Annotated in this window: 99 protein-coding genes and 3 tRNA genes (1 of these 102 only partly in view); 41 read left to right on the top strand and 61 right to left on the bottom strand. The window is 70.9% G+C overall.

The annotated features are described in order from the left end of the window. Positions 1–1487 carry the 5' portion of an arginine--tRNA ligase gene (locus tag BJY17_RS00510; protein ID WP_179549646.1) on the bottom strand. The gene continues 187 nt to the left of window position 1, outside the view, so 1487 of the gene's 1674 nt are visible here — the first part of the coding sequence; its start codon is at positions 1485–1487; the stop codon falls past the left edge of the window. 39 nt (positions 1488–1526) lie between these two features. On the opposite strand from BJY17_RS00510, the gene BJY17_RS00505 reads away from it, so the two are divergent. The 9 genes from BJY17_RS00505 to BJY17_RS00465 all read left to right on the top strand — a co-directional run bounded on the left by BJY17_RS00505 (position 1527) and on the right by BJY17_RS00465 (position 11048). Then, the gene (locus BJY17_RS00505; protein ID WP_179549645.1) at positions 1527–2150 is read left to right on the top strand and encodes an iron ABC transporter ATP-binding protein; all 624 of its coding nucleotides are present in this window, start codon (positions 1527–1529) and stop codon (positions 2148–2150) included. A gap of 16 nt (positions 2151–2166) precedes the next feature. Next, entirely contained in the window at positions 2167–3348 is a 1182-nt protein-coding gene (locus BJY17_RS00500; RefSeq protein WP_179549644.1) for an ROK family transcriptional regulator, read from the top strand. Positions 3349–3413: 65 nt separating this feature from the next. Continuing rightward, positions 3414–3486: transfer RNA gene (locus BJY17_RS00495), tRNA-Arg, on the top strand. Positions 3487–3642: 156 nt separating this feature from the next. Further along, positions 3643–5100, top strand: coding sequence for an ATP-binding protein (locus tag BJY17_RS00490; RefSeq protein WP_179549643.1), 1458 nt, complete (start codon positions 3643–3645; stop codon positions 5098–5100). Between the two features lie 89 nt (positions 5101–5189). Beyond that, a complete protein-coding gene (locus BJY17_RS18700; RefSeq protein ID WP_179549642.1) occupies positions 5190–7199 on the top strand; it encodes a TPM domain-containing protein in 2010 nt (669 codons plus the stop codon). Between the two features lie 90 nt (positions 7200–7289). Then, a complete protein-coding gene (locus BJY17_RS00480; protein ID WP_179549641.1) occupies positions 7290–8027 on the top strand; it encodes a PspA/IM30 family protein in 738 nt (245 codons plus the stop codon). A gap of 91 nt (positions 8028–8118) precedes the next feature. Further along, complete coding sequence (locus tag BJY17_RS00475) at positions 8119–8970, top strand: arginase family protein (RefSeq protein WP_179549640.1); 852 nt, start codon at positions 8119–8121, stop codon at positions 8968–8970. A gap of 81 nt (positions 8971–9051) precedes the next feature. Beyond that, entirely contained in the window at positions 9052–10572 is a 1521-nt protein-coding gene (locus BJY17_RS00470) for a dihydrolipoyl dehydrogenase family protein (protein WP_179549639.1), read from the top strand. After that, positions 10569–11048: a Fe-S oxidoreductase gene (locus tag BJY17_RS00465; protein WP_246303626.1), complete on the top strand. Its 480-nt coding sequence runs from the start codon at positions 10569–10571 to the stop codon at positions 11046–11048. Before BJY17_RS00470 ends, BJY17_RS00465 begins: the two co-directional genes overlap by 4 nt. On the opposite strand, the gene BJY17_RS00460 is transcribed toward BJY17_RS00465, so the two are convergent. From BJY17_RS00460 to BJY17_RS00440, 5 genes are all read right to left on the bottom strand, one after another. After that, entirely contained in the window at positions 11011–11949 is a 939-nt protein-coding gene (locus tag BJY17_RS00460; RefSeq protein ID WP_179549638.1) for a siderophore-interacting protein, read from the bottom strand. The two genes, BJY17_RS00465 and BJY17_RS00460, sit on opposite strands and share 38 nt — an antisense overlap. 37 nt (positions 11950–11986) lie before the next feature. Continuing rightward, positions 11987–14095 (bottom strand): iron ABC transporter permease, encoded by a 2109-nt coding sequence (locus BJY17_RS00455; RefSeq protein WP_179549637.1) that lies wholly within the window; start codon positions 14093–14095, stop codon positions 11987–11989. Next, positions 14067–15047 (bottom strand): iron-siderophore ABC transporter substrate-binding protein, encoded by a 981-nt coding sequence (locus BJY17_RS00450; protein WP_179549636.1) that lies wholly within the window; start codon positions 15045–15047, stop codon positions 14067–14069. The genes BJY17_RS00455 and BJY17_RS00450 overlap by 29 nt, the downstream gene beginning before the upstream one ends. 66 nt (positions 15048–15113) lie before the next feature. Beyond that, a complete protein-coding gene (locus tag BJY17_RS00445) occupies positions 15114–15986 on the bottom strand; it encodes an ABC transporter ATP-binding protein (RefSeq protein ID WP_179549635.1) in 873 nt (290 codons plus the stop codon). Positions 15987–16094: 108 nt separating this feature from the next. After that, a complete protein-coding gene (locus BJY17_RS00440) occupies positions 16095–17519 on the bottom strand; it encodes an amidase (protein ID WP_179549634.1) in 1425 nt (474 codons plus the stop codon). Between the two features lie 48 nt (positions 17520–17567). On the opposite strand from BJY17_RS00440, the gene BJY17_RS00435 reads away from it, so the two are divergent. Continuing rightward, complete coding sequence (locus tag BJY17_RS00435) at positions 17568–18185, top strand: hypothetical protein (protein WP_179549633.1); 618 nt, start codon at positions 17568–17570, stop codon at positions 18183–18185. Positions 18186–18245: 60 nt separating this feature from the next. Here the strand turns inward: BJY17_RS00435 and BJY17_RS00430 are convergent, their stop codons facing one another. From BJY17_RS00430 to BJY17_RS00405, 6 genes are all read right to left on the bottom strand, one after another. Further along, the gene (locus BJY17_RS00430; protein ID WP_179549632.1) at positions 18246–18824 is read right to left on the bottom strand and encodes a GNAT family N-acetyltransferase; all 579 of its coding nucleotides are present in this window, start codon (positions 18822–18824) and stop codon (positions 18246–18248) included. Positions 18825–18879: 55 nt separating this feature from the next. After that, entirely contained in the window at positions 18880–19575 is a 696-nt protein-coding gene (locus tag BJY17_RS00425) for a uracil-DNA glycosylase (protein ID WP_179549631.1), read from the bottom strand. After that, a complete protein-coding gene (locus BJY17_RS00420) occupies positions 19576–20295 on the bottom strand; it encodes a Type 1 glutamine amidotransferase-like domain-containing protein (protein ID WP_179549630.1) in 720 nt (239 codons plus the stop codon). It lies immediately after the preceding gene. Further along, complete coding sequence (locus BJY17_RS00415) at positions 20292–20816, bottom strand: phosphoribosyltransferase (RefSeq protein WP_179549629.1); 525 nt, start codon at positions 20814–20816, stop codon at positions 20292–20294. Before BJY17_RS00415 ends, BJY17_RS00420 begins: the two co-directional genes overlap by 4 nt. 66 nt (positions 20817–20882) lie before the next feature. After that, entirely contained in the window at positions 20883–21674 is a 792-nt protein-coding gene (locus BJY17_RS00410) for a potassium channel family protein (RefSeq protein WP_179549628.1), read from the bottom strand. A 2-nt stretch (positions 21675–21676) separates the two neighbouring features. Continuing rightward, on the bottom strand, positions 21677–22462 hold the full coding sequence (locus BJY17_RS00405) for an SDR family NAD(P)-dependent oxidoreductase (protein ID WP_179549627.1): 786 nt from the start codon (positions 22460–22462) through the stop codon (positions 21677–21679). A gap of 48 nt (positions 22463–22510) precedes the next feature. On the opposite strand from BJY17_RS00405, the gene BJY17_RS00400 reads away from it, so the two are divergent. The 6 genes from BJY17_RS00400 to BJY17_RS00375 all read left to right on the top strand — a co-directional run bounded on the left by BJY17_RS00400 (position 22511) and on the right by BJY17_RS00375 (position 29648). Further along, the gene (locus BJY17_RS00400; RefSeq protein ID WP_179549626.1) at positions 22511–23611 is read left to right on the top strand and encodes an acyltransferase family protein; all 1101 of its coding nucleotides are present in this window, start codon (positions 22511–22513) and stop codon (positions 23609–23611) included. 168 nt (positions 23612–23779) lie between these two features. After that, positions 23780–25102, top strand: coding sequence for a bifunctional o-acetylhomoserine/o-acetylserine sulfhydrylase (locus tag BJY17_RS00395; protein WP_179549625.1), 1323 nt, complete (start codon positions 23780–23782; stop codon positions 25100–25102). Positions 25103–25274: 172 nt separating this feature from the next. After that, positions 25275–26480 (top strand): homoserine O-acetyltransferase MetX, encoded by a 1206-nt coding sequence (metX, locus tag BJY17_RS00390; protein WP_179549624.1) that lies wholly within the window; start codon positions 25275–25277, stop codon positions 26478–26480. A gap of 101 nt (positions 26481–26581) precedes the next feature. Then, positions 26582–27739, top strand: a complete 1158-nt coding sequence (locus tag BJY17_RS00385) for a sensor histidine kinase (protein WP_179549623.1) — start codon at positions 26582–26584, stop codon at positions 27737–27739. Beyond that, a complete protein-coding gene (locus tag BJY17_RS00380; RefSeq protein ID WP_179549622.1) occupies positions 27736–28998 on the top strand; it encodes a hypothetical protein in 1263 nt (420 codons plus the stop codon). The genes BJY17_RS00385 and BJY17_RS00380 overlap by 4 nt, the downstream gene beginning before the upstream one ends. Further along, a complete protein-coding gene (locus BJY17_RS00375) occupies positions 28998–29648 on the top strand; it encodes a response regulator transcription factor (protein WP_179549621.1) in 651 nt (216 codons plus the stop codon). Before BJY17_RS00380 ends, BJY17_RS00375 begins: the two co-directional genes overlap by 1 nt. 24 nt (positions 29649–29672) lie before the next feature. Here BJY17_RS00375 and BJY17_RS00370 read toward each other — a convergent pair whose 3' ends face one another. Genes BJY17_RS00370 through BJY17_RS00360 form a run of 3 tightly spaced genes read right to left on the bottom strand, consistent with a single transcriptional unit; the run spans position 29673 to position 32632 of the window. Then, positions 29673–30947, bottom strand: a complete 1275-nt coding sequence (locus tag BJY17_RS00370; RefSeq protein ID WP_179549620.1) for an MFS transporter — start codon at positions 30945–30947, stop codon at positions 29673–29675. A gap of 54 nt (positions 30948–31001) precedes the next feature. Next, entirely contained in the window at positions 31002–31319 is a 318-nt protein-coding gene (locus BJY17_RS00365; protein ID WP_179549619.1) for a thiamine-binding protein, read from the bottom strand. An 11-nt stretch (positions 31320–31330) separates the two neighbouring features. After that, positions 31331–32632 (bottom strand): glycosyltransferase 87 family protein, encoded by a 1302-nt coding sequence (locus BJY17_RS00360; RefSeq protein WP_179549618.1) that lies wholly within the window; start codon positions 32630–32632, stop codon positions 31331–31333. A 94-nt stretch (positions 32633–32726) separates the two neighbouring features. Here BJY17_RS00360 and BJY17_RS00355 point away from each other — a divergent pair, with 94 nt between their 5' ends. The 3 genes from BJY17_RS00355 to BJY17_RS00345 all read left to right on the top strand — a co-directional run bounded on the left by BJY17_RS00355 (position 32727) and on the right by BJY17_RS00345 (position 35285). Next, positions 32727–33554, top strand: a complete 828-nt coding sequence (locus BJY17_RS00355; RefSeq protein ID WP_179549617.1) for an ABC transporter substrate-binding protein — start codon at positions 32727–32729, stop codon at positions 33552–33554. Between the two features lie 94 nt (positions 33555–33648). Beyond that, entirely contained in the window at positions 33649–34527 is an 879-nt protein-coding gene (locus tag BJY17_RS00350; RefSeq protein WP_179549616.1) for an amino acid ABC transporter permease, read from the top strand. Beyond that, positions 34524–35285: an amino acid ABC transporter ATP-binding protein gene (locus BJY17_RS00345; RefSeq protein WP_179549615.1), complete on the top strand. Its 762-nt coding sequence runs from the start codon at positions 34524–34526 to the stop codon at positions 35283–35285. Before BJY17_RS00350 ends, BJY17_RS00345 begins: the two co-directional genes overlap by 4 nt. A 37-nt stretch (positions 35286–35322) precedes the next feature. Here the strand turns inward: BJY17_RS00345 and BJY17_RS00340 are convergent, their stop codons facing one another. Beyond that, positions 35323–36168 carry an ADP-dependent NAD(P)H-hydrate dehydratase gene (locus BJY17_RS00340; RefSeq protein WP_179549614.1) on the bottom strand — a complete coding sequence of 282 codons (846 nt, stop codon included), beginning with the start codon at positions 36166–36168 and terminating at the stop codon, positions 35323–35325. A gap of 23 nt (positions 36169–36191) precedes the next feature. On the opposite strand from BJY17_RS00340, the gene BJY17_RS00335 reads away from it, so the two are divergent. After that, positions 36192–36830, top strand: a complete 639-nt coding sequence (locus BJY17_RS00335) for an HAD family hydrolase (RefSeq protein ID WP_179549613.1) — start codon at positions 36192–36194, stop codon at positions 36828–36830. 41 nt (positions 36831–36871) lie between these two features. Here BJY17_RS00335 and BJY17_RS00330 read toward each other — a convergent pair whose 3' ends face one another. From BJY17_RS00330 to guaB1, 5 genes are all read right to left on the bottom strand, one after another. Beyond that, positions 36872–37246, bottom strand: coding sequence for a VOC family protein (locus BJY17_RS00330; protein ID WP_179549612.1), 375 nt, complete (start codon positions 37244–37246; stop codon positions 36872–36874). A 93-nt stretch (positions 37247–37339) separates the two neighbouring features. Next, the gene (locus BJY17_RS00325; protein ID WP_179549611.1) at positions 37340–38377 is read right to left on the bottom strand and encodes a hemolysin family protein; all 1038 of its coding nucleotides are present in this window, start codon (positions 38375–38377) and stop codon (positions 37340–37342) included. Then, positions 38374–39702 carry a hemolysin family protein gene (locus BJY17_RS00320; RefSeq protein ID WP_179549610.1) on the bottom strand — a complete coding sequence of 443 codons (1329 nt, stop codon included), beginning with the start codon at positions 39700–39702 and terminating at the stop codon, positions 38374–38376. The genes BJY17_RS00325 and BJY17_RS00320 overlap by 4 nt, the downstream gene beginning before the upstream one ends. A gap of 657 nt (positions 39703–40359) precedes the next feature. Next, entirely contained in the window at positions 40360–40794 is a 435-nt protein-coding gene (locus tag BJY17_RS00315; protein WP_179549609.1) for an ArsR/SmtB family transcription factor, read from the bottom strand. Between the two features lie 69 nt (positions 40795–40863). Next, positions 40864–42303, bottom strand: coding sequence for a GMP reductase (gene guaB1, locus BJY17_RS00310; protein WP_179549608.1), 1440 nt, complete (start codon positions 42301–42303; stop codon positions 40864–40866). A 141-nt stretch (positions 42304–42444) separates the two neighbouring features. Here guaB1 and BJY17_RS00305 point away from each other — a divergent pair, with 141 nt between their 5' ends. Next, complete coding sequence (locus BJY17_RS00305; RefSeq protein ID WP_179549607.1) at positions 42445–46203, top strand: multifunctional oxoglutarate decarboxylase/oxoglutarate dehydrogenase thiamine pyrophosphate-binding subunit/dihydrolipoyllysine-residue succinyltransferase subunit; 3759 nt, start codon at positions 42445–42447, stop codon at positions 46201–46203. Positions 46204–46275: 72 nt separating this feature from the next. On the opposite strand, the gene BJY17_RS00300 is transcribed toward BJY17_RS00305, so the two are convergent. From BJY17_RS00300 to BJY17_RS00290, 3 genes are read right to left on the bottom strand one after another with little or no spacing between them, the layout of a single operon-like run. After that, complete coding sequence (locus BJY17_RS00300; RefSeq protein ID WP_179549606.1) at positions 46276–48543, bottom strand: MMPL family transporter; 2268 nt, start codon at positions 48541–48543, stop codon at positions 46276–46278. A gap of 39 nt (positions 48544–48582) precedes the next feature. After that, positions 48583–48834, bottom strand: a complete 252-nt coding sequence (locus BJY17_RS00295; RefSeq protein ID WP_179549605.1) for a zf-HC2 domain-containing protein — start codon at positions 48832–48834, stop codon at positions 48583–48585. Then, entirely contained in the window at positions 48831–49508 is a 678-nt protein-coding gene (locus BJY17_RS00290) for a sigma-70 family RNA polymerase sigma factor (protein ID WP_179549604.1), read from the bottom strand. The genes BJY17_RS00295 and BJY17_RS00290 overlap by 4 nt, the downstream gene beginning before the upstream one ends. A 111-nt stretch (positions 49509–49619) precedes the next feature. Between BJY17_RS00290 and aroA the strand changes: the two genes are divergently transcribed. The 3 genes from aroA to bcp all read left to right on the top strand — a co-directional run bounded on the left by aroA (position 49620) and on the right by bcp (position 52651). Beyond that, a complete protein-coding gene (aroA, locus tag BJY17_RS00285; protein WP_179549603.1) occupies positions 49620–50990 on the top strand; it encodes a 3-phosphoshikimate 1-carboxyvinyltransferase in 1371 nt (456 codons plus the stop codon). A 16-nt stretch (positions 50991–51006) separates the two neighbouring features. Then, complete coding sequence (rsgA, locus tag BJY17_RS00280) at positions 51007–52095, top strand: ribosome small subunit-dependent GTPase A (protein ID WP_179549602.1); 1089 nt, start codon at positions 51007–51009, stop codon at positions 52093–52095. 79 nt (positions 52096–52174) lie between these two features. After that, positions 52175–52651: a thioredoxin-dependent thiol peroxidase gene (gene bcp / locus BJY17_RS00275; protein WP_179549601.1), complete on the top strand. Its 477-nt coding sequence runs from the start codon at positions 52175–52177 to the stop codon at positions 52649–52651. Positions 52652–52698: 47 nt separating this feature from the next. On the opposite strand, the gene BJY17_RS00270 is transcribed toward bcp, so the two are convergent. Further along, on the bottom strand, positions 52699–53166 hold the full coding sequence (locus tag BJY17_RS00270) for a hypothetical protein (protein ID WP_218889823.1): 468 nt from the start codon (positions 53164–53166) through the stop codon (positions 52699–52701). A gap of 203 nt (positions 53167–53369) precedes the next feature. On the opposite strand from BJY17_RS00270, the gene BJY17_RS00265 reads away from it, so the two are divergent. Continuing rightward, positions 53370–53618 carry a WhiB family transcriptional regulator gene (locus tag BJY17_RS00265; RefSeq protein WP_022893204.1) on the top strand — a complete coding sequence of 83 codons (249 nt, stop codon included), beginning with the start codon at positions 53370–53372 and terminating at the stop codon, positions 53616–53618. A gap of 106 nt (positions 53619–53724) precedes the next feature. Here BJY17_RS00265 and rdgB read toward each other — a convergent pair whose 3' ends face one another. From rdgB to murI, 3 genes are read right to left on the bottom strand one after another with little or no spacing between them, the layout of a single operon-like run. Further along, entirely contained in the window at positions 53725–54336 is a 612-nt protein-coding gene (rdgB, locus tag BJY17_RS00260) for an RdgB/HAM1 family non-canonical purine NTP pyrophosphatase (RefSeq protein ID WP_179549600.1), read from the bottom strand. A 5-nt stretch (positions 54337–54341) separates the two neighbouring features. Beyond that, positions 54342–55115 (bottom strand): ribonuclease PH, encoded by a 774-nt coding sequence (gene rph, locus BJY17_RS00255; protein ID WP_218889822.1) that lies wholly within the window; start codon positions 55113–55115, stop codon positions 54342–54344. Then, positions 55112–55957, bottom strand: a complete 846-nt coding sequence (gene murI / locus BJY17_RS00250; protein WP_179549599.1) for a glutamate racemase — start codon at positions 55955–55957, stop codon at positions 55112–55114. Before murI ends, rph begins: the two co-directional genes overlap by 4 nt. A 55-nt stretch (positions 55958–56012) precedes the next feature. Between murI and BJY17_RS00245 the strand changes: the two genes are divergently transcribed. Further along, positions 56013–57332, top strand: coding sequence for a nicotinate phosphoribosyltransferase (locus tag BJY17_RS00245; RefSeq protein ID WP_179549598.1), 1320 nt, complete (start codon positions 56013–56015; stop codon positions 57330–57332). 7 nt (positions 57333–57339) lie between these two features. Here BJY17_RS00245 and BJY17_RS00240 read toward each other — a convergent pair whose 3' ends face one another. From BJY17_RS00240 to BJY17_RS19005, 3 genes are read right to left on the bottom strand one after another with little or no spacing between them, the layout of a single operon-like run. Next, positions 57340–57627: a DUF3039 domain-containing protein gene (locus BJY17_RS00240; protein ID WP_179549597.1), complete on the bottom strand. Its 288-nt coding sequence runs from the start codon at positions 57625–57627 to the stop codon at positions 57340–57342. A 10-nt stretch (positions 57628–57637) separates the two neighbouring features. Beyond that, the gene (locus BJY17_RS00235; protein ID WP_179549596.1) at positions 57638–59212 is read right to left on the bottom strand and encodes a hypothetical protein; all 1575 of its coding nucleotides are present in this window, start codon (positions 59210–59212) and stop codon (positions 57638–57640) included. Further along, positions 59188–60981, bottom strand: a complete 1794-nt coding sequence (locus BJY17_RS19005) for an ABC transporter ATP-binding protein (RefSeq protein WP_376866337.1) — start codon at positions 60979–60981, stop codon at positions 59188–59190. Before BJY17_RS19005 ends, BJY17_RS00235 begins: the two co-directional genes overlap by 25 nt. Before the next feature lie 274 nt (positions 60982–61255). Between BJY17_RS19005 and BJY17_RS00225 the strand changes: the two genes are divergently transcribed. After that, positions 61256–61945 (top strand): phosphocholine cytidylyltransferase family protein, encoded by a 690-nt coding sequence (locus BJY17_RS00225; RefSeq protein ID WP_322789705.1) that lies wholly within the window; start codon positions 61256–61258, stop codon positions 61943–61945. A gap of 90 nt (positions 61946–62035) precedes the next feature. On the opposite strand, the gene BJY17_RS00220 is transcribed toward BJY17_RS00225, so the two are convergent. Beyond that, positions 62036–62584: an ECF transporter S component gene (locus BJY17_RS00220; RefSeq protein WP_179549594.1), complete on the bottom strand. Its 549-nt coding sequence runs from the start codon at positions 62582–62584 to the stop codon at positions 62036–62038. Between the two features lie 82 nt (positions 62585–62666). Between BJY17_RS00220 and BJY17_RS00215 the strand changes: the two genes are divergently transcribed. Both BJY17_RS00215 and BJY17_RS00210 read left to right on the top strand, forming a co-directional pair. Beyond that, a complete protein-coding gene (locus BJY17_RS00215; RefSeq protein ID WP_179552635.1) occupies positions 62667–63485 on the top strand; it encodes an ABC transporter permease in 819 nt (272 codons plus the stop codon). Position 63486: 1 nt separating this feature from the next. After that, entirely contained in the window at positions 63487–64248 is a 762-nt protein-coding gene (locus tag BJY17_RS00210; protein ID WP_179549593.1) for an ABC transporter ATP-binding protein, read from the top strand. Between the two features lie 44 nt (positions 64249–64292). On the opposite strand, the gene BJY17_RS00205 is transcribed toward BJY17_RS00210, so the two are convergent. Continuing rightward, the gene (locus BJY17_RS00205) at positions 64293–74282 is read right to left on the bottom strand and encodes a calcium-binding protein (protein WP_179549592.1); all 9990 of its coding nucleotides are present in this window, start codon (positions 74280–74282) and stop codon (positions 64293–64295) included. Positions 74283–74512: 230 nt separating this feature from the next. Between BJY17_RS00205 and BJY17_RS00200 the strand changes: the two genes are divergently transcribed. Genes BJY17_RS00200 through BJY17_RS00190 form a run of 3 tightly spaced genes read left to right on the top strand, consistent with a single transcriptional unit; the run spans position 74513 to position 76795 of the window. Then, entirely contained in the window at positions 74513–75517 is a 1005-nt protein-coding gene (locus tag BJY17_RS00200; RefSeq protein WP_179549591.1) for a hypothetical protein, read from the top strand. A 17-nt stretch (positions 75518–75534) separates the two neighbouring features. Beyond that, a complete protein-coding gene (locus BJY17_RS00195; RefSeq protein WP_179549590.1) occupies positions 75535–76341 on the top strand; it encodes an alpha/beta fold hydrolase in 807 nt (268 codons plus the stop codon). Next, the gene (locus BJY17_RS00190; RefSeq protein ID WP_179549589.1) at positions 76334–76795 is read left to right on the top strand and encodes a GbsR/MarR family transcriptional regulator; all 462 of its coding nucleotides are present in this window, start codon (positions 76334–76336) and stop codon (positions 76793–76795) included. Before BJY17_RS00195 ends, BJY17_RS00190 begins: the two co-directional genes overlap by 8 nt. 34 nt (positions 76796–76829) lie before the next feature. Here BJY17_RS00190 and BJY17_RS00185 read toward each other — a convergent pair whose 3' ends face one another. From BJY17_RS00185 to BJY17_RS00165, 5 genes are all read right to left on the bottom strand, one after another. Continuing rightward, positions 76830–78128: a hypothetical protein gene (locus tag BJY17_RS00185; protein ID WP_179549588.1), complete on the bottom strand. Its 1299-nt coding sequence runs from the start codon at positions 78126–78128 to the stop codon at positions 76830–76832. Positions 78129–78248: 120 nt separating this feature from the next. Then, entirely contained in the window at positions 78249–79094 is an 846-nt protein-coding gene (locus BJY17_RS00180; protein WP_179552634.1) for a glycosyltransferase family 2 protein, read from the bottom strand. A gap of 106 nt (positions 79095–79200) precedes the next feature. Continuing rightward, positions 79201–80013 (bottom strand): CDP-alcohol phosphatidyltransferase family protein, encoded by an 813-nt coding sequence (locus BJY17_RS00175; protein ID WP_179549587.1) that lies wholly within the window; start codon positions 80011–80013, stop codon positions 79201–79203. 5 nt (positions 80014–80018) lie between these two features. After that, positions 80019–81050, bottom strand: coding sequence for a glycosyltransferase family 2 protein (locus tag BJY17_RS00170; protein ID WP_246303624.1), 1032 nt, complete (start codon positions 81048–81050; stop codon positions 80019–80021). A 147-nt stretch (positions 81051–81197) separates the two neighbouring features. Continuing rightward, positions 81198–83003, bottom strand: a complete 1806-nt coding sequence (locus tag BJY17_RS00165; RefSeq protein WP_179549585.1) for a S1C family serine protease — start codon at positions 83001–83003, stop codon at positions 81198–81200. A 203-nt stretch (positions 83004–83206) separates the two neighbouring features. Here BJY17_RS00165 and BJY17_RS00160 point away from each other — a divergent pair, with 203 nt between their 5' ends. Next, on the top strand, positions 83207–84469 hold the full coding sequence (locus BJY17_RS00160; protein ID WP_322789704.1) for an aminotransferase class I/II-fold pyridoxal phosphate-dependent enzyme: 1263 nt from the start codon (positions 83207–83209) through the stop codon (positions 84467–84469). Here BJY17_RS00160 and BJY17_RS00155 read toward each other — a convergent pair. Further along, a complete protein-coding gene (locus BJY17_RS00155) occupies positions 84456–85289 on the bottom strand; it encodes a carbon-nitrogen hydrolase family protein (protein ID WP_179549584.1) in 834 nt (277 codons plus the stop codon). The two genes, BJY17_RS00160 and BJY17_RS00155, sit on opposite strands and share 14 nt — an antisense overlap. Positions 85290–85399: 110 nt before the next feature. Further along, on the bottom strand, positions 85400–85807 hold the full coding sequence (locus tag BJY17_RS00150) for a DUF7144 family membrane protein (protein WP_179549583.1): 408 nt from the start codon (positions 85805–85807) through the stop codon (positions 85400–85402). A gap of 227 nt (positions 85808–86034) precedes the next feature. On the opposite strand from BJY17_RS00150, the gene BJY17_RS00145 reads away from it, so the two are divergent. Continuing rightward, complete coding sequence (locus BJY17_RS00145; protein ID WP_322789703.1) at positions 86035–88293, top strand: LuxR C-terminal-related transcriptional regulator; 2259 nt, start codon at positions 86035–86037, stop codon at positions 88291–88293. Between the two features lie 9 nt (positions 88294–88302). On the opposite strand, the gene BJY17_RS00140 is transcribed toward BJY17_RS00145, so the two are convergent. Continuing rightward, positions 88303–88644 carry a carboxymuconolactone decarboxylase family protein gene (locus BJY17_RS00140; RefSeq protein WP_179549582.1) on the bottom strand — a complete coding sequence of 114 codons (342 nt, stop codon included), beginning with the start codon at positions 88642–88644 and terminating at the stop codon, positions 88303–88305. 103 nt (positions 88645–88747) lie between these two features. Here BJY17_RS00140 and helR point away from each other — a divergent pair, with 103 nt between their 5' ends. Beyond that, positions 88748–91075 carry an RNA polymerase recycling motor ATPase HelR gene (helR, locus tag BJY17_RS00135; protein ID WP_246303776.1) on the top strand — a complete coding sequence of 776 codons (2328 nt, stop codon included), beginning with the start codon at positions 88748–88750 and terminating at the stop codon, positions 91073–91075. Between the two features lie 23 nt (positions 91076–91098). Here helR and BJY17_RS00130 read toward each other — a convergent pair whose 3' ends face one another. From BJY17_RS00130 to BJY17_RS00090, 9 genes are read right to left on the bottom strand one after another with little or no spacing between them, the layout of a single operon-like run. Next, entirely contained in the window at positions 91099–92313 is a 1215-nt protein-coding gene (locus BJY17_RS00130) for an acetyl-CoA C-acetyltransferase (protein WP_322789702.1), read from the bottom strand. After that, on the bottom strand, positions 92310–92951 hold the full coding sequence (locus BJY17_RS00125; RefSeq protein ID WP_179549581.1) for a CoA transferase subunit B: 642 nt from the start codon (positions 92949–92951) through the stop codon (positions 92310–92312). The genes BJY17_RS00130 and BJY17_RS00125 overlap by 4 nt, the downstream gene beginning before the upstream one ends. Beyond that, positions 92951–93745: a CoA transferase subunit A gene (locus tag BJY17_RS00120; RefSeq protein ID WP_179549580.1), complete on the bottom strand. Its 795-nt coding sequence runs from the start codon at positions 93743–93745 to the stop codon at positions 92951–92953. Before BJY17_RS00120 ends, BJY17_RS00125 begins: the two co-directional genes overlap by 1 nt. Positions 93746–93762: 17 nt before the next feature. Then, positions 93763–95001 carry a bifunctional 3-oxoadipate enol-lactonase/4-carboxymuconolactone decarboxylase PcaDC gene (gene pcaDC, locus BJY17_RS00115; RefSeq protein WP_179549579.1) on the bottom strand — a complete coding sequence of 413 codons (1239 nt, stop codon included), beginning with the start codon at positions 94999–95001 and terminating at the stop codon, positions 93763–93765. Continuing rightward, on the bottom strand, positions 94998–96179 hold the full coding sequence (locus BJY17_RS00110) for a lyase family protein (protein WP_179549578.1): 1182 nt from the start codon (positions 96177–96179) through the stop codon (positions 94998–95000). The genes pcaDC and BJY17_RS00110 overlap by 4 nt, the downstream gene beginning before the upstream one ends. Further along, entirely contained in the window at positions 96176–96793 is a 618-nt protein-coding gene (gene pcaG, locus BJY17_RS00105) for a protocatechuate 3,4-dioxygenase subunit alpha (RefSeq protein WP_179549577.1), read from the bottom strand. The genes BJY17_RS00110 and pcaG overlap by 4 nt, the downstream gene beginning before the upstream one ends. Further along, entirely contained in the window at positions 96786–97580 is a 795-nt protein-coding gene (gene pcaH / locus BJY17_RS00100; protein WP_179549576.1) for a protocatechuate 3,4-dioxygenase subunit beta, read from the bottom strand. The genes pcaG and pcaH overlap by 8 nt, the downstream gene beginning before the upstream one ends. A 2-nt stretch (positions 97581–97582) precedes the next feature. Then, positions 97583–98839, bottom strand: a complete 1257-nt coding sequence (locus BJY17_RS00095; RefSeq protein ID WP_218889820.1) for a 4-hydroxybenzoate 3-monooxygenase — start codon at positions 98837–98839, stop codon at positions 97583–97585. 22 nt (positions 98840–98861) lie between these two features. After that, positions 98862–99626, bottom strand: a complete 765-nt coding sequence (locus tag BJY17_RS00090; protein WP_179549574.1) for an IclR family transcriptional regulator — start codon at positions 99624–99626, stop codon at positions 98862–98864. 186 nt (positions 99627–99812) lie between these two features. On the opposite strand from BJY17_RS00090, the gene BJY17_RS00085 reads away from it, so the two are divergent. Continuing rightward, positions 99813–100169, top strand: a complete 357-nt coding sequence (locus BJY17_RS00085) for a carboxymuconolactone decarboxylase (RefSeq protein WP_218889819.1) — start codon at positions 99813–99815, stop codon at positions 100167–100169. Positions 100170–100185: 16 nt separating this feature from the next. Here BJY17_RS00085 and BJY17_RS00080 read toward each other — a convergent pair whose 3' ends face one another. After that, entirely contained in the window at positions 100186–101373 is a 1188-nt protein-coding gene (locus tag BJY17_RS00080) for an AI-2E family transporter (RefSeq protein WP_179549573.1), read from the bottom strand. Positions 101374–101656: 283 nt separating this feature from the next. On the opposite strand from BJY17_RS00080, the gene BJY17_RS00075 reads away from it, so the two are divergent. Further along, positions 101657–102049: an SHOCT domain-containing protein gene (locus BJY17_RS00075; protein WP_179549572.1), complete on the top strand. Its 393-nt coding sequence runs from the start codon at positions 101657–101659 to the stop codon at positions 102047–102049. Positions 102050–102249: 200 nt separating this feature from the next. Here the strand turns inward: BJY17_RS00075 and BJY17_RS00070 are convergent, their stop codons facing one another. From BJY17_RS00070 to BJY17_RS00050, 5 genes are all read right to left on the bottom strand, one after another. Continuing rightward, positions 102250–102741, bottom strand: coding sequence for a universal stress protein (locus tag BJY17_RS00070; RefSeq protein ID WP_179549571.1), 492 nt, complete (start codon positions 102739–102741; stop codon positions 102250–102252). A 320-nt stretch (positions 102742–103061) separates the two neighbouring features. Continuing rightward, positions 103062–104051 carry a thioredoxin-disulfide reductase gene (trxB, locus tag BJY17_RS00065; RefSeq protein WP_179549570.1) on the bottom strand — a complete coding sequence of 330 codons (990 nt, stop codon included), beginning with the start codon at positions 104049–104051 and terminating at the stop codon, positions 103062–103064. Between the two features lie 46 nt (positions 104052–104097). Next, on the bottom strand, positions 104098–104508 hold the full coding sequence (locus BJY17_RS00060; RefSeq protein WP_179549569.1) for an arsenate reductase ArsC: 411 nt from the start codon (positions 104506–104508) through the stop codon (positions 104098–104100). A gap of 87 nt (positions 104509–104595) precedes the next feature. After that, entirely contained in the window at positions 104596–105483 is an 888-nt protein-coding gene (locus BJY17_RS00055; protein ID WP_246303623.1) for a metalloregulator ArsR/SmtB family transcription factor, read from the bottom strand. A 36-nt stretch (positions 105484–105519) separates the two neighbouring features. Then, the gene (locus tag BJY17_RS00050) at positions 105520–106875 is read right to left on the bottom strand and encodes an NAD(P)-binding domain-containing protein (RefSeq protein ID WP_179549568.1); all 1356 of its coding nucleotides are present in this window, start codon (positions 106873–106875) and stop codon (positions 105520–105522) included. Between the two features lie 89 nt (positions 106876–106964). Between BJY17_RS00050 and BJY17_RS00045 the strand changes: the two genes are divergently transcribed. Together BJY17_RS00045 and BJY17_RS00040 are read left to right on the top strand one after the other, a co-directional pair. Continuing rightward, positions 106965–107327, top strand: a complete 363-nt coding sequence (locus tag BJY17_RS00045) for an ArsR/SmtB family transcription factor (protein ID WP_179549567.1) — start codon at positions 106965–106967, stop codon at positions 107325–107327. 20 nt (positions 107328–107347) lie between these two features. Beyond that, a complete protein-coding gene (locus tag BJY17_RS00040; protein ID WP_322789701.1) occupies positions 107348–108511 on the top strand; it encodes an MFS transporter in 1164 nt (387 codons plus the stop codon). A gap of 64 nt (positions 108512–108575) precedes the next feature. Here BJY17_RS00040 and BJY17_RS00035 read toward each other — a convergent pair whose 3' ends face one another. Together BJY17_RS00035 and BJY17_RS00030 are read right to left on the bottom strand one after the other, a co-directional pair. Then, the gene (locus tag BJY17_RS00035; protein ID WP_179549566.1) at positions 108576–108848 is read right to left on the bottom strand and encodes a hypothetical protein; all 273 of its coding nucleotides are present in this window, start codon (positions 108846–108848) and stop codon (positions 108576–108578) included. Beyond that, a complete protein-coding gene (locus BJY17_RS00030) occupies positions 108845–109009 on the bottom strand; it encodes a hypothetical protein (RefSeq protein WP_179549565.1) in 165 nt (54 codons plus the stop codon). The genes BJY17_RS00035 and BJY17_RS00030 overlap by 4 nt, the downstream gene beginning before the upstream one ends. A gap of 258 nt (positions 109010–109267) precedes the next feature. Here BJY17_RS00030 and BJY17_RS00025 point away from each other — a divergent pair, with 258 nt between their 5' ends. Continuing rightward, on the top strand, positions 109268–109432 hold the full coding sequence (locus tag BJY17_RS00025; protein WP_179549564.1) for a hypothetical protein: 165 nt from the start codon (positions 109268–109270) through the stop codon (positions 109430–109432). 73 nt (positions 109433–109505) lie between these two features. Here BJY17_RS00025 and BJY17_RS00020 read toward each other — a convergent pair. Both BJY17_RS00020 and BJY17_RS00015 read right to left on the bottom strand, forming a co-directional pair. Beyond that, positions 109506–109582 (bottom strand) — tRNA-Met (locus BJY17_RS00020). A 219-nt stretch (positions 109583–109801) separates the two neighbouring features. Then, a tRNA-Met gene (locus tag BJY17_RS00015) sits at positions 109802–109878 on the bottom strand. Between the two features lie 276 nt (positions 109879–110154). Here BJY17_RS00015 and BJY17_RS00010 point away from each other — a divergent pair. Continuing rightward, positions 110155–111522: a glycoside hydrolase family 18 protein gene (locus BJY17_RS00010; protein WP_179549563.1), complete on the top strand. Its 1368-nt coding sequence runs from the start codon at positions 110155–110157 to the stop codon at positions 111520–111522. Between the two features lie 87 nt (positions 111523–111609). On the opposite strand, the gene BJY17_RS00005 is transcribed toward BJY17_RS00010, so the two are convergent. Continuing rightward, on the bottom strand, positions 111610–112476 hold the full coding sequence (locus tag BJY17_RS00005) for a class I SAM-dependent methyltransferase (protein WP_179549562.1): 867 nt from the start codon (positions 112474–112476) through the stop codon (positions 111610–111612). Positions 112477–112533: the final 57 nt, after the last annotated feature.

Raw genomic sequence — 112533 nt, 5'->3', positions numbered from 1 at the left:
ACGCGATGCGGTTCGCGCAGCTCCGCCGACTGGGCGACGATGCGCGGGAACTCCTGCAGCGCGCCCAGCAGCGCCGACTCGGTCTCGTGCGTCAGGAGCTCGGGCGCGAACGACGAGCGATCGAGACCGACGGATGCCGCGTTGCGATCGACCGCGCACGTGCGGGCATGGGCGTACTGCACGTAGAAGACGGGGTTGTCGTTCGTGCGGCGCTGCAGGATCTCGGGGTCGATCGTCAGCGGCGAATCGGCGGGGTACCGGCCGAGCGTGTAGCGCAGCGCGTCGGTGCCGAGCCAGGCCTGCAGGTCGTCGAGCTCGATGATGTTGCCGGCGCGCTTGGAGAGCTTCGCGCCGTTGATCGACACGAGCTGGCCGATGAGCACCTCGACGTCGCGCTCGGGGTCGTCGCCCGCGGCGCCGGCGAGTGCCTTCAGACGGTGCACGTAACCGTGGTGGTCGGCGCCGAGCAGGTAGATCTTGTGACCGAAGCCGCGGTCGCCCTTGTCGAGGTAGTACGCGGCGTCGGCTGCGAAGTAGGTGTAGACGCCGTTGCCGCGGCGGATGACCCGGTCCTTGTCGTCGCCGAAGTCGGTCGTGCGCACCCACACGGCGTCGTCGAGGTCGAAGACGTGGCCCTGGGCCCGCAGCCGCTCGACGGCCGTGTCGATGTCGGAGAGGCCGTCGTCGCCCTTCGCGTGCAGGCGGCGTTCGCTCGTCCACACGTCGAAGTGCACGTTGAACCGGGCGAGCGAGTCGCGGATCTCGGCGAGCTGCAGCTCGTAGGCGATCTCGGTCGCGGTGTGCAGCGCCACGGCGTCGTCGAGCTCGAGGAGCTTCGGCTCGCGCTCGAGCACCTGTCGTGCGAGCTCGCCGATGTAGGCGCCCGGGTAGCCGCCCTCGGGGGTCGGCTCGCCCTTCGCCGCGGCGAGCACGGATGCGCCGAAGTTCTCCATCTGGTTGCCGGCGTCGTTGATGTAGTACTCGTTGGCGACTTCGGCGCCCGCGGCGCGGAGCACCCGGCCGATCGAGTCGCCGAGCGCGGCCCAGCGGGTGTGGCCGATGTGCAGCGGCCCGGTGGGGTTCGCCGAGACGAACTCGAGGTTGATGACGCTGCCGGCGAGGGTGTCGCTGGTGCCGTAGCCGGCCCCCGCCTCGACGATGGTCTTCGCGAGCGCACCCGCGGCCGCGGCATCGAGCCGGATGTTGATGAAGCCCGGGCCCGCCACCTCGGCGCTCGCGACGCCGTCGACGCCGGCGAGGCCGGTCGCGAGTTCGGTCGCGAGTTCGCGCGGGTTCACGCCGAGCGGCTTCGCGACGCGCATCGCGACGTTCGAGGCCCAGTCGCCGTGCTCGCGGTTCTTGGGGCGCTCGAGCGCGACGTCGCTCGCCGTGAGGTCGAACGCGATCTCGTCGCCCGCAGCGCGACGTCGCTCGACGATGGCGAGGACGAGGGCGTACAGGGCGTGCGAAAGATCGGCGGGAGTCACCCGCAAATCCTACCCGCCGCCATTGATAAGGTTCGTCACATGCTGCGCTCGTCCCGTCTGTCCCGCACCCGTCCCGCCGCCATCGCACTCGTGGTCGCGGCATCCGCGATGCTGCTGAGCGGATGCAGCGGCGAAGCGGCCGACCCCGGCGCGACGACCGCCGCGCCGCAGGCCAGCGAGACGCCCATCGAGACGACTCCGGCCGAGCCGACCGAGACCGCAGAGCCACCGGTGCCGTTCGCGATCGAGTGCGACGAGCTGCTGACTCCCGATCAGGTCTACGCGTTCAACCCGAACTTCGGCGCCGCCCCCGACTTCGCACCGTCGGGCGACCATCTCGTCGCCGTGGTCGAGGACGAGGCCGGAACGGCGTGCGGCTGGGTGAACCAGACGAGCGGCGATCTCATCGAGGTCGGCGTCGCGACGCCCCCCGAGGCCGCGCTGCTCGCACACCAGAGCGATGCCGCCATGAACTCCACGCCCGTGCCCACCTACGGGACCCCGCCCGAGCTCGAGGGCTACTTCACCCAGGCCGACGGCAGCGGAGAGGCGCAGATCTTCAGCGGTCCGTACTGGATCGTGATCCGTTCCGCGGCGCTCTTCGAACCCGGCGACGCCGGCAAGCTCGTCGCCGACGTGCTCGGCAACCTCCCCGCCGCCTGACGCGAGCGCAGCGACGATGAGATCAGCACAGGGAACGCCCTCGTGGCTCGGGGCGGTCAACGATCGCGTCGGACTCTCGGCGCTGCTCGACCACGGACCGCTCACGCGCAATCGCATCTGCGAACTCGTCGGAGTGTCCAAACCCACCGCCTCGATGATGATGAACCGGCTGATCGCCGCCGGCGTGATCGAGGAGCGCGGCCAGGTCGCCGGCAACCCGGGCCGCAGTGCGACGCTCTACGCGGCCCGCACCGACCGACCGCTCGGCGTCGCGATCGTGATCGAGGCCGATGAGCTCCGTGCCGCGGTCGTCGACGCCGCCGGCGGGGAACGGCCGATCGTGCGCACTCCGCTCTCCCGCGACCCGGCCGACCGGGACGCCGTGCGCGAGGTCGCCGCGGCGATCCGCGACGCGAGCGCCGCCGCGGGAACCGACCCCTCGGTCGTGCACACCGTCTGCATCGGCACGGCCGGCTACGTCGACCCGGGCGAAGAGGGCACGCTCTTCAGCGAGACCCTCCCCGGGTGGCCCGTCAGCGGCCTGCGACGCATCCTCGAGGCCGAACTCGGCGTCGCCGTCTTCGTCGAGAACGACGTGAACCTCGCCGCGATCGCCGAACGCCAGTCGGGCGCGGGCGAGGGACGCGACGTGTTCGCACTGCTCTGGCTCGGCAACGGCGTCGGCGCGTCGTTCGACGTGGCCGGCGACCTGCATCGCGGCAGCTTCGGCGGCGCAGGCGAGATCGGCTTCCTCCCGTTGTCGGCCGCCGCCCAGGCCCTCGACGAGCACGCCGTCACGAGCCAGGACCTCGCCGGCGCCGTGGCCGTGCGCCGTATCGCGGCCGCCCACGGACTCGACGACGCCGATCACCGCTCGGCACTCGACGCGATCGCCGCGAGCCCCGAGCGCGCCGCGATCGTCGAGGAGATCGGAGCGCGCGTCGCGCACGTCTCGCTGCCGCTCCTCGCGACGCTCGACCCCGGCCGGCTCGTGCTCGCCGGCCCCACGGCGATCGTCGGCGGCCAGCCCCTCGCCGAGGCGGTGGAGCGCGGCATCCGCAGCATCAGCCGCTGGTACCCGGAGGTCGTCGCGACGCGCATCGACCACGACCCCGTGCTGCACGGCGCACGCGCGTTCCTCACGGCGAAGGTGCGCGACGACCTGCTCGGCACGGTCGCCCGCCTCAGCCTCTCCTGAGCCGCCTCGCCGCCGCCCGACGGGTCGGGCACGACCGCGCGAAGTGGTAATGTCTCTAGCTGTGCGCCTCCGTAGCTCAGGGGATAGAGCGCCGGTTTCCGGTACCGTAGGTCGGGGGTTCGAATCCCTCCGGGGGCACGTAGCAAGTGGTGGCGTCGGCGCTTCGCGCCGATGATCCAGCACACGATTCGAGAAGCCTCGGCCGGCGGCCGAGGCTTTTCTCGTCCGCCCGGCACGACGCGCGACGCCCGTAGACTCGGCTGGTCTCACCCGTCGACGAGGAAGGCCCCGCGCATGCACGCCGGCACCGGAGCTCTGCAGCCCATCGCATCGCCCCTCGGCTGGATGAACCCGTGGAGCTTCGACCGGCTCCTCCCCTTCCTCGTCGTCGGCGTCCTGCTCGTCGGCATGATCGTGTTGCGCATGCTCGACGCACGGGCGAAGCGGGACCGACTCGCGCCGCCCGCCGCGCGAGCTGGCCAGGCGCCGCAGGCCGTCGGGCTCGAGGACCTCGAACGCCGCGCCGGGCTCGCGCTCGTGGCATCCGACGACCGCGTCACGGCCGCCGCCGCGGAGATCGACTATGCAGGAGCGCTCGACGGCGACGAGGTCGCCGCCGTGCTGCGTTCGGCGCACGCGAAGGCACGGGAGCAGCTCGCCGAGGCGTTCGCGCTGCAGCGCGACGCCGGCCTCACGACCGCCCCGGAGTCCGAGCGTCGTGCCGCATACGAGCGGATCCTCCGACTGACCGACGCCGTCGACGCCGCCCTCGACCGCGACCGGCGATCGCTCGAGCGGTTGCGCGCACTCGGCGCCCGCGCCGTCGAGGAGCGCGAGGCGCTCGTCGCCGCGCTCGCGGCGACCGAACGCGACGTCGCCGGCTCGACCGCCCGAGTCGCCGACGCGGCCGGCCGTTACGCAGCCGAAGCCCTCGACCCCGCGGTGACGGCCCTCGCCGACGCCCGCACCGCCCTCGGCGAGGTTCGCGCGACGCTCTCGGCTCCCGCCGCGGCGGCGCCCGGCACCGCTGCGGCAGTGCACCTCACCTCGGCCCGAGCCGAGCTCCACGACGCGGCCGATCGGGTCGCCGCCGCCGACGCGCACGTCGCCGCGCTCGCGGCGGGCGACCTCGCCGTCGCCGACGCCATCGCCGCCCTCGAGCGCGACATCGAGGTCGCCCGCGCCATGGACAGCGCTCGCCTGAGTTCCGTCGCCGACGACTTCGCCGTCGAGGCGACGGCCATCCGCGAGGCGCTCGCGGCGGCCGGCCGCGACCCCATCTCGCTCGGCCGGCGGGTCGTGCGGGCGGATGCCGCGATCGATGCCGAGATCCGCGCCGGTGCGAACGCCGGTGCGCTGTCGCAACGCGTGCTCGCCGAGCGGTCGAGTGCGCTCGCCTCCGCCCGGATGCTCGTCGGCACGGCCGAGCACGCCCTCGCGGCCGAACCCGTCGACGCCGCCGCCCGCATCCGCCGCGACGAGGCGGTCGCACTGCTCGCCGAGGCGCGCGACCTGCTCTCGGCGGCGACGCGCCCCGAGCTCGCCCCCGGCGATGCCCGCGAGCAGGCCGATGCCGCGGCGCATCTCGCGCGCCGGTCGTTGGCGATCGCTCGCGACGATGCCGCCGGCACCCCGGCCTCGGGCGGGCGCCTCTTCGATCGCGCGGCAGGCGGCGACGGGTTCTTCGCAGATCTCGTTGCGGGCCTCCTCGAGCGCGCCGATGAGCGAGGCGGCGCAGCTCGCGACGGCTGAACTGACACGCTCTCCAGACCATGGACGAGGCGCGGCGCCTCCCCATAGACTCGGGTTCGTCCGCTCGGACGGGGGAAAGGCACTGGTGCATGCGCGCAGTACGCAAGTGGTCCACGACTCTCGCGATCGTCGCAGGGGTGCTGATCGGAACCGGCGCGACCGGGCTCGCATGGGCTGAAGACCCCGTCTCGTTCACGACCTCCCCCGTCGTCGACACCGCCGGCGTGCTCGGCGACGAGACCGACGACGTCGTCGCCGCGCTCGATGCCGCCGCCGACCGCAGTGGGCGCCAGCTCTTCGTCGCCTACGTCGACGAGTTCACGAACCCCGCTTCGGCGGCCGACTGGGCCGACGAGACGGCCATCGCCAACAACATGGGCAGTGAGGACTACCTGCTCGCCGTTGCGGTCGACGGCCGCGCCTACTACCTCTCCGCAGCGAGCGACGCCTCGATCTCCCCCGACGAGCTCGACCGCATCAGCGTTCAGGTCATCGAGCCGAACCTCCGTGACGAGGACTGGGCGGGCGCGGCGATCGCGGGCGCGAATGCGATCGCCGACGGATCGGCGGGCGGCGGCGCGGGCGGCGGCAGCGGCGGCTGGGGCTTCGTCTGGTTCATCGTGATCGCCGCGATCGTCGTCGTGATCATCGCGATCGTGCTCGCCCGGCGCAAGAGGAAGCGCGCTGCAGGCGGCGAGGTCGGTGCCGGTCAGGTGCCGCTCCCCTCGATCGAGGAGCTGCGCCGCCAGGCGGGCAGCGCCCTCGTGCAGATCGACGACGCGGTGAAGACGAGCGAAGAGGAGCTCGGCTTCGCCGTCGCCTCGTACGGCGAGGCCTCGACCGAGTCGTTCCGCGCCGCGCTCGACGCCGCGAAGGCGAAGGTCGCCGAGGCGTTCACGCTGCAGCAGCAGCTCGACGACGCCACGCCCGATACCGAGAGCGAGCGCCGCGAGTGGTACGGCGGAATCCTCCGCCTCGCGGCCGAGGCCGACGCCATCCTCGACGAGCAGGCCGCGCAGTTCGACGAGTTGCGCGCCCTCGAACGCGACGCCCCCGCCCAGCTCGCGCGGGTGCAGGAGGAGGCGACCGCGGCCGAGGCGACCATCGCGCCGGCGGAGCAGCGCCTCGTCGCGCTCGGAGCGCAGTACGCGGCATCCGCCACCGCCCCCGTCGCCGACAACCCGACGCAGGCGCGATCGCGCATCGGCTTCGCCCGCGAGGCGCTGGCCGCAGCGAGCACGGATGTCGCGGCGGGCGACGCCGCCCAGGCCGCGGTCGGCATCCGCGCCGCCGAGGAGTCCGTCGACCAGACGACCCTGCTGACGACCGCCGTCGAGCGGCTCGCCGCCGATCTCGCGGCCGCCGACACCGCCGTCGCCGCGGGCGTCGGCGAACTCGACCGCGACGTCGCGACCGCTCGCGGCCTGCAGAACGCCGAGGCGTCCGCGGTCGCCGATCGAGTGGCCGCGGAGTCGGCGGCGCTGCGTGCGGCGATCGGCGTACCGGGGCGCGATCCGATCGCGTTGCAGGCGAAGCTCGAGCAGGTCGACGCCGAGATCGATGCCGTGATCCAGAGCGTGCGAGATGCCGCCGAGCAGGCCGCCCGCGTGCAGGCGCAGCTCTCCCGGTCGCTCACGACCGCGCGGTCGCAGGTGCAGGCCGCCGAAGACTACCTCGTCGCCCGGCGCGGGGCGATCGGCGCCGAGGCGCGCACCCGCCTCGCCGAGGCCGGTCGGCTACTCGTCGAAGCGCAGGGCGCCGCGACGACCGACCCCGCAGCCGCGCTCACGGCCGCGCAGCGGGCCGAGCGGCTCGCGGCGGAGGCCATGTCGTTCGCGCAACGCGACGTCGGCGGGTACGGCGGCGGCATGGCCGGCTACGGCGGCACCGCCGGAGGCTCGTCCGGCGGAGGCGACGTCCTCGGCGCCGTGCTCGGCGGCATCCTCATCAACTCGGTCCTCGGCGGCGGGGGCGGTGGCGGCTTCGGCGGCGGGCGTTCCTCGGGCGGCTTCGGCGGCGGGCGCAGCAGCGGCCGCTCCGCCGGCAGCTTCGGCGGCTCCGCGACCCGGTCGCGGCGCGGGAGCGGAGGCCGATTCTGAGCCTCCCGACGAACCGCCGGGCCGCCGACTGATCTCCGACCGACCTCGAACCGGTACGACCGAACCCTGATCACCACGAAAGGAACGACCATGGCAAAGCAGTCCATCTTCGGACGGATCTCGCAGCTCGTGCGAGCCAACATCAACAACCTCATCGACCAGGCGGAAGACCCGCAGTTGATGCTCGACCAGATGGTGCGCGACTTCACGAACGCGATCGCCGACGCCGAGGCCGCCATCGCCGAGACGATCGGCAACCTGCGCCTCCTCGAAGACGACCACCGCGAAGACGTCGAAGCCGCGCGCGAGTGGGGCGAGAAGGCCGTGGCCGCAAGCCGCAAGGGCGACGAGCTGCGAGCCGTGGGCGACGCGTCGGGCGCCGACAAGTTCGACAACCTCGCGAAGGTGGCTCTCAGCCGCCAGATCTCCTCCGAGAACGAGGCCAGGTCGGCCGAGCCGCAGATCGCCGCGCAGACCGAGGTCGTCGACAAGCTGAAGTCGGGCCTGAACGGCATGAAGGAGAAGCTCGTCCAGCTGCAGAACAAGCGCTCCGAGCTCGTCGCCCGTGCGAAGACCGCCGAGGCGCAGAAGCAGGTGCACGACGCCGTCAAGTCGATCGACATCCTCGACCCGACGAGCGACATCGGCCGCTTCGAAGACAAGATCCGTCGCGAGGAGGCGGTCGTGCGCGGCCAGGCGGAGCTCGCGGCGTCGAGTCTCGATGCGCAGTTCAACGAGCTCGACGACCTCGGCGAGCTCACCGAGGTCGACGCCCGACTCGCCGCGCTGAAGGCCGGCGGCTCGAGCCGGGGCGCCATCGGCGGCTGATCGACCGGTCCGTTCTGCGGGTCGAGCCGGTCGAAACCTCACGGGGACTCGACAGGCTCGACCCGCAGTGGAACGCGAGATACTTGGGAACATGCCCGCAACGTTCGTGGTGGTCCCGCTCTGGCAGGGATCCGTCTCCTCCCGCGCCATGAGCCACGCCGACGGCGCCGAGGCCATCCGCGGCGACCTCCCGAACTCCTCGACCGTCATGGTCGAGGTACCGGTCGAGGCGGGCGAGTCGCTCGGCACCGGCGTGCAGCGGTACAGCACGCTCCTGCGCGTGCACGAGCGCACGACCGCAGCGCTCTCGCATCTGCCCGACTGGGCGCTCACGATCGGCGGCGACTGCAGCGCCTCGCTCGCCTCGGTCGCCCATGCCTCGGCGCGCGCGGCCGGTGACCTCGCCGTGCTCTGGCTCGACGCGCACCCCGACCTGAACACCCCCGCGGCCTCGCCGTCGGGCGGGTTCGGCGGCATGACGCTGCGGGCGATCACCGGCGAAGGGGCTGATGGGCTCGCCCTCGGTCCCGAGACCCGTGTCCCGCCCGAACGACTCGTGCTCGGCGGCATCCGCGCCATCGACGACGAGGAGAGCCGGTTCATCGAGGCGCACGACGTGACGGCGCTCACCGTGGAAGACCTCTCGGACCCGTCGCTCGTGATCGCCGCCCTCGAGGCGACGGGCGCGTCGCAGGTCTTCATCCACATCGACCTCGACGTGCTCGACCCGGCGGAGCTCGCCGGCCTCTCGTATCCCATGCCGTTCGGCATCGGCGTCGCCGAGCTCGTCGCGCTCGTGCGGGCCGTCGCCGCGCGCTTCCCGCTCGCCGGCGCGGCGATCGCGGGCTTCGCGCCGGCGTCGCCGCAGTCGGCCGACGACGACCTGCCGACCATCCTGCGCCTGATCGGCGCGCTCACCTCGGGCGGCGCCACGCCCCGTTGATCGTCTCCACGCCGGCTCCCACTTCTGCCTAGGCTGGGGATCGGGCCGTCGGCACGTGCCGGCGCACCGGAGGGGAACGGGATGGAACGCGAAGTCGACGTCATCGTCATCGGCGGAGGGCCGGTCGGAGAGAACGCCGCCGACCGGGCGCGCGCCGCCGGACTCGAGGTCGTGCTGGTCGAACGCGAGCTCGTGGGCGGTGAGTGCTCCTACTGGGCGTGCGTGCCATCGAAGACGCTGCTGCGGAGCGCGGCCGCACTCCGCGCCGCCCGACGCGTCGACGGGGCGGAACAGGCCGTCACCGGCCGACTCGACGTGCAGGCGGTGCTCGCCCGGCGCGACTACTGGGTCTCCGACTGGAGCGACCAGGGCGGCGCCGACTGGCTCGAGAGCATCGGCGTCGGCCTCGAACGCGGTCACGGCCGCCTCGACGGCGTGCGACGCGTGGTCGTCGAACGCGCCGGCGGCGAGGCGGTCGTGTACCGAGCCCGTCATGCGGTGATCGTCGCGACCGGGTCCGATCCCGTCATTCCGCCGATCGACGGCCTCGCCGAGGCCGCACCATGGACGAGCCGCGAGGCCACGAGCGTCACCGAACCGCCGGCGAGGCTCGTGGTCATCGGCGGCGGGGTCACCGGGGTCGAGATGGCGACCGCGTTCGCCGGGTTCGGCACCGAGGTCACGGTGCTCGCCCGCAGCGGCCTGCTCGGCACCATGGAGCCGTTCGCCGGCGAGGCCGTGGCGAAGGGGCTTCGGGAGCTCGGCGCATCCGTTCGCCTCGATGCCGCCGTCGAGCGCGTCGAGCGCACCCCGTCGGGCGAGGTCGTCGTCACCCTCGACGACGGCGAGACGATCACCGCCGACGAGGTGCTCGTCGCCACCGGGCGCCGGCCCCGCTCCGAACGGCTCGGACTCGAGACGGTCGGCCTCGAACCCGGCGACTGGGTCGCCGTCGACGACACGATGCTCGCGACGGGCGCCACCGGCAACGACGCCGCGCCGTGGCTCTACGCGGCGGGCGACCTCAACCACCGCGCCCTGCTCACGCACCAGGGCAAGTACCAGGCGCGAGCCGTGGGCGACCTCGTCGCCGCTCGCGCCGTCGGCGGGCCCGAGCAGACGGCACCGTGGGGTGCGCACGTCGCGACGGCCGATCACACGGCCGTGCCGCAGGTCGTGTTCGCCGAGCCCGAAGCCGTCTCGGTCGGCGTCACCGCCGCCGAGGCCGAGCGCGCTGGGCACGAGGTGCGCATCGCCGACGTGTCGTTCTCCTCGGTCAGCGGTGCCGGCATCCTCGCCGACGGCTACGAGGGGCAGGCGCGGCTCGTCGTCGACGCCGAGCGCAACACGGTCGTCGGAGCGACCTTCGTCGGTCAGGACGTCGCCGAGCTCCTGCAGTCGGCGACCATCGCGATCGTCGGCGAGGTGCCGATCGACCGGCTCTGGCACGCCGTGCCGGCGTTCCCGACCATGAGCGAGGTGTGGTTGCGACTGCTCGAGGCGCTCGGCAGGCCGGGGTCGTCGGATGCCGCGGCGCCCGGCGATGCCGGCCGGGCCGACCACTCCGGCGCACGCACCGACGACGCCGGGTCCGCAGCATGAGCGGCGGCGTGGGTGACGCCGCCGCCCCGGACACGAGCGGCGGCGCGACCGCTGATCGGCCCGAGCGCTCGGGCGACGGAACGCTCCGCATCCGCCTGACCGACTCCCCCATCAGCCGCCTCGGCTACTGGTGGGCGACCGCCGTCGGCTTCACCTGGGGCTTCATCTGGAGCACCGGCAGAGTCGAACGCCGCCACGGCCTCTTCGTCTTCACGGGCATGCCGAAGTGGACCTTCGGCCGGGGCGGCTCGTGCGTCGGCGGCTGCTACCTCACGAATCGCAACATCGGGGAGCGCGTGCTCGGCCACGAGGCCGTGCACAAGGAGCAGTGGCTGAAGTACGGCATGCTCTTCCCGCTGCTCTACCTCGTCGCCGGGCGCGACCCGCTGAAGAACCGCTTCGAGATCGAGGCGGGACTCGAGGCGGGCGGCTACCTGCCTACCCCTCGGCGCGCCCGAGCTTCCAGTACCCCATGAACGCGACCCGGCGCCGATCGACGCCGATGCCCTTCACGAGGTGGCGACGCAGGGTCGTGATCGCCGAGGCCTCGCCCGCGAGCCAGGCGTAGAGCCCGCCGTCGTCGGTGGCGGCGGGCACCTCCCAGAGGATCTCGTCGTCGTCGAGCGCCGGCAGCTCGCGAGCCGCAGCGGGGGCGGCGGCCGGAACCGCTGCGGCCGCGGGATCTGCCGCGACCCAGGCGTCCGCCCATCCGGTGACGGCGTCGACGAGTCGGGCGCCGTACTGGGTCTGCCCCGCCTGCGCGCTCGCCGCGTCGCCGCGCGACAGCCAGTGCACGTCGACGCCCGCGGGCGCGCGCAGCTCGAGCACATCGCCCGCCTCGGGCACCTCGAGGAACACCGCTCCCCGCGCATCCGCGGGCAACTGCTCGAGGATCGCGCCGACCGCGGGCACCGCCGTCTCGTCACCCGCGATGAGCAGTGTGCGCGCCGCGCCGGGCTTCCACTCCCACCCGCCCGACTCCTCGTCGCTCGTCGCATCGGGGCCGATGATCAGCATGCGGTCGCCGATGGCCGCCGCCGCGATCCAGCGCGACGCCGGCCCGCTGTCGCCGTGGGCGACGAAGTCGACGTCGAGCTCCCCGAGCGCGGGGCGCGACGAGCGGATCGTGTAGGTGCGGATCGGGTTGCGACGGTCGTCGGGCAGCGCGCGCCACGACGCGTACCAGTCCCCCTCGAACGGAACGTCGTCGAACCCGCTCGTGGCGAGCGGGAGCACGACCTTGATGCGCTGATCGGGGCCGTCCCAGCCGAACTCCCGCAGGTCGTCGGAGCGGAAGGTCACGCGCACGAAGTGCGGCGACATCCGCTGGATCTCGGCGACACTCGTGTCGAACACTCGGTATCCGGGCTTGGCCATGCGAAGTTCTCCTGTCGGAAGGGCGAAGGGTCGTGGGTCAGGCGCTCCGGCGCGAACGCCAGAGCAGCCAGACGAAGTAGGGGGCGCCGACGACCGCGGTGAGCAGGCCGGCGGGCAGCTGAGCCGGCGCGATGACCGTGCGGCCGAGCGTGTCGGCGACGCACACGAGCAGCGCGCCGAGCAGCGCCGCCAGGGGCAGCACGAGGGCGTGCCGGGAGCCGACGAGCGCCCGCGCGGCGTGCGGTGCGACGAGACCGACGAAGCCGATGACGCCGACCGCCGAGACCGCGGTCGCCGTGAGCGCGACGCTGACGGCGAGCAGGCCGAGGCGCGCCGAGCCGAGCCGCACGCCGAGCACGCGCGGGGTGTCGTCGTCGAAGGCGAGCAGGTCGAGTTCGCGGCGCGCCGAGGCGAGGAGCGGCACGGCGACGAGGATCACGATCGCGAGCGGGATCAGCTGGGGGAAGGTGCGTCCGTAGGTGGAGCCCGACATCCAGGTGAGCGCCTTCGCCGCGTTGTAGGGGTCGGTCGCGATGATGAGCATCGAGGTGATGGCCCCTGCGGCGGCCGAGACGCCGAGCCCGATCAGGATGAGCCGCGTCGAGGCGAGGCCGCCCCGCATCGCCAGCCCGAACACGATGAGCGCCGCGAGCGCGGCACCGGCGAGCCCGCCGACCGTCACGCCGAGGAACGTCGCGAGCGGCCAGAAGGTGATCACGAGCACGGCGCCGACACCGGCGCCTCCGGTGACGCCGAGGATGGCGGGCTCCGCGAGCGGGTTGCGCGAGACCGCTTGCACGACGGTGCCGGCGAGTGCGAGCGCGGCGCCGGCGAGGATCGCCGCGGCGACGCGGGGCGCACGCGTGTTCATCACGAACTCGACGAGCGGCCCGGCCTGCCCGGTCATCCAGTTGAGCACGTCGCCGCCGAGCATCTTGGCGTCGCCGAGGAGCAGCGAGACGAACGCGAGCACGACGAGCAGCACGGCGGATGCCGCGATCACGAGCCCGCGCCCGCGCGGCGAGAGCCCGGCGCCGATGACGAACCCGGTGCTGCTCTCGGAGGAGGCGCGGGCGCGCAGGGCGAGCGCGATGAGGAACACCGCGCCGAAGATCGTGGTGACGACACCCGTCGGGACCTCGACGGCCGCCTGCCCGCCGAACGCGAGACGCAGCAGCACGTCGGCGCCGAGTACGACGATGACGCCCATGACGGCCGCGGCGGGGATGAGCAGCACGTGCCGCTGCATGCCGGGCACGCGCACGGCGATGAGACGCACGATCGCGGGCGCCGCGAGGCCGACGAAGCCGATGGGTCCGGCGACGGTGACGGCGGCCGCCGAGAGCAGCACGGAGATCAGCAGGCCGATGAGGCGGGTGCGACGCACCGGCACGCCCAGCACCGTGGCGGTGTCCTCGCCGAGCGCGATGAGGTCGAACCGGCGCGCGAAGAGGAGGAGCGCGGCGACCGCGAGCAGCACGACCGGGCCGAAGAGGAGCATCGGCTCCATGCCCGTCTGGGCGAGTGTGCCGTTGCCCCATGCGAAGAGGCCCTCGGTGCGCTCGGGGAAGAGCAGCAGCAGCATCGTGGTCAGCGCGCTGAGGGCGAGCGCGATCGCCGATCCGGCGAGCACGAGGCGCACGGTGCCGCCCCCGCGAGCGCCGCCCGCCGAGAGGGCGAGCACGAGACCGGCCGCCGCGAGGCCGCCGAGGAAGGCGACCACGCCGCCGCCCGCGACGGGCAGCGCGATGCCGAACGCCGCGACCGCGACGACCGCGAGGTACGAGCCGGCGTTGACCGCGAGGGTGTCGGGCGAGGCGAGCACGTTTCGCGAGATGCTCTGCATCACGAGACCCGCGACGCCGAGGGCGACGCCGATGAGCACGCCGGCGGCGAGGCGCGGCATCCGCGAGGCGAGGAGCACCGCGGCCGACTGGTCGTCGGACGCACCGGTGAGGAGTCCGAGCAGCTCGGGCAGGCCGACATCCGCCGAGCCCTGCGTCACATGCACCGCGGCGAGCAGCGTCGCGACGACGAGCCCGAGCGCGATGAGGAGCACCGCGCCGAGGCGAGGCCGGGTGGCCCCGCCTCGGGCGGGAATCAGTGCTTCAGCCTGTTCAGCCGGCAAGGGTCGCGACGACGGCATCGATGTAGTCGTTCATCGACGAGGGGCCGCCGAACATCCAGATGCCGTCGGGCAGGCGGTGCACCTTGCCGCTCTGCACGAACGGCAGCGACGTCCACACGGCGTTGTCCGCGAGCTCGACCTGGTAGGCGTCGGCCTCGCCGTTCGTGATGTAGAGGAACTCCACGTCGCCGACGGCGGTGAGGCCCTCGACGTCCGTCGAGCCGAGGCCGTAGTCGGCGTCGCCCTCACCGGTCCAGGCGTTCTCGAGGCCGAGCTCCTCGGTCACGGCGGTCAGCAGCGCGCCCTCGGCGAACGGGCGGATCGAGACCTGGCCGCCAGTCGCCCAGGAGTCGCTCATCATGAACGGGGCACCGGCGAGACCCGCGGCCTCGAGCGCCGCCTTGCCCTCGGCGAGCTTCTCGTCGAAGCCGGCGAGCAGTTCCTCGCCCTCGGCCTCGTGACCGGTGGCGGTCGCGATGCGCTCGAGGTTCGACTCCATCTGGCCGATGGGGTTCGAGGCGTCGGCGCCGCGCACGACGAGCACGGGGGCGAACTCCTCGATCTGCGCGATGACCGACTCCGAGAGGTCGGTGGTGGTCAGCACGAGGTCGGGCGCGAGGCCGGCGATCGCGTCGACCGAGGGCTCGCCGCGGCCGCCGACATCCGTGACGCTGTCGTCGAGGGCCTCGGACTTCACCCAGGCGCCGTAGCCTTCGACGTCGGCGACGCCGACCGGCATGACGCCGAGTGCGACGAGGTTCTCGGCGGTGTTCCACTCGAGGGCGACGATCTTCTCCGCGGGGGCGGCGAGCTCGACCGATTCGCCGCGGTCGTCGGTGATGACGATCGCGGCATCACCGCTCGCTGCACCGGCCTCCTCGGTCGTGCCGCAGCCGGTCAGCAGCAGCACGGATGCCGCGGCGAGGGCGGTCAGGGCGATGGTCGGCCGGGTGACGGCAGCTCTTCTCATGATGTCCTTCGATCGGTGCGCGGGCATGGGTGTCCCACGCGAGGGGGGTTTCGGGGTGGCGCCGTGCTAGGCGACGGCGAGTCGTGCGACGCGTTGGCGGGTGTTGTAGCGGCCGATGGGGCACGTCGTGATGCAGCCGCGGTCGTCGACCTCGACGTCGACGCGGATGCCGTAGGCCGAGCTCAGCACGTCGGAGACGAGCACCTCGGCGGGGGTGCCGACGGCGCGGACGCGGCCGGATTCGAGCAGCACCACCCGGTCGGCGACGGCGGCGGCCTGGTCGAGGTCGTGGAGCACGACGCCGATGGTGACCCCGTGCTCGTCGGCGAGCTCGCGAATCAGGTCGAGGAGCTCGACCTGGTAGCGCAGGTCGAGATAGGTGGTCGGTTCGTCGAGCAGGAGCACGCTCGTGTCCTGCGCGAGGCACGAGGCGAGCCACACACGCTGCAACTGACCGCCCGAGAGGCGGTCGACGGGCTGCTCGGCGAATTCGGCGACGCCCGTGAGCTCCATGGCGCGAACGACGATCGCGGCGCCGTCGGCGTCGCCGGCGATCCATCGGCCGCGGTGCGGGTGCCGGCCGAACTCGACGAGCTCGCGCACGGTGATGCCGCCGGGGGTCGGCCGGCTCTGGGCGAGCAGGGTGACGCGCCGGGCGAACTCGCGACCGTTCAACGAGGCGGCGTCGATGCCGTGCTCGAGGAGGTCGGCGGGCTCGGTGCCGTGCGCCCCCTCGCTGATGGTGTGGCCGTCGTCGGCTGCGAGCAGCACGCGACCGGCGTCGGGCCGGTGCAGGCGGGCGAGCGAGCGCAGCAGCGTCGACTTGCCGCTGCCGTTCGGGCCGACGAGCGCGGTGACCTTACCCGGTTCGAGGTGGATCTCCGCGCCGTGCACCACGGGGGCGCCGTCGTAGGAGAGGGTGAGGTCGAGACCGAGCATGACTTCAACTATAGGTGAGGCTTACCTAACTCCGTCAACCCGGTCCCGCAATCGGCCGTCACAGACCGTCGGGCAGACCTCTCGGCGCGGCCCGGCGCGCGCTGACGATCACCAGATATCCGGGTGCCGACGGCTCCGCCCCACCCGCCGTTCGAGCTGCGCGGCGATCGAGAAGAGCGTCGCCTCCCCGCCCGGGCGCCCGATGAGCTGCACGCCCATCGGCACGCCGCCCGAGGTCTCCGACACGGGCACGGTGATCGCCGGCAGCCCCGAGACGTTCACGAACGACGTGAACGGCGTGAACTGCACCTGCTGGGCGAAGTTGCGCTCGCCGTCGTCGGGGTCGTACCAGCCGACCGGTCGCGGCGTCATGGCCAGTGCCGGCGTCAGCACGGCGTCGTACGAGGCGAACCGGCGGATGACGCGCTCCTCGAACCCCGTGAGCCACGCGAGCGCCTCGGCGAGCTGACGAGCCGGCAGCGCCCTGCCGCGGGCGAGCAGCCATCGCGTCAACGGCTCGAGCAGCGCCTCGGGCTCCCCGTCGACCGGGATCGTCGCAGCTCCCGCCTGCCAGATCGTGCGGAACGCCTCGGAATAGCCCGGCTCCGGCGCGGGCGCCATCGCCTCCATGCCGTGGCCGAGGCGCTCGAGGGCTTCGATGGCGACGTCGAGCGCAGCGCGCGCTTCGGGGGCGATCGCGATGTCGTAGGCGTCGTCCCACGGAGAATCGGTCATGACGCCGAGCTGGAACCGGCCCTCGCCCCGGATCGCAGCACCGAGGAACGGCCCGTCGTCGCCGGCCGCACGCAGCGCGAACCGGTGCGCCGCCGGATAGCCCGACGGCGCGATCAGCCCGTCGAGGAGCAGCGCAGCGTCGGCGACCGTGCGCGCGAGCGGCCCGGCGACGCCGAGCCCGGCGAGGCTCGTGAGCCCGGACCCGGCGGGCACCCTGCCACGGCTGGGCTTGACGCCCACGAGCCCGCACGAGGCCGCCGGGATGCGGATGGACCCGCCGCCGTCGGACCCGGGCGCGAACGGCAGCATTCCGGATGCCACGGCCGCCGCGGCTCCCCCGCTCGAGCCGCCCGCGCCGAGCGCGAGGTCCCACGGGTTGCGCGTCGGCGTCGTTCCGACCCCCTCGGTGTACGAGGGCAGCCCGAACTCCGGGGTCTGCGACTTGCCGAGGCTGACCGCCCCGGCCGCGTCGACCGCCTGCACGAGCTCGTCGGAGGCATCCGGCACGAAGTCGGTGAAGACCCGGGATCCGAAGCGGGCGGGCACGCCGGCCCGCAGGTGCAGGTCCTTGTCGGCGAGGGGCAGTCCCCACAGCGGCGCGGTCTTCGGCACGTCGGCCGTCACGTGGCGGGCCCGTTCGAGCGCCGCCTCGGGCGTGACGGTCGCGAAGGCGCCGACCTCGGGGTCCAGCCGTTCGATGCGGGCGAGGTAGTGCTCGGTCAGTTCGGCGGGCGAGACGTCGCCCCGCTGCAGCATCTGGTGGAGTTCGAGGGCCGTGTGATCGTGCAGAGACGTCATGCATCGAGCCTACGGCCGCGTCCGGGGGGACGACGCTATCGTGAGGCCATGCAGGCGATCACCAGGCATCCGCTCGTCTGGGGCGCGGCCTGGGCGGCGCTGTTCGGCGCCGTCATCGTCGTCGCCGTGGTCCTCGACTGGCCGACCTGGGCGTGGTCGCTGCTCGTCGTGCTGCTCGTCGCCCCGAGCCTCACCGCGACGATCGTCGTGCTCCGCGCGACGCCGCGCGACCACCTCGAGCACCGCACCTCGGTGTTCGGCCACTTCTTCGCGCGCTACCTGACGCTCGTGCTCGCCTTCTTCGCGTGGTCGGGATCGGTCGTGCTCGGCGCCGCCATCTCGACCTCGATCCAGCTCGCCGCCGAGGGCAAGGAGGAGGAGATCACGGGTATCGGATTCGACGTGCTCTCCGCACTCACGCCCCTGGCGGCGACCGTGCTCTGGGCCGCGCTCGTCGTGCGCTGCTCCTGGTTCCTCGCACGTCTCCGAGGCTGGGGCGAGGCGCCCGTGAGGAGCGAGGTGCCCGATGCGCTGCTCGAAAATCGTCCGAGCCTGCGACGGATCGCGATCGGCCTGGCGCACCCCGGACTCCTGCTCGCGACGGGGCTCGCGTCGGCACTGCTCGCGATGCTCGCGGCCGAGGTCGAGCTCAGCTTCTTCACCTGAGCCCCGCGGAACGCCGTCGCGACGACGCGGTCGACGACGCGCGCCGCGGCATCCGCTCGGCTACTTCAGCGACCGCTGCAGCAGTACCGTGCCGAGCCAGCGGTCGAACTTGAAGCCCACACGCCCCATGCGGCCGATCTCCTCGAAGCCGAACTTCTCGTGCAGCGCGATCGAGGCCTCGGCGCCCTGGTCGGCGATGACGGCGATCATCTCCTTGAGGCCAGCCGCCTTCGAGCGTTCGATGAGCTCGGCGAGCAGCACGCGGCCGAGTCCCTTGCCGGATGCCGCGGGGCCGAGGTAGATCGAGTTCTCGACTGTGAACCGGTAGGCGCGCTTCGGCTTCCACGGCGACACGAGGGCGTAGCCGAGCAACTGGCCGCTCGGCGACTCGGCGACGATGAAGGGCATGCCGAGCTTCTCGAGGTAGGCGAACTTCGCCTTCCACTCCTGCAGGGTCATCGCGTCCTCGTCGAAGGTGACCGTGGAGTTGGCGACGTAGTAGTTGTAGATCTCGCGGACGGCCGGCAGGTCGGTGGCGGCGGCGTCGCGGATCGCGTACTCGAACGGCGCCTCCGCGGGCACGGGCTTCCGAAGGTGTGGCGGCAGCACGCGGCGCTCCTGGTATTCCTCTTCGAGCATGCGGCCCAGAATACCCGCGGCGTGTTGCGGCCGGGTTACGCGGTCGCGGTGCCGGTCACACCGGCAGGCTCCAGTCGACCGGGTCGGCACCCTGCGCCTCGAGCAGCGCGTTCGCCCGACTGAACGGCCTCGACCCGAAGAAGCCGCGCGACGCCGAGAGGGGGCTCGGATGCGCGGACTCGATCACCGGCGTCGAACCGAGCAGCGGCGCGAGGCGCTGCGCGTCGCGCCCCCAGAGGATCGCGACGAGCGGGCGATCGCGAGCGACGAGCGAGCGGATCGCGTGGTCGGTGACCACCTCCCAGCCCTTGCCGCGATGCGAGCCCGGCGCTCCGGGCTCGACCGTCAGCACCCGGTTCAGCAGCATGACCCCGTTCGCGCTCCAGTGCGTGAGGTCGCCGTGCACGAGCGGCGCGACGCCCAGGTCGTCGACGAGTTCGCGGGAGATGTTCGCGAGGCTCCGCGGCAACGGGCGCACGTGCGCGTCCACCGCGAACGAGAGGCCGATCGGATGCCCCGGCGTGGGGTACGGGTCCTGACCGACGATGAGCACCCGCACGTCGTCGAGCGGCGCCCGGAACGCGCGCAGCACGTGCTCGCCCGCGGGGAGGTACCCGCGCCCGGCCGCGGTCTCGGCCCGGAGGAACCCGCCCAGATCGACGATCGTCGGTGCCACCGGGGCGAGCGCCTCGGCCCAACCGGGGTCGAGCAGCCCGGCCGCGAACTCCTCGGGCAGCTGCACCGAGGCCACTCAGATGCCGATCGTGGAGACCAGCACGCCGCCCTCGGTCGGCAGCACCCGCCAGACGCTGCCCTCGCCCTCGGCACCGAGCCGGCCGTCGCCCACGATCAGCGCCGTGCGCTCGTCGATGCCGAGCCCGCCGGCGATGAGCCCGGACTCGACGGCGGCGACCAGTCGGGAGAGCATGCCGCGCTGGGCGACGTGCACCTCGATGGCGACGTCGACCAGGCCGATCCCGGACTCGATCTCGAGCTCGAGTCCCGGCTCCTCCGGGTCCTCTGGGGCGACGGGCACGCCGCCGATGCGAGAGCCGCCTCCGAGTGAGCCCTCAGCCGCGACCATCGCGCCGGCCGAGACACCGAGGTAGGGCACGCCGTCGGCGACCTGCCGACGGAGCTCCCCGAACAGCGGCTCGAGGCCGGCGCGCACAACTTCGACGACGCCGCCGCCCACGGCGATGCCGTCGACGTCGGCGATCGCGCTGAGTGCGACCGGCTCGCCGGGCCGCCCTGCGGTCGTATGCGCCTCGATGCCGGCGCCGGCGGCGGTCAGCAGTTCGGCGAGCGCGGCGGCCTTCTCCTGCGCCTCGGGGTGCAGCGAGATCACGGCGATGCGCGGCCGGGCGCGGCCTGCTGCGCTCGCCCGGGCTGCGGCCTCGGCGACGAACGGTGCGTACAGCGCGGCATCCGCGACGGTGGTCGCCCCGCCGCCGATGAGATGGATGCTCACGCGACGCCCTCGACGACCTCGACGGGCGGCAGCGCCGACCACGGGAAGACGATCCAGTCGTCGGTGCGGCGGTAGTCGAAGTCGGGCGCGAGCACCGTGTGGGACTTCGTGTAGAGCGTCGCGGTGCGCACCTCGGCGCCCTCGTCGGTGAGCAGGGCGAGCACCTTCGCGAGCGTGCGGCCCGAGTCGGAGACGTCGTCGACGAGCAGCACGCGCTTGCCCCCGAGCGCGGGTGCGTCGAGCATCGGCGGGTGCAGCACCGGCTCGGGCAGGCGCTCGTCGATGCCCGAGTAGAACTCGACGTTGATCGAGCCGCACGCCTTGGTGCCGAGGGCGTAGGAGATGGCCCCCGCGAGCAGCAGCCCGCCGCGGGCGATCGCGATCACGACGTCGGGGCGGAAGCCCGAGCGGAGCACGTCGCCGGCGAGCGTGCGCGCCGCCTCGCCGAACTCGTCCCAGGTGAGGATCTCGCGCTGGATGCCATCGGATCCGAGGGCTGCGTCGTTGGCGTCGAAGGTCATGCCATCAGGGTATCCGCCGAAGCCGCATCCCGGCGCGCCCGAGCGGATGCCGCGGATCCGCTCGCCTCAGATCTCGCGGTCGGTGAGCGGATCGTCGGGCGCGTCGGCGAGCAGGTCCGCCATCGGGATGGGGCCCTCGACGGGCTCCTCCTCGGTCGTTGCGGCGGACGATGCCCCGCTCGCCGTGACCGTCGCCTCGTGCGAGATCCGCACGAGGCCGATGCGCTCGTTGATGAGCGAGATGATCGTGGCCGACGCGGTGCCGACGATCGCCACGCCGCCGGCCATGAGCAGCACCGCGTAGAGGCGTCCGGGCACCGTGATCGGATAGGCGTCGCCGTAGCCGACGGTCGCGACCGTGACGACCGCCCACCACAGGGCCTCGCCGAAGCTCGTGATCGATGCGCCGGGCGCGTCCCGCTCGACCGACAGGGTGGCGAGCGAGATGAAGTAGATGAACAGCACCGAGTAGCAGATGGCGTAGATCACGATGTTGGTGCGCACCGCTGCACCGCTCTTCCGCTGCAGGTACGGCACTTCGCGCAGCAGCACGAGCACCCGGAAGGCGCGGAACACGGGCAGCAGGGCCGAGAGCACGTCGATCGGGTGCGTCCCGATGAAGTGCCACTTGTCGCCGTGCGGGGTCAGCGAGACGCGCACGACGAGGTCGACGATGAACACCACCCAGGTGATGCCGAGGATGACCATCAGCCAGAAGCGCACCTCGGGGGGCAGGTCCTGCACGAGCACGAGTACCGAGTAGGCGATGATGAAGGCGACGCCGAGCGCGAAGAGCGGCACGGTCGTGCGCTGCTCCCAGCCGTGGCGGCGGGGGGCGGGTGCCGACCGATGCGCCATGATCAGGCGCCTTCCGGGCGCACGGCGAGCGGCCCCTTGGTGAACCGGTACGGCGCGGCCTGCGCGACGGGCTTGACCACGATGAGGTCGAGGTCGACGTGCCTGGGTTTCAGCACCGCGTCGGTGATCACCGCGGCGATGTCCTCGGCCACGAGCGGCTCGGGCACGTCGTCGTAGACGGCTTCGGCCCGTGCGCGGTCGCCGCCGAACCGCACGAGCGCGAACTCGTCGGTCTTCACCATGCCCGGCGCGATCTCGATGACCCGCAACGGTTCGCCGTTGAGCTCGAGCCGCAGCACCTCGGTGAGGGCGTGCGCGGCGAACTTCGCGGCGTTGTACCCGCCCCCGCCGACGTAGGCGGTGTGCCCGGCGATCGAGGTGACGTTGACGATGTCGGCGACCCCGCGATCGACCGCCCCGCGGCGCAGCAGCGGCAGCAGTGCGCTCGTCACCCGCTTCAGGGCGAGCACGTTGACCTCGAACATCCACGCCCAGTCGTCGATGTCGGACGCCTCGACCGAGTCGAGCCCCTTGGCGCCGCCCGCGTTGTTGACGAGGGCGTGCACGGGGCCGGTCGACTCGAGGTGGTCGCGCAGCCGGTCGACGTCGGCCTGCTTCGTCAGGTCGGCGACGACGACGGATGCCCCGGTCTCCTCGGCGAGCGCACGCAGGCGCTCCTCGCGGCGCGCGACCCCGACGACGTCCCATCCGGCCGCGCGGAACGCGCGCACGGTCGCCTCGCCGATGCCGGAACTCGCACCGGTCACGACCACTCGCAGCTCGCTCATGCGCCCATTCTGCCCTGCCCGGCGCCGCTCGTGCGGTTGAATGGACTGATGCATTCGCGACAGACGGCGACCCCGGCCAGGCGCAGACGTGTCCCGATGTGGGACAACGCCCGCTGGATCGCGATCACGCTCGTGGTCATCGGCCACGGCATCCTCCCGCTCATCGGCGAGTCGAACTCGGCTTACAGCGTCTACCTGTTCATCTACTCGTTCCACGTTGCCGTCTTCGTCACGGTCAGCGGGTACTTCGCGAAGTCCGGCCCGCCGAGCGCCAAGGCCCTGCGCCAGGTGCTCACCGACATCATCTTCCCGTTCCTCATCTTCGAGACGATCTGGACGATCATCAAATGGCTGCTCGGGAGCGAGTTCTCACTCGACTTCGCCACGGCGTCGTGGACGCTCTGGTTCCTCATCGCCCTCGCGGTGTGGCGCATCGTGCTGCCGTACCTCGTGCTGCTGCGCTACCCGCTGCTCATCGCGATCGCGATCTCGATCGGCGCCGGGTACACCGAGTCGATCGACTCGACCTTCGCCCTCTCCCGCACATTCGGCATGCTCCCGTTCTTCGTGTTCGGTTGGAAGCTGCGGCAGTGGCAGCTGACGGGCCGCTGGCTCGAGCTCCGCTCGGCCGTGGCCTGGCGCTGGCGGGCCGGCGCGATCGCGTTGTTCGGCCTGACGCTCGTGCTCATGCCGCTCGCGATCGAGACGTGGCGCGACCTGAAGCTGCGCCGGTTCATGCTCTACGACGAGTCGTACGAGGCCATCGGCTACGACGAGCCGTGGTCCGGCGCCATCCGGTTGGGACTCCTGCTGTTCGCGATGCTCCTCTCGGTCGCGTTCCTCGTGCTGATGCCGCGCGGTGCGCACTGGTTCACCCCGTTCGGCGCCGCGACGATGTACATCTACCTGCTGCACACCTTCGTGCTGTTCCCGTTCCGCGAGACCGACGTGCTCGCCGGCGACCAGCCGTTCTGGGTGCTGCCGGCGATGATGCTCTTCTGCGTCGCGATCTCGATCGTGCTCTCGCTGAAACCGGTGCGCCGGGTGTTCCGGCCGCTCGTCGAGCCCCGGGCGCGGTGGATGTTCCGCCCCGAACCGTCGACGGCGACCGGCACGATCGTGCTGCCGCCCGACGGCGAGCTGCGCTGACCGCAGCGGCCGCAGCGCCCTGAGCGGATGCCTCAGGCCCGCGCGCTCCGAGCGGATGCCTCGCGCGTGACGCCGTGTTGCGGCATCCGTTGCCCGTCGTCCCCTGCCCGCCTAACGTGGCTCGAAAGCCGCGGCGAACCCGCCCGAGCCGTTCCTGAGGAGACGTCCATGACCGAGACCGCCGACTGGCGCTTCGAGACCAAGCAGGTGCACTCGGGGGCCGCTCCCGACCCCGTGACCAACGCCCGCGCCACGCCGATCTACCAGACCACGTCGTACGTGTTCAACAGCGCCGAGCACGCGCAGAACCTGTTCGCGCTCGCCGAGTTCGGCAACATCTACACGCGCATCCAGAACCCGACGCAGGCCGTGGTCGAAGAGCGCGTCGCGGCGCTCGAGGGCGGCACCGGCGCACTGCTCGTCGCCTCGGGGCAGTCGGCGGCCACCTTCTCGGTGCTGAACATCGCCCAGGCCGGCGACCACATCGTCTCGTCGTCGTCGATCTACGGCGGCACCTACAACCTCTTCAAGTACACGCTCGCCAAGCTCGGCATCGAGGCGACGTTCGTCGAGAACCAGGACGACGCCGACGAGTGGCGCCGTGCCGTGCGCCCCAACACGAAGCTCTTCTTCGCCGAGACGATCGGCAACCCGAAGATCAACGTGCTCGACATCGGCCTCGTCTCCGACGTCGCGCACGAGTCCGGCGTGCCGCTCATCGTCGACAACACGATCGCGACGCCCTACCTGATCCGCCCGTTCGAGCACGGCGCCGACATCATCATCCACTCGGCCACGAAGTTCCTCGGCGGCCACGGAACGACCATCGGCGGCGTCATCGTCGACGGCGGAACGTTCGAGTGGTCGAAGAACGTCGAGAAGTTCCCCGGCCTGACCGAGCCCGACCCGTCGTACCACGGCGCGAGCTACACGGCGGCGGTCGGCGACGGCCTCGCGTACATCATCAAGGCCCGCGTCCAGCTGCTCCGCGACCTCGGTGCGGCGATCTCGCCGAACAGCGCCTGGCTGCTGATCCAGGGCATCGAGACGCTCTCGCTCCGCATCGAGCGTCACGTGCAGAACGCCCAGGAGATCGCGGAGTGGCTCGACAACCACCCCGACGTCGCGAGCGTCAACTACTCGGGCCTGCCGTCGAGCCCCTGGTACGCGGCCGCGAACCGGTACGCCCCCAAGGGCGTCGGCGCGGTGCTCTCGTTCGAGCTGAAGGGCGGCGTCGACGCCGGCCGTGCGCTCGTCGACAGCCTGTCGCTGTTCAGCCACCTCGCCAACATCGGCGATGTGCGCTCGCTCGTCATCCACCCGGCGTCGACCACGCACTCGCAGCTGACGCCCGAGCAGCAGCTCACGACCGGTGTCACGCCGGGCCTCGTGCGCCTGTCGGTCGGCATCGAGAACATCGACGACCTGAAGGCCGACCTCGAGGCCGGCTTCGCCGCCGCGCGCGCCGCCACCGAGGCGGCTCGCGTCTGACGCAGCACCACCGATGACGGATGCCGCGGGCCTGCATGGGCCCGCGGCATCCGTCGTTCTCGGCAGCGCCGACCGTCCGACCGCCCACGTTCCACGAGGAGTCCGCGACCGCAACCGGTGGCGCCGGCGTAACAATGCACGGCAGGTCGCCCGGCTCGGGAAGAATCGAAGCATGGACTGGCAGACGACGGCCGATGCGGTGCCCGCGAGCATCGTCACCGAGGCGCGCGCCGCGTCGCTGGCCGGCCGCGCCCCCGCCACCGGCGCCTGGCGCGAAGGCGACGCCGTCGGCGACCGCCGGTTCGTGAACATCGGCGATGTGGCCCTCGAGTCCGGCCGGGTGCTGCCCTCCACCCGAATCGCCTACGAGCAGTGGGGCACGCTCTCCCCCGCGCGCGACAACGCGATCCTCGTGCTGCACGCACTGACGGGCGACAGCCATGTGGTCGGGCCGGCCGGCCCCGCGCACCCGAGTGCCGGCTGGTGGCCCGGCATCGTCGGCCCCGGCCTCGCGATCGACACCGACCGCTGGTTCGTCGTCGCACCGAACGTGCTCGGCGGGTGCCAGGGCTCGACCGGGCCCGCCTCCCTCGCACCCGACCGCGCCGAATGGGGCATCCGGTTCCCCTTCCTCACGATCCGCGACCAGGTGCGCGCGCAGATCGCGTTCGCCCGCGAGCTCGGCATCGAGCGCTTCGCCGCGGTCGTCGGAGGCTCGATGGGCGCCATGCACGTGCTCGAATGGGCGATCATAGCCCCCGACGCGGTCGAGCGCATCGCGGTGCTCGCGGCACCGGCCGCGACCTCGGCCGACCAGATCGCCCTGAACTCCGTGCAGATCGAGGCGATCCGCACCGACCCGGCGTTCCGCGGCGGTGCGTTCTACGACGCACCCGACGGCGACGGCCCGACCCGAGGGCTCGCGCTCGCCCGGCGCATGGCGATGCTGAACTACCGCACCGCGAGCGAGCTCAACCAGCGGTTCGCCCGCAGTTGGCAGTCGGATCTCGACCCGCTCGGCGGCGACGGCCGGTTCGCCGTCGAGTCCTACCTCGACTTCCACGGCAACAAGTTCACGCGGCGCTTCGACGCCAACAGCTACATCGTGCTCACGCAGGCGATGAACTCGCACGACATCGGGCGCGGTCGCGGCGGCGTGTCGGCGGCGCTCGCAGCCGTCGAGGCGCGCAGCCTCGTGCTCGGCATCGACAGCGACCGCTACTTCCCCCTCGCCGGCCAGGCGGAGATCGCCGCCGGACTGCCCGGCAGCGTGCACGGGGCGTCACCCGTCGTCGTGTCCTCCGAGTACGGCCACGACGCGTTCCTCATCGAGGACGACGCCATCGCTGCCGCGCTCGGCGGGTTGCTCGCCGCCTGAGCGACTGCCGATGCCACGACCTCCCCGGACCGGGCGGACTCCGCTACCCTTCGAATGACGGTGTGTGATCCCATGGCCGCCGACCACGCCGAGGGGGTGTCATGAAACGCATCCACAAGGAACGCGACCGACTGCTCCGCACGCTCGCGCGGGTCTCCGGGCTGAGCGGCGCGGTCGGGTCGTTCCTGTGCCTGCTCCTGCCCGGTGCCTCGACCGGCCTCGAGCTCCTGCTCTCGGCGGTGCTCAGTGCCGGCGCCATCGTCTTCATCACGCTGCACACCGCCCGCGGCGCGATCGCACCCGCCCTGGGCGCGGTCGCCTGCTCGATCGGTCTCATCAGCGTGCTCGGCGCCGCTCCCGTGATCGATCCCGTCGCCGCCGCCGCGATGGCCGTGACCGCGTCGGTGACGGCCGCTTCGGTCGCGATCACGATCATCGTGCGTCCCGACGGGCCCTTCATCGTGCTCGGCCTCGTGGCGGCCGTGCTCATCGCCGTCGGGGTCGTCGCGATCACGGGCCATTCGATGCAGGTCGTGGCCATCGGCACCCTCATGGGCTGGGCGGCCAACGCCACGATCGGCATCTGGCTCGACCGGTCGATCGCCGCCGCCGCCGACCGCATCCACGAGGTCGGCCGGGCCCACGAGGCCGAGCGCCTCGCGAGCGAACTCGAGTCGCAGCAGCGCCAGGACGCCCGGGTGCTGCACGACACCGTGCTCGCGACGCTGAGCCTGCTCGCCCACTCGGGCGTCGGCGTCGGCGCCGGTGCGCTTCGGCAGCAGGCCGGTGACGACGCGCGCCTGCTCAAGCAGTTGCGACTGGGCGCGCCCCTCGACCGCGGCTCGACCGCGGTCTTCTCCCCCGAGGCCGACGACGACAGCCTCGGTGTGACCTTCGAGTCGGTGCGCCAGCGGTTCGCCCGCATGGGTCTCGACGTGAACTGGCACGGTGCCGGCCGGCTCGCGCTGCCTCGCGACACCCTCGACGCGCTGCTCGGCGCGCTCGGCGAGTGCCTCGAGAACGTACGCCGTCATTCCGGCGTCAGTGCGGCGGATGTCACCGTCAGCGACGACGAGCGCACGGTCCGTGCGATGGTCACCGACGCCGGTTCCGGCTTCGAGCCGGCCGCGGTCGACGGTGCCCGACTCGGATACTCGGAGTCCGTCGTCGGCCGGCTCAGCATGGTCGGCGGTCGCGCCCGGATCTTCTCCTCCCCCGGCTCGGGCACGACCGTGATGCTCGAGGTGCCGAAGCCATGAGCGACGCGCAGATCCCGACGACCACGCTCGGACGCCAGTTCCGGCGGCCGAGCCGGTCGGCACGCGCTGCGGGCGACGTGCGCGAGAGCCACGGCGGCCGGCGTCTGGCCACCGGCATCACGATCGCATCGGCCTTCATCATCACCGGGCACCTCGCGCACGCCGTGATGCTGGCACCGCTCTTCCCGCCCGGGCCAGGGCCCTGGGCGGCCTGGCCCGCCCTCGCCGGCGTCGTCGCCATCGGCGTGGTCTCCCGACTCGTCTCGCGCAACACCCCCCTGCCCGATGTGCTCTACGTCGTGCTGCTCATCGCGCTCGTCGTGCCGGTCTGGCTCGACGTGACCGCGTCGATGGGGTTGCTCCACCTCGGCGTCACGCCGACCGCGGCAGCCGCGGCAGGGGCCGTGCTCATGCCCGTGGCCGCGATCCGGGGCACCCGCATCCCGATGCTGGTGGCGAGCCTGATCGGCGCGGTCATCGCGGGCTCGGCGCTCCTCCAGGTCGCCACGGCCGGCCACTACACGGTCACCGGACTCGCCGTCGCGGCGACCACGGTGCTGCCGATGGTCGTCGCCGTGATCGCGATCCGCGGGTTCCGCAGGCTCATCCGGCGCGAACTCGACCTCTCCCTCGTGCAGAGCACGGTCGCGACGCCTCGCACCGCGGTCGGCATGCGCGCCTCCGAAGAACTCGCCCAACTCGACTTCGACGCCGAGTCGCTCCTCGACGAGGTCGGCTCGGGGCGCATCGCGATCCCCCTCCCGGCCGAAGCGGCCGAGCGCGCGGGCGACCTCGCCGCCCGACTCCGCGTGCGGCTCATCGAGGGCCGCAACGACACGTGGCTCCGGCATGCCGTCACCGAGTCGGCGTACCTCAGCAACCGGGTCACGGTCGACGATCCCGGCGGGCTCGCCGGCGTGCTCGCACCCGACCAGCGCGACGGACTGCTGCTCGCGCTGTGGTTCCTCGTGGGCGAGCAGTCGAAGGGCACCGCCGAGCTCGCCGCGCACGTCACGTGTCGCGAGCCGGATGCCGCCTCCGACCCGCGATCGCCCGATGTGCACCTCTCGATCGACGTCTCCGGTGTCGTTCAACGTCGCGTCGATCCCGCAACTTGGGATGCACTCGGTACAGTCGGTACACACGATGTCGTTGCGGGGCCCGATTCATTCCGGATCGACATCGACTGCCGGGTCGACCCGAACGTCTCGGCAGGCGTTACGGCCGTCCGTGGGGCGGCCCGTCAAAGGGGAAGCTGATGGCTGAGACTGCTCCACCGATCCGCCTCGCGATCGTCGACGACCACCGGATGCTGCTGGGGGCGCTCTCCGAGTGGATCCGCACCGCGGCCCCCGACATCGAGCTCCTCGCGGCGGTGCCGTCGTGGTCCGAGCTCCTCGCCCACCCCGAGTTCCCGGTCGACGTCGTCCTCCTCGATCTCGACCTGCGCGACAACATCCCCATCTCGTTGAAGCTGTCGATGCTGAAGTCGGCCGGCGTGCAGACCATGCTGATGAGCACCTACTCCGAGCCGACCGTCGTTCGCGAGGCCCTCGGTTCGGGGGCGCTCGGCTACCTCGTGAAGTCGGAGCCCGTCGAGACCATCATCGAGGCCATCCGTGCCGCGCGGCTCGGCGAGTCGTACCTGACGCCCGAACTCGAACTGGCACTCACCGCAGAGGGCTCGTCGCCGAAGCTCTCGGCGCAGGAGCGGCGCGTGATGGCGCTCTACGGCGCCGGCCAGCCGGTCAAGGCGGTGGCGTTCCAGCTCGGCATCTCCGAGGAGACGGCGAAGAGCTACCTCAAGCGCATCCGCGAGAAGTACCGGGCTGCGGGGTACGACGTGGGCACCAAGGTGGCGCTGCGCAAGCGCGCCATCCTCGACGGAATCCTGCTGCAGTCCGACTGAGTCGCGCTCCGAGCCGGACTCCGGTCACGACTCGACGGCGTGCATCGCGCCCGTCGCATACGGCACCGTGACGCCGCGACGCACGCGCGAGCGGTCGAGTGCGAACGAGACGGCGGCGAGCAATGCCCCGGCGACGGTGAGCAGGAGCCCGATCCAGATCGGGGCGACGTAGCCGAGCCCGCCGGCGATCGCGATGCCGCCGAGCAGGGCACCGAGGCTGTTGCCGATGTTCAGCGCGGAGTGGTTCAGCGCCGCGGCGATCGACTGGCTGTCGCGTGCGACGTCCATGAGGCGGGCCTGGATGGTCGGCGAGAGGGCAGCGGATGCCGCGCCGACGAGCAGCACGCCCGTGAACAGGCCGATCGGGCTCGACGCGGTGAAGCCGAGCAGCACGAGGGCGCCCGCGAGCACGGTGAAGAACAGGTACATCGAGCGGCGGACGCTCCAGTCGGCCAGCCGACCGCCCGCGAGGTTTCCGATGGTCATGCCGACCCCGATCGCGACGAGCACGACGGGCACGAGTTCTTGGGGCAGTCCCGTCACCTCGGTGGCGAGCGGGGCGACGTAGCTGAAGACCGCGAAGAGCCCGCCGAATCCGACCGCGCCGATGCCGAGGGCGAACCACACCTGCGCCCGGGTGAACGCCTTCAGCTCGCGCTTCATCGTCGCTCCGGGGTCGCCCGCCTGCCACGGCACGGCGATGAGCACCGCGACGAAGGTGAGAGCGAAGATCGCCGCCACGGCGAGGTAGGCGGTGCGCCATCCGGCGAGCTGTCCGAGCCAGGTGATCGCGGGTACCCCGATGACGTTCGCGATCGTGAGGCCCGAGAGCACGAGTGCGACCCCTCGCGCCCGCTTGCCGGGGCCCATGAGGCTCGCGGCGACGAGCGAGGCGATGCCGAAGTAGGCGCCGTGCGGCAGGGCGGAGACGAAGCGCGCGACGAGCACGAGTTCGAAGCTCGGCAGCACGGCCGACGCGATCGTGCCGATCGTGAAGGCGGTGAGCAGCGCGAGCAGCAGCCGCTTCCGTGGCCAGCGCGCGGCCGCGGCCGCGATCGTGGGCGCGCCGACGACGACGCCGAGGGCGTATGCCGAGATGATCCACCCGGCGTTCGCGTTCGCCGCGGCGGTCGACTGCGCCGAGAGCTCCGGCAGCAGGTCGAGGGCGATGTTCGGCAGCAGGCCCATGGCGACGAACTCGGTCGAGCCGATGCCGAAGCCGCCGAGGGCGAGCGCGAGGAGCGCGAAACGGATGCGGGCCGGCGACAATGTCGTCGGCCCGTCGTTGGGGAGGGTCACCCGACGATTCTCGCACAGAAGGTCGAATCGATTCGATGGCGGTGCCCCACGCCGTCACTCGCCGGCGTCGAGCCCGTCCATCGCCGTCTCGAGTCGCTCGAGCTTGCCCTCGAGCTCGCCGACGTATCCCGGGCGGATGTCGGCCTTCAGCACGAGCGAGACCCGAGAGCCGTACTCGCCGACGGCCTCGGTCGCGCGGCGCACGACGTCGAAGACCTCGTCCCAGTCCCCCTCGATCGTCGTGAACATCGAGTCAGTGCGATTCGGCAGGCCCGACTCCCGCACGATGCGCACCGCCGCGGCGACGGCATCGTGCACCGAACCGTCGCTCCTGCCCGTGCCGCTCGGCGCGACTGAGAATGCCACCAGCATGTTCGTCTCCTTCAGTTGTCGTCGAGGTCCATTGTGCTGCGCACGGCATCGGCCTCATGCGCGAGCGATCGCGGCGATCGCGGCGATCCGAGCCTCCAGGTCGAGCGGATGCCCCAGACGAGCAGCACCACGAGCAGCAGCGACTTGGCCGTCAGCAGGAGCACGAAGGCCGGGTCGGCGATGAGGAGCCACCCGTACCAGTACGGGTAGATGATGTGCGTGATGAGCGCGATCGATGCGGCGACGAGCGCCGGCACCGCGAACCGCGCCGGGCGGAAGACGAGTCCGAGGATCACCGGAGCCGCGAGCCACGTGACGAACTGGGGCGAGCCGACCTTGTTCGCCAGCATGAGCACCACGACGAACGACAGTGCGAGCGGCGGCAGCAGGCGTCCGAACGCGGCGCCGCGGCGCACGGCTCGGATGCCGACGAGCACGACGACGAGCACCCCGATCGCCATCAGCGGAGTGGTCAGTGCCGCCGCGGCATCCGCACCGGGCCCATCGATCTGGAAGGTGAGGATCTGGCGGTCGTAGACGATGCGCACCGCCTTCGAGCCCGCGACGATCTGCCAGAGCCAGGCGACCGCGAGCGGCGCCTCGATCTGCAGCCCGCGGCCGGCCTGCTCCGCGATGAAGCCGATCGCGTTCGCGCCCGATCCGGCGAGGAGGCTCACCGCGAGGATGCCGACGCTGAGCGACAGCGCGACGGTGAGCACCTCGAATCGCCGACGCGCCGCGATCACGAGCGCGGCGACGAGGGCCGCGGGCCAGACCTTGATCCAGGCGCCGATCGTGAGCAGCACGGCGGCGACGCGTGGTCGACCGGCCGCCCACAGCAGGCCGGTGATCGCGAACGGCACTGTGATCGCATCGATGCGGCCGAAGGCGATGGGGCCGAGCAGGGCGAGGAATCCGAGCCACCACCAGGCCGCGATGCGGCGCGGGCGCGAGAGCCTCGCGCGGCCGATGAGCACGCCGAACGCGATGGCGTTCAGCACGGTCACGATGGCGAGCCAGGTCTGCGCGTACCACTCAGAACCGAGCGCGAGCGCGGCGGCCATCGGCGCGAAGGCGAGGATCGGATACACCCACGGCGCGTCGATGCCCATGCGGAGCCAGCCGTGCGCGGCGTTCTCGGCCCACAGCCGGTAGACGGCGGTCACGTCGCCGAGCGGGTAGCCGACGGCCGTCAGGTTCAGGCAGATGAGCGCGGCGTGCACGAGGGCGAAGCCCGTCCAGAGGGCCGCCCGGGTGCCGAGGAACCGGCGGATGCGGTGAGCGGATGCCTCGCGCTGCGCCCCGTCCGTCATGGCGACGAGCCTAGCCGAGCGTCACATTCCGCCACGCGCTCCTCCACAGTCGGTGGCATCCGCGATGCTGGAGGCACACCGTATGGAGGCCACCATGACCCGACGCACGATCACCGCGATCATCATCGCGGCATCCGCCACCCTCGCTCTCGCCGGGTGCTCCGGCGGCTCGGGCGACGCCTCGGGCGGCGACTACGTGACCGAGGGCAAGTTCACGATCGCGACCGGCGAGCCGGCGTACTACCCGTGGGTGCTCGACGACGACCCCGAGTCGGGCGAGGGCTTCGAAGCCGCGGTGGCCTACGCCGTGGCCGACGAGCTCGGCTTCTCGGACGACGACGTCGTCTGGGTGCGCTCGACCTTCGAGCAGGCGATCGCACCCGGGCCGAAGGACTTCGACATCAACCTGCAGCAGTTCTCGATCACCGACGAGCGCGAGCAGAACGTCGACTTCTCGTCGCCGTACTACGAGACCACGCAGGTCGTCATCACGGTCGACTCCTCGCCGGCGGCCTCGGCCACCTCGATCGCCGATCTGAAAGACCTCCTCGTCGGCGCGCAGACCGGCACCACGAGCTTCGACGCCGTCGAAGAGGTCATCGCGCCGACCGCCGGCGCCCAGGTGTTCAACACCAACGACGACGCCAAGCTCGCCCTGCAGAGCGGCACGGTCGACGCGATCGTCGTCGACCTGCCGACGGCGTTCTACCTCACGGGCGTCGAGCTCGACGGCGGCAAGATCATCGGCCAGCTTCCGGCGACCGCCGGTGGCGGCGACGCGTTCGGTCTCGTGCTCGCCAAGGACTCGCCGCTCACGGCCGACGTCACGGCGGCCGTCGATGCGCTTCGCGAGCGCGGCACCCTCGACGAGCTCGCCGCCGAATGGCTGGGCGGCGAGGGCGGCGCGCCCGTCCTCGAGTGAGGCCGGCGTTCCGAACGACACCGGTGTTCCGAACCACGACACTGTTCCAGCGACGGATGGCGCGGCATCCGCCGACCGCCGATAGCGTGAGCTCGTGACCGACACGACCGACGCCCGAGATGCGGCGCCCACGTGGCAGCCGAGCGCCATCGAGCTCGAGCGGCGCGCGTTCCGGAAACGCCAGACGGGCCGCTCGGTGCTCGTGAGCGCACTCTCGACGATCGTGCTGGCTGGCCTGCTCGCATGGGCCTTCATCGGCTCGCCGGGGTGGGCGGAGGTGCAGCAGACCTTCTTCGACCCGACCGTCGCGATCGCGTCGCTCCCCCGTATCCTCGAGGGCCTCTGGCTGAACATCCAGGTGCTCGTCGCCGCGAGCATCGGCGTCGTGATCGTCGCCCTGCTGCTGGCCTCGATGCGCACGCTCCGCGGTCCGGTGTTCTTCCCGTTGCGGGCACTCGCGGCCGGTTACACGGATCTGTTCCGCGGCATGCCGCTGATCATCGTGCTCTACCTCATCGGCTACGGCGTACCGGGGCTCGAATTCTTCCCGCGCATGCCGGTCGCGGTCCTCGGCACGATCGCCCTCATCCTCACCTACTCGGCCTACGTGTCCGAGGTGTTCCGCTCCGGCATCGAGGCCGTGCACCCCTCGCAGCGCCTCGCCGCCCGGTCGCTCGGCCTCAGCCACGCACAGACCATGCGGCGCATCGTGCTGCCGCAGGCCTTCCGCAAGGTGACGCCGGCACTCATGAACGACTTCGTCGCCATGCAGAAGGACGTCGGCCTCATCTCGGTGCTCGGCGCGGTCGACGCCGTGCGGGCGGCGCAGATCGAGACGGCGCACTACTTCAACTTCACGCCCTACGTCGTGGCCGGCCTGCTGTTCGTGCTGCTCGCCTGGCCGATGATCCGGCTCACCGACTGGCTGTCGGCGCGCATGCGGGCACGCGAGCAGGTCGGGAGCATCGTATGACCGCGCCATCCGCTTCGGTCGCCGAGCCGTTGCTGCGCCTCCGCGGCGTTCGCCGCGCATTCGGCGACCACGTCGTGCTCGACGGCATCGACCTCGATGTCTCGGCCCACGAGGTCGTCGCGCTGGTCGGGGCGAGCGGCTCGGGCAAGTCGACGCTCCTGCGCACGATCAACCTCATCGAGCGCGTCGACGACGGCGAGATCTTCCTGCGCGGGCAGGACGTCAGCGACCCGCGCGTCGACGCCGATGGCGTGCGGGCCCGCATCGGGGTCGTCTTCCAGGCCTACAACCTCTTCCCGCACCTCAGCGTGCTCGACAACGTGACGCTCGCCTCGCGGCTCGTGCACCGCGTGCCCCGCGCCGAGGCCGAGCGTCGCGGGCTCGAGCTGCTCGCGTCGATCGGGCTGGCCGACTTCGCCCGCGCATTCCCCGACCGGCTGTCGGGGGGCCAGCAGCAACGCGCCGCGATCGTGCGAGCGATCGCGACCGAGCCCGAACTGCTCCTGCTCGACGAGGTCACGAGCGCCCTCGACCCCGAGCTCGTCGGCGAGGTGCTCGCCCTCGTGCGCTCGCTCGCCGACGGCGGCACGACGATCGTGATGGCCACGCACGAGATGGCGTTCGCACGCGAGGTCGCCGACCGCGTCGTCTTCCTCGACGCCGGCCGCATCATCGAAGACGCCCCGGCGCGGCAGTTCTTCGAGTCGCCGCGCGAAGAGCGCACCCGGGAGTTCCTCGCGAGGTTCCTGGCCGGCTGAGCGGACGTCGCACCGCCGGGCGGTGCTGCCGAGCGTCTCAGTGCGCGAGGAGCGCGCCGATGACGGGCGGGATCGCCTCGGCGATGTCGAGCGCCGTGATCGGCCCGCCGTCGACCGCGGCCGTCGCGCGACTCGCTGCCTCGCCGTGCACCCATGCGGCCGTCGCCGCGAGCGCGCTCAGCACCCCGGCATCGGTCGCGAGCCGCTCGTGGTGCGTGGCGACGAGCGCTCCGAGAATGCCGCCGAGCACATCGCCCGTGCCCGCCGAGGCGAGCCAGTGCGTCGGTGCCGTGACCGTGTAGCGCTCACCGTCGGGGTCGCAGACGTGGGTCACCGCACCCTTCAGCAGCACGGCGACGCCGAGCTCCTTCGCCGCCCTGAGCGCCCACTCGGCCGGAGCCGCTCGCACCTGCGCGATGCTCGTGTCGATCTCGCGCGAGGCGAGCAGGGCCGCGAGCTCCCTGGCGTGCGGCGTGATCACCGTGGGTGCCGTGTGCGTGCCGACGAGGTCGAGCGCACCGGCGTCGAGCACGACCGGCAGACCGGACGCGAGCGACCCCTGCAGGTCGCCGAGCAGCATGAACGAGCGGCGGCCCATGTCGATGCCCGACCCCACCAGCCAGGCCTGCACGCGACCCGGCGCGGTGACGGTCTCAGGTCGGCGTGCGAGCACCGCCGTGCGCACCGCACGCGGGCCGGTGTAGCGCACCATGCCGAGGCCGGCACGGTGGGCGGCCTCGACGGCGAGCACCGCCGCGCCCGGGTACTCGGGCGAGCCGGCGACGATGCCGAGCACGCCGCGCGAGTACTTGTCGTCATCGGCGACCGGCGCGACGATCCATTCAGCCGCGTCGGCTGCGGTCCACTCCTGCCATGTGTCCATGCTCCAACGATAGGTTGAGGAGGATGACTCCCACTGTTCCCGCACCGATCAGCCTCGCTCCCCGCGTCGTCGTGTTCGACTACGGCGAGGTCATCTCGCGCGAGCCGACCGCCGCCGACCGTGCCGCCCTCGTCGACCGGGCGGGCGCCACTGCCGACGCCGAGCCGTTCTGGGCGTCGTACTGGGCGCACCGCCTCGGCCTCGACCGCGGTACGACCTCGATCGCCGAATACTGGCAGGCCGTCGCGCACGACCTCGGCACCGACTGGAGCCCGATCGACGTGCACGAGCTCTGGGCGCTCGATCACCGCGGGTGGCTCTCGATCGACCCCGGCACGCTCGGCGTCCTGCACGCCCTCGCCGCGGGTGGCACACGACTCGCGCTCCTCTCGAACGCCGGCGCGGACTTCTCGGGCTGGCTGCGGCACGGCTCCTTCGCGCCGCTCTTCGAGCGCGTGTTCGTCAGCGGCGAGCTGGGCCTCGTCAAGCCCGACGCCGAGATCTACGAGCACGTCATCGACGAGCTCGGCATCGCGGCATCCGACTTCGTCTTCATCGACAACAAGGCCGAGAACGTCGAGGGCGCGAAGGCGGTCGGCGGCGACGGGCACGTCTTCACGGATGCCGCAGCACTCGAGTCCTGGCTTCGAACCCTCGCCTGACCTGCCGGCGGGCCGGCGGCTGGGCGGGCGGGCGGGCGGGGTCAGGTCCGCTGGCCGATGGCGAGGATGTTGCCCTCGCTGTCGGTGAACCACGCCGATCGCTCGCCGCCGAGGTCGGCGACGCCGTCGACGGTCTTCAATCCCGGCATGTCGTAGTCGGCGAACTCGACGCCGCGAGACCGGAGCTCCGACATCGCCGACTCGAGGTCGTCGGTGTCGATGCCGAATGCGGTGTTCTTCGCGGTGCCGGCGAACTGCGTCTCGTAGACGAGCACGCGCGAGCCCCCGATCTCGAAGAGCACCCCGGTCTCGTCGGTCATGACCGGGTCGAGGTCGAAGGTGTCCTTCCAGTAGCGGACGGCCCGTTCGAGGTCGGATGCCGGAAGGATCGAATAGGCGCGCGCAGACTCAAACATGACGCAACCTCACTTTCGTGACTGCTGCGGAGTCTACGCGCGCCGTCCGGCGGCGGGCAGTCCCCCATATGGGAGACCACCGCGCCGCTCGGCTCAGCCGCGTCGGGTGGCGTCCTGCACCTCGCCGACGAGCTCCTCGATGATGTCCTCGAGGAAGATGACACCGGTCGTCGTGCCGTCCTCGTCGAACGCCCGCGCCACGTGCGTGCCGAGGCGGCGCATCGTCGAGAGAGCGTCTTCGAGGTCGGTGCCCGCGTAGATCGACACGAGGCGACGCACGCGCTTGGCCGGGATCGGGTCGTCGAACTCGTCGTCGTCGAGGTCGATCACGTCCTTCAGGTGCACGTAGCCGTCGGGTTCCCCCGACTCGTCGAGGATCGGATAGCGCGAGAACCCGCGACGGGCGACCGCGCGCTCGACGTCGGTCGGCGTCGCACCGGGCGGCAGGCTGACGAGCGAATCGAGCGGCACCGCGACATCCTGCACCCGCTTGGTCGTGAACTCGAATGCGGCGGTGAGCGTGCCGCTCGCGTCATCGAGCACGCCCTCGCGTCGCGACTGGTGCACGATCGTCTGCACCTCCTCGAGCGTGAAGGTCGACGCCGCCTCGCTCTTCGGCTCGACACCGAAGAGGCGCAGCACACCGTTCGCGACCGCATTGAGCGCCACGATGATCGGCCGGAAGATGCGCGCGATGAAGACCAGCGGCGGCGCGAGCAGCAGCACCGCGCGCTCGGGCAACGAGAACGAGAGGTTCTTCGGCACCATCTCGCCGAACACGACGTGCAGGTACGACACGAGCACGAGCGTCACGATGAACGCGATCGTCGAGACGACCTCGACCGGCCATCCGGTGAGGTGCAGCGGCACCTCGAGCAGGTGGTGGATCGCCGGCTCCGACACGTTCAGGATCAGGAGCGAGCAGATCGTGATGCCGAGCTGGCTCATGGCGAGCATGAGCGTCGCGTGCTCCATGGCCCAGAGCGCGGTCTTGGCGCTGCGCTTGCCCTGCTCCGCGAGCGGCTCGATCTGCGATCGCCGCGCCGAGATGACCGCGAACTCCGCGCCGACGAAGAAGGCGTTGGCGATGAGCAGCACGATCAGCCAGGCGATGCCGGCCCAGTCGCTCATCGTTCTCCCCCGTCGAGGTCGTCGGCTTCGGGCAGCGGGTTCGGCACGAACCGCACGCGGTCGATGCGACGCCCGTCGAGTCGTTGCACGACGAGCGTGCCGTCGTCGATGAGCACCTCGTCACCGACCGCGGGCAGTCGCCCGAGTTCGGCCATGACGAATCCGGCCACGGTCTCGTAGTCTCCGTTCTCCGGCACCCGGATGCCGGTGCGCTCGAGCAGTTCGTCGGGTCGCAGGATTCCGGGGAAGCTCACGTCGTCGCCGCGGCGGACGATTCCGGCCCGCGTGCGGTCGTGCTCGTCGGAGACCTCGCCGACGAGCTCTTCGACGAGGTCTTCGAGGGTGGCGACGCCCGCGGTGCCGCCGTACTCGTCGACGACGACGGCCATCTGGTAGCCGCGCCCGCGGAGCTCTTCGAGAAGGGAGTCGAGCTTCATCGTCTCGGGCACGCGGAGCGCGTCGGACTGCAGCGCCGACGCCGGCACCTCCGAGCGCTTCTCCCGCGGCACCGCAACGGCCTGCTTGACGTGCACGAGGCCCACGACGTCGTCGAGGTTCTCGTCGTACACCGGGAAGCGGGAGTACCCGGTCGTGCGTGCAAGTTCGAGCACGGCCTCGGCCGGCTCCTGGCGCTGCACCGCGGCGACCCTCGGGCGCGGCGTCATGACGTCGGATGCATCGTGGTCGGCGAAGCGCAGGGTGCGGCCGAGCAGGGTCGCGGTGTCCTGCTCCAGCATTCCCGCACTCGCCGAACGGCGCACGAGCGACGAGAGCTCCTCGGCCGATCGGGCGCCCGAGAGCTCCTCCTTCGGCTCGATGCCGAAGGCTCGGATGATGCCGTTCGCGCTGCCGTTCAGCAGCGAGATCGCCGGGCGGAACACCCAGGTGAACGCCGTCTGGAACGGCATCACGAGCTTCGCGGTCGCGAGCGGGAGTGCGAGTGCGAAGTTCTTGGGCACGAGTTCGCCGACGACCATCGACAGGAGCGTGGCCACGACGACCGCGGTGATCGTGCCGACGGGGCGCACGAACGCCTCGGGCACGCCGATCGCGGTCAGCGGCCCCGCGAGGAGCGACGAGATCGCCGGCTCCATCGTGTATCCGGTGAGCAGCGTGGTCAGCGTGATGCCGAGCTGCGCACTCGACAGGTGCGTCGAGGTGATCTTCAGCGCCGAGATGGTGAGCGCAAGCTTCGTCTCACCCCTCGCGCGCCGTGCTTCGAGGTCGGCCCGATCGAGATTGACGAGGGCGAACTCGCTGGCGACGAACAAGCCCGTGCCGATCGTGAGGAGGAGCCCGATGCCGAGGAGGATCCACTCAGACATCGCCACCTCCGCGAGCAGTCACGGGCGGGGGTCTATGACCGGGGGCAGTGGCAGAGGGAGGATCGTCCATTGTCGCCTCAGTATATCGGCGCGTTCTGCACGATCCCCCAGCTGTAACCGGAGCGTCACACACCCTCGTGCAGCCCGCCGCACCGCACCGCACCGCACCGCACCGCACCGCACCGCACCGCACCGCACCGCACCGCACCGCACCGCACCGCACCGCACCGCACCGCACCGCACCGCACCGCACCGCACCGCACCGCACCGCACCGCACCGCAAATGATTGTGCGGTGCACACCCTGAACAAGTGTTCACCCGCCCCGAACGATGTCCCGAATCGTCATGTGAGGAACGCCTCACATGAGGCAGAACTGACATGACGAATGAGGCGAGGCCAGGCGAGTAAAACAAGACAAGACAAGACAAGAAAGACAAAAAACAAGACAAAACAAAACACATCACGGCGATCACGAGTCTCGAACGCCGCTCAGCAGCGCACCAGCGCAGCAGCTCGACGACTCACCTACTCAGCTCACCAGCGCAGCAGCGCAGCAGCGCAGCAGGCGCACCAGCAGCAGCACAGAAGCTCGACAACTCCACTCACCAGCGCAGCAGGCTCAGCGGGCTCAGCGGGCTCAGCGGGCTCAGCGGGCTCAGTGCGAGCGTTCGGCCGCGTCGTCGTCGCCCCACTCCCGCTTCAACCGCTCGCGCCGGCGTACGGCCGCGTCCTCCCAACGATGGAGGCGCGCCCTCGTGCGCGGCGGATCGACCAGCGGCGCCCGGCGCTGCGCTGTGCCGTAGCGATGATCCCAGAGGTCGAAGAGCTCGCAGACGGCGTCGTCGAGCCGCATCAGGAACCCGGGGTCGAGGAAGTAGCGTCTGGCCCGCGGCTCAGCGGGGTCGACATCCGACCAGACGACGCCTCGGTCTCGCAGCGCCGCCAGATGGTGCGAGACTGCGGTTCGCGAGACCCCGGCCTCGACGGCCACGACATCGCAGAGCTCACCCGCAGTGTGATCGCCCACCGCGAGCACCTCGATGATGCGCCGACGAATCGGCTGAGCCACGATCTCGAACGCATGCGTCATGGCACCGCAGCGTAATCGCGCCGATGACGTGCTCATCGGCGTCTTCCACAGCCCTGCGCGCGACGAGGTTCACCAGCTGACCGGCAGCGCCTTGCCCTCTTCGTATCCCGCGGCCGACTGGATGCCGACGAGCGCCCGGTCGCGGAACTCCTCGAGCGTGCGCGCGCCGGCGTACGTGAACGAGCTGCGCACCCCCGAGGTGATCATGTCGAGCAGGTCCTCCAGGGAGGGTCGCAGCGGATCGAGCGAGATCGCCGACGAGGAGATGCCCTCGGCGAACAGCTCCTTGCGCGCGAGCTCGTACGGCGAGAGGCGGTCGAAGCGCTCGCGCACGGCCTTCGTCGACGCCATGCCCCAGCTCTCCTTGTACAGGCGACCGGATGCATCGTGCCGCAGCAGGCCCGGGGCCTCGATCGTGCCCGCGAACCACGAGCCGATCATGACCGAGGCCGCCCCGGCGGCGAGCGCGAGCGCGACGTCGCGCGGGTAGCGCACCCCGCCGTCGGCCCACACGGCGGCACCGAGCTCGCGCGCGGCCTCCGCCGTCTCGAGCACCGCGGAGAACTGCGGGCGACCGACCGCGGTCATCATGCGGGTCGTGCACATCGCGCCGGGACCGACGCCCACCTTCAGCACGTCCGCGCCGGCCTCGACGAGGTCGGCGACCGCGTCGGCGGTCACGATGTTGCCGGCGACGATCGGGATGCCGAGATCGAGATCGCGCACGATCGACACGGCCCGGAGCATGCCCTCCTGGTGCCCGTGGGCGGTGTCGATGACGAGCATGTCGACGCCCGCGGCGGCGAGCGCCGTCGCCTTCGCCGCAACATCGCCGTTGATGCCGACCGCGGCGGCGACCCTGAGCCGCCCGTCGGCGTCGACGTTCGGCTCGTAGATCGTGCCGCGCAACGCGCTCCGCCGACTGAGCGTGCCGACGACACGCCCGTGCTCGACCACCGGGGCGAACTCGAGGTCGGCCTCGACCATCAGGTCGAACGCCCGGCGCGGCGTCGACACGTCGTCGGCGTCGAGGGAGGCGAGCCCGCCGTGCACGAGGTCGCCGAGGCGAGCGTCGGGCAGGGCCGTTGCAAGGCGATCGGCGGGGATGCATCCGACGTACTCGCCCCGGGCGTCGTGCAGCACGATGCCGTGGCCCGCGATCGGCGGCAGCACCTCGAGTGCGTCGGCGGCCGTGGCATCCGGACTGAAGTCGTGCGGGGTGTCGAATCGCGGGGACTGCGCCTTGACCGTGCGGATCGCCTCGTCGAGATCCTGCAGATGCAGGTCCTGCGGCAGCACGCCGAGCCCGCCGCGCCGAGCGAGGGTCGCGGCCAGTCGCGGGCCGGTGATCGAGTTCATGTTCGCCGACACGAGCGGGATGGAGGCGCCCGACCCGTCATCGGGTGCGAGCGAGACGTCGAGGCGGCTCGTGACGGCGGAACGACTCGGAACGAGGAACACGTCCGAGTAGGTGAGGTCGTGGCTGGGTGTCGTCCGGTAGAACTCCATGCCGCCACGCTACCGCCGTGCCGTGCTCACGGCTCCATTCAGGGGATTAGGCTGGGAGGCGGTGATTCGTCATGCCCGCGCGTATGGCGAGACCGCGAAGCAGGTAATTCCAGCATCAATGGAGAGAGTGGGCGAGAGGCTGTGTCGAGCCAATTGACCGGGTCGGGATCCGACGAGACGACGTCGGGCGAATACGGAGCCAACGAATGGCTCGTCGACGAGATGTACGAGAAGTTCCTCGTCGATCCCCAATCGGTCGACAAGACCTGGTGGCCGGTGCTCGAGCACTACCGCCAGGTGAAGACCGAGGGCGGAGACCCGTCGACGACCGCACCGACGACGGATGCCGCCGCGCCGGCGCCTGAAGCCGCCCCGGCCGCACCTGCGGAGACCGCGACCCCAGCGGCACCGCCCGCCGCGCCGTCGACTGCCCCGGTGCCCGTCATCGGGCAGACGCCCGCCGCGCGCACGACGTCGGTCGCCCCCCGCACGCAGCCCGTACCGGCCGATGTGCCCGTCACGAGCCCGCAGCCGGTCGTGGCCGAAGCCCCCAAGGAAGACGAGGTCGTCACCCTCAAGGGCATGCCGAAGTCGCTCGCGGCCAACATGGACGCCTCGCTCACCGTGCCGACCGCGACCAGCGTCCGCACGATCCCGGCGAAGCTCATGATCGACAACCGCATCGTGATCAACAACCACCTGCGGCGTTCGCGCGGCGGCAAGATCTCGTTCACCCACCTCATCGGCTGGGCGCTCATCCAGGCACTCAAGGAGTTCCCGAGCCAGAACGTCTACTACGCCGAGCCCGACGGCAAGCCGAGCCTCGTCAAGCCCGCCCACATCGGCCTCGGCATCGCGATCGACATCCCGAAGCCCGACGGCACCCGTGCCCTGCTCGTGCCCGCGATCAAGCGCGCCGAGACGATGACGTTCAACGAGTACCTCGCGGCCTATGAAGACCTCGTGCAGCGGGCCCGCCAGAACAAGCTGAAGGCCGACGACTTCTCCGGCGCCACCGTCTCGCTGACCAACCCCGGCGGCATCGGCACCGTGCACTCGGTCCCCCGCCTCATGAAGGGCCAGGGCTGCATCATCGGCGCCGGCGCCCTCGAGTACCCCGCCGAATTCCAGGGCGCATCCGAGAAGACGCTCGCGCACCTCGCGATCGGCAAGACGATCACGCTGACCTCCACGTACGACCACCGCGTCATCCAGGGCGCCGGCTCGGGCGAGTTCCTGAAGAAGGTGCACGAGCTCCTCCTCGGCCAGCGCGGCTTCTACGAGAACCTCTTCGCCGCGCTCCGCCTCCCGTACGAGCCGATCCGATGGGCGCCCGACATCTCGGTCGACATCGCGAGCGCGATCGACAAGACCGCTCGCGTGCAGGAGCTCATCAACGCCTTCCGCGTGCGCGGGCACCTGATGGCCGACATCGACCCGCTCGAGTACGTGCAGCGCTCGCACCCCGACCTCGACATCGCGAGCCACGGCCTGACCTTCTGGGACCTCGACCGCGAGTTCGTCACCGGCGGGTTCGGCGACACGCGCACCGCGCAGCTCCGCGACATCCTCGGGGTGCTCCGCGACTCGTACTGCCGCACCATCGGCATCGAGTACATGCACATCCAGGACCCCGTGCAGCGCAAGTGGATCCAGAACGAGGTCGAGCGCAGCTACGAGAAGCCGACGCACGACGAGCAGATGCGCATCCTCGGCAAGCTCAACGAGGCCGAGGCCTTCGAGACCTTCCTGCAGACGAAGTACGTCGGCCAGAAGCGCTTCAGCCTCGAGGGCGGCGAGTCCGTCATCCCGCTGCTCGACGAGATCCTGCAGGGCGCCGCGAAGGAGGGCCTCGACGAGGTCGCCATCGGCATGGCGCACCGCGGCCGCCTGAACGTGCTCACGAACATCGCCGGCAAGACGTACGGCCAGGTGTTCCGCGAGTTCGAGGGCACCCAGCAGTCGAAGGGCTTCTCGGGTTCGGGTGACGTCAAGTACCACCTCGGCACCCAGGGCACCTTCACCGCAGACGACGGCCACCAGATCCCCGTCTCGCTCGCGGCGAACCCCTCGCACCTCGAGGCGGTCGACGGCGTGCTCGAGGGCATCGTGCGCGCCAAGCAGGACCGGAAGCCGATCGGCACGTTCTCGACGCTGCCGATCCTCGTGCACGGCGACGCGGCGATGGCCGGACAGGGCGTCGTGCTCGAGACCATGCAGATGTCGCAACTGCGCGGCTACCGCACGGGCGGCACGATCCACATCGTCGTCAACAACCAGGTCGGCTTCACGACGGTACCGGGCGACGCGCGCTCGTCGATCTACTCGACGGATGTCGCGAAGACCATCCAGGCGCCGATCTTCCACGTGAACGGCGACGACCCCGAGGCCGTCGTGCGCGTGGCCGAGCTCGCCTTCCGCTACCGCCAGGAGTTCAAGCGCGACGTCGTCATCGACCTCGTCTGCTTCCGCCGTCGCGGCCACAACGAGGGCGACGACCCCTCGATGACCCAGCCCCTCATGTACAACCTCATCGAGGCGAAGCGCTCCGTGCGCAAGCTCTACACCGAGGCCCTCGTCGGCCGCGGCGACATCACCGAGGTGGAGTACGAGGAGGCGCACCGCGACTTCCAGGACCGCCTGGAACGCGCATTCGCCGAGACGCACGCCGCGCAGACCGGGGCCATCCCGATCATCGGCGCGACCGAGTCGGCCAAGCCCGAGGAGCCCGCCGCGGGCGAGCTCGAGACCACCGGCGTCTCGACCGAGGTCGTGCACGCCATCGGCGACGCGTTCAACAACAAGCCGTCCGGCTTCACCGTGCACCCGAAGATCCAGCAGCTGCTGACGAAGCGCCTCGACATGAGCCGCAACGGCAAGGTCGACTGGGGCTTCGGCGAGCTGCTCGCCCTCGGTTCGCTCCTCCTCGAGGGCACCCCGGTGCGCTTCGCCGGCCAGGACGCCCGCCGCGGCACGTTCGTGCAGCGCCACGCCGTGCTGCACGATCGGGTCAACGGCCAGGAATGGCTGCCGCTGCAGAACCTCTCCGAGAACCAGGCCCGGTTCTGGATCTACGACTCGCTGCTCTCCGAGTACGCGGCGATGGGCTTCGAGTACGGCTACTCCGTCGAGCGGGCCGACGCACTCGTGATGTGGGAGGCGCAGTTCGGCGACTTCGCCAACGGCGCCCAGACCATCATCGACGAGTTCATCTCGTCGGCCGAGCAGAAGTGGGGTCAGCGCTCGAGCGTCGTGCTCCTGCTGCCGCACGGCTACGAGGGTCAGGGACCCGACCACTCGAGCGCCCGCATCGAGCGGTACCTGCAGCTCTGCGCCGAGAACAACATGACCGTCGCACGCCCCTCGACGCCCGCGTCGTACTTCCACCTGCTGCGCCGCCAGGCCTACGCACGGCCGCGCCGACCACTGGTCGTGTTCACGCCGAAGGCCATGCTGCGTCTGCGCGGCGCCACGAGCGAGGTCGCCGACTTCACGAGCGGCCGCTTCGAGCCGGTCATCGATGATGCCCGCATCACCGACAAGGCCGCCGTCAAGCGCGTCGTGTTCGTCTCGGGCAAGATCTACTACGACCTGATCACCGAACTCGAGAAGCAGCAGAACACCGAGATCGCGGTCGTGCGCCTCGAGCAGCTCTACCCGCTGCCCGCCGGCGAGCTGAAGGCCGTCGCCGACTCGTACCCGAACGCCGAACTGATGTGGGCGCAGGACGAGCCCGAGAACCAGGGCGCCTGGCCGTACTTCATCATCGAGACGAACAAGCTCGGCGACCGCCCGGTGCGGGTCGTCGCGCGAACCGCAGCGGCATCGCCCGCCACCGGTTCCGCGAAGCGGCACGCCGCCGAGCAGGCCGAGCTCGTGCGCAACGCGACCACGCTCTGACGCCGTAGCACGAAACGAACGAAGCGAGCGGATGCCCCGGGGCATCCGCTCGCCTCGTTCGTTGCCTCCTGCTCAGGCCTTGCCGCGCCCGAGTCGGCTCGGCCACCAGATGGCGCGCCCGATGTCGTACGCGAGCGCGGGCACCAGCAGCGTGCGCACGAGGAACGTGTCGAGCAGCACGCCGAACGCGACGATGAACGAGATCTGCGCGAGGAACAGGATCGGCAGCACGCCGAGCGCCGCGAACGTCGCTGCGAGCACCAGCCCTGCTGAGGTGATCACGCCGCCGGTGAGCCGCACACCCCGGATGATGCCGGAGCGCGTGCCGAACTGCAGGGATTCCTCGCGCACCCGGGTCATCAGGAAGATGTTGTAGTCGACGCCGAGGGCGACGAGGAACACGAATCCGAAGAGCGGCACCGACGGGTCCGCCCCGGGGAAGTGGAACACGTGCTCGAACACGAGGGCCGAGACCCCGAGCGCCGCCGCGAACGAGAGCACCACGCTGCCGATCAGGATGAGCGGCGCCACGATGGACCGCAGCAGGAGCATCAGGATCACGAGGATCGCGGCGAGCACGAGCGGGATCACGAGGGTGCGGTCGGCGATCGCCGCCGCGTTCGTGTCGAGTGCGACCGCGGTCTGGCCGCCGACGAGCACGTCGGTGCCGACCTCGTCGAGGTTGGAGCGGAGTTGCTCGACGGTCGCCTCGGCCTCGAGCGAGTCCGACGGGTCGGTGAGGGTCACCTGCAACTGCACCTCGCCGTCGACGACGGTCGGCGCGGGCGCGGGCGTTCCGGGCGGGCCGAAGGCCTCGATGCCATCGCTCGTGACCGGCGCGGTACCGGCCGGCGAGTCGGCGCTGACCACGGCGACGGAGTCGACGCCCGCCGTGTCGAGCGCGACATCCGCCATCTGCTGCAGCTCGTCCTCCGGGCCGATGACGATCGCCGGCGTGCCCGATCCCGCCGGGAAGTGCTCGCCGAGCATCGCCTGGCCGTCGCGCGCCTGCGACTCGCCCAGGACGAACTCGCTCGAGGCGACGCCGTCGGCGTCGAGCTGAGCGAGCCCGAGCGACATGGCGCCGAGCGCCAGCACCGACACGATCCAGACGGTGCGCGGACGCTTCGAGACGAGTCGACCGACGCCCGCCCAGATACCGCGATCGGGCAGGTCCGCCTCGTCGGGCGCCGACGCGTCGATGACGCCTGCGGCATGGCGGGCGTGCACCTCGCCAGCGTCGCCGACGTGGGCGACCTTCCTCGGCCAGAAGGCCGCGCGACCCGCCCAGAGGAGCAGCGCGGGCAGGAGCGTCAGCGCGGCGAGCACGGCGAAGACGATGCCGATCGCCGCGACCGGCCCGAGCACCTTGTTCGACGTGAGCTCGCTCACGAGCAGGATCAGGAGCCCGACGATGACGGTGCCGCCCGAGGCCACGATCGGCTCCCACGAGCCCTTCAGTGCCGCCCAGGTGGCGTCCCACTTGCGCTCGTGCTGTGCGAGTGTCTCGCGATACCGCGAGATGTAGAGCAGCGCGTAGTCGGTGGCGGCACCGATCACGAGGATGAACAGGATGCCCTGGGTCTGCCCCGAGAGCAGGAGGATGTCGGCGCGTGCGAGTGCCACGACCGTGAAGACCGAGGCGCACAGCGCCGTCAGGCTCGTGAAGAGCACGATGAACGGGAGCAGTGGCGAGCGATACACCACGATGAGGATGAGGAAGACCGCGGCGAGGGCGACGGCGAGCAGGAGGCCGTCGATTCCGCTGAACGCGGCGGAGAGGTCGGCGGTGAAGCCGGCGGGACCGGTGACGGCCGCCGTCGTGCCGTCGACGGGGTTCTCCGTCAGCACGGCGCGCACCTCCGCGACGATCTCGGCCGGCTTCTCGCCGCCCTCCACCTTCTCGATCGGCAGGATCATCTGCACGGCGACGCCGTCGTCCGACGGCAGCACCGGGGACGCGCCCTCGGCGTTCACCCCGTCGACCGCGAGCAGTTCGTCCCTGAGGTCGTCGATCTCCGCGAGCTGGTCGGCGTCGAGCTGCTCGTCGCCGGCGATCACGACGATCGCCGGGATGTCGTCGGAGTCGCGGAACCCCTCCTGCAGCTCGGTCACCTCGGTGGCCTCGGCCGACGCGGGCAGGAACTGGGCCTGGTCGTTCGTCGAGACGTCGCTCAGCGAACCGAACGCGGCGCCTCCGGCACCGAACAGTGCGAACCAGATCAGGATGAGGGCGGCGGGAATGGTGACGCGCAGCCACGTGGGCACGCGTCTCTTCGGCGTTCGGTCGGAGTTGTCGATCACAGCCTCGACGCTACGGCTCGATGGAATCGCCCGCATCGAACGAACGATTGAGAGCCGGTGCGCCGCACAGACCCGTCAGCCGACGGTGTGCGTCGACTGGTACAGCCGGATCTGCGTGAGCACCTGCACCCGAAGCTGCTCGGGCGCGCTCTCACGGCATGCACGCTGCACGACCTCGGTGATCGCCACGCCCACACGCAGTTCCGCCTGGCAGTCGGCGCAGTTCGCGACGTGCTCGCGGATGTCGGTCGCGTCCGCGGCCCGCAGCTCGTTGTGCAGGTACTCCTCGAGTTCGGCCCTCGCCTTGTCGCAGCCGCAGTCGGTCATTTCTTGCTCCTGGTGGGTTTGGCCGACTTGTCGCCCGCGGCGAATCCCTGTTCGCGGGCGTAGTCGGCGAGGGACTCGCGGAGCAGGCGCCTGCCACGGTGCAGACGGCTCATCACGGTCCCGATGGGGGTGTTCATCATGTCGGCGATCTCCTGGTAGGAGAAGCCCTCGACGTCGGCGAAGTACACGGCGAGGCGGAAGTCTTCAGGCAGGGCCTGCAGCGCGTCTTTCACGGCGCTGTCGGGCAGGTGGTCGATCGCCTCGGCCTCGGCCGATCGGCTCGCCCGTGCGGTGGTCGACTCGGCGCCGCCGAGCTGCCAGTCCTCGAGGTCGTCGATCGTTCCCTGATAGGGCTCGCGCTGCTTCTTGCGGTAGCTGTTGATGAAGGTGTTCGTGAGAATGCGGTACAGCCACGCCTTCAGGTTGGTGCCCTGGGTGAACTGCCCGAACGCGGCGAACGCCTTGACGAACGTCTCCTGCACGAGGTCTTGCGCATCGGCCGGGTTCTTCGTCATGCGCAGCGCGGCGGCGTAGAGCTGGTCGATGAACGGCAGCGCCTGTTCCTCGAAGAGCTCGCTCAGCGGTCGTGCCGCCTCCGCGACTTCGGGGGCCTCGGCCTCGGAGTCTGCGGCCACGGGGTCGTTCGGCGTCGCGTCGATCTGATCGGCAGTCATCACCGGCCATCCTAGATCGTCGACCCCGACCACTGCGGGGCGTTCGAGCACTCCTGTCGACATGCGCAACACCGACTCCTTCCGCGTTCCGGACGCTACTGTTGATAACCGATGCTGATTTCGAAGTATTCCGAGCCTGAATTCGATCCGTACGGCGACGCCAGAGAGACCGAGACGGATGAAGGCTGGCGCGCGCCTGTGGCCGTGGCCCCGCTCTCCGCGACCATGGGCCTGCCCGGTTCGAAATCGCTCACGAACCGCGAGCTCGTGCTGGCGGCACTCGCCGACGGACCGTCGACCTTGCGCGCGCCGCTCTGGTCGCGCGACAGCGAGCTCATGGTCGAGGGCCTGCGGTCGCTCGGCACCGGGTTCGAACGGGTGCCGGGTCACGGCGGATTCGGCGACGACCTCCGCGTCACCCCCGCCGAGGAACTGCTCGGCTCGACCACGATCGACTGCGGGCTCGCCGGCACGGTCATGCGGTTCCTGCCGCCCGTCGCCGCGCTCGCGCTCGGCCCCACCATGTTCGACGGAGACGAGCACGCCCGGCGTCGCCCGATGTCCGGCGTGATCGACGGGCTGCACGCCCTCGGCGTCGACCTCGACGACGACCGGCGCGGCACGCTGCCGTTCACGGTGCACGGCACCGGTGCGGTCGGCGGCGGCGCACTCGAGATCGACGCATCGGCGTCGAGCCAGTTCGTGTCGGCACTGCTGCTGTCGGCACCGAGATTCGAGCACGGGCTCGACCTGCGCCACTCGGGAGAGCGGTTGCCGAGCCTGCCCCACATCGAGATGACCATCGAGACCCTCCGCGCCCGCGGCGTCGAGGTGACGAGCCCCGAACCCGGTCGCTGGACGGTCGCACCCGGCCCCATCCGCGCGATCGACGTCGACATCGAGCCCGACCTCTCGAACGCAGCGCCGTTCCTCGTCGCGGCGCTCGTCGCGGGCGGCTCCGTCACGATCACCGGCTGGCCTGCCGAGACCACCCAGGTCGGGGCCCAGCTCGCGCAGATCCTGCCCCGGTTCGGCGCCCGCGTCGAGGTCGAGGGCGACCGGCTCACCGTGCACGCGCCCGAGCAGGGCGAGGGCGGCAGCCGAGGCATCCGCGGTGTCGACCTCGATCTCTCCGAAGCCGGCGAACTCGCGCCGAACCTCGTGGCGCTCGCGGCCCTCGCCGACGAGGCGTCGACGATCACGGGCATCGGCCACATCCGTCACCACGAGACCGACCGTCTCGCGGCACTCACGGCCGAGATCAACGGGCTCGGGGGCGCGGTCACCGAGCTCGACGACGGCCTTCGCATCGATCCGGCACCGCTGCACGGCGGGCCGTGGCGCGCGTACGCCGACCACCGCATGGCCACGACCGGCGCGATCATCGGCCTCGCAGTGCCCGGCGTCGTGGTCGACGACATCGCGTCGACCGGCAAGACCCTCCCCCAGTTCACCGCGCTCTGGGAGCAGATGCTGGCATGACCTGCAGGAGCGCCGCATGACCTGGTGGAGCACCGACGACGACGAGGACGACGAGCCCGAGTTCGACGAATCCGCCGTGCGGGTGCGGCCGAGCCGTCGCGGCAGCCGGCCCCGCACCAAGCAGCGCCCCGAGCACGCCGACGCGGTCACCGGCATGGTGATCGGCGTCGACCGGGGTCGCTACAGCGTGCTGCTCGACGAGAACGGCCCCGACGAACGCGTGATCACGGCCGCCCGTGCGAGCGAACTGCGCCGCAAGTCGGTCGTGACGGGCGATCACGTCGACCTCGTCGGCGACACGACCGGCGCGCCGGGCACGCTCTCGCGCATCGTGCGGGTGGGCGAGCGCACCACCCTGCTGCGACGCAGTGCCGACGACACCGACGAGGTCGAGCGCGTCATCGTCGCCAACGCCGATCAGATGCTCATCGTCGTCGCCGCGGCGAACCCCGAACCGCGCATCCGCCTGCTCGATCGCTATCTCGTCGCGGCGTTCGACGCCGGGATCCGCCCGCTCCTCGTGATCACCAAGACCGACCTCGCCGACCCCGCCGAATTCCTCCGCAACTTCGCCGGACTCGACCTGACGGTCTTCCTGAGCGGCGAGCACGACATGCCGCTCGACGAGATCGCCCGCGTGCTCGTCGGCCATCGCACCGTGTTCGTCGGCCACTCGGGCGTGGGCAAGTCCACGCTCGTGAACGCCCTCGTACCGAGCGCGAAGCGCGCCACCGGGCATGTCAACGTCGTCACCGGGCGGGGCCGCCACACGTCGTCGTCGACGGTGTGGCTGCGATTCGACGCCGCCGACCTGCCGGGTGCCGACGCCCCCGAGGCGGCGACCGGGACCGGTTGGGTCATCGACACGCCCGGTGTGCGCTCGTTCGGCCTCGGCCACGTCGACCGCGAGAACATCCTGCGTTCCTTCACCGACCTCGATCGCCTCGCCGAGCGCTGCCCCCGCGGGTGCACGCACCTGCCCGACGCCCCCGACTGCGCCATCGTCGAGGCCGTCGAGGCCGGAGAACTCGGCGAGACCGGTGCGGCCCGCCTCGAATCCCTCCAGCGCCTGCTGACGACCTTCGCGGGCGGTGCCGCGGTCTGACGTCGCGACGAGCGGGCGACGCCCTCCTGCGGGCGTTCTGCGGCTCCGGGGCATCCCTCGACGTGCTTACCATTGAGGCATGACCGATGCACGACTCGCCCCCGGCGACCTCGCTCCAGATTTCACCCTGCTCGACCAGAACGGCGAACCGGTCACCCTCTCGGCCCTCCGCGGTTCGAAGGTGGTGCTCTACTTCTACCCCGAGGCGATGACCCCGGGCTGCACGACCGAGGCGTGCGACTTCCGCGACAACCTGAACTCGTTCGCGAGCGCGGGCATCCGCGTGCTGGGCGTCTCGAAGGACGACGTGGCCAAGCTCGCCGCGTTCGCCGCACGCGACCGGCTGACGTACACGCTGCTCTCCGACACCGACCTCGCCGTGCAGCAGGCCTACGGCGTCTGGGGCGAGAAGGCCCTCTACGGCAAGATCGTCGTCGGCTCGATCCGGTCGACCTTCGTGATCGACGAAGACGGCACGATCGAGCGCGCCTTCTACAACGTCAAGGCGACGGGCCACGTGGCGCGGCTGCGCCGCGACCTCGGCCTCGACGGCTGAGCCGGCGCAGACACCGACCCGCAGATCCGACCGCCCGCCTCAGGGGGTCACGCCGCGGCGTGATCCTCGGGGCGGGTGTACGCCAGACGCACCGGAGTCCACAGCAGCAGGCCGATGACGGTGATCGCGGGCACCAGGAGCGCCCATCCCACATCGGGACGGGCGAACAGCCCTTGGAAGGCGCCGACCGCGACCGACACCTGCAGGATCTGCCAGACGATGGCCGCTGCCCGCGACCACGGCGCCTGGCGGATCGAACCGACGGCGACCGTCACGACCCAGAGCGCGCCGATCGCGACGAGCACGAGCAGTGCGATCGCCGTGGCGTACGACGACGGTTCGAGCGAGAAGAGGTCGATCACGAGCCAGATCACGAGGGCGACCATCGCCGCGGCCTCGAGGAAGAGCAGCACGCTCACGACGACGAGCGCGCCGCGCACACCCGGTTCGGGGGTTTCGTGCCGCTCGGGCGAGTCGTCTCGCGCCTCGAGGGGGGCGTCATCGCGCCGATTCACAGGGTTATCCCATACACAGCTATTGATTCGATCTCTCCGCTATGCGACCATTTATGAGGCCGAATTGATGCTCACAGGGACGTGAGCCGATCAGTCACTGATCCTACTTCCCGAGATTCGGCTTTCCCCCTGCAGCAGCCGGTTTCGGCAAGCGCAATCGTGCGCGTCTGCAATCGAAGTACACCCGCAAGGAGCATCCCCATATGGATTGGCGCGACAAGGCCGCCTGCCTCACCGCAGACCCGGAACTCTTCTTCCCGGTCGGCAACACCGGCCCCGCCGTCGACCAGATCGAGAAGGCGAAGACCGTGTGCGGTCGCTGCACCGTCACCGAGATCTGCCTGCAGTACGCCCTCGAGACCGGCCAGGACTCGGGCGTGTGGGGTGGCCTCAGCGAAGACGAGCGCCGCGCCCTCAAGCGCCGCGCCGCCCGCGCCCGCCGCGCCTCCTAGCGTTTCGGCGGCCGGTCGACCCGGCCGCCGGTTCCACTCACCGTTTCACACGGCTGACGGGCCTGCCCGTTCGCCGACGCGTCACGATCTTCGGCGACCCCGCGACTCACCGAGCCGCGATGATCCGCTCGAGCTCGGGGATGAGCGCCGCGAACGCCCGGGCCCGATGACTGTGCGTGTTCTTCACCTCGGGCGCGAGCTCCGCGGCCGACACCTCGAACCCTTCGGGCACGAAGATCGGGTCGTACCCGAACCCGTGCGCCCCCGACTCCTCGAGCGCGATGCGCCCGGGCCACAGCCCGACCGCGGCGTACTCGTGCGGACCGCCGGCGGCTTCGGGCACCACGAGTGCGATGGTGCAGTGGAAGTGCCCGGTGCGGTTCGGGTCGCGGATGTCGCCGAGCTGCGCGAGCAGCAGGTCGAGGTTCGCCTGCGCTCCCCTGCCCGGCCCCGCCCAACGGGCCGAGAAGATGCCCGGCGAGCCGCCCATGACGTCGACCGCGATGCCGGAGTCGTCGGCGAGGGCGATGCGTCCGGTGTGCGCTGCAGCGGCACGCGCCTTGATGAAGGCGTTCTCCTCGAACGAGGTGCCGTCCTCGACGGGTTCCGGCCCGTCGTAGGCGAGCACCGTGAGCCCCGGCATCCGCTCGCCCAGGATCTTCTGGAACTCGTCGACCTTGTGCTGGTTGTGGGTGGCGAGCACGACCTCGAGGCTCATCGGCGTCACTCCCCTGCTGCGGCGACGGCCTCGGCGAGCACGCGCTGCTGGATGCGCGCGAGGTCCGCGGTGCCCGCGAGGGCGAGGTCGAGCAGCGAATCGAGCTCGCGGCGGTCGAAGGGCGCTCCCTCGGCGGTGCCCTGCACCTCGACGAAGAGGCCGCGGCCGGTCGCCACGACGTTCATGTCGGTCTCGGCGCGCACGTCTTCGACGTAGGCGAGGTCGAGCATCGGCGTGCCGTCGATGATGCCGACCGACACGGCCGAGACGGTGTCGATGAGCGGCTGGGCGCGCTGGCCGACGAACTTCTTGTCGCGGGCCCACTCGATCGCGTCGGCGAGCGCCACGTAGGCGCCCGTGATCGCGGCCGTGCGGGTGCCGCCGTCGGCCTGCAGCACGTCGCAGTCGATCTGGATCGTGTTCTCGCCGAGGCCCTTCATGTCGACGACGGCGCGGAGGCTCCGGCCGATGAGACGGCTGATCTCGTGGGTGCGGCCGCCGATGCGGCCCTTGACCGCCTCGCGGTCGTTGCGCGTGTTCGTGGCGCGGGGCAGCATCGAGTACTCGGCGGTGACCCAGCCCTTGCCCTTGCCGTTCATCCAGCGGGGCACGCCGTTCGTGAACGACGCGGTGCAGAGCACCTTGGTCTTGCCGAACGAGATGAGGGCGCTGCCCTCCGCGTGCTCGCTCCAGCCGCGCTCGATGGTCACCTCGCGCAGCTGGTCGGCGGTGCGTCCGTCGGCGCGGATGATGGTGGTGGGCTCGGATGCCTCGGTCATGCGTTCTCCTGTCGAAGCCGTACGTGGTCTGGGATCGTGACGGCACCGGTCTGCACGAGCTCGACGCTCGGGATCTCGGGGCCGATGAGTCGGTGGGCGAGGTCGAGGAACGCGCTCGTGGAGCGGCCCGTGGCCTCGTAGCGGTAGCTCGGCGGGGTCGCGGCGCGGCGCTCGGTACCGGTGCCGACGAGCACGCGGTAGACGTCGTTCGCCGTCTCGACGTCGCTCGAGACGAGCGAGACCTCATCGCCCATGACGTAGGAGATCGCGCCCTTCAGGAACGGGTAGTGCGTGCAGCCGAGCACGAGCGTGTCGATGCGGGCCCGCTTCAGCGGCGCGAGGTACTCCTCGGTGATCGCGAGCAGCTCGTCGCCGGTCGTCACGCCCGCCTCGACGAACTCGACGAACCTCGGGCACGCCTGCGAGAAGAGCTCGAGGTGCGGTGCGGCGGCGAACGCGTCGTCGTAGGCGCGCGAGCCGATCGTGCCCGCCGTGCCGATGACCCCGACCCGACCGGTCTTCGTGGCGGCGACGGCGCGGCGCACCGCCGGCTGGATCACCTCGACGACCGGCACGTCGTAGCGCTCGCGGGCATCGCGCAGCATCGCGGCGGAGGCCGTGTTGCAGGCGATCACGAGCATCTTCACGCCCTGCGCCACGAGATCGTCGAGCACGGCGAGGGCGTAGCCGCGCACGTCGGCGATCTTCTTCGGCCCGTAGGGCGAGTGCTCGAGGTCGCCGATGTAGAGGATCGATTCGTTGGGCAGTTGGTCTTTCACGGCCCGCGCGACGGTGAGCCCGCCGACCCCGGAGTCGAAGATCCCGATCGGTGCATCCGTCACGACATGCAAGCGTAGCGCTCCCCGCTGAACGCGCCCTCCTCGATAGGCTGTGCGGGTGACCGGCTCAGCAGCGCTCTTCACCGACCGATACGAACTGACGATGGTCGATGCCGCGTTGCTCGACGGCACCGCTCATCGCGAGAGCCTGTTCGAGGCCTTCGCGAGGCGCCTGCCCGACGGGCGGCGGTACGGCATCGTCGCGGGCACGGGCCGCCTGCTCGAGCTGATCCAGCGCTTCCGCTTCGACGAGGCCGAGCTCGAGTGGCTGCGCGAGCACGAGGTCGTGCGACCCGCGACCCTCGACTGGCTCGCCGACTACCGGTTCACGGGCGATATCTGGGGCTACCGCGAGGGCGAGGCGTACTTCCCGGGCTCTCCCCTGCTGACGATCCAGGCGACCTTCGCCGAGGCCGTCATGCTCGAGACCGTGGTGCTCTCGACCCTCAACTACGACTCCTCGGTCGCGAGCGCCGCCGCCCGCATGGTCTCCGTCGCCCTCGGCCGCCCGATCGCCGAGATGGGCTCGCGGCGCACCAGCGAGCGTGCGGCCGTCGCCGCGGCCCGAGCCGCGTACATCGCGGGCTTCGACGCCACCTCGAACCTCGAGGCCGGGCGCACCTGGGGCATCCCGACCATGGGCACGGCCGCGCACGCCTTCACCCTGCTGCACGACACCGAAGAGGGGGCGTTCCGCGCCCAGGTCGAGGCGTTCGGGCCGAAGACCACCCTGCTCGTCGACACCTACGACATCACGAAGGGCGTCGAGCTCGCCGTGAAGGTAGCCGGCCCCGAGCTCGGCGCCGTGCGCATCGACTCGGGCGATCTGCCGACCGTCGTCGCCGCCGTGCGCGAGCAGCTCGACGCCCTCGGCGCCGTCGACACGCGCATCACCGTCACGAGCGACCTCGACGAGTTCACGATCGCCGGCCTCTCGGGGGCGCCGGTCGACGCGTACGGCGTCGGCACCGCCGTCGTCACGGGCTCGGGCTTCCCGGCCGCCGGAATGGTGTTCAAGCTCGTGGCACGCCGCGACGACACCGGAGACTGGGTGTCGGTCGCGAAGGCGTCGACGCAGAAGGCGAGCGTCGGCGGCCGCAAGAACGCCGCACGACGCCTCGATTCGACCCTCACGGCTCGCGAAGAGCTCGTCTTCGTCGGAGACGGCCCCGACGGCGAGGCCGAGTACGAGGCCGACAGCCGGTTGCGTCCGCTGATGGTGCAGCTGATGACCGATGGCGAAGCCGACCCGGCGTTCCTCGGCAAGGCCGGCACCGAGGCCGCACGAGGCCACCGCTCCGCGGTCATGCAGGAGCTGCCGGTCGAGGCGTTCCGGCTGGGCCGCGGCGAACCGGTGATCCCGACGACGTACCGCTGAGCTGCGGCTACTCCGCCTTCATCTTCTCGTAGATCGCCTTGCAGGTCGGGCAGACGGGGAACTTCTCGGGGTCGCGCCCCGGGGTCCACTTCTTGCCGCACAGCGCCTTCACGGGCTTGCCGGTGAGCGCCGACTGCAGGATCTTGTCTTTCTGCACGTAGTGCGAGAAGCGCTCGTGATCGCCGGGCTCGATGGCCTCTTCGTTCAGGAGCTTCTCGAGCTCGCGGTCGAGAACGTCGGTACCGCCGCCGGGGGTACCGGGGTCGGCGATGCTCGCGCGCACGGAGGAGATCATGCGTTCGATTCTACGCGCGGATCGCGGCACCGATGATCTCGGGGCCGCGGCGGTCGAACACCCTGCCGCCCGCCATCACACCGAGCGCGAGCACGGCGATGCCGAGGGCGACCCCCGAGGCGAAGGATGCCGCGTGCCACGCCGGATCGACGAAGATGCCGGCCGCCGCGAAGGCCACGGCGGGAAGCGCGACGAGCAGCGAACCGAGCATCGTGATCGACTGCACGAGCGCCGTGATCGTTCCGGTCGCCTGAGGCTGCTGGAACGGGCTGTCGCCGGGTTTGACGGCCGGGTAGGGGAACCGGGCAGAGGTGATCGACCCGACGCCGAGTCCGCCGAGGAGGAGTGCCGTGCTGACCCCGAGGAGGGACGGCACCAGTCGCCAGTCGTTCAGCACGAACACCGTGACCGCGCTGCCGAGGCCGATGACGAGCACTCCCGCGATCAGCACGGGCACGAGGCGGCCGAGGCGATCGGAGACCCCGCGCACGCCGGAGACGACGTGCAGCCAGATGGCCGTGGAGTCGTAGGCGGTGTCGTTGTGCAGGCTCCAGCCGAGGAACAGGCACATGAGCGGCACCGGGATGAGCCAGAGGTACTCGGTCGGCACGCCGGCGAGACTGAGCGGCACCATGACGATGATCGGCACGATCGGCACCATGATGAGCGAGACCCAGTAGCGGGCGTCGCGGAACCAGTAGGTGAAGCTGCGCGCGGCGACGGCTCCTGCGGCGCCCCGCGGCAGCCGGTCGAACCAGCCGAGTCCGCGGTAGCTCTTGGCAGAGGCCTCGCGGCCGGGGGTCACGAGCATCTTGGCCACGAGGGCCTGCCAGCCGAACCAGATGAGCGCGAGCGTCGCGGCGGCGATCAGCAGCTTCACGATCGCGGCGCCCCACTGCCCGGCTGCGGCGTCACCGGGCACCGCGAAGACCGCGCCGAACGGGGTCCACGAGAGCACTGCGGCGATCGACTCCATGACCGAGACGCCCGAGCTCTCCCAGTCGACCGAGACGAGCAGGACGATGATCGGCGACGCCATCACGATCAGGAGCAGGCCGAGCACGCCGCTGAGCTCGCGCGCCCGTCTGGTGGCGAGCAGCAAGGAGGCGATGCCGGTCGAGACGCGGGCCAGCAGGAGGCAGGTGGCGAAGGCGATCGTCGCGGTGATCACTGCCAGCAGCGTCTCGCCGACGCCGCGCGACCAGGTGACGACGGTGCCGAGCAGCACGAGGGCGAGCACGAGGGCGGGGACGCCGATGACGGCGGCGACGGCGAGCCCGATCGCGAGGGTTCGATCGGGCAGCCCGAAGAGCGCGAAGCGCCGCGGGTCCATGGTGTCGTCGACGCCGAAGATCAGCGGAACCACGATGAATCCGAGCACGGTGAGCGACCCCGCGACGACGAATGCGCTGCGGATGATCTCGACATCATCGCTGAAGCGCAACCCGACGAGCCCGGCGAACAGCAGTGCCGCCAGCCCGAGCCCGTAGATCAGTCCGATGACGATGCCGACGACCTGCCAGGTGCTGCGCCGGAAGATGTTGCCGAGCAGTCGCAGTTTCAGTCGGAGAAACTGTGCAACCATTCCATGCCTTCCGCAGCCTTGCGTCCGCCGGCGAGCTCGACGAATCGGTCTTCGAGAGTCTGCCCGGCACGTACTTCGTCGAGCGTGCCCGCCGCGAGCACGCGCCCGGCCACCACGATCGCCGCCGAGTCGCAGACGCGCTCGATGAGATCCATGCCGTGGCTCGAGAGCACGACCGTGCCGCCACCCGCGACGTAGCGCTCGAGGATCTCGGTGAGGTTCGCGGCGGAGACGGGGTCGACGGACTCGAACGGCTCGTCGAGCACGAGGAGGCGCGGCGAGTGGATCATGGCGCACGCGAGCGCGATCTTCTTCGTCATGCCCGCTGAGTAGTCGGCGACGAGCCGGTCGACGGCGTCGTCGAGGCCGAATGCCGCGATGAGGTCGGCGCTGCGCTCGCGCACGGTGCGACTGTCGAGGCCGCGGAGTTCACCCGAGTAGTAGAGGAGCTGCGCGCCGGTCAACCGGTCGAAGAGCCGCAGCCGGTCGGGCAGCACGCCGGTGGCGCGCTTGGCCGCCTGCGGCTGCGCCCAGGCGTCGATGTCGTGGATTCGCACGGTGCCCGCGTCGGGGCGGAGGAGGCCGGTGACCATGGAGAGGGTCGTCGTCTTGCCGGCGCCGTTCGGACCGACGATGCCGAAGAACGAGCCGGCGCGCACGTCGAGGCTGATGCCGTCGACGGCGGTGTTCTCGCCGAACTTCTTGACGAGCCCCTCGATCGCGAGCACCTTCGGCGCGTTCGCCGGCGGTGCGGTGCGGGCCGGGCGCAGCGAGCGCTTCTTGCGCGCAGCGGGCTTCTTGACGGGCTGGATCACGGCGACGGCCTGGGCAGCACTGCCGGATGTCGCGGTGCCGCTCGTCTCCTCGACGGGCGGCGCTGCCTCGACGGGCGGCGCTGCCTCGACGGGCGGCGCTGCCTCGACGGATGCTTCGGCAGCAGCGGGCACCTCAGCGGCGGATGCAGCAGCGACGGATGCCTCGGCAGCAGCGGCAGCGGCAGCGGCTCTCGCAACTGCCGCGGCGGTTGCGGCGGGGCGCCTCGGCGCGCGCTCGACGGTCTCCTCGTCGATCTCGGACCGGACCGCGGGGGTCTCTGGCACCACCGGCGGCTCGGACACCGTCGCGGCGGCGGTGTCGGGAGCCTTGCGCGTCGGCCGCTCGGCCGCGGTGGTCTCGGTGGTGAGTGCCGCGGCGACCTGCTGCGATCGACGCCGCGACGCCGCCGTGGCGACCGACTCGGTTCGACGGCTCGCGCCGCCCGCCGTGGTCTCGGCAGCTGACGCGCGCGGGGTTCTCGTGGTCTTCGCCGCCTCACCGCGACTCACGGCGGCCTTGGCCGAAGCGGTGCGCGATGCCGCGGTGCGCTTGGAGGCCGGCCGGCTCTCGGTCGGCGCGCCCTCTGCGGACTCGGCGGCAGCGGCCGCCTGCTTCTTCGCGGCGGCCGTCTTCGCAGCCGTCGTCTTCGCGGCGGCCGTCTTCGCGGCAGCCGTCTTCGCCGTCGCCGTCTTCGCAGCCGTCGACTTCGCGGCCGTGGACTTCGCCGCCGTGGTCTTCGCAGCAGGCGGCTTCGCGGCGGCCGTCTTCGCAGCAGGCGACTTCGCGGCCGTCGTCTTCGCCGCCGCAGCCGTCGTCTTCGGAGCGGTCGTGCGCGCGGGGCGCTTCGCCGTCGCCGCCGATTGCGCCGGCTGGGACTCCGTCGTGTCGGTCGCCCCCGCGCCGGTGCCTTCGGCAGTTTCGTCGTCGTGTTCTGAGCGCGAAACGGAAGTCACCCAGACAACCTATCAACCAGCGCCGCCGTTACGAGCCTTGTCGCACGGCGAATCCAGAGGGAGACTGGGTATCGGCTGAGCGTCGTATCACGATCCCACTACGACCTTGTCCCCCGGATGGTGGGTGGCTGGCGCCCCCGTTATCCTGATTTACGGCATAACGGCGTGTCCATATGTGAACTTCCGGATGAAATCCGGGCCAATCCTCGGCGACGAGGAGTCCTCGGCGACGAGGGCGGGCGCCCGGGGCATCCGACCCACCGAAGGAGATGCAGTGACCCAGATCGTGATTCTCGCGGCCGGCATGGGGAGCCGGCTCGGGCGATCCCTCCCCAAGCCCCTCACCGAGCTCAGCGACGGCCGCACCATCATGCGCCAGCAGTTCGACAACATCGAGCACGCGTTCGGCGGCAACGCCAACGTGACGATCGTCGTCGGCTACAAGCTCGAGCACATCATCGAGGCGTTCCCACAGGCGTCCTTCGTCTACAACGAGGAGTACGACCAGACGAACACCTCGAAGAGCCTCATGCGCGCCCTCGCGGCGTCGCAGCCCGGCGGCGTGCTCTGGATGAACGGCGACGTCGTCTTCGACCCGAGCATCCTCGACCGCGCACTGCCCTACATCGCGCGCGACCAGTCCTTCGTCACCGTCAACACCTCGAAGGTGTCCGACGAAGAGGTGAAGTACACGACGAGCGCCGAGGGCTACATCAAGGAGCTCTCCAAGACCGTCAAGGGCGGTCTCGGCGAGGCCGTCGGCATCAACTACATCTCGAGCCGCGACAAGGCGACGTTCCTCGCGCACCTGCAGCGCGTCGGCGATCAGGACTACTTCGAGCGGGGCCTCGAGCTCGCGATCGAGCAGAACGCCATCCTCGTCGAGCCGATGGACATCTCCGACCTCTACGCGGTCGAGATCGACTTCGCCGAAGACCTGGAGCGCGCGAACCACTTCGTGTGACCTGCACCACAGCACTGAACAAGAGGAGAAGAGAGCGGATGCCCCGAGGCATCCGCTCTCTTCTCTTCTCTTCGTTTCGTCTGCCGGCGCTCAGCGCCCCGTCGTCAGCGTGCGCGCGACGCCCGCACGGGCGAGCGACGCGGCGATCACCCGTCCGAGCCAGGTGAAGGCGATGGGGCTCAGCGCGAACATCGCGAGGTAGAGCGCCCAGAACCAGGGCGCGTAGTGCTCGGGGCCGAGGGCGATGAAGGTGCCCGCGGCGAGGACCAGGCCCGATGCCCCCGCGGCGACGTAGTACAGCCACGCCGACCAGTTCTTGTAGCGCGTGAGGAAGAACGGCAGTTCGAGGAGCGCCCCGACCAGCAGGCCGGTGCCGAGGAACCGCAGGATCCAGTGCGGCGCGAAAGCCGCACCGACGAGGCCGGCGATGAATCCGGTGAGGATGCCGACGCCAGGGCGCTTCAGCAGCGCGAGCGCCACGGCGCTCGGCAGGAAGTGCGAGCCGATCGTGATGCCGTAGAGCATCGGGGCGATGCCGGCGATGAGTCCGGCGGCGTAGCCCGCCCCGGCGGCGAACAGGCCGCCGCCCACGCCGATGGCGGCGCAGCTCAGGATCACGCGGGTGCTGGTGCGGTGCACGAGGCTCCTTCCGACTGGGCTCGGCACTTGCCACCCGTCTGAGACAAATCTACCCCGGCTCGGCATCTACGATGAGAGCGTGATGAGCACGGTGTCGAACGCATACGGTGATGCCCATCCGCTGCAGCGGACGCCGTGGGCAAGATACCGTCATTCGCTCTGGTTGCTCACGACCCGCGACCTGAAGGTGCGCTACTCGACCTCGGCCCTCGGCTACGTGTGGTCGGTGCTCGACCCGCTCGTGATGGCGGGCATCTACTGGTTCGTCTTCACCCAGGTCTTCGAGCGGCCCGTGGGCACGCAGCCCTATCTCGTCTTCCTGCTGTCCGCACTGCTGCCGTGGATGTGGTTCAACGGCGCGGTCTCGGACTCGACGCGCGCGTTCCTCAAGGACGCCAAGCTCGTGCGCTCGACGATGATCCCCCGCACGATCTGGGTCAACCGCATCGTGCTGTCGAAGGGCATCGAGTTCCTGCTCGCGCTGCCCGTGCTCGCGCTGTTCGCCCTGATCTTCCGCGACGAGCTCCAGCTGCACTGGGAGCTCGTGCTCTTCCCGCTCGCCATCGTGCTGCAGGCGGTGCTGACTGCGGGCGTCGCCCTGATCGTCGCACCGCTCGTGGTCTTCTTCCGCGACCTCGAGCGGGCCGTCAAGCTCGCGCTGCGGTTCCTGTTCTACGCCTCCCCCATCATCTACGGCGTCACCGACCTGCCGACGCAGCTGCACTTCTGGGCGGCGTTCAACCCGCTCTCTGGCATCTTCGGCCTCTACCGGGCCGGGTTCTACCCCGACGAGCTCGACTGGTTCAACGTGGCGATCTCCGCGGTGATGTCGCTCGCGATCCTCGCCGTCGGCCTGTGGGTCTTCCGCTCCTCCGAGCGCCAGGTACTGAAGGAGATCTGATTTGGACGACACGACCGCCGTCTCGTCGGCTCCCTTCGCCATTCGCACCACCGGTCTCGGCATCCGGTTCCGGCGCAACCGCCGCGGCCGCCGCTCGTTCAAGGACCTCCTCGCCGGCCGTCGCCGCCGCACTCGTCCCGGCGAGTTCTGGGCACTTCGGGACGTCTCGATCGAGGTGCGCCCCGGCGAGGCGATCGGCGTCGTCGGTCGCAACGGCCAGGGCAAGTCGACGCTGCTGAAGCTCGTCGCGGGCGTCATGATCGCCGACGAGGGCACGGTGGAGATCACCGGCGGCGTCGCTCCCCTCATCGAGATCACCGGCGGGTTCGTCGACGACCTCACCGTGCGCGACAACGTCTACCTGACGGCCGGGCTGCACGGCATGACGAACGCGCAGATCGATGCGAAGTTCGACGAGATCATCGGGTTCGCCGACATCGGCGACTTCCTCGACACCCCGTACAAGCACCTCTCGAGCGGCATGAAGGTGCGCATCGCCTTCGCCGTGATCTCGCAGCTCGAGGAACCGATCATGCTCGTCGACGAGGTGCTCGCCGTGGGCGACAAGGCGTTCCGCGAGAAGTGCTACCGACGCATCGACGAGTTGCTCGCCGGTGGCCGCACGCTGTTCTTCGTCTCGCACAACGAACGCGACCTGCGCCGGTTCTGCACGCGCGGCCTCTACCTCGACAAGGGCTCGCTCGTGCTCGATGCACCCATCGACGAGGTGCTCGCCCGATACAACGCCGATCACGGCGCATAGGCGGATGTCGCGCGGCCCGGGCCACGCGACATCCGCACCGCCCCTCAGTCGCTCGTGCAGATGAAGTTCTCGAAGTGGCCGGGCGTGCCCGAGAACGCCTTGCCCGTGTTGTTCTTCAGATCGTTCGTGTAGACGATCGCCGCCTCCCGATATGCGGAGCCGCCGGACGCCTGCACATCGCCGAGCGTCGGCGCACCGTCGAAGTCGGAGCGGGCGCCCGTCACGTAGGCGAGCTTCTCGAGCCCGAGCAGGTTGTTCGGGTCGATCTTGCGCACGTCGTTCCACCCGCCGTACGCCGAGTTGCACGCGGTGTACAGGTTGTACGCACCGCCCCAGTCGAGCAGCTTGTCGCCGTCGTTCGGACCGTTGCCCGAGACATCCGCCTGCAGCACGTCGCGATCCCAGCCGCCGTACTGCCAGTCGGTGCCGTGGTGGTGCTGCCGCGTCTCGGCGCCGGTGTTCTCGGGTGCGGTGTCGGCGTAGGCCGCCACCATCGTGCCCCACACCGCCGGGTCGACGCCCGGACGCGGCTGGTAGTCGATGATGTCGGCGCCCGCCTCGGTCGCGTTCGCGCCGTGGCCGCCGAACAAGACGTCGATCCACTGCCCGTTCGCACCGGGGGCGTTCCGGCCCGGGAGATCGGGCGTGCCGATCGCCGGGTTGCCTCGCCCGCCCCACATGACGTCGGCACCGTCGTCGCCGTAGGCGTAGTCGCCGCCGGAGTCGCCGTTCATGAGGTCGGCACCCTCGGCCCCGTGCATCGAGTCGTGCCCGGGGCCGCCGCGCATGCGGTCGGCACCGCCTGCCTCGTGCCCGTTCGAGGCGAGCACCGAACCGTCCCGGTCATGGGTGAGCGAGGTGCCGCGGTAGAGCGCGTGCGCCTCGAACGGGTGCAGCACCGCGTCCTGAGCGCCCGAGTCGGGCCCGCCGAGGTTGATGCCGGGAGGACCCTGGCTCGTGTGGGTGAGGATGTCCGGGTCATCCGGATCGCTGCCATCTGCCTCGACGAAGCGGGTCTGCACACCGCCGCGGTCGCCCACCATGGCGTCCTCGCCGTCGCCGCCCCACATCGTGTCGGCACCGAGCTCGCCGAACTGGTCGTCGTCGCCGTCCTCTCCGAAGAGCCGGTCGTCTCCGTCCTGACCCCACTGGGTGTCGTCGCCGTCGCCCGCTCCCGCGGAGATCAACGGGTTCGTGCCGTTGCCGCCGAAGATGAGGTCGGCGCCCCAGACGCCCGCCCCCGCCGGCGCCCCGACGTCGTACCGGGTGACGTCGCGCTCGATGACGGCCGAGCCGTCGGCTGGCGGCTCGTTGTCGGGGTAGCGCTCCTCGTACACGGCGTACGCGGCATCCGACCCCTCGCCTTCGACGGTGCGGTTCAGCTCGCCGTTGTCGCCGAGCTGGAAGTCCGCTTCACCGTCGCCGAAGAGCCAGTCGCCCGAATCCCGGTGACCCGAGAGGTTCGAGCCGCCGAACTGGTCGTCCTGGCCGTCCGCCTCGGGCGGGCCGACGAGGTCGGCTCCGACGCTCGGGGTGCCGGGCAGGCCAGCAGGCGGCGACACGATCGCGGGCAGCACTCCACCGACCTCCGGCGGAAGGACGATGCCGCCGTACAGGTCGAACGGCCGGTCGCCGACGACGACGTCGGCGCCGCCGTTGCCGTGCTGGAAGTCGGCGCCGCCGTCGCCGAACAGGAAGTCGTTGCCGTCCTGCCCGAACTCGGCGTCGACGCCCGAGCCGCCGTTGACGATGTCGCGGCCGAACTCGCTCGCGACCGATCCGTCGAGGTCGTGGGAGACCAGACCCCGTCGCGTCTCGACGCCGAGCTGACTCGTCACGTAGTGGAAGTCAGCGGGTGCCGGAGTGTCGAGCGCCGGGCAGGAGCTCGGGTCGAACTCGACGCCAGGCACGTCGCGCACGATGCACGCGTTGTCGCCCGTGGCCACGTCGGCGCCGCCGCCGCCCCACAACACGTCGCCCGAGTCGGGCTGGTCGGGGAACGAGGAGCCGCCGATGAGGTCGTCCTCGTCGTCGTTGCCCTCGAGCCAGTCGCCGTCCTGGTCGCCTTCGATGAGATCGTCGTGCGCGTTGCCCTGCACGAGGTCGTTGCCGCCCTCGCCGAGCATCCGGTCGTTCTCGTCGTTGCCGAGCATGAAGTCACCGCCCGAGACGGTGTCGAGGCTCGCTCCGGTCTTCTCGGTGTCGAGCAGCTCGACCTCGCGGAACACGCCGCCGGTCACGGGGTCGGTGCGCCAGACATCGGGGTCGTCGGGGTCGGGCTCGCGCGTCAGCACGGCATTGTCGCCGGTCATGACGTCGTCTTCGCCGTTGCCCTGCATCTCGATCTCGCCCTCGTCGGGTGCGAGGTTCGCGCCGTCGGGGTCGGCCTGCGGATTCACCGGCGAGGAACCGCCGATGAGGTCGTCGGCACCGTCGCTCGAGTGGTCGGAGCCCTCCTTGAAGCCGAAGATCCGGTCCTGTCCGCCGTTGCCCTCGAGGTGGTCGTCGTGCGGGCCGCCGCGCAGCGTGTCGACGGCGTTGCCGCCGAAGGCGCGGTCGTCGCCGCCCGTCGACCATGGGGCGTCGACGGTGTCGAAGTCGCCCCAGATGAGGTCGCCGCCGCCGGTCGCCGGTGCGACGAGCTCGATGTCGACCTCGGGCGAGCCGTTCGGGGTGCGGGGGTCCCATCCGCCGTCGGGCGGTGTCACCGCTCGAGCGACCGGCGACATGACGCCGCGGTCGCCGACGATGTCGTCGGGCCCGGCGCCGCCGACCAGTACGTCGCCGTCGAGCTCGCCGAACAGCTGGTCGTAGTCCTCAGCGCCGTACAGGGTGTCGACAGCGTCCTGACCGTGGAACTCATCGGAGCCCGTGCCGCCGTCACCGGTGTCGGGTCCGTAGGTGTTCGAGTCCGCCGAGGGGGTGATCGTCACGTCGTCGAGCGCGTCGAGCGTGCCGACGATGTCGATCTCGACGTCGTCGCCGAACGCCCGGTCGTCGTCGGGCCCGCCGTACATGGTGTCGCCGACGTCGGCACCGGTCAGGCCGTCGTGGCCGCCGACGATGAGGTCGATGCCCTCCTGGCCGTGCAACTGGTCGCTGCCCGCGTTGCCGAACACCACATCGTCGCCCGGTCCGCCGAAGCCGAAGTCGGCGTCGGCGTCGCCCCAGACCTCGTCGTCGCCGGTCTCGCCGTTCAGCTGGTCGCCGCCGCCGTTGCCGTGCACGAGGTCGCGATCCGCGCCGCCGTACGCGAAGTCGGCACCGCCTTCACCGTAGATCCGGTCGGCACCGCCGTCGCCGGCGAGCCTCGGGTCACCGGCGCCCGCGGTCTCGCTCGGGTGCGCGACCCGCGCCCCGGGCGCACCGTCGATGGTGCCGTTGTCACCGAGCACGACGTCGTCGCCGTCGCCGCCGGCTGCGGTGTCGCCGCCCATCGTCGTCTCGTCGGCGCCGTCGCCGTCGCCGACGAGTTCGTCGTCGCCGCCGTCACCGGTGATCGTGTCGGCACCGGGGCCGCCCCACAGCTTGTCCCCGTCGGCGCCGCCGCCGACCGCCGGGTCGTCGTCGGACTGGCCGTGCACCTCATCGGCGCCCGCCTCGCCCGCGATGGAGTCCCCGCCCCGGCCGCCGTAGAGCAGGTCGGCGCCGTTCGAGCCGAACACCTGGTCGGCGCCGTCGCCGCCTTGGATCTTGTCGGCGTCGGGGTCGACGCCCGACGCGACGAGCCGGAATCCGCCGAACAGCTCATCGGCCGCTCCGCCACCGAAGATCACGTCGGCACCGGCCTCGCCTTCGATGCGGTCCACGCCGTCGGTGCCGGGGGCCGCGGCCCCTTCGGCCTCGACGGGGTCGTCCCAGGGTGTCGCGTCGGGAGTGTCGTCGCCGAAGAGGCGGTCTCCGCCGTTGCCGCCGAGCAACGTGTCGGCATCCGGACCGCCGATGATGAGGTCGGCGACGTCGAGCTTGTTCGGCTTGTCCAGCGGCGGAGTCACACCGGGCGGCACCGAGAGCTTGTCCTTGCCGCCGCGGAGCGTGTCATTGCCGCCGTCTCCGCGGAGCGTGTCGCCGCCGAGTCCGCCGTCGATGTTGTCGTTGTCGCCGCCGCCGCGCAGGGTGTCGACGCCCTCGCCGCCGGTCACGGTGTCGCGACCGCTGCCCGAGCCGTCGTCGGCGTCGCCTGAGGCGGTGTTGGTTCCATCGCCCACGTTGATCGTGTCGGCCCCGTCACCGCCGTTGACGGTGTCGTCGCCGGCACCGGTGATGATCCGGTCGTCGCCGACGCCGAGGGTCTTCGCATCGACGGGCGCGGTGAAGGCCCATTCGCCGGCATCGGGCGGGTCGGATGCCTCGGGGTTCAGGTCACCGGGCTTCGCGCCGGCTCCCGAGCCGTTGAACAGGAACGAGTCGTTGCCGTCGAGTGCATCGATGATGCGCACGCCGGCGCCCTTCCTGGTCTCCGTGTAGCCGAACGCGCTGATGCTGAACTCGTAGACGCCCGCCTGCGGCGTCTCGCTCAGCTGATGCACCGTGAACGACTCGTTCTCGACGTCCATGAACGCGCCGCGGTCAACGGCGCGTGAGCCGACGTTCAGCACCACCCAGCCGCCCTCCTCGGCCGCGAGCACCGGAGTCTGGTTCGCGCACGATGACGAGAACTCGAAGAGGGTCACCTCGGCGAGCCGCCAGCTGTCGGAGTAGCAGAACGGGCACGGCCCGAACTCCGCGTAGACCTCGAGGAAGGCGATGAGCTTGCCCTCGATGTCGAAGAGGCAGATCGGCGTCTTGAACTTCGCGACGATCTCGTCGATGTGCATCCGGCCGTCTGCCTCGGGCGTGTCGTTGAGGTTGAGCCCGAAGGTGGCGGTGATGCCGCCCTTCACGCCGGCTTCCGCGATGAAGATGTCGAGCTTCGCTCCGGCCGTGATGGTGCCCGAGATCTCGAATTCCGAGACGTCCTTGCCCTCGGCATCGAGGTCGGTGAGATACAGGCTCTGCAGGAACGCGCTGCCCGCCTTGGTTGCGGCGTCGAGCGGACTGTCGACCTCGCCGCCGATGATCGATTCGGCGAGCATCCGGACACCGCGGGTGGAGACGCCTCCGCCGACCTGGGCCTTCGCGTCGAGGGCGCCGCCGATCGTGATGTACAGCACGCCGAAGAACGGTCCGAAGCTCTGCGTGTACTCCATGTGCACAGCGAGCGCGTCAGGTCGCCATTCGACCACCGCGCAGTCCTTGCCGAGGAGCAGGCCGACCAGGCAGGTCGGGTCGTCGAACATCGGGAACGAGAAGTCCGATTCGCTCTTCGGCGCCCCCTTCTGCCGCAGCTTGTCGAAGTCGTCGGAGGATCCGCCCAGTGCGGTGCCGACGGCCGCCTCGGGGTTGCCGGTCATCGCCGCCGAGCCCTTCACCGCGGTGAGCGCCTGATCCTGGGTGAGCGGTGCGCCGCGCGCGGTCTCGGGCGAGAGTTCGAGCTTGTCGACGAGCGTGAACGGCGAGCCGTCGGCGAGCCCCTCGACCATCTCGAGGAAGTCGAAGAGCTGGTCGACGTCCTCGAGCAGCGAGACGTCGACGACGCCGAGCGCCTTCGCGAGGGTGACCATCGTGACCGGGTCGCCGCCGAAGTACTCCGACAGGTCGCTGATCACCGGAATCGGCGAGAAGAGGAACTCGCGCACCGGTTTCGTCGGCGCGAGGATCGGGTCGAGCGTGCGCAGCACCTCGCCGAACAGCTTGGTGAACATCTCCCCGGGCGCGACGCCGATGTCGCGCAGCTCGAGCTCGAGATCCCCGGCCCCGCTGCCGTCGAACGCCCAGGCGAGTCCGAAATCGAGCTCGAAGGTCGGGAGGGTCGTGTTGACGTTGCCGCCCGTCGCGATGCCGGTGTCGATGTGGAGATCGAGGTCGATGCCGCCCTCGATACGCGGCTCGGTGAGCAGGTCGCCGATGTCGCCAGAGAGGAACGAACTGATCGGGATCACGCTCGTGCAGTGCGCGCCCGCGACGCCGGATCCGTACGTGGCCACGTCGAGGTTCTGGCATCCGGATGTATCGAGGCCGAGTTGCGCGCTCAGCCGCGCGCCGCTGGGTGCGTCCGGATCGGTGCTGTTGTCGGTGGCCTCCATGCCGATGAACCCGATGCGCCCGTCGATGGATTCGCCGGCGGTGAGGTTCGCGCCCACGTTCACCCGGATCTCCTCGAGCCCGCCCGATGTCTCGGGGTCGGCGACGCCGGTGCCCGGCACCGGGTTGTCGAGGAGGTAGAACCCGTCGTTCCGAGAGACGCCGAAGCCGAGCTCGACGGTCCACCCCGCACTCGCGGTCACGCTGCCGGTGAGCGAGACGGGCAGTCCGGGCAGTCCGAGCTCGAGCGGGATGTCCGAGACTCCAGGGCACGCCGTGTCATCGTCGACCGGGCAGCCGCCGGTCAACGCGCGCGCGCCCTGACCGAGTTCGAGCTCGAATCGCAGGTCGACGAGGAAGGTCAGCTGTTCGCTGCCGTCGCAGAGCGCTTCCGTGCCCCCGTCGTTGCAGATCGCGACGACTCGGACGTCGGTGGCGCTCGGAACACCGTCGGCATCGCCCGGGACGGCGCCGACCGCCTGGTACTCGCTGTCACGCAGCACGCCGGCGGTGATGAGCTTCTGCGCGAGCACCTCGCGGATGCCGCCGGCGCCGTAGACGGCGGCATTCACGTCGGCGTCCGGCAGCCCCGGGATCTGCGGGTCGTCGAGGAACGCCTTCACGTCGACGAGACCGTCGGCGAGCTTGGTGAGGTCCTTGCCGACGACCGGAAGGTCGCCGCCGGCCTTGCTCGCGTCGATCGCGAGCCCGAGCAGCTTGCTGATCGATTGCAGGCCCTCGCCGAAGCTGTCGAAGCTGAAGCTCGCCGAGTCGAGGATGCTCGCGAGCGCTGCGGGCGCGGAGACATCCGGTGCAGCGGCCAGGTCGTCGTACGACACCGTGAGGTAGTCGTCCGCCGTCGGGGCGTTCGCGGGTGCACCGCTCGGCAGCGCCGGTCCCGATCCGACATCGACCAGCACCGGCAGCGCGGCGCATGCGAACGTTCCCTCCACGGGGGTCTGGCCCGGCGCAGCGCACGAGTACGTTCCGCCAGCTGCGGGCGAGGTCGCGTCGGCCGTGAAGTCGCCGTCGAAGAAGTCGTCGAGCGCGAGCGGCGTCTCGGCGGGATCGCCCGGCAGCGGCGCACCAGTGCGCTCGAGTGCGAAGCGCACGCCGACCGCGATGCGGCCGGTCTGGTTGGTCGCGTCGCCGAGCTGTGCGGAGAACGGCCCGAGGTGCACGCCGAGTTGGACCGAGCCCGGCGGCTGCTCGGTGACCTCGGCCGTCACGCTCACCCGGCTCGAGTCGAGGAGACGGGGCGGTGCCGCGGCCGCATCGGCGTCGAGGCCGACGACGAGCCCGAGGTCGAGCTTCGCCTGCAGCGCGGCGTGCAGCTTGCCCTCACCCTCCGTGCCGGCGATCGCGGGCAGTGACGCGTCGATGAGTGACATCGGCACGTCGGCTTCCTCGGTTCGCGTGCCGTCGAACGCCGCGATCAGCGCGGGTTCCACGCTGCCGCCGCCGTCGAGGTCGCGCAGCCGGAACGTGACGCCCAGCCCGAGTGCGGTCTCGAGCCCGGTCTCGAGCTTGCCGAGGTCGGTCGGCAGCAGGCCGCTCCGGAAGTCGTTGTAGTGCTGGCGAAGGTCGGTCGCCTCGCGCAGAATGCTCTCGACGCCGCGGTTCAGGAACGGCACCGTCTCACCGCCGACCAGGCTGTCGATGGAGTCGAGCTGGTCGACCACCGCGCCGATCCCGTCGAGCGCTCGGCCGAGCAGCACGTCGGGTTCGTCGGTGTCGATGTTGAGTGCCCGCAACAGGGTCATCTCGTCGTTGCCGAGCGCCACCGTGGGGTCCGTGTCGGCGAACACTGCGCCGTCGACGGTGAAGGTGCCCGGCGCCTCGGTGAGGTGCTGGGCGAGATCGTGGCCGTGCCCGTCGACCGTGTAGTCCGCGTCGATCACGGCACGACGGTCGGCGTCGTCGACAGGGTACGCGGGCGGCTGCCCCTCGCGTTCGTAGAGCCCCGCGAGCAGGTCGACGATGCGAGGCGTCGCCGTGTTGCCGGCGGCGGGATCCACGTCCGCCCGGGTCGTCGGCTCCGTGCCGTCCTGGAGGAGCTTCCACGTGCCGCCGATCGTCGCGGGCACGAACCCGAGCTGGCCCTCGCCGTGCACGTTCGCCGACGCCACCTCGGTGATGCGCAGCTCCGCCCCGTCGATGAGCTCGGTGCCGAAACGCTCGTAGACCATCGGCGACTCGAACTCGACGACGGCGGTGGCGCCCTTGTCGGGTGCAGGTGCTGCCTCGCCGAGGTCGATCAGCATGGGCAGGTCGATGTCGACCGCGACATCCGTCTCGACCGCGACCGGATCGCCGCTCGCCGCGACGCCGCGCAGGCCGGTGTCGTCGAGGAGTTGGTCGCCGAACGCCGTCTGTCCGGGCGGTGGCGTGTCGTCGACGGGCTGGTCGTCGAGGACCGGTGGCACATCGGCGTCGCCGTCGAGTCCGGTGTGGATCGTGAAGTCGAGCCGCACCTCTGCATCGTCGCGGTCGTAGACCGGGGTGATCACCGCGGGCGCACCCGGGATGTCGCTCTCGATCCGGTCGGCGAGGTCGCCGACCGTCGAGATGCCGACGTCGATCACGGGCTGCGGGTCCGCGGGATCGGGGTCGGGGTCGGGGTGGACCTCGATGAGGTCCTCGGCGAGCTTCGCGAATTCGCCGCCGAGATCGTAGAGCTCGCTCAGCGTGCCGCTCGCGAGCGGCAGCGCGGCATCGACGTTCTCGTGCCGTTGCAGTGCCCGAAGCAGGGTGCCGTACTGGACGATGCCGGAGACGAGGTCCACCGGTCCCAGCCGCGTGAACGCCTCGAACGCGGCGAGGTCGCCGTCGCTCGCGACGAGTTCGGCGAGCGGTTCGGGCACCTGCGCGAGGTCGGCGTCCATGGTCAGCGACGGCGCGGGGCTCGACGACAGGCCGAGCAGGTCGGAGCCGAAGCGGATGTCGGCGGTCGCCGTGCCGGCGAGGCCGAAGGTCGTGAGCTGGTCGGCGGGCACGGTGAGCTCGCCGGGCGTCTCCTCACCGCCTTCGAATGCCGGCGGTTCGAACATCGCGAGCCGGCCGTCGCCGTTGACGTCATCGATGGTGCCCGACCACACGGCCGAGACGTCCACGGTGCTGCCGTCGAGGATCTCGACGTCTCCGACGCCGATCGCCGCCGCACCTCCCGGGAAGGCGAATGCCTCCCCTCCCGCGAGCTCGGCGGCGAATTCGACGGTGGGCTCGCCCGCCGTGGTGTCGAGCCAGAAGCGCACACCCTGCGGGTCGGTGCGCACCGTTCCGCTGAACTCGAACGAGAGCTCGAAAGGAGCCGGGTCGGCCTCGGCGGTCACGAGACGCAGCGGCTCTCCGCCGGGTCCGTCGGGGTCGACGATCGCAAGGGGCGAGTCGACGGTGCGCGATGCCCGGATCGTGAGGTCGAAGCCGCGCGTGGCTCCGGAATCGACGAGGTTCGCCGTCGTCAATTCGAGTTGCGTACCCGCGATCTCGGCGTCGAGCCCGTCGACGCCGGCCATGAAGTCGGCGGTCGTCGCCTGCTGCGCGAGGGTGAGCAGTTCGGCCTTCACGCCGAGATCGAACGTGCTCGTCAGCTGCATCGCCGCACCCGGGCGGACGACGGCGACGCCGGGCGCCGTGTCGGCGAGCGGCAGGGCGGCCGCGAGCGGTCCGACGTTCTCGTAGTCGCCGAGGGCGACCTCGGCGAGGGCGGCGATGCCCCGGCGGAGTTCGGCGACATCTGCGGAGTCGGTCACCGGATCCGCGTACGCGACCTGCGCGCCGGTCAGGGCGAGCGCCCACGCACCGACCGAGGCGACGACCGCGAGTCCGGGTCGCCAGCCGCGAATCGGGTGTTCGCGGTGCCCGTTCGCACGCGAGCGCGACGAGTTGTTCGAGTCGTTCTGGGCACGCATGATTGTCCCCCCGGGTCGATGCCACCCCAGCGCGCGTCGGGTCGTCGCACGCTCGATGCCTGTTCTACTCCGCTACCGACTTCGCCGACAAGAGAAACCCTCACTTTGGGGGGCAAAAACGACCTCGCCGTCGGGCCCGGGACTCGATCGACGACCGCGCCGAGAGCTCCACTGCCGCGCACGGATGCCGCGCACGGCCGCCTCCCGTCTCCGCCGCTTACAATCACCTCATGCCAGACCGTGTGCACACCATCACCTCGATGGGCTCGGGGGCGCCGCGAGAGGGCGACCCCGGATCCGACCGCGCCGGGAGCACCGCGTACTCGGGCTTCGCCGCCGACGAGGGTCGCGCCCACGGCATGGAGCGCGGCATCGACCGCGTGCTGGCGATCCAGCGACCGATCGTGGTCGCCCATCTGCGCAGCATCCGTCGTCGTTCACCCGGTGCGAGCCCCGAGCAGATCGTGCGCATCCTCGAGCGCCGCTACCTCGCCGCCGTCACGACCGGAGGCGCCGCCGTCGGCGCGACGGCCGTGATCCCGGGCATCGGCACCGGAGTCACGCTCGCACTGTCGGGCGTCGAGACGGCGGGCTTCCTCGAGGCGACCGCGCTGTTCGCTCAATCGGTCGCCGAGGTGCACGGCATCGCCGTGGACAACCCCGACCGTGCGCGTGCCCTCGTGATGACGCTCATGCTCGGCAACGAAGGCGTCGACCTGGTGCGACAGTTCGCCGGGCAGGCCTCGGGCTCCGGTGCCGCACGGAACGTCTACTGGGGCGAACTCATCACGAACACCATGCCGAAGGCGGTCATGGGGCCCGTCGTCGACAAGCTCCGCAACGTCTTCATCAAGCAGTTCGCCGTGCGCGGCGGCGCCGGCATCATCGGCAAGGCGATCCCGTTCGGCATCGGTGCCGCGATCGGCGGCATCGGCAACAGCGTGCTCGGCCGGCGGGTGCTGAAGCAGTCGCGATCGGCGTTCGGTCAGGCTCCCCAAGTGCTGCCGCTCGACCTCGAGCCGCGCGAGGGCGACTCCATGCTGACCTCGGCCGCGTCGCGACTGTCGCGCGCGGGCACCGTCGTCGGCGGGGCCGTGCTCTCCGCGGGCCGCGGCATCCAGTCGGCGGGGCAGGCCGCGGGGCGGGCCGCACGAGGCGCGATCACTCGACGCCCCGACGACGGGGCGGCCCCGGAGACCGCCGACGACGCGAAGGAGTCGTCCGGCACCCAGTAGTTCGTTATATTCAGAATATGCTGAATCTAGATCGAACTCTCGAGCGGCCGGGGGCGACGCTCCGCTTCGCGCTGCTCGACGGCGACCGACGAACGGTCGTGCTCGTCCACGGCGCCGGAATGGACCACTCCATGTTCACGGCGCAGGCACTCGCCCTGCATCGAGCCGGTCACCAGGTCGTCGCCTACGATCAGCGCGGCCACGGCGGTTCCCGCCTCGACCCCGGCATCCGCTTCACCGGGGCGGCCGCACTCGACGATCTCGCGGCGCTCCTCGACCACCTCGGCCTCGATCGTCCCGCCCTCGTTGGCCATTCCCTCGGCGGCAACGTCGCGCAAGCGCTGGTGCGCCGCGATCCGAGCCGCGCCGGCGCCCTCGTCGTGGCCGACTCGACCTGGAACACCGGCCCGCTCTCGCGCGGCGAGCGCACCGCGCTCCGCCTCGCCGCTCCCGCACTCTCACTCATCCCCGCCTCGCGACTGCCCGGCATGCTCGCTCGTGCGTCGGCGGCCACACCCGACGCCGTCGCGACCACCGAGGCGATGTTCGCGCGCATGCCGAAGCGGTCGTTCCTCGACGTCTGGCGCGCGACCGTGGCGTTCGTCGACCCCGACCCCGACTACCGGGTGCCCGTTCCCCTCGGCCTCGTCCGCGGCGAGCTCGATCGCACGGGCAACATCGCGACGGCGATGCCGGAATGGGCGCAGGTCGAGGGCATCGACGAGCACCTCATCGCCGGCGCCGGCCATGTCGTGACCCTCGATGCGCCAGAAGCCACGACGACCGCGCTGCTCGACCTGCTCGCCTCGGTGCCCCGTGCCTGAGCTCGACGAGCAGGCCGAGTTCATCGAGTCGATCGGCGATGCCCTCGCATCGTGGCAGCTCTCCCGCGCGACGGGGCGGGTGTACGGGTTCCTCCTGCTCAGGACCGAGCCGGAGACCCTCGACTCGATCGCAGCGGAGCTGAGCCTCAGCAGCGGCGGGGTCAGCACCGCGGTCCGGGAACTCGTGTCGTGGGGCCTCGCGCGAACGATCCCGCAACCCGGGAGCCGGCGCCTCCGCGTGGAGGCCATCGGTGGATTCGAGCAGTTGCTCGCCGCGAGCCACGAACGCACGCGGACCTTCATCCGCACGCTGCGCTCGGGAGCGACGCTCACCGAGGGCGAACGCGCGCGTGAACGTCTTCGCGCCGTCGTCGGCCTCTTCGAGGGTTACGTCGACGCGGGCGACCGGATGCTGCGACGGCATCGCGACGACGAGGGCGATCCACGGCTCTGACCCTTCGGGCGGCGGCCGACGACCGGCCGAGCAGCTAGGCCTCGAGCTCCTCGTCGTCCTGCTCGCCGGCGCGCACGTCGCGCTCGTCGATGTCTCCGTCTGCGGCGTGCAGGGCGGCGAACCGCTCCCACTCCGCCATGAGGTGGTCGACGGCCGCGTGGAACCGAGCCGTGGTGACCCCGGGAGTCGGGTCGCCGAAGTAGCGCTCGACCCAGAAGCCGAGCCGCTCGAGCGCCGCCGCGTCGTGCGCGACGTCGTCGACGCGGGCGACCATCGACGCGGAATCGGTCACCTCGAGCCATTCGCACGCCTGCAGGTAACCGGACGTGTCGATCTGCGCATCGGGATTGAACGGGCGGGTGATCAGGAGCGGCTTGCCGGCCGCCAGACGGTCGTAGACCATCGCGGAGATGTCGACGACCGCGACATCGGCCGCAGCGAGCTGCCAGCCGAGCTTCGGGCCGTCGTCGTAGATGTGCTGCGCGGTCGGGTCCGCGGCATTCGCCGCCTCGATCGCGGCGATGATTGCGCGGTTCGCGGCTCCGTACTCGTGATCGACGACGCCCGATCTCGGGTGCGGCCGATAGATGACCCGGTGACGGCCGGTGGCGAGCAGGCCCTGCACGAGCGGGACACCGTGCGTCGCGATGGAGCCATATGCGGCGGCGCCGCGGTCGCCCTCCCAGGTGGGCGCGTAGAGCACGACCTCGCGGTCGTCGGGCGTGTACGGCAGCGCCGCGCCGTCGAGGTAGTGATCGGCCTGCGGGCGGCCGATGGGGATGGCGCGCTTGTCGAAGTCGTAGTCCCAGAGCACCTTCTCGAGCCGCGCCCTGGCCGCGTCGCCCGCGATCAGCGAGTAGTCGTAGGCCTTGAACTGGTTCGTGGTCATGTACATCTTGTCGGACTCGCCGTGGTTGATGAACACGTGCCAGCGGCGGCCGTACCGCATCATCTGGAAGTTCTTGGCGTTCTGGTTGACGTAGAAGACGACGTGCAGGTCCTGCTCGGCGATCACCCGCTCGAGGTCGGCGACGCGGCGCACGTAGGCGACGGGCACCGGCGACTCGTCGAGCAGGGTGAGCGCGGCGCCGGACGCACGACTCAGGATCAGCACCGGGTGACGCTCGGCCAGTTCGGCGAGGGGGGCGTACCACTGGCGCAGCTGGTAGAGGTTGACCTTGCCGTCGGCGAAGTAGACGCCGACCCGGAAGCGATGCGGCGCCAGCGGCTCCTGCTCCGCCAGCTTCACGCCGAGCGAGCGCTGCGCACGTCTGGACCACATGATGTCCTTGGCCAACTTGACGGCGCGTCGCGCGTCTTTCCTCAATCCCACCGTCCAAGGGTAGCGAGGTCGGGCTGAGCGGATGCCTCGGAGCCGGTGCGTCGACGGCACCGAGAGCCGATCGTTACCGGTTCGCGGTATCCGCTGCCGGGTCGCCCGCTTCGCTGCAGATCACACCACGGGCGGTCGCCCGGCGAGGGTCATGCGCCAGATCGTACGCCAGCGCATCGGCCGCCGCTCCCCCGGGTGCTCGCGCCACCCTGCGCGCCATCCGCCGAACCACGCCTTCAGCGCCGCCGGCTGCCGCGCCCAGCGCAGCACCTGGATCGCGGTCCATGAGCCGACGTAGAACGGCACGAGCACCGCGGGGAGGTTGCGGCGTGCGAGCCAGACCCGGTTCCTGGCGTTCAGCCGGAAGTAGTACGAGTGCCGGGCAGGGTCGATGACCGGATGCCCCGCCTCGAGGTCGCCGGCGTACCACGCGACGTGCCCGGTGTCCCAGACCCGCCAGGCCAGCTCGATGCCCTCGTGCGCGTAGAAGAACGGGTCGGCCCAGCCGCCGGTCGCATCGAACACGGCGCGCGGCATGAGCACGGCGCCCTCCCAGCACGAGAAGACGTTGCTCGAATGCGACGGGTCGCCCTTGCGGATGCGCGGGATCCAGCGGCGCGGTGAGACCCGGCCCGTCGGATCGACGACGCGGGGCTGGATCAGGCCGATCTCGGGGCGCTCGGCGAGCATGCGGCATCCATCGGCAAGGAAGGTCTCACTCGGCAGGAAGGCGTCGTCGTCGAGGAAGAAGAGCGCGTCACCGGTCACGAGCGGCACTCCGCGGTTGCGTCCGGCCGGAATGCCGAGGTTCTCGGGCAGGTGCAGGGTCGTCACGCCGGCCGGCAACGCCGGCTCGGCGGTCGCCGGATCCCAGCCGTTGCCGACGCACACGACGTCGGCGACGACGCCCCGCTGATCGAGGATGCTGCGGATGCCTCGGGCCAGATCGTCGGGCCGCTTGCCCATGGTGAGCACGACGACGCCGACACGCGCACTGCTGGTCGAGCCCGTCGAGACCAGCTCCTCCGAGTCCTGCTCGTCGCCGGTTTCGACGGGCTCGACCGGCAGCGCGTCAGGACCGGACACGGCGGGAGGACATGATCGCGACGAAGTGGCCGATCACGGAGAGCACGGCGAGCGGCAGCAGCACCGCGAGCACCACGCGGTCGGTGATCGGCTGCCCGAGGAACAGTCCGACGACCGCCGCCGCGAACGCGATGAGCGTGAGCTCGACGGAGTGGTAGAGACGGTGGAACGGCAGGAAGCGCGCGGCTTTGCGGAGCGTGGCCACGAGTCCGCCGCGAGGAGCCGTCTCGCCGTGGGTGTCGGCGAGCTTCGCGAGTCCGGCGTTCGCGCGGGCGACGTGAACCATGTCGTTGAGCGCCTTGTTGAGCACGATCACGAGCGCGAGCAGCGCGGCGATCGTGGTCCAGAGGAAGTCGGCCGGGAACTCGAGCGGGTAGGCGGCCGCACGGATGCCGAGCGCGAGCGGGATGAGCGCCTCGGTCGTGTAGTGCCCGACCTTGTCGAGGAACACGCCCGCGGGCGACGACGTGCGACGCCAGCGTGCAACCTCGCCGTCGCAGCAGTCGACGAGCATCTGCAACTGGCCGAGCACGACCGCGAGCAGCGCGCCCCAGATGCCGGGGATCAGGAGCGCTGCGGCGGTCGACCAGCCCACGAGGATCATGAGCCCGGTCACGCCGTTGGCCGAGATCGAGGTCTTCAGCAGCATCCACGTGAGGTACGGGGAGAGCTTGCGCAGGTACAGCGATGCCGTCCAGTGCTCGGCGTTGCGGCGGCCGCGCACTTCGGGCGGCTGGGTCACCTCTCGGAGCTGGGCGATGCTGGTGGGTCTCGTGGTGACCGGACCGGTCTGCGACATCCGTGTCACCTTCCCGTGTGCCTGGCGATGTTGCTCGTCAGCGACAGGTACCCGAGCACGAAGCCCACTCCCCACGAGACGTGTATGCACGGCAACACTACGAGAAACCATGCCGCCGTGCGTGCGCCGCGCCCGCTCGCGTACACGAGCGTCGCCGCGAGCACGAAGAGCACGTACACGACCGGCACGATGAAGCCGAGGAGCAGCCAGGGCGCCGCGCCGAGCGCGGCCTGCACGAGGCCGGCGATGCCGACGATCAGGCCGAGTGCGACGCCCAGCACCATCGCGGGCGGCACGAAGTAGCGGATGCCGTTCGCCGACGGGAATCGACGTGCGAGTTCGCCGCGCCAGAGCCCGGTGGAGAACATCTGCCGGGCGAGGCGGTCGAAGGTCGACCGCGGCCGGTAGGTCACCGCGAGCCGCGGGGTGAACCACACGATGCCCCCGGTCTCGCGCAGGCGCCGGTTCAGCTCCCAGTCCTGGCCGCGCTTGATGGTCTCGTCGAACAGGCCGACGCGCAGGAGCGCGTCGCGGCGGAACACCCCGAGGTAGACGGTGTCGGCAGGCCCGGCCTCGCCTCCGACGTGGAATGCGGATCCGCCGAGGCCGACCTTCGTCGTGTAGGCGAGGGCGACGGCCTGCTCGAACGGGGTCTCGCCACGGGCGTCCATGATGCCGCCGACGTTGTCGGCTCCGGTGCGCTCGAGCTCGTCGACGGCGACGCGCGCGTAGTCGGGCGGCAGCATCGAGTGCGAGTCGACGCGAACGACGACGGGATACCGCGCCGCGCGGATGCCGATGTTGAGCCCGGCGGGCGTCGAGCCCACCTCGTTCTCGAGCACGCGCACGCGGTCGTCGCGGGCCGCGAGGTCGGCCACCAGCTCGTTCGTTCCGTCGATCGACGGGCCGAGCGCGATGAGCACCTCGACGGGCCCCGTGTAGTCCTGCGCGAGGATCGACTCGACGGCAGCGCGGACGTGCGTCGCATCGTTCAGCACCGGCATGACGTAGGAGACGCCGAGGAGCGATGCGGGCATCGCTTCAGGGTGGTTCTCGGGCATGTTCCTCACTCGTCGCTCGGGTCGATCGAGCCTAGCAGCAGCGCCTTCGCGCAACCGCTGGGCGCACGAAGGCGGGTCCGGGTCCGTTCGGACCCGGACCCGCCGGTCGGTCTTCGTCGTCGATCAGCCCTCGAAGGTGCCGAGCGTCACGGTGACCGTCTGCGACTCGCCGTCGCGGGTGAAGGTCAGCTCGGCCTTCGCACCGCCGGGCAGCGCCCGCACCTGCGCGGTGAGGTCGGTCTGATCGGTGATCGGCACTCCGTTGAACTCGGTGACGACATCGCCGGACTCGAGGCCCGCCTCTGCGGCGGCGCCCCCTGCGGGGACCTCGGAGATCAGCGCACCGACGGTGTCGCTCGACCCCTCGGCCTCTGCCGAGGTCACCGTGGCCCCGAGCAGGCCGTGCGTGGCCGAACCGGTCTCGATGATCTCGTCGGCGATGCGCTTGGCGAGGTTCGACGGCACGGCGAAGCCGACGCCGATGTTGCCCGCCGTCTCGCCCTCCGCGGATCCGCCCGTGGAGAGGATCGCGACGTTCACGCCGATGAGCTTGCCGTCGGAGTCGACGAGCGCGCCACCGGAGTTGCCCGGGTTGATCGCGGCATCCGTCTGGATGACCGGGAGCGACACCTGGCCGGACGAAGCGCTCGGCTGCTGCTGCGATTCGCCGCCCTCGGGGTCGGGCAGGTCGAAGAAGAAGTCGAACGGGCTGCCCTCGTCGCCGGGGGCGGGCTCCTCGCCCTCGTCGCCGCTGTCGCCCTGCGAGTCGTCGGGCGTGGTCGGCGCAGCCGAGGAGGCCACGTCGATCGAGCGGTTGAGCGCGCTCACGATGCCGTTGGTGACGGTGCCGGAGAGGCCGAGCGGCGCACCGATCGCGATCGCCGTGTCGCCGACGTTGAGCTTGTCGGAGTCGGCGAAGTCGAGCGGCGTGAGGCCCGACGCGTCGACCAGCTTGATGACCGCGAGGTCCGAGAGCGGGTCGGTGCCGACGAGCTCGGCCGAGTAGAGGTGACCGTCGTTCGTCTTGACCTGGATGGCCGGGTCGCCGGTCGCGCCGTCGAGCGTCACGACGTGGGTGTTCGTGAGCACGTAGCCGTCCTCGGAGAGGATGATGCCCGAACCGGTGCCGCCGGACTGGCCGCCCGAGACCGAGATCGTGACCACGCTCGGGCTCGCCTTCGCGGCCACGGCGGTGATCTGGTTCACCGAGTCGGTGTCGTTGACGACGATGTTCTGCGCGGAGTTCGCGGATTCGCTCGACGGCGTGCCGTTGTCGTTCGAGAGCAGGGCGCTGATGCCCGCACCCGACGCGCCGCCGATGAGCGCGGCGGCGACGATCGCAGCAGCGACGCCGAGTCCGACGCGGCGCTGCTTGGGCGCTGCGGGTGCTGCGCCCTCGGCCGGGAGGCCGGTGAGCGGCACGGTCGGCTGCGTCTGGTGCTGCGGCGCTGCGGGTCCGCCGAATGCGGGCGGCACCTGGCCGGGCTGCGCGGGCGCAGCGGCCACGGGCTGGGCCGGCTGCTTCGTGTACTGGGGGGCGCTGTACGGCTGGGGCTCCTGCCCGGGCTCGTAGACCGTGCCGGTCGCGGCGGGCGCGACCGGTGCGGCAGGTGCTGCGGGGGCCGCTGGTGCGGCAGGTGCTGCGGGGGCCGCCGGTGCGGCGACCGGTGCGGCAGGGGCAGCCGGTGCGGCGACCGGGGCGGCAGGTGCCGCCGGGGTCTCGGGCGCGGCGGGCGCCGCGACATCCGTCGGCTCGACCTCGGGGGTCGGGGTCTCGCTCGGCGTCGCGGTCTCGCTCTGCGCCGCGGTCTCGTTCACTGCGGCGGAAGTCTCAGGGGTGACGGGCGCAGCGCTCTCGGCGGCCGCGGGCGTCTTCGTGACGTCGTCCTCGCGGGGCTCCCCCGCGGCTCCGTTCGTGGTGTCGGTCATGGTGTGCTCCTTCCAAGCGATGCCAGCATCCCGAAGCAAGCTGTGTGCCCGATCGGCGGAGTCTATGACTCTGCTATCCCCACGCCGGGATTTCTCCGAATGCGGTCGGGGAGCTCCGCTGCCTGCGCCAGCGTACCGGCCGCACCCTCGCGTTCGGTGAGAACGGGAGTGATCAGCGAGTCCCGCTCGCGTACGGTGAGAGCGTGAGCGACTTCTCCCCCGCATCGGGCCTCGCGCCCTGGCAGCGCACTGCGGCCGGCGCCGGCCTCCTCGCCGCCGACGGCTCGATCGCCCCGACGATCTTCGCCGAGATGAGCGCACTGGCGTCGAGCACCGGCGCCATCAACCTCGGGCAGGGCTTCCCCGACGAAGACGGTCCCGCCGAAGTGCTCGAGGCCGCACGGCAGGCGATCGCCGACGGCGTGAACCAGTACCCGCCCGGGCTCGGCATGCCGGTGCTGCGCGAGGCGATCGCCGCCCATCAGCTCCGGTGGTACGGCATCGAGCTCGACGCGGCATCCGAGGTGCTCGTGACGGCGGGCGCGACGGAGGCCCTCGCGGCCACCCTGCTCGCCTTCGTCGACACCGGTGACGAGGTCGTGACGTTCGAGCCGTACTACGACGCCTACGCCGCGATCATCGCCCGCGCCGGCGGGGTGCACCGCACGGTGCCGCTGCACTGGTCGCGCGATTCCGGCGCCGGCAACGGCAACGGCTCCGGCTCCGGCTCCGGCTGGCGGCCCGACCACGACGAGGTGCGCGCGGCCGTGACCGACCGCACCCGCGTGATCCTCGTGAACTCGCCGCACAACCCCACGGGTGCGGTGCTCGACGCCGAGACGCTCGCACTCGTCGTCGAGCTCGCCGAACGCCACGACGCGCTGATCGTGACCGACGAGGTCTACGAGCACCTCGTGTTCGGTGCCCCGCACACGCCCATCGCGACCCTCCCCGGCGCTCGAGCGCGCACCATCTCGATCTCGTCGGGCGGCAAGACCTTCTCGACCACGGGCTGGAAGATCGGCTGGCTCACCGCGCCCGCACCGCTCGTGACCGCCGTGCTCGCGGTGAAGCAGTACCTGACCTACGTCAACGGCGCGCCCTTCCAGCCGGCGATCGCGACCGGGCTCGGCCTGCCCGACGCCTTCTTCACGGATGCTGCGACAGCACTCGCGGCCAAGCGCGACGTGCTCGCCGCCGGCCTCGAGGCCGCGGGCTTCGCGCTCTCGCTGCCGGAGGCGGGGTACTTCGTCATCGCGGATGCCGCGCCGCTCGGGTTCGCCGACGGCGCGGAACTGTGCCGCGCCCTGCCCGGTCTCGCGGGCGTCGTCGGAGTGCCCGTCACGGCATTCGTGCACCCCGATCGGCAGGGCGACTACGCGAGCCTCGTGCGCTTCGCGTTCTGCAAGCGGCGCGAGGTGCTCGAGGAGGCCTCGGCCCGGCTCGCCCGGCTCAGCGCGGGGTGACGGTGAAGCGGCGCAGCGCGAGTGCGGGGTTCACCTCGCGCACGGCATCGATGCGCTGCTTCGAGATCCAGGCGACCGCGACATCCGTCGTCTCGCCGATCGTGGCGAGCTCGACGCCCATCGGATCGACGATCATGCTGTTGCCCGCACCGATCGGCGGCGCGTGGTCGGCCGCGGCGACGTAGATCGTGTTCTCGAGCGCCCGAGCCGTCGTGAGCACTCGCCAGTGCGCCTCCTTCAGCGGGCCGCGCACCCACTCGGCGGGCATGCACACGACGTCGGCGCCGGCGTCGACGATGCGCCGGGTGACCTCGGGGAACCGCGCGTCGTAGCAGGTCTGCAGGCCGAAGCGGAGCCTTCCGGCCTCGAAGGTCTCGGGCTCCTCGATCGCCCCGGAGGCGACCCACGCCGACTCCTGCTGCCCGAAGGCGTCGTAGAGGTGCAGCTTGCGATAGGTGGCGACGATGCCCGCGCCGGGCCCGACCGCGACGACGGTGTTCGCGACGCGCCGGTCGTCTGCGGCGTCGCCCTCGCGATCGAGCCGTTCGATCATGCCGGCCACGACATGAACGCCGAGACGGTCGGCGACCGCGGCGAGATGGGCCGTGAACGCGCCGTCGAGGGACTCGGCCGCGGTGAGCCATCCCTCACCGGGTTCGGGGGTGAAGTGGCTCGAGTACTCGGGGAAGACCACGAGCCCCGCGCCACGCGATGCGGCGAGCGCGGCGAGCCGTTCGATCTCGGCACGATTGCGTGCCGCGTCGTCGCTCGGCGCGAACTGCGCGACGGCGATGCCGAAGCCCTCGGTGTCCCTCTGCATGCCCTCAGCCTATGGCGCTCGGTGGTGTGACGACCCGCCTCGCACGACGTAGCCGCAGGCACTGGACCCCCCGGTCCCAGTGCCTGCGGCAGTCTCGAGTTCGGTGGCGGCTAGCCGTTCGCCTGTGCGAGCTCCCGGCCGTGGGCGGTGATCGCGTAGATCACGAGGATGTCGATGCCGATGACGATGATCGACCACCAGGGCTGCGCCGGAATGAGGAGCAGCTGACCGAGTGCGCTCAGGGAGACGACGATGATCGCGACGACCCTCGCCCAGGTCGCACCCGAGAGGAGCGCGACACCCGTGAGCACGAGCAGCAGCCCGATGATGAGGTTCCACCATCCCCAGCCCGTGATGTCGAAGAGGAAGAGCCCCTCTTCGGTGGCCGCGTAGTAGGTGTTGGAGCCGAGCAGTGCGATGAACGCCTGAAGGGCGCTGAACGCACCGTTCAGGATGAGGATGATGGCCGCGAAGCCGATCCATCCGATCCACCCGGTCTGCTGTGGAACAGTGCTCATGATCGTTTGCCCTCCTGCTCGGCACCGTCGACGAGTGCGTCGGCCGGCGATTCGGTTGAACACTCGTCAGCGTGGCGCTGATCGGCCCGCAGGGCATCATTCAGATCGCATGATTGACGGTTTCCGCGGTTCCGCGGCCGTTCGCGGTTCGCGACGCATCCAGCCGTATCCCGACACACCCTGATCGGGGCGTTGTTGCCGGCACTCCCGCTCAATATGCTTCGACCGTGCGCGGTGATGCCCTGTCGGCGGAGACGCCGGAAGTCGAGCTCGAACGACAGCTGCTCGACGCCAAGCTGTCAGCCCCGGAGCCTCCGGCCCGGGGCTACGTCAGCCGCGCCGCGCAGATCGAGGCGGCCCGCTCGAGCGGGCGCCGGTTCGTCGGGGTCACCGCCCCCGCCGGATACGGGAAGTCGAGCCTGCTCGCCGAGTGGGCGCGCCGCGACAGCCGCCCGGTGGCGTGGGTGTCGCTCGATCGGTACGACGACGACCCGGCAGCGCTGCTGACGCTCCTCGCCGAAGCCTTCGCCCGTATCGAGCCCGGCGCCGCCCGGCTGCCGCAACGGGTGACGGGCCACGCCGCCGCAGTGCTCGGTCGCGGGGCTCCGCTGCTCGCCGCCGCGCTGCGTCACGCGCCGCACCCGTTCGTGCTGATGCTCGACGATCTGCAGGAACTGCGCGATCCCGCCTGTCACGACGTGTTGAGCGTGGTCTTCGCGGGGATCCCCACCGGTTCCCAACTCGTCGCGGCCAGCCGCGGCGAGCAGCAGCACCTGCCGCGTGCTCGCGCGGACGGCGATGCCTTCGCCATCACGGCGCACGACCTGGCGCTCGACGAGGCCGGCGCCCGTGCGATCTTCGCCGGCACGCAGGTGCCGCTCTCACCCGAGGACGCGGTCGAACTCGTCGAACGCACCGAGGGGTGGCCGGTCGGCGTCGTGCTCGCGGCGGCGATCGCGGAGGAGATCGGCGAGGCACCCAAGACGGTCTCGGGAGACGACCGCTACGTCGCCGACTACCTCTACCGCGAGTCGCTCGTCACCCTTCCCGAGCACCTGCAGCGGTTCCTGCGTCGCACGGCGGTGCTCGACACCATTTCGGCGCCCCTCTGCGACGCGGTCCTCGAGACCCACGACGCGCAGTCGATGCTGCAGGAACTCGACGCGTCCAACGTCTTCATCGTGCCGCTCGACCGCAGCCGGGGCTGGTACCGCTATCACGCGCTCTACCGCGAGTTCCTGCTCGGCGAACTCCGGCGGCTCGAGCCCGAGGCGCTCCCCGAGCTCCAGAGTCGCGCGGCGAGCTGGTTCGAGCTGCATGGGTCGCCCGCGATGGCGATCGAGCTCCTGCTCGGCCAGCCCGACGAACGCGCACGTACCGTTCGCCTGATCGCCGCGACGGCGCTGCCGAGCTACCAGGCCGGACAGTTCGCGACCGTGCAGCGATGGATGACGGCGATCGGCGATCCGGCGATCGAGGGCTACCCGCCCCTGGCCGTGCTCGCCGGGTGGGTCATGGCGCTCTCAGGGCAGGCCACGGAGGCGGCGCGATGGGCCTCCGTGCTCGAACGCGTCTCCTACGAGGGCCGGCCCGACGACGGATCCGCCTCGTTCGAGTCCGCTCGCGCGATGCTCCGCTCGGTGATGTGCCCTGCCGGACCCGCACAGGCGCTGACGGACGCCGAGTACGCGTGCGCGGCCGAACCGAGCTGGAGTCCCTGGCGCGATCAGGCACTCCTGCTGCTGGGCGAAGCGCGCCTGCTCATCGGCGACAACGCGGGTGCTGTTGCGGCACTCGGCGAGAGCGCCGCCATCGCATCGACGACGGGCAACGCCGAGGGCCTGATCCTCTCGACGGCCGAGCTCGCCCTGCTGTCGATGGATGACGGGCGGTGGGACGATGCCACCGCGCACCTCACGGTGGCACTCGGCGCGATCGACGAACTGCACATGGACGACTACGCGACCGCGGTGCTCGCGTTCACGCAGGCAGCACGACTCGCACTCCACCGGGGCGATCTCGTCGCCGTGCGCCGAGAGCTCACCCGCGCGATGCGAGCCCGCCCTGCCTGCACCGATGCGGTTCCGTACCTCGCGGTGCGGACGCGCCTGCAGCTCGCCAAGGTCCACTGGGCGATCGCCGATCACTCGACCGCGCATCATCTGCTGCGGGAGATCGACGACATCCTGCTGATCCGCCCCGATCTCGGCACCCTCGTCGACCAGGTCGACGACTTCCGCCGCTTCGTCGCCGCGAACGAGCAGCAGGGCGAGCAGGGCGGCCCGCCCCTCACGCCGGCGGAGCTCCGTCTGCTGCCCTACCTGCAGACCCACCTCTCGGTTCGCGAGATCGGAGACCGGCTCTTCGTGTCGCGCAACACCGTGAGCTCGGAACTCGGATCGATCTATCGCAAGCTCGGCGTCTCCGCCCGGAGCGAGGCCGTCGAGCGTGCCACGCAGCTCGGCCTGCTCGGCTCCGGGCTCTGAGCCGACCGTTCACCGGGACGGCTGGTCGCCGAAGACGTCGACATCGATGTCGTGGCCGAGGGCGAGGGCGATCTTCGGCGCAGCGGCGACGACGCGCGGGAGCCCGACGACGGGGATGACCCCGACCAGCACGTCCACGATCTGCGCCGCGGTGCTGCCGGCGCTGATGGCCGCATCGACCTGCGCACCGAACGACGGCTCCGCCCCGCCGATCGAGACGAGCGCGGCGATCCGCGCGAGGGCCAACGACTTCGGGTCCAGCCGACCGGGACCCTCGACGACCTCATCGAGATCCTCGGCGAGACGGTCGTCGTTGATCGCGAGCCGTCGAAGCCGATCGGTGTAGTCCATGACGTCATCCCCTCCGCGCGCCGAGACCTGCATCCGTGTGACAGGCAACCCCGTCAGCGCTCCGGCCGCATCACCTACAACGGATGATTCGCACGTGAGCGGGATGATCCGCGCCGGCGAACGGATGCTTCGCGGGGCACGAAAAAGGAGAGCACGCCTGCTCTCCACTCTCAGGATATCGCGGGGAGGGGGGCTTGCGGCAAGGGCCCCTCAGCGGCGCATACTGGTCGGCCGAGCCGGAGACCTCCGCTCACGACCCAGAGGAGCCGCACTGATCCCGCGCGTATTCGACCTGCCCGACAGCCTCGCCGCGAAGGCCGACCCGGCGCTCATCGCCGGCGATGAGGAACACTTCGCCGCCATCGCGGACGCCCTCCGGCATTCCATCGCCGAGGTCTCCGACCGTCTCGCCGTCGAACTGCGATCGCCCGGAGGGAGCGGCCAGGCCGCGCTCGACCGCGACCTCGAGATCCACCGCCTCTCCGGGCGCCTGCGCACGCTCCGCCGCTTCGGCCTCGACCTGTGCCTCGGCAGGATCGTCCCAGCCGGCGGCGGCGACCCCGTGTACATCGGGCGCCTCGGCCTCACCGGCGCCGATGGTCGCCGCTTGCTCCTCGACTGGCGCTCCCCCGCCGCCGAGCCCTTCTTCGGTGCGACGCACGGCGACCCGATGGGCTTGACCAGCCGCCGCAGGTACCGGTGGACCGGTGGCCGCGTCACCGACTTCTGGGACGAGGTGTTCACTCCCGACGCGCTCGCCGGGCACGCGGCGCTCGACGACCAGTCCGCGTTCATCGCGAGTCTCGGCGGCTCCCGTTCCGCCCGGATGCACGACGTGCTCGGCACCATCCAGGCCGATCAGGACGCCATCATCCGCGCGGGCTCCCGCGGCGCCCTCGTCGTCGACGGCGGGCCCGGCACCGGCAAGACCGTCGTCGCCCTGCACCGCACCGCCTACCTGCTGTACTCCGATCCGCGACTCGGGCACCGGCGCGGCGGCGTGCTGTTCATCGGACCGCACCAGCCGTACCTCGACTACGTCGCCGACATCCTCCCCGGCCTCGGCGAGGAGGGCGTGGCGACGTGCACCCTCCGCGATCTCGTCCCGGAGGGTGCTGCCGCCGTGAGCGAGGCCGACCCCGCGGTCGCCGGCGCGAAGGCGTCGGGCGAGCTCGTGCAGGCCGTCGAGCGCGCGGTCGGCCACTACGAACGCCCGCCTCGCGAGGGGATGACGATCGAGACCCCGTGGGCCGACGTCTGGGTCGACCCCGACGACTGGCAGGAGGCGTTCGACGCACCCGAACCAGGCACCCCGCACAACGAGGGGCGCCTGCAGGTCTGGGAGGAGCTGCTGAGCATCCTGAGCGATCGATGCGACGACGACGTGGAGCCCGACGGGCTCCGCGCCGCGCTCGCCGACAGTCGTGAACTGCGCGTGACGTTCAACCGCGCCTGGCCGGTGCTCGACCCGGCCGGCGTCGTCGCCGACCTGTGGTCGGCGCCCGCGTACCTGCGGCGATGCGCACCATGGCTCTCGGACGACGAGGTGCAGGTGCTGCAGCGCCCCGACCCGCGCGCGTGGACCGACGCCGATCTGCCCTACCTCGACGCGGCACGGCTGCGCATCGGCGACCCCGAGGCATCCCTCGACCGTCGACGGCGCGAGGCCGCAGCCGCCGCCCAGCGCGAGGAGATGGCGCGGGTCATCGACAACCTGCTCGAAGCGCAGGTGCACGACGACGGCGAAGGCGTCATGACGATGCTGCGCGGGCAGGACGTGCAGTACTCGCTCATCGACGAGGCCGAGCTGCCGAGCCGCGAAGCCGACGAGCTCGCCGGCCCGTTCGCGCACATCGTCGTCGACGAGGCCCAGGAGCTGACGGACGCCGAGTGGCGGATGGTGCTCGCCCGTTGCCCCTCGCGGAGCCTCACGATCGTCGGCGACCGCGCGCAGGCGCGGCACGGGTTCGCCGAGTCGTGGCAGGAACGCCTCGCCCGCGTCGGGCTCGACCGTGTCGCGCTCGCCCATCTCACCATCAACTACCGCACGCCCGAAGAGGTCATGGCCGAGGCGGAGCCCGTCATCAGGGCCGCGATCCCCGATGCCAACGTGCCGACGTCGGTGCGCAGCAGCGGCATCCCGGTCGCCCGCGGTTCGGTGGCCGAGCTCGACGGAATCCTCGAGGCCTGGCTGGCCGAGCATGCCGAGGGCACGGCGTGCGTGATCGCTCGCGGCGACACCGGCCCGGATGCATCCGCCCGACCCTCGCGCGTCAGGTCGCTGACGCCCGAACTCGCGAAGGGCCTCGAGTTCGACCTCGTCGTGCTCATCGACCCCGAGTCCTTCGGCACCGGCATCGAGGGGGCGGTCGACCGCTACGTCGCGATGACGCGGGCGACGCAGCGTCTCGTGATCCTGACGAGCGCGTGACTGCGACCGGCGTCAGGCCGCGGTCACACTCGCGCGAAGACGGCGGCGAGCGCTTGGCCGCCGCCGATGCACATGGTCTCGAGGGCGAGCGAGCCGTCGAGCGCCGGCAGCCCGTGCGCGAGCGTCGCGAGCATGCGGATGCCGGTGGCACCGATCGGGTGACCGATCGAGATGCCGCTCCCCCGGGGGTTCACCCGGGGGTCTTCGGCGTCGACGCCCCAGTCGGCGAGGCACGCGAGCACCTGCACCGCGAACGCCTCGTTGAGTTCGATCAGGTCGAGATCGTCGAAGCCGATTCCGGCGCGGTCGAGCGCGAGGTGCGCCGCGGGCACGGGCGCGACGCCGAAGCGCAGCGGGTCGTTGCCGGCGACGGCCCACGAGACGAGCCGCAGCATCGGCACGAGCCCGAGCTCGGCGGCCCGCTGCGGCGTGGTGACGATGCACGCGGCGGCCGCGTCGTTCTGCCCGCTCGAGTTGCCCGCGGTGACCGTCGCCTCGGCGTCGCTCCGGCCGAGGATCGGCCGGAGTCCGCCGAGCGCGGCGAGCGAGGTGTCGGCGCGGGGATGCTCGTCGCGATCGACGAGCATCGACCCGCGACGGCCGGGCACCTCGACGGGCACGAGTTCGGCGTCGAACGCGCCGGAGTCCTGGGCGGCGACGGCCCGCCGGTGCGAGCGCAGGGCGAGCGCGTCCTGCGCCTCACGTGAGATGCCGTACTCGGCGCGCAGCAGTTCGGCCGAACCGACGTTGCCCTCCGGGGTCGGAAAGCGTCGGCCGCCGACCGTCTCGCGGCCGCGTGACAGGGCGTCGCGCAGCAGCAGCCCGGCACCCGAGACATCTCGGCGGCCCTCGACGGTGTAGAGCGGCGCGTTCGACATCGACTCGACGCCGAGGGCGATGACGGCGTCGGCCACGCCGGTCTGCACCTCCATGGCGGCGTTCAGCACCGCCTGCAGGCCCGAGCCGCAGCGACGATCGAGCTGGTAGCCGGTCGTGGCGACGCCGAACCCGGCGTCGAGGGCCGCGACCCGGCCGATCGCCGGAGCCTCCATCGTGGGGTAGCCCTGTGCGGCGATGACCGCGTCGATCGCAGCGGGGTCGACGCCGGTGCGGTCGAGCAGCGCGGTCAGCACCGTCGTCGCGAGTTCGAGCGCGGGCACCGTGGCGAGCGCACCGCCCATGCGTCCGACGGGAGTGCGCAGCGGCGAGCAGACGACGACCTCGCGCAGTTCGGTCACAGCCCGGCTCCGACGGCGAACGCGGCGCCCGTGGCATCCGTCACCTGCTCGATCGTGACGCCGGGGGCGAGTTCGACGAGCACGAGCCCGTCGCCGGTGACGTCGAAGACCGCGAGGTCGGTGACGATGCGGTCGACGCAGCGCTTGCCGGTCAGCGGCAGCGTGCAGAGCTCGACGATCTTCGGCGAGCCGTCCTTCGCGACGTGCTCCATGACGACGATCACGCGTTCGGCGCCGTTCACGAGGTCCATGGCCCCGCCCATGCCCTTGACCATCTTGCCGGGCACCGCCCAGTTGGCGATGTCGCCGTGCGCCGAGACCTGCATGGCCCCGAGCACCGCGGTCGTGATGCGCCCGCCGCGGATCATGCCGAAGCTCGCCGCCGAGTCGAAGTACGACGCGCCGGGCAGCACCGTCACGGTCTCCTTGCCGGCGTTGATGAGCTTCGGGTCCTCCTCGCCCTCCCACGGGTAGGGCCCGACGCCGAGCACGCCGTTCTCGGAGTGCAGCACGACTTCGATGCCCTCGGGCAGGTGGTTCGGAATCAGCGTCGGCAGGCCGATGCCGAGGTTCACATAGGTGCCGTCCTCGAGTTCGCGGGCCGCGCGGGCGGCCATCTCGTCGCGGGTGAGCGGCATCAGCGTTCCGTTCCGGTCGCCGCGGGCCGGGGCCGCACGGTCACCTTCTCGATGGGCAGGTCGGAGGACTGCTCGGGCGTGAGCACGACGACCCGGTCGACGTGGATGCCCGGCAGGTGGATGTCGTCGGGGCCGAGCACGCCCGGCTCGACGAGCTCGTCGACCTCGGCGATCGTGATGCGGCCGGCCATGGCCGCGAGCGGGTTGAAGTTGCGGGCCGCCTTCTCGAAGCGGAGGTTGCCGTGCCGGTCGCCGACGGCCGCGCGCACGAGGCCGTAGTCGGTGCGGATGGCGCGTTCGAGCACGTACTCCCGGGGCGCGCCGAAGACGTCGAACGGCCGCAGCTCCTTGGGGTCGCTCGTGATCGCGACCGAGCCGTCGGGCGCGTAGCGCAGCGGCATGCCGCCATCCGAGACCGCGGTGCCGGCCCCCGTCGCCGTGTAGAACGCGGGGATGCCGACTCCACCGGCTCGAAGCCGCTCGGCGAGCGTGCCCTGCGGCGTGAGCTCGACCTCGATCTCGCCGGCCAGGTACTGGCGGCCGAACTCCCGGTTCTCGCCGATGTAGCTCGCGATGACCCGGCGGATGCGCCCGGCCGCCAGCAGCTCGCCGAGCCCCCAGCCGTCGACGCCGCAGTTGTTCGAGACGACCTCGAGTCCACCGACGCCGCTCGCCAGCAGCGCCCGGATGATCGTGATCGGCACGCCCGAAAGTCCGAAGCCGCCGACCGCGAGCGAGGCGCCATCGGGGATGTCGGCGACCGCGGCGGCGGCGCTCTGGTAGCTCTTGTCCATCGGGCGGTTCCTCCGGGTCAGTCGTTCGGGTCGGACGCAGTCGCATCGCCGGTCGCGGTGTCGCGGGTCGCGGCATCCGCTTCGGCGAACACCTCGCGCGCGATCGCGAACGCCTCGTTCGACGCGGGCAGCCCCGCGTAGAGGGCGGTGTGCAGCAGCACCTCGGCGATCTCGTCGCGGGTGAGTCCGTTGCGGAGCGCGGCACGCACGTGCATCGCGATCTCGCCGTGGTGGCCGCCGGTCGTGAGGCTCGCGAGGGTCGTGATCGAGCGTTCGCGACGGGAGAGGCCGGGTCGTTCCCACACCTCGCCCCATGCGTAGCGCGTGAGGAAGTCCTGGAACACGGCAGTCTCGGGCGTCGTGCCCGCGACGGCCCGATCGACGTGCGCGTCGCCGAGCACCTCGCGGCGCACGCGCATACCGCGGTCGCGGGCGACGGATGCCGCGGCAGCGCGCTCCACGAGGGCGAGGTGGTCGGCGATGAGCTCCGCCGCCTGTCGGGGTCGCTCGAGCACGGCGAGGTGCGACGCGTCGTCGAGCGACACGTGTCGGGCACCGGGGATCGCATCGGCGAGAGCCTGCAACGATGCCGGGGTGGTGACCGCGTCGTACTCGCCGCTGACGGCCAGCACCGGCACGGCGAGCGCGGCGAGATCGCCCATGCGGTCGAAGCCGGCAAGGGCCTCGGTGCAGCGCGCATACGACTCGTCGTCGACGTCGACGAGTGCGGCGAGCGCCCGTGCGCCCGCACCCGACGCGTCGCGTTCGAGGAACCCGGGCGCGAACCAGCGCGATGCACTGCCGGTGACGAGGGACGCGGTGCCGCTCGCTCGTACCGCGGCCGCACGATCGAGCCAGCCGTCGGCGGTGCCGATGCGGGCGCCGCTGCAGCTGACGACGAGACTCCGCACTCGTTCGGGGCGGGCGAGCGCGAGTTCGAGCGCGACCGCGCCGCCGAGCGAGACGCCCGCGAGGTGGAACGCGCCGCCGCCCGCCTCGTCGACGACCGCCAGCACCGCTTCGGCGAGCTCGGCGATCGTGAACGGCTCGGCGGCGGCAGGGCTCGCGCCGTGGCCCGGGAGGTCGATGCGGAGCACGCGGAGCCCGGCAGTGCACCTGTCGGTGCGAAGCGTCTCGATCACGCCGTCCCACAGGGCGGCGGTCGTGCCGAGCGAGGGCAGCAGCACGAGGAGCGGGTTCGATGCTGCGGGCGCGGTGCCCGGCGCGAACGCCCCGAGCAGTCTGGGAACGGTCATGCGTGCGGCTCCTGGTCGGCGATTCGGGTGAAGCGGGCGACGGCACGCTCGACGACGCGATCGGATGCCGCGGCGAGCACGTCGCGCGAGGGGCGCTCGCCGGCCGGGCCGGCGTGCTCGAGGAGCTCGGCGGCGCGCTCGCGGTCGAACTCGAGGCCGCCGAGGAGTCGAGCGGCAGCGGCGGAGGCGGATCGCGTGAGTCGTACGAGTCGCCGCAGCGACGCCCACTCGGCATGCCAGCGGCCCGCGGAGCGCTCGTCGCCGGCGATCGCGGCGGCGGCGATCACCTGGAGCAGGCCGGGAGCCTCGGTCGCCGCGGCGGTGATCGCGACGGCGTCGACGGGGTTGCGCTTGTGCGGCATGGCCGAGGAGCCGCCCCCGCCCGAGAGGCGAACCTCGCCGATCTCCTCGCGGGAGAGCAGGGTCGCGTCGCCCGCGATGCGTCCGAGCGCCGCGACCACGGCGGCGGCGGCCGAGGCGACGGCGAGCACCGGGGTTCGCTCGGTGTGCCAGGCACGGCCGGGGTCGGCGAGCCCGAGCAGGGTCGCGAGTTCGGCGCGCACCGCCTCGGAGCCGCCCGGGCGTGCGGCTGCGGCATCCGCTGCCGTGCCGGTGCCGACGGCTCCGCCGAACTGCACGGGGAAGGCGACCGCGTCGATCGCGGCGACGGCTGATGCCAGGCCGTCGAGCCAGCCTGCGGCCAGCACGCCGAGGGTGCTCGCCTCGGCCTGTCGCGCCAGGGAACGGGCGATCCGCGGGCTGTGCCGCTCGCGCTGCGCCATCGCCGCCAGCCCGGTGCCGGCCTCGACGAGGATGGCGCGAGCCTCATGCAGCGCCTGCCGGGCGACGAGCATGAGGGCCGTGTCGACGACGTCCTGGCTCGTCGCGCCGAGGTGGAGCGGTGCGGGGTCGAACCCCGCCGCCGACAGCTGCGCCCGGAGCGCCGGCACGAGGGCGACGACGGGCACGCCGTCGCGGGCGACGCCGCGCTGCAGCGCGGCCCGGTCGAGCGACGGCGCGTCGAGCACGTCGGCAGCTGCGTCGAGCGGTTCGCCCAGCACGCTCCCCCAGGCTCGGAGGAGCGCCCGCTCGACGTCGACCATGGCGGCGAGCACCGCGTCGTCGTCGGTGCCGGCGCGGTCGGCCGCACCCGGATCGAGGAGTCCCCAGTCGGTCATCGCCGCATCCCCTCGCCTCGGCGTTCGGGCGCGGGGTCGAGGGCTGCGAATTCGAGGAACACCGTCTCGCCCTCGCCCTGCAGCCGGATGTCGAATCGGTACGAACCCGGCGCGTCCGACACGGCGACGAGCGTGTGCCGCCGCGCCGGGTCGACGCTCGAGAGCAGTGGATCCGCGGCGTTCGCCGCGGCCTCGTCGTCGAAGTAGGCCCGGGTGAAGAGGTGGTGCAGCACGCCGCGCGCGAAGACGGTCACGAGCAGGTACGGCGCGAGCCCATCGCGGGTCGCACCGGGCTTGATCGTCGTGAACACGTAGTGTCCGTCGCGGTCGACCGCCGCACGCCCGAAGCCCGAGAAGCCGTGCTGGTCGCGCTCGAGCACGCCGCGCTCCGTGGAGGGGCGGCCGGCGGCATCCGCGCCCCAGATCTCGACGATCGCGTCGGGGATCGGGTCGCCGGCGCCGTCGAAGACGGTGCCGTGCAGGCGGATGGCGTCGGGCTGCCACGGTGCGCGCACGGTCGGCCCACCGCTGTACGGCAGCGCGTAGCCGAAGAACGGGCCGACGGTCTGCGCGGGGGTCTGCGCGAGTGGCCGGGGAGTCGACTGGTCAGGCATGATCGGCGTCCTCCGGTTCGATCGGGGTCGACTTCGGGCCCGTGAGCACCACGTCCCAGCGATAGCCGATCGCCCACTCGGGCTCGCTCACGTCGTGATCGTACGTCGCGACGAGCCGATCTCGTGCGCCCTGGTCGCTGATCGACTGGTAGATCGGGTCGAGCGCGAAGAGCGGGTCGCCCGGGAAGTACATCTGCGTGATGAGGCGCTGTGTGAACGCCGAGCCGAAGAACGAGAAGTGGATGTGCGCTGGTCGCCAGGCGTTGCGATGGTTCTTCCACGGGTAGGCGCCCGGCTTGATCGTCGTCAGGCGGTACGAGCCGTCGTCGCCGGTGATCATGCGCCCGACGCCCGTGAAGTTGGGGTCGAGCGGCGCCGGGTGCTGGTCGCGCTTGTGCACGTATCGGCCCGACGCGTTGGCCTGCCAGATCTCCACGAGCTGGTTCCGCACGGGCCGGCCCTCGCCGTCGAGCACCCGCCCGGTGAGGATGATGCGCTCGCCGAGCGGTTCGCCGGTGTGCTGGATCGTCAGGTCGGCCTCCTCGGCCGCGACATCCGTGTGCCCGAACGCGGGCGAGACGAGCTCGATCTCCTCGGGGTCGGCGCGCACGAGCTCATGCGTCGGATGCCGCAGCCGAGTGGAGCGGTACGGCGGGAAGTCCCGCGGCGGGTGGGCGGGCACCGGGGCGCCGGATGCCGCGGCGTCGTGTGCGGCGCGGTGGAGCGCCGCGATCTCGGCGTCGATGACCTGTTGGCTCTCGCCGGGCTGGGGTACGGGTCGTGGCATGGTCACTCCGTGAAGGGAAGGCCGGTGTACTGCTCGGCGAGACTGCGTCGGGCGGCGACGGAACCGGTGAGGTGGTCGAGCTGGCCCACCTGGCTGCGATAGCGGAAGGCGCGCGCCGAGGCATCCGGAACCTCGTGGAGCACGTGCAGCATCTCGGTCATCCACTGCGAGAAGTGCTGCACCTTCCACTGGCGGGCGAGGGCGCGCTCGCTGTACCGGGCGAGGCCGGTGTCGTCGCCGGCGCGGTGGTCGAGGATCGCCTGTCCGAGCATCGCCACGTCGGCGAGCGCGGAGTTCAGCCCCTTCGCGCCGGTCGGCGGCACGATATGCCCGGCGTCGCCCGCGAGGAACATGCGGCCGTGCTGCAGGGTCGACGTCACGAAGCTGCGCATCGGCGTGATCGACTTCTCGGTGATCGGGCCCTCCTGCAGCTGCCAGCCCTCGAGGCCGAGCCGCTCGTGCAGCGCATCCCAGATGCGCGCGTCGCTCCAGTCGTCGATCGACTCGTCGGGCGCGACCTGCACGTAGAGCCGCGAGACCTCGAGCGAGCGCATCGAGTGCATGCCGAAGCCTTCGGGGTGCAGGGCGTAGATCAGGTCGTCGGTCGACGGCGGCACGTCGGCGAGGATGCCGAGCCAGCCGAACGGGTAGCTGCGTTCGAAGACCTCGATCTCACCGGACGGAATGCTGCGACGGCAGATGCCGTGGTAGCCGTCGGCGCCGACGACGAGGTCGCACTCGATCTCGTGCCCGACGCCGTCGTGCGTGTAGGTCACCGTAGGACGCGGGTCGGTGACGCCGGTCGGCTGCACCTCCTTCGCCTCGAAGACGATCGTCGAGCCGATGCGGTCGTGCTCGGCGAGCAGGTGGGCGACGAGGGCCTGCTGTCCGTAGACGGTGACGGTGCGACCGACGAGGTCGAGGAAGTCGATGTGGTGGCGCTCGCCCTCGTACTGCAGGTAGATGCCGTGGTGGGTGAGGCCGCGCTCGCGGAGGTCGGCGTCGAGGCCGTGCCGGGCGAGCAGGTCGACCGAGCCCTGTTCGAGCACGCCGGCGCGGATGCGTCCGAGCACGTGCTCGCGCGGCTGCGCCTCGAGGATCACGAAGGGCACGCCCGCCTGGGCGAGGAGGTGGCCGAGCATGAGGCCCGCGGGGCCCGCGCCGATGATGGCCACTGAAGTTGATGCCGGCACGTGCGCCTCTCGCGTCGTCGGGATGGTCGTGACGAGCTTGGCGCGTACGACCTCTCCCGCGGCCACGACTTCCACTGAGCGGAAGGACTCACTCGGGGTGTGCGCGATACCCGAGCGCCGACGAGATGCCCCGCGCGGCCATCCGCACACCGAGCGAGATCTGCGGCTCCGCCAGTCGCTCGACATGCGCGACGATCGAGACGGCGGCGAGCACCTCGCCCGTGGCGTCGCGCACCGGGGCGGCGATCGAGAACGCACCGGGCGTGAGCTCCTCGACGGTCGTCACGATGCCGGTCGAGCGGATCTCGGCCATGCGGCGGCGAAGGCCCTGCTCGTCGGTGATCGTGCCGGGCTGGTAGGCGCGCAGCTCCGAACCGAGCAGTTCGTCGAACACCTCGGGCGGCGCATGCGACAGCAGCACGAGGCCGACACCCGTGGCGTGCAGCGGCAGCCGCGAGCCGACGTCGGAGATGGCGGGCACGGCCGCCGGACCCGAGAGCCGCTCCAGGTACGTGGCGCCGAGCCCGTCGCGGATCGCCAGGTGCACGTGCTCGTGCGTCGACTCGAGCAGGTCCTCGAGATACGGCATCGCCACCCGCCGCAGTCGCAGGGCGGTCGGCTGCCGGACACCGAGCCGCCAGACCCGCACGCCGACCCGATAGGTTCCGTCGTCGCCGCGCTCGAGGCCGCCCCACTCGACCCATTCGGCCACGAGCCGGTGCGCGGTCGACAGCGGCAGGTTCGCTCGGCCGGCGATCTCGCTCAGCGACAGCTCCTCGCGGCCGTTGAAGGCGTCGGCGATCGCGAAGACCTTGCGGGCGACCGACCGCTGATCACCGCCTCCACCAGCCATGCGTTCACCTTACGACGCGGGCGGACGAGGTTCTCCCCGACAGCCGCGTCGTTCGGCGAAGCCGAGCGGGAGCACATGCTCCCGGGGTTTCGTTCGATCTCGATGATGCGACTCGTGACCTCGGCGACTCCAATGGCGCTTGGGGCGCCGCTGCGCTCCGCCATGAACCCTTGGGAGGGACACACCATGTCCGATGAGATGAACGACGACGACGCCCCAGTGCTCGACCTGCTCACGCGGATGACCGCGGACTCGTTCGAGGCTTCGACCCTCGACCTCCAGACGCTGATGCTCGTGCGCATCGCCGCACTCGTCGCCGTCGACGCCGCACCGGTCTCCTACGCGCTCAACCTCGATGTGGGCGGCGATGTCGGAATCGATGCCGAGAAGCTTCGCGGCGTGCTCACCGCGATCGCGCCGATCGTGGGCACGGCGAAGGTGGCTTCGGCCACCGCCAACATCGTCAAGGCGCTGGCTGCCGAGATCGCGCTCGACGACCTCGAGATCGCACTCCTCGAAGAGGACGACGACGACGAGGCCTGACCGCGACTCGACGTGATCACATGGCGGAAGCGGGCGGGTTGCCACTCGGCACGCCGCCCGCCTTCGCCGCCTTGCGTGCCTTGCGCTCGGCCTTGGCCTCGGCGTCGAACTGCGCCATGACGGCTCTCGTCTCGTCGAGCTCGCCGAGCAGCGGCCGGATCCAGCTCATCTGCGGGTTCGAGTCGACGAGGATGAGACGCACGAGCAGCGTCAGCGGAATCGCGAGGATCGCCCCGATCGGGCCGATCACGACGGCCCAGAAGAGCACCGAGAAGAACGTGATCGTCTGGCTCAGGTTCACGGCCTTGCCGATGACCCGCGGCTGGATCACCGACTGGATGACGCCGTTGATGATGGCGTACACCACGATGACCACGATGACCATCGGCCACCCGCCGACCAGCGCCGCGAAGATGATCGGCGGGACGAGGGCGATGAAGTAGCCGATGTTCGGGATGAACGAGCAGACGAACGCGAGCAGACCCCAGATGAACGCGCCCGGCACCCCGATGATGAGCAACGCGATCCAGTCGACGATGCCCTGCGCGAGCCCGAGCACCGTGGTCGCGACCATGTAGCGGCGCACGTTCGCCCCGTAGGTCACGAGCGAGGCGACGATGAGCGGTCGCGCCGGGTACAGCTGCTTCAGCAGGGTCGGCACGAACCCGGCGTCCATGCCCATCAGCAGCAGCATGGTGAAGATGATGACGAGCAGCGAGAGCCACCCCGTGAGACCGCCGATCAGGCCGCCGAGGAAGCTGAGCAGTGAGGCTGGGTCGAAGCTCGCGAAGATCGTGTCGACCTCGCCCGAGGCGACGCCGATCGATGACAGCCAGGCCGCGACATCCTGCCCGAACGCGGCGATCTGGTCGCTGAACTCCGCCAGCAGGGCGCCGAACTGCCCGAACGCCACCACCATGGCGTAGCCCAGAGCGAGCAGCAGGCCGATGACCGTGACGATCACGGCGCCGGTCGCGATGCCCCGGGGCACCCCGTGCCGCTCGAGCCACACGCGGAGCGGGTGCACGCAGATCGTCAGCACGACGCCGAGGAAGAACGGGGCGAAGATGCCCGCGATCGCCGCGAGGCCGAACGCCGCGATGGTCGCCCCGCCGATGCCCATCATGATGAACGCGTTGCGGTGGGGGTTCGCGGGCTCGGCCAGTGCGGTCGAGCCCTCGGTCTCGTCGGGCGGGCTCTCCACGGGTCGTTTCCTGTTCCACCGCATGGTGCTCTCCGATCTCCGGGTGCGCGACGACGCTACCGAGCGCAGCAGCGGTCCGAATCATTCGATCTGCGTGATGCAGCGCAGTTGCGCCTCCCCCGTGCCGGCAGAGCCCCGCCGAAGAAGTCTCGCGATCGCGGTGCGGCCGACGACGGATGCCGCGGGCCGGTCTTCATCCGAATCGCATGATGCGCGTGGAACCACCGGGACATATTCTCGCGGCAGGTGCGGTGAACCCCGCAACGATACGAAAGGCGTCGATATGAACAGCTTCTGGGACTTCATCGTCTGGCTCTTCTGGTTCTACGTGGTCATCGCGTGCATCTGGGTCTTCATCACCGTGATCGTCGACATCTTCAGGGACCATTCGCTGAACGGGTGGGCGAAGGCGCTCTGGGTGCTGTTCCTGGTGTTCGTGCCGTTCCTCGCTGCGTTCATCTATCTGATCGCGCGCGGCCAGGGCATGGCCGAGCGGAACGCGGCCAGGGTGGCGCAGTCGCAGGCGGCGAGCGCCGACTACATCCGGAGCGTCGCGGGCTCCTCGTCGTCGTCAGCGGCGGCGGAGATCGAGAAGGGCAAGCAGCTCCTCGACAGCGGTGCGATCACGCAGGCCGAGTTCGACGCACTGAAGTCGAAGGCGCTGCAGTCCGCATAGACCGCGCCGAGTCCAGAGGACTTCCTCAACGCAGCGAGATCCCGGCCTCCTTCGAGGCCGGGATCTCGCTGCGCATCGGCGTCAATGCAGCCCATCCGTCGCTGAACCGCGCCGACCATCATCATGGACGCCGCAACCTCCTGCTCGAGGCGATGAGCGCGTTCGAGCTGGGTTTCGAGACGTAGGCCGCGTACGAAGACTCAGTCGGCGTCTCGGTTGAGCGGGACGAGCAGCACCGGGCGGCTCTGGCCCATCGCGAGCGACTTCGCCACCGAGCCGGCGAAGAACGCCTCGACGCGATGGATCGGTCCGTGCCGCCTGGTGCCGACGACGAGCATTCGCGACCCGACATCCGCCGCCAGTCGCGACAACGCGCTCGCCGGATCCCCTGCGAGGACTCGGAAGGACCACTGGACGCGGGTGCCGGCGAGCGCGGCGGTCAGCATGTCGCTGAGCGCCGCCGAGACGCCTGCCATCTCGTCGTCGATCTCGGGGTCGAGCGACTCGTTCAGGCGCGGCTCCGTGGGGTCGAGTTCGACGAGGGCGCTGTTGAGCTCGACGTAGGCGAAGATGACCTCGCAGCCCATCGAGCCGGCCGTGCGCTCGGCGGTCTCGATGATCCGCGACGGCAGGCCCGGCTTGATGCCCACCACGATCGGGCCGTCTTCGAGATGGGTCGCCGATTCCGACATGTCGCCACCGCCAGTTCTCAGATGAGCCGCTTGGAACGCCTTCGCGTCAGTCAAACACGACTCGCACCCCCTGCAACAGTGGCAAACGACCCGGCCGATGCCGCTGCGTCGGTCAGGACGTTCGTCCGGCGGTCGCCACAGCACCCTGCATGATGACACCCAGGGTGCTGATCGCAAGCTCGGAGATCACGGCCATCTTCAGCGAGGTCTCCGAGGTCGAGATGATCCGGGCGCCATCCGACAACGATGAATCGGGCTCGTCATCCGCCGAGGCGGGCAGCGGGCAGCGGGCAGCGGGCAGCGGGCAGCGGGCAGCATCCCTACATCGGCGTCTCCAAGATGATGGCCGCCTGCTCTTCAACCGGGTCGGCGAGGCCGCGGGCCGCCAGGTAGTGCTCGGCGTCGAGTGCGGCCGCGCATCCGGTGCCGGCGGCGGTGATGGCCTGGCGATAGCGCTTGTCGACGAGGTCGCCGCAGGCGAAGACGCCTTCGAGGTTCGTGTGGGTCGACGGATGCCGCACCCTCACGTAGCCGTCATCGTCGAGCTCGACCTGGCCCTCGACGAGCGCACTGCGCGGGTCGTGACCGATCGCGATGAACAAGCCGGTCGCGTCGAGCGCGGCATCCTCACCGGTCGTGGTATCTCGCAGCCGGAGGCGTTCGAGTCCGTCGTCGCCCTCGGCGGCGATGACCTCGGCGTTCCAGTACGGGCGGATCTTCGGGTTCGCCAGTGCGCGCTCCTGCATGATGCGCGAGGCACGCAGCGAATCGCGGCGGTGCACGAGGGTGACGGAGTCGGCGAAGCGGGCGAGGAACATGGCCTCCTCGAGCGCCGAGTCGCCGCCGCCGACGACGGCGATGTCCTTGCCCCTGAAGAAGAAGCCGTCGCAGGTGGCGCACCAGGATACGCCGCGGCCGGTCAGCCGCTCTTCGCCTTCGACGCCGAGTTTGCGGTAGGCCGAGCCCATCGCGAGCACGACGGCATGCGCCCGGTACTCGACGCCGTTGATCGTGCGGATCGTCTTGACGTCGCCGGCGAGTTCGACCTCGGTGGCGTCGTCGTAGACGATGCGGGCGCCGAAGCGTTCGGCCTGCTGCCGCATCTGCTCCATCAGGTCGGGCCCCATGATGCCCTCGGCGAAGCCGGGGTAGTTCTCGACCTCGGTCGTCGTGACGAGGGCGCCGCCCGCCTCGACCGAGCTTGCGAGCACGACGGGGGCGAGACCGGCACGGGCGAGGTAGACCGCGGCGGTGTAGCCCGAGGGTCCGGAGCCGATGACGACGACGTTCTCGATGGTCTGGTCACTCACGGGAGGGTCCTTTCCGGTGTCTGCAGCAGGCTGTGGCGCGCTCGGACTACGCGACCGGAGCGATCTCGGCGAGGAGGGCTTCGACACGGCCTCGGATGTCGTCGCGGACGCGGCGTACGGTCTCGATGTCCTTGCCTGCCGGGTCCTCCAGCTCCCAGTCCTCGTAGCGCTTGCCGGGGAAGATCGGGCAGGCATCGCCGCACCCCATCGTGATCACGACGTCCGACTCCTTGACGGCGTCGACCGTGAGGATCTTCGGCGTGTTGCCGGTGATGTCGATGCCCTCCTCAGCCATCGCCTCGATGGCGACCGGGTTGATCTGATCCTTCGGCTCCGACCCTGCCGAACGCACCTCGACGCCGGCGCCGCCGAGGGCGCGAAGGTAGCCCGCGGCCATCTGGGAACGGCCGGCGTTGTGGACGCACACGAACAGGACGGAGGGCTTCTCAGTGCTCATACTTGAATGATAGACGCACATCTATCATTTGGCCACCTCGGTTGCGGGGTCACAAGCTCGCTGCGACGCCAGAGACGTGTCCGTTCGTCAGAGCGTGGTGAGCAGCTCGCGGATGCGGCGCTCGATGTCGTCGCGGATCTCGCGCACCTCGGCGAGCGGCTTGCCCACCGGGTCGGGCAGATCCCAGTCGAGGTATCGGCGACCGGGGTAGATCGGGCATGCGTCGCCGCAACCCATCGTGATGACAACGTCGGCCGCGCGGACGACTTCGTCGGTCAACGGCTTGGGGTATTCACCGGCGAGCGGCACGCCGATCTCGTCGAGAGCGGTGAGGACGGAGGTTCGCACTTCGCCGACCGGGTCTGAGCCTGCGGTCCGCACATGGATCCGGTCTCCGGCGAGGTGCCGGAGGATCGCCGAGGCCATCTGGGACCGGCCGGCGTTCTGCACGCAGACGAACAGCACCTCTGGCACGGACTCCCTCGGCGCGGCCTCATGGCGGGCGAGCGCGTCGAGACGATCAGCTGCGAACTGCGCGGCGAGCGAGGGAACGCGCTGACCGGGGGTCGGCCGGGCTGCAAGGAGCTCGTAGCTCTCCCGGACGTAGCGCTCGACCGTTTCCGCGCTGAAGACGCCTCGGAATCGTTCGCTGAGATCTTGCACGACCCGGTCGAGGATCGGATCGACCTCGATCTCGCCTTCGGGCCAGCCGAGCGTCTCGGCGATGCGGTCCGCGTGGGCCGGCACCAGCGAGTACCAGGTCCGGCGCCCATCGGGCTCGCGTTGCAGCAGGCCTTCGTCGAGGAGCGCTTTCACGTGATGGCTCACGGTGGGCTGTCGCAGGCCGAGGTCTTCTGCGAGACGCCCGACGAGGACACGTCCATCGGGTGAGCCGAGGATGCTCCGGAGGATGTGGGCACGCGTCGGGTCGGACATGAGCCGAAGCTCGCGCGCGGCCTCCGCAACATCACTCATAGATGGAAGTCTATGACACGGAGGCCGCGCGGCGATCTAGCTGCAGCAGCTGCTCTGCGACCCGCCCGCTGCGTCGTCCGTCGAGCACGAGGAGCCGTCGGGTGCGAGGCTGGTGGAACACACGCCGGTCTCGGGCAGCACGAGTTCGACGTTGCTGGCGGCTGCGACGTCACCGGCGAGCCACGCGGTGATCGAGCGGACCTGCTCGTACCCGGTTGCGAGGAGGAATGTGGGGGCGCGGCCGTAGCTCTTCATCCCGGCGAGGAAGAATCCGGGCTCGGGATGGGTGAGTTCGGCGAATCCGTGCGGCTCGACGGTGCCGCAGGTGTGCACGTTCGGGTCGATCAGCGGCGCGAGGCGCTTGGGGGCCTCGACGATCTCGTCCAGCTCGAGGCGGACTTCGCGGAGCATGTCGAGGTCGGGCCGGAAGCCGGTGGCACTGACCACGAGGTCGGTGTCGTGCTCGACCAGTTCGCCGCGGCGAGCGCCGTAGACACGAACCCCGTCGTCGCTGCGGCCGAGCCGGACGATCTCGAATCGGTCGACCACGGTGATGCGGCCGGCAGCCACGAGCGCATCGACGCGGCGACCGATCGACGCACGGGCGGCAAGGCCGTCGTCGCCGGAGGTCGTGACCCGGACCGCGCTGGCGTTGCGGATCAGCCAGGTGATGCGCGTCTCCGGCTCCTGCTCGGCGAGCTGGGCAAGCGCCAGCAGGGTGTTCGCCGCCGAGTGCCCGGCGCCGACCACCGTGGTGTGTCGACCAGTGAACCGTGCTCGTTCGCGGCCGAGCACATCGGGCAGGGCGTGGCTGACGCGGTCGGCGACCTCGGTGAGGCCGAGAGGTTCCAGGCCGGAGGAGCCGAGGCTGTTCGGGTGGGCGTACGTGCCGGACGTGTCGATCACGGCTCTCGCGGTGAACTCCTCGACTCCGTCGGAGGTGTGCGCGCGAAGCAGGAACGGGGTAGCGGCGCGGCGGGCGGTGCGGGTGCGGTCCATGCCCTGCCTGGTGACTGCGGAGACTCGTACGCCGGTGCGGATCCGGTCGGCGATCATGTCGAGGGCGGCGAGCGGTTCGAGGTACTGCTCGACGAGTTCGGTGCCCGTCGGGAGGCTCTCGGGGGCCGGCAGCTGCCACCCTGTGGCCTCGAGCAGTCGACGTGAAGCCGGGTCGACGACGTGCTTCCACGGCGAGAAGAGGCGAGTGTGCCCCCACTGGCGGATGCTCGATGCGATCTCGTCGCCCGCTTCGTAGATGACGAAGTCGATGCCGCGCTCGACGAGGTTCGCGGCTGCTGCGAGGCCGACGGGCCCCGCGCCGATGATCGCGACGGGCAGGGTGTCGAGGCTGCGCTGCTGCAGGCTCGGGACGGTGAGATCGATCAGCGTCATGGTGGTGCGCCTCCTAGGCATCGATGAACTTCGATATTGAGTTTGGACACTCCATCGACGTTTGTCAATATTCGGATAGGATGGTCGACATGTCCACCACGCTGTTGCCTGTGATCCAGCCGGAGTCGGTCGCGTGTTGCACGCCGCTGACCAGCGAGGCCATCGATGCGGAGCGTGCGGATGACCTCGCGAAGAAGCTGAAGGCCCTGGCAGACCCGACCCGACTTCGACTGGTCTCGATCGTCGCCGCGTCGGAAGGCGGCGAGGCGTGCGTGTGCGACCTCATCGAACCGGTCGGACTCAGCCAGCCGACTGTGTCGCACCATCTGAAGATCCTCATGGAAGCAGGCTTTCTCTCCCGCAGCAAGCGCGGCACCTGGGCCTACTACAAGCTCGTGCCCGGGGCGCTCGGCCAGCTGTCGCAGTTGCTCGACGTCACCGCCTCCCGCTGACGGCCGGCACCCGGTCGGCCGTGTCGAATCGTCCGCTCGGAGTGCGCCTGGCCGCGCTCTCCATCGGCCAGGTCATCAGCTGGGGCATCCTGTACTACACCCTGATCGTCGCGGCGCCGGCGATCGCAGACGAGACCGGCTGGGGCGTTGCGACGGTCACGCTGTGCTTCTCAGGCGGGCTGATCGTCTCCGCCGCGGCCGGCATCGTCGTCGGTCGATGGCTCGACGATCGCGGCCCGCGCCTCGTCATGACGTTGGGGGCCGTCGTCGGCAGCCTGGGCCTGGTGATCGTCAGCGCGGCATCCGATCTGGTCGTCTTCACGCTGGGCTGGGTGGTGTGCGGACTTGCGCAGGCGGCTGTGCTCTACCAGGCGGCGTTCACCGTCATCGCCCGCCGCCACGGCGACTCGCGGCGCAGCGCGATGACGATCCTGACCCTGGCCGGCGGCCTCGCCTCGACCGTGTTCGCTCCCATCGTCGCCGGCCTCCTCACCGCATTCGACTGGCGCGCGACCTTCCTGATCCTCGCGGGTGCGTTGCTCGTCCTCACGGTGCCGCTGCACTGGTTCTTCCTCGAACGCGCATGGGCTCCGCTCCCACCAGCCCACGCCGGAGAAGCGGTGCATCACGTCGGTGCCGTGATCCGGACGCGCCGGTTCTGGATGCTCGAGGTGTCGATGGTCGCCCTCGCGGCCGCACTGTTCAGCGTCACCCTCGCGATCATCCCGCTCTACATGGAGAAGGGCATGACGTACGAGCTCGCCGCATGGGCGCTCGGTCTGCTCGGCGCAGGTCAAGTCATCGGCCGACTGCTGTACGTCGCGGTTCCGCACAGGACCGAACCCTGGATCCCGCTCGCCATCACGTCGAGTCTCGCCGTCGTGCTCCTGGCGCTGATGGGCTTGGTGCCCGGGCCGCCGTGGCTCCTCATCGGCATCGGCATCATCGCCGGCGCCGTTCGCGGCGCCCAGACCCTGGTGCAGGGGTCCGCAGTGGCCGACCGATGGGGCACCCGCAACTACGGCAGCATCAACGGAGTGTTCGCCGCGCCGATCACCGCGATCTCCGCACTCGGGCCGGCCCTCGGCCCCGTCATCGCCGTGGCCGTGGGCGGCTACTCCGCGATGGCCCTGGTCATGGCCGGCGTCGCGATGATCGCGGTGATCACCGCGAGGTTCTCATGACCCTCTTCCTCATCTCGCGGGAGCAGACCAGGCTCGGACCGACCGTTGCGCCGATGACTGATCGTCAGTTCCAGTCGACGGAGTGCATCCAGCCCGCGATGTAGGCGCGCTCGTTCTCGCCGAGCCGCATACCGAGTTTCGGCGCGTGGCCCGGGTCGAGTTCGCAGAGTTCGTAGATGCGACGAACGACGACGGCTCGAAGCGGCGCGTGGACGTTCTCCAGCACCTCTCGCCGCAGCGGTCGTTCGAGCATTGGCCACCACAGCCCGATCGGGGGAAGGCCGTTCACATGGGCGACGCGTTCGTGATGAGGCACGTCATCGAGGACGGAACTCATTGCGCCCGCTCCTCGCGAAGGCGACCGGTCTCGGGGTCGCGGACGACGACGTGTTCGTTCGGGTCGGCGTCCTCATCGGCCTGCTGATGCTGTTCGGCCGCTTCGACGGCCTCGTCGAGTTGGTCCGAACCGCTCGAATCAGCGGGATCTGGATCTCTCATTCTCGTGCTCCTCGTTCATGCGGCCGCACCATCGGGGCCGCCGTTTCGAACGTACGCGTGTTCCGATCCGACCCGAAAGGGATTGACTTTTCGGGCGGTCGGAGTCCGGGTCAGGGGGCCCCGTCGCGAGGCGGAGGCCACAAACCAGCGAGCGCGAGATGTCAACCCCCTCCCCTGAACCTCCACGCAGCCATAACGTTCGATCACGTGGACATCTCGGTGACCTCGACGTCGCCGGGAGAAACGAAGGGAATCGTCATGAACATCCTGCTGATCATCGTCATCGTCGTCGCCGTCATCCTGGCGATCACGGGCGGCCTCGTGCAGTCGCTCAACTTCCTGCTGTGGGTCGGACTCGTCCTCCTCGCCATCGCGGTGATCGCCTGGCTCATCCGGATGATCGCCGGGCGCAACAGCGTGTGAACATCTGCCGTCAACGCAGAAATCCCGGCCTCGTTCGAGACCGGGATTCCTTCGTGCGTTCTGACGAACTCTTTGGTTGCGGGGGCAGGATTTGAACCTACGACCTCTGGGTTATGAGCCCAGCGAGCTACCGAACTGCTCCACCCCGCGTCACCGACTGCCTTGCGGCAGTCATCCCTTCGCACTGGCTCCAATCGAGGCCACTGCGACGGGAGAACCAGTTTACGTCACCGTCGGAGGCGGACCGACCAATACCTGGATTCCGGGCTGCCGGCCGCGGCGATCCACCGCTCGGCGACGACGGCGTTAACGCAGAAATCCCGGCCTCGTTCGAGACCGGGATTTCTTCGTGCGTTCTGACGAACACCTTGGTTGCGGGGGCAGGATTTGAACCTACGACCTCTGGGTTATGAGCCCAGCGAGCTACCGAACTGCTCCACCCCGCGGCACAAGAAGAAACACTATCACGAGTATCGAGCCCCGTCGAATCGAGGCAGTTCCCATCGACGGATGCCGCGGCATCCGCTCTTCACCCGCTCGCGCGCGTGTGCAGAAGCTGCACACCTCCCGCGATCCGATGGAGGAATCCGCAACGAACTCGGCGATCGATGCGCGCGATCCCACATTCTTTGTTAGGACTCTTTCCAAACTCGGGGCGATCTTGCTACGGTCGCCGCAACCGTTCACCCAGCACGGCTCCGACGACGATCGATGAGGATTCAATGTCACCACGCCATCTGCTCCGAGGAGCGGCCGTCACGGCCGCCGCCACCGCACTCATCGCCGCTGCTGCGGCCTCCCCCGCACTCGCGCACGGCAACGGCAACCACGGCCACGCCGACTCCGCGGGCCCGACTGAGATCAACGGATACCGCTCGGTCGGCTACCTCATGGCGGACACCCCGGTCACCCGCGACTACCAGATCGAAGACCTGCTGCGCACGGGCGCGATCGACGATGTCACCCACATCAACTACGCCTTCGGCAACGTCACGTCGAACCTGAAGTGCGAGATCACGGATGTGCCGGGCGAGGGCGACGCGCAGAACGACTACCTCCGACTCGTCTCGGCGGCCGACTCCGTCGACGGCAAGAAGGACAAGGCGAACAAGCACCAGCGACTCGCCGGCAACTTCAACCAGCTGAAGAAGCTGAAGGAGGTCAGCCCCGACACGAAGGTGCTCATCTCGCTCGGCGGCTGGACCTGGTCCGACCACTTCTCCGAGGCGGCATCCACCCCCGAGAGCCGCGCCGCACTCGTCTCCTCGTGCATCGACGTCTACCTCAAGGGCGACCTGCCGAAGGTCGGCAGCCTCGGCGGCCCGGGCGCCGCGGCCGGCGTCTTCGACGGCATCGACGTCGACTGGGAGTGGCCCGTCAACGGCGGCGAGACGGCGAACGCGAAGCCCGAAGACAAGGAGAACTTCCTCGCCCTCATGGAGGAGTTCCGCGCGCAGCTCGACGCCTACGGCGACGAGACCGGCGAACGCTACCTGCTCACCGCATTCGGTCCCGCCGGCGGCTGGAACACGAACGCCGGCGGATGGAACACCGCCCGCCTCTTCGCGTCGATCGACTGGCTGAACGTGCAGGGCTACGACTACGCCGGCGGATGGACCGGCAACACCGGTCACCAGGGCAACCTGCACCCGGATGGCGCCAACAACTGGGGCCTCGCGATCGACAACGCCGTCGCGCTCTACACCGCAGGCGGCGCCCGCCCCGACCAGCTGAACGTCGGCCTCGCGGCCTACGGACAGGGCTGGACCGGCGTGACGGTCGGCGACCGCGCCGGGTGGACGCCCGACTCCACCGTCACCTCGATCGGCACGAAGCCCTACTACGAGATCCGCGACATCGGCGAGGGCTACTTCGATCCCGCGCTCGGAGCCTCGTGGCGCTTCGACGCGGAGAGCGGCCAGTGGTGGAGCCTCGACGACCCGAAGTCCGTCACCGCGAAGGCCGAATGGCTCGCCGGCCAGGGCTACGGCGGTGCGATGTGGTGGGACCTCTCGGGCGACTACCGCAACGAACTCGGCAGCGCACTCGGCGAGGCACTGCGCTCGGCCGACGAGGGCCCGCTCGACTGATTTCCCGAGAACGGCGGATGCCTCGGAGCGGTCTCACTCCGAGGCATCCGCGACGATCGGGGCCGTGGCCTCGATCCGCGCGTCGTGCTACTCGACCGGCGTGGTGCGCGGCACCGCGACGAGCTCGTACGAGAGCGGCAGCCACTGCTCGGCGGGCCAGCCGTACATGCCGTCGCCGAGGTCGACCGTCGCCGGGAAGATGCGCCACGGCACCCGGTAGTGCTCGGTGAACGTCTCGATGTCGAGGCCGGCATCGCGCAGCGCCGCGACGACCTCGCCGAGCGGATGCGTCCACTCCCACGTGCGTGCGTTGGCGAGCGCGACCTCGGCGTCTGCGTAGTCGCTCGGGTCGTCGATGATGTCGGGCGACTCGTTCGCGTACGGGTAGGCGAACGCCGGCAGACCGCCGGGCCCGCCGTCGCCGTCGAACACGAACGCGGTGGGGTGCCCGTCGGCGAAGACGAACCGGCCGCCCGGCTTCACGAACCACGACACGATGCGTGCCCACTCCGCGACATCCGGAAGCCAGCCGATCGTGCCCCACGAGGTGAAGACGAGGTCGAACGACTCGGGTTCGGGCAGCATGTGGCGGGCGTCGTAGACGTTCGCCTCGATGAACCGGGCGCGCTGCGAGAGGCCGAGCTCGTCGGCCATGCGACGCGCTTCGGCGACCGCCTGCGGCGAGAAGTCGATGCCGACGACCGTCGCCCCGAGGTTCGCGAGCGACAGGGTGTCGGAGCCGAAGTGGCACTGCAGGTGCAGCACCCGCAGGCCCTCGAGCCCGTCGGGATAGAGCCGAGCGAGCGTCTCGCGCACGATCGGATCGAGCACGTCACCGCCCTCGCGGAGCCGGGTGCGGTCGTACATCTCCGACGCGACGTGCACCGCGACGCGCTCGTCCCAGTTGGCGAGGTTGTCGTCGAGCCACTCGCCTCCGCGCAGGTCGACGCCCACGTCACTCTCCCTTGGTGGCTTCGAGCAGCTTCGCGATGATCTCGGCCAGCTGCGCGT

The organism is Agromyces hippuratus (genome assembly GCF_013410355.1).
GTDB classification, from domain to species: domain Bacteria; phylum Actinomycetota; class Actinomycetes; order Actinomycetales; family Microbacteriaceae; genus Agromyces; species Agromyces hippuratus.
The sequence above is the reverse complement of the archived record's forward strand: the minus strand, read 5'-3'. Positions and strand labels throughout refer to the sequence as shown.

What these genes read in the sequence shown, in the direction of transcription:
- BJY17_RS00440 (WP_179549634.1), bottom strand. Translation starts at nt 17,519, where the DNA reads ATGACGTCTCTGCACGATCACACGGCCCTCGAACTCCACCAGATGCTG.
- bcp (WP_179549601.1), top strand. Translation starts at nt 52,175, where the DNA reads ATGACCGATGCACGACTCGCCCCCGGCGACCTCGCTCCAGATTTCACC.
- BJY17_RS00070 (WP_179549571.1), bottom strand. Translation starts at nt 102,741, where the DNA reads ATGTCGGAATCGGCGACCCATCTCGAAGACGGCCCGATCGTGGTGGGC.
- BJY17_RS00375 (WP_179549621.1), top strand. Translation starts at nt 28,998, where the DNA reads ATGGCTGAGACTGCTCCACCGATCCGCCTCGCGATCGTCGACGACCAC.
- BJY17_RS00085 (WP_218889819.1), top strand. Translation starts at nt 99,813, where the DNA reads ATGTCCGATGAGATGAACGACGACGACGCCCCAGTGCTCGACCTGCTC.
- pcaDC (WP_179549579.1), bottom strand. Translation starts at nt 95,001, where the DNA reads ATGACCGTTCCCAGACTGCTCGGGGCGTTCGCGCCGGGCACCGCGCCC.
- BJY17_RS00400 (WP_179549626.1), top strand. Translation starts at nt 22,511, where the DNA reads ATGCATTCGCGACAGACGGCGACCCCGGCCAGGCGCAGACGTGTCCCG.
- BJY17_RS00205 (WP_179549592.1), bottom strand. Translation starts at nt 74,282, where the DNA reads ATGCGTGCCCAGAACGACTCGAACAACTCGTCGCGCTCGCGTGCGAAC.
- BJY17_RS00075 (WP_179549572.1), top strand. Translation starts at nt 101,657, where the DNA reads ATGAACAGCTTCTGGGACTTCATCGTCTGGCTCTTCTGGTTCTACGTG.
- BJY17_RS00055 (WP_246303623.1), bottom strand. Translation starts at nt 105,483, where the DNA reads ATGAGTGATGTTGCGGAGGCCGCGCGCGAGCTTCGGCTCATGTCCGAC.
- BJY17_RS00215 (WP_179552635.1), top strand. Translation starts at nt 62,667, where the DNA reads ATGAGCACGGTGTCGAACGCATACGGTGATGCCCATCCGCTGCAGCGG.
- BJY17_RS00320 (WP_179549610.1), bottom strand. Translation starts at nt 39,702, where the DNA reads ATGTCTGAGTGGATCCTCCTCGGCATCGGGCTCCTCCTCACGATCGGC.
- BJY17_RS00450 (WP_179549636.1), bottom strand. Translation starts at nt 15,047, where the DNA reads ATGAGAAGAGCTGCCGTCACCCGGCCGACCATCGCCCTGACCGCCCTC.
- BJY17_RS00295 (WP_179549605.1), bottom strand. Translation starts at nt 48,834, where the DNA reads ATGACCGACTGCGGCTGCGACAAGGCGAGGGCCGAACTCGAGGAGTAC.
- pcaG (WP_179549577.1), bottom strand. Translation starts at nt 96,793, where the DNA reads ATGCCTGACCAGTCGACTCCCCGGCCACTCGCGCAGACCCCCGCGCAG.
- BJY17_RS00410 (WP_179549628.1), bottom strand. Translation starts at nt 21,674, where the DNA reads ATGGCGCATCGGTCGGCACCCGCCCCCCGCCGCCACGGCTGGGAGCAG.
- BJY17_RS00340 (WP_179549614.1), bottom strand. Translation starts at nt 36,168, where the DNA reads ATGGACACATGGCAGGAGTGGACCGCAGCCGACGCGGCTGAATGGATC.
- BJY17_RS00335 (WP_179549613.1), top strand. Translation starts at nt 36,192, where the DNA reads ATGACTCCCACTGTTCCCGCACCGATCAGCCTCGCTCCCCGCGTCGTC.
- BJY17_RS00360 (WP_179549618.1), bottom strand. Translation starts at nt 32,632, where the DNA reads ATGACGGACGGGGCGCAGCGCGAGGCATCCGCTCACCGCATCCGCCGG.
- BJY17_RS00480 (WP_179549641.1), top strand. Translation starts at nt 7,290, where the DNA reads ATGGCAAAGCAGTCCATCTTCGGACGGATCTCGCAGCTCGTGCGAGCC.
- BJY17_RS00180 (WP_179552634.1), bottom strand. Translation starts at nt 79,094, where the DNA reads ATGGGCAAGCGGCCCGACGATCTGGCCCGAGGCATCCGCAGCATCCTC.
- BJY17_RS00060 (WP_179549569.1), bottom strand. Translation starts at nt 104,508, where the DNA reads ATGAGCACTGAGAAGCCCTCCGTCCTGTTCGTGTGCGTCCACAACGCC.
- BJY17_RS00455 (WP_179549637.1), bottom strand. Translation starts at nt 14,095, where the DNA reads ATGCCGTCGTCGCGACCCTTGCCGGCTGAACAGGCTGAAGCACTGATT.
- BJY17_RS00110 (WP_179549578.1), bottom strand. Translation starts at nt 96,179, where the DNA reads ATGACCGACTGGGGACTCCTCGATCCGGGTGCGGCCGACCGCGCCGGC.
- BJY17_RS00170 (WP_246303624.1), bottom strand. Translation starts at nt 81,050, where the DNA reads ATGCCCGCATCGCTCCTCGGCGTCTCCTACGTCATGCCGGTGCTGAAC.
- aroA (WP_179549603.1), top strand. Translation starts at nt 49,620, where the DNA reads ATGCTGATTTCGAAGTATTCCGAGCCTGAATTCGATCCGTACGGCGAC.
- BJY17_RS00030 (WP_179549565.1), bottom strand. Translation starts at nt 109,009, where the DNA reads ATGAGAGATCCAGATCCCGCTGATTCGAGCGGTTCGGACCAACTCGAC.
- helR (WP_246303776.1), top strand. Translation starts at nt 88,748, where the DNA reads ATGATCCGCGCCGGCGAACGGATGCTTCGCGGGGCACGAAAAAGGAGA.
- BJY17_RS00125 (WP_179549581.1), bottom strand. Translation starts at nt 92,951, where the DNA reads ATGCCGCTCACCCGCGACGAGATGGCCGCCCGCGCGGCCCGCGAACTC.
- rsgA (WP_179549602.1), top strand. Translation starts at nt 51,007, where the DNA reads ATGACCTGGTGGAGCACCGACGACGACGAGGACGACGAGCCCGAGTTC.
- BJY17_RS00240 (WP_179549597.1), bottom strand. Translation starts at nt 57,627, where the DNA reads ATGATCTCCTCCGTGCGCGCGAGCATCGCCGACCCCGGTACCCCCGGC.
- BJY17_RS18700 (WP_179549642.1), top strand. Translation starts at nt 5,190, where the DNA reads ATGCGCGCAGTACGCAAGTGGTCCACGACTCTCGCGATCGTCGCAGGG.
- BJY17_RS00155 (WP_179549584.1), bottom strand. Translation starts at nt 85,289, where the DNA reads ATGCAGAGGGACACCGAGGGCTTCGGCATCGCCGTCGCGCAGTTCGCG.
- BJY17_RS00460 (WP_179549638.1), bottom strand. Translation starts at nt 11,949, where the DNA reads ATGGCCAAGCCCGGATACCGAGTGTTCGACACGAGTGTCGCCGAGATC.
- rph (WP_218889822.1), bottom strand. Translation starts at nt 55,115, where the DNA reads ATGACCGAGGCATCCGAGCCCACCACCATCATCCGCGCCGACGGACGC.
- BJY17_RS00430 (WP_179549632.1), bottom strand. Translation starts at nt 18,824, where the DNA reads ATGCTCGAAGAGGAATACCAGGAGCGCCGCGTGCTGCCGCCACACCTT.
- BJY17_RS00380 (WP_179549622.1), top strand. Translation starts at nt 27,736, where the DNA reads ATGAGCGACGCGCAGATCCCGACGACCACGCTCGGACGCCAGTTCCGG.
- BJY17_RS00035 (WP_179549566.1), bottom strand. Translation starts at nt 108,848, where the DNA reads ATGAGTTCCGTCCTCGATGACGTGCCTCATCACGAACGCGTCGCCCAT.
- BJY17_RS00445 (WP_179549635.1), bottom strand. Translation starts at nt 15,986, where the DNA reads ATGCTCGGTCTCGACCTCACCCTCTCCTACGACGGCGCCCCCGTGGTG.
- BJY17_RS00435 (WP_179549633.1), top strand. Translation starts at nt 17,568, where the DNA reads ATGCAGGCGATCACCAGGCATCCGCTCGTCTGGGGCGCGGCCTGGGCG.
- BJY17_RS00395 (WP_179549625.1), top strand. Translation starts at nt 23,780, where the DNA reads ATGACCGAGACCGCCGACTGGCGCTTCGAGACCAAGCAGGTGCACTCG.
- BJY17_RS00415 (WP_179549629.1), bottom strand. Translation starts at nt 20,816, where the DNA reads ATGACCTTCGACGCCAACGACGCAGCCCTCGGATCCGATGGCATCCAG.
- guaB1 (WP_179549608.1), bottom strand. Translation starts at nt 42,303, where the DNA reads ATGGAGTTCTACCGGACGACACCCAGCCACGACCTCACCTACTCGGAC.
- BJY17_RS00500 (WP_179549644.1), top strand. Translation starts at nt 2,167, where the DNA reads ATGAGATCAGCACAGGGAACGCCCTCGTGGCTCGGGGCGGTCAACGAT.
- BJY17_RS00385 (WP_179549623.1), top strand. Translation starts at nt 26,582, where the DNA reads ATGAAACGCATCCACAAGGAACGCGACCGACTGCTCCGCACGCTCGCG.
- rdgB (WP_179549600.1), bottom strand. Translation starts at nt 54,336, where the DNA reads ATGAGCCTCGAGGTCGTGCTCGCCACCCACAACCAGCACAAGGTCGAC.
- BJY17_RS00050 (WP_179549568.1), bottom strand. Translation starts at nt 106,875, where the DNA reads ATGACGCTGATCGATCTCACCGTCCCGAGCCTGCAGCAGCGCAGCCTC.
- pcaH (WP_179549576.1), bottom strand. Translation starts at nt 97,580, where the DNA reads ATGCCACGACCCGTACCCCAGCCCGGCGAGAGCCAACAGGTCATCGAC.
- BJY17_RS00165 (WP_179549585.1), bottom strand. Translation starts at nt 83,003, where the DNA reads ATGACCGACACCACGAACGGAGCCGCGGGGGAGCCCCGCGAGGACGAC.
- BJY17_RS00300 (WP_179549606.1), bottom strand. Translation starts at nt 48,543, where the DNA reads ATGCGGGCGATTCCATCGAGCCGTAGCGTCGAGGCTGTGATCGACAAC.
- BJY17_RS00235 (WP_179549596.1), bottom strand. Translation starts at nt 59,212, where the DNA reads ATGGTTGCACAGTTTCTCCGACTGAAACTGCGACTGCTCGGCAACATC.
- BJY17_RS00325 (WP_179549611.1), bottom strand. Translation starts at nt 38,377, where the DNA reads ATGAGCGACTGGGCCGGCATCGCCTGGCTGATCGTGCTGCTCATCGCC.
- BJY17_RS00175 (WP_179549587.1), bottom strand. Translation starts at nt 80,013, where the DNA reads ATGTCGCAGACCGGTCCGGTCACCACGAGACCCACCAGCATCGCCCAG.
- BJY17_RS00330 (WP_179549612.1), bottom strand. Translation starts at nt 37,246, where the DNA reads ATGTTTGAGTCTGCGCGCGCCTATTCGATCCTTCCGGCATCCGACCTC.
- BJY17_RS00265 (WP_022893204.1), top strand. Translation starts at nt 53,370, where the DNA reads ATGGATTGGCGCGACAAGGCCGCCTGCCTCACCGCAGACCCGGAACTC.
- BJY17_RS00025 (WP_179549564.1), top strand. Translation starts at nt 109,268, where the DNA reads ATGAACATCCTGCTGATCATCGTCATCGTCGTCGCCGTCATCCTGGCG.
- BJY17_RS00150 (WP_179549583.1), bottom strand. Translation starts at nt 85,807, where the DNA reads ATGAGCACTGTTCCACAGCAGACCGGGTGGATCGGATGGATCGGCTTC.
- BJY17_RS00490 (WP_179549643.1), top strand. Translation starts at nt 3,643, where the DNA reads ATGCACGCCGGCACCGGAGCTCTGCAGCCCATCGCATCGCCCCTCGGC.
- BJY17_RS00465 (WP_246303626.1), top strand. Translation starts at nt 10,569, where the DNA reads ATGAGCGGCGGCGTGGGTGACGCCGCCGCCCCGGACACGAGCGGCGGC.
- BJY17_RS00345 (WP_179549615.1), top strand. Translation starts at nt 34,524, where the DNA reads ATGACCGCGCCATCCGCTTCGGTCGCCGAGCCGTTGCTGCGCCTCCGC.
- BJY17_RS00195 (WP_179549590.1), top strand. Translation starts at nt 75,535, where the DNA reads ATGCTGAATCTAGATCGAACTCTCGAGCGGCCGGGGGCGACGCTCCGC.
- BJY17_RS00200 (WP_179549591.1), top strand. Translation starts at nt 74,513, where the DNA reads ATGCCAGACCGTGTGCACACCATCACCTCGATGGGCTCGGGGGCGCCG.
- BJY17_RS00090 (WP_179549574.1), bottom strand. Translation starts at nt 99,626, where the DNA reads ATGGCTGGTGGAGGCGGTGATCAGCGGTCGGTCGCCCGCAAGGTCTTC.
- BJY17_RS00505 (WP_179549645.1), top strand. Translation starts at nt 1,527, where the DNA reads ATGCTGCGCTCGTCCCGTCTGTCCCGCACCCGTCCCGCCGCCATCGCA.
- BJY17_RS00365 (WP_179549619.1), bottom strand. Translation starts at nt 31,319, where the DNA reads ATGCTGGTGGCATTCTCAGTCGCGCCGAGCGGCACGGGCAGGAGCGAC.
- BJY17_RS00405 (WP_179549627.1), bottom strand. Translation starts at nt 22,462, where the DNA reads ATGAGCGAGCTGCGAGTGGTCGTGACCGGTGCGAGTTCCGGCATCGGC.
- metX (WP_179549624.1), top strand. Translation starts at nt 25,275, where the DNA reads ATGGACTGGCAGACGACGGCCGATGCGGTGCCCGCGAGCATCGTCACC.
- BJY17_RS00355 (WP_179549617.1), top strand. Translation starts at nt 32,727, where the DNA reads ATGACCCGACGCACGATCACCGCGATCATCATCGCGGCATCCGCCACC.
- BJY17_RS00475 (WP_179549640.1), top strand. Translation starts at nt 8,119, where the DNA reads ATGCCCGCAACGTTCGTGGTGGTCCCGCTCTGGCAGGGATCCGTCTCC.
- BJY17_RS00315 (WP_179549609.1), bottom strand. Translation starts at nt 40,794, where the DNA reads ATGACGCATGCGTTCGAGATCGTGGCTCAGCCGATTCGTCGGCGCATC.
- BJY17_RS00290 (WP_179549604.1), bottom strand. Translation starts at nt 49,508, where the DNA reads ATGACTGCCGATCAGATCGACGCGACGCCGAACGACCCCGTGGCCGCA.
- BJY17_RS00470 (WP_179549639.1), top strand. Translation starts at nt 9,052, where the DNA reads ATGGAACGCGAAGTCGACGTCATCGTCATCGGCGGAGGGCCGGTCGGA.
- BJY17_RS00120 (WP_179549580.1), bottom strand. Translation starts at nt 93,745, where the DNA reads ATGGACAAGAGCTACCAGAGCGCCGCCGCCGCGGTCGCCGACATCCCC.
- BJY17_RS00045 (WP_179549567.1), top strand. Translation starts at nt 106,965, where the DNA reads ATGTCCACCACGCTGTTGCCTGTGATCCAGCCGGAGTCGGTCGCGTGT.
- BJY17_RS00140 (WP_179549582.1), bottom strand. Translation starts at nt 88,644, where the DNA reads ATGGACTACACCGATCGGCTTCGACGGCTCGCGATCAACGACGACCGT.
- BJY17_RS00010 (WP_179549563.1), top strand. Translation starts at nt 110,155, where the DNA reads ATGTCACCACGCCATCTGCTCCGAGGAGCGGCCGTCACGGCCGCCGCC.